Source organism: Enhydrobacter sp. (assembly GCF_030246845.1).
Lineage (GTDB): Bacteria > Pseudomonadota > Alphaproteobacteria > Reyranellales > Reyranellaceae > Reyranella.
On sequence record NZ_CP126889.1, the window covers coordinates 4,972,784 to 5,084,487 of the forward strand.

108 protein-coding genes, 1 tRNA gene and 2 pseudogenes (2 of these 111 running past the window's edge) are annotated in these 111,704 nt (G+C 66.8%); 45 read left to right on the forward strand and 66 right to left on the reverse strand.

The features are described from left to right. The 3 genes from OJF58_RS24740 to OJF58_RS24750 all read right to left on the reverse strand — a co-directional run. Positions 1-282, reverse strand: the beginning of a protein-coding gene (locus OJF58_RS24740; protein ID WP_300780530.1) for a M14 family metallopeptidase. The gene continues 825 nt to the left of window position 1, outside the view; 282 of the gene's 1,107 nt are visible here — the first part of the coding sequence; it begins with the start codon at positions 280-282; its stop codon lies beyond the left edge, outside the window. Positions 283-423: 141 nt separating this feature from the next. Further along, positions 424-1,179 carry an SDR family NAD(P)-dependent oxidoreductase gene (locus OJF58_RS24745; protein WP_300780531.1) on the reverse strand — a complete coding sequence of 252 codons (756 nt, stop codon included), beginning with the start codon at positions 1,177-1,179 and terminating at the stop codon, positions 424-426. 7 nt (positions 1,180-1,186) lie between these two features. Next, positions 1,187-2,164 (reverse strand): NADPH:quinone oxidoreductase family protein, encoded by a 978-nt coding sequence (locus OJF58_RS24750; protein WP_300780532.1) that lies wholly within the window; start codon positions 2,162-2,164, stop codon positions 1,187-1,189. Between the two features lie 107 nt (positions 2,165-2,271). Here OJF58_RS24750 and OJF58_RS24755 point away from each other — a divergent pair, with 107 nt between their 5' ends. The 3 genes from OJF58_RS24755 to OJF58_RS24765 are packed head-to-tail and all read left to right on the forward strand — an operon-like array spanning position 2,272 to position 4,207. Then, positions 2,272-2,727 (forward strand): MaoC family dehydratase, encoded by a 456-nt coding sequence (locus OJF58_RS24755; RefSeq protein ID WP_300780533.1) that lies wholly within the window; start codon positions 2,272-2,274, stop codon positions 2,725-2,727. Between the two features lie 8 nt (positions 2,728-2,735). Next, positions 2,736-3,599 carry a CoA ester lyase gene (locus OJF58_RS24760; RefSeq protein WP_300780534.1) on the forward strand — a complete coding sequence of 288 codons (864 nt, stop codon included), beginning with the start codon at positions 2,736-2,738 and terminating at the stop codon, positions 3,597-3,599. Then, positions 3,596-4,207, forward strand: coding sequence for an exopolysaccharide biosynthesis protein (locus OJF58_RS24765; RefSeq protein WP_300780535.1), 612 nt, complete (start codon positions 3,596-3,598; stop codon positions 4,205-4,207). The genes OJF58_RS24760 and OJF58_RS24765 overlap by 4 nt, the downstream gene beginning before the upstream one ends. A 46-nt stretch (positions 4,208-4,253) precedes the next feature. Here the strand turns inward: OJF58_RS24765 and OJF58_RS24770 are convergent, their stop codons facing one another. The 3 genes from OJF58_RS24770 to OJF58_RS24780 all read right to left on the reverse strand — a co-directional run bounded on the left by OJF58_RS24770 (position 4,254) and on the right by OJF58_RS24780 (position 7,742). Beyond that, a complete protein-coding gene (locus tag OJF58_RS24770; RefSeq protein WP_300780536.1) occupies positions 4,254-5,420 on the reverse strand; it encodes an acyl-CoA dehydrogenase family protein in 1,167 nt (388 codons plus the stop codon). 11 nt (positions 5,421-5,431) lie between these two features. Continuing rightward, complete coding sequence (locus tag OJF58_RS24775) at positions 5,432-6,316, reverse strand: DUF4392 domain-containing protein (RefSeq protein WP_300780537.1); 885 nt, start codon at positions 6,314-6,316, stop codon at positions 5,432-5,434. Positions 6,317-6,506: 190 nt separating this feature from the next. Next, positions 6,507-7,742 carry an AMP-binding protein gene (locus tag OJF58_RS24780; RefSeq protein ID WP_300780538.1) on the reverse strand — a complete coding sequence of 412 codons (1,236 nt, stop codon included), beginning with the start codon at positions 7,740-7,742 and terminating at the stop codon, positions 6,507-6,509. A 251-nt stretch (positions 7,743-7,993) separates the two neighbouring features. Here OJF58_RS24780 and OJF58_RS24785 point away from each other — a divergent pair, with 251 nt between their 5' ends. The 8 genes from OJF58_RS24785 (at position 7,994) to OJF58_RS24820 (ending at position 16,084) form a co-directional block, all read left to right on the forward strand. Beyond that, entirely contained in the window at positions 7,994-8,815 is an 822-nt protein-coding gene (locus tag OJF58_RS24785) for an ABC transporter ATP-binding protein (RefSeq protein WP_300780539.1), read from the forward strand. Continuing rightward, entirely contained in the window at positions 8,812-10,752 is a 1,941-nt protein-coding gene (locus tag OJF58_RS24790) for an AMP-binding protein (RefSeq protein WP_300780540.1), read from the forward strand. Before OJF58_RS24785 ends, OJF58_RS24790 begins: the two co-directional genes overlap by 4 nt. 10 nt (positions 10,753-10,762) lie before the next feature. Continuing rightward, complete coding sequence (locus tag OJF58_RS24795) at positions 10,763-11,662, forward strand: branched-chain amino acid ABC transporter permease (protein ID WP_300780541.1); 900 nt, start codon at positions 10,763-10,765, stop codon at positions 11,660-11,662. Next, complete coding sequence (locus OJF58_RS24800; protein ID WP_300780542.1) at positions 11,659-12,732, forward strand: branched-chain amino acid ABC transporter permease; 1,074 nt, start codon at positions 11,659-11,661, stop codon at positions 12,730-12,732. Before OJF58_RS24795 ends, OJF58_RS24800 begins: the two co-directional genes overlap by 4 nt. A 33-nt stretch (positions 12,733-12,765) precedes the next feature. Further along, positions 12,766-14,016: an ABC transporter substrate-binding protein gene (locus OJF58_RS24805; RefSeq protein ID WP_300780543.1), complete on the forward strand. Its 1,251-nt coding sequence runs from the start codon at positions 12,766-12,768 to the stop codon at positions 14,014-14,016. Between the two features lie 46 nt (positions 14,017-14,062). Further along, entirely contained in the window at positions 14,063-14,854 is a 792-nt protein-coding gene (locus OJF58_RS24810) for an ABC transporter ATP-binding protein (RefSeq protein WP_300780544.1), read from the forward strand. Positions 14,855-14,955: 101 nt separating this feature from the next. Further along, a complete protein-coding gene (erpA, locus tag OJF58_RS24815) occupies positions 14,956-15,288 on the forward strand; it encodes an iron-sulfur cluster insertion protein ErpA (protein WP_300780545.1) in 333 nt (110 codons plus the stop codon). Positions 15,289-15,298: 10 nt separating this feature from the next. Continuing rightward, positions 15,299-16,084: an exodeoxyribonuclease III gene (locus OJF58_RS24820; RefSeq protein ID WP_300780546.1), complete on the forward strand. Its 786-nt coding sequence runs from the start codon at positions 15,299-15,301 to the stop codon at positions 16,082-16,084. A 3-nt stretch (positions 16,085-16,087) separates the two neighbouring features. Here the strand turns inward: OJF58_RS24820 and OJF58_RS24825 are convergent, their stop codons facing one another. Genes OJF58_RS24825 through OJF58_RS24845 form a run of 5 tightly spaced genes read right to left on the reverse strand, consistent with a single transcriptional unit; the run spans position 16,088 to position 21,097 of the window. Continuing rightward, positions 16,088-16,858, reverse strand: a complete 771-nt coding sequence (locus OJF58_RS24825) for an SDR family oxidoreductase (RefSeq protein WP_300785397.1) — start codon at positions 16,856-16,858, stop codon at positions 16,088-16,090. A gap of 28 nt (positions 16,859-16,886) precedes the next feature. Continuing rightward, complete coding sequence (locus OJF58_RS24830; protein WP_300780547.1) at positions 16,887-18,143, reverse strand: RNA methyltransferase; 1,257 nt, start codon at positions 18,141-18,143, stop codon at positions 16,887-16,889. Between the two features lie 12 nt (positions 18,144-18,155). Next, positions 18,156-19,157: an asparaginase gene (locus tag OJF58_RS24835; protein WP_300780548.1), complete on the reverse strand. Its 1,002-nt coding sequence runs from the start codon at positions 19,155-19,157 to the stop codon at positions 18,156-18,158. Beyond that, positions 19,154-19,861 (reverse strand): protein phosphatase 2C domain-containing protein, encoded by a 708-nt coding sequence (locus OJF58_RS24840; RefSeq protein WP_300780549.1) that lies wholly within the window; start codon positions 19,859-19,861, stop codon positions 19,154-19,156. The genes OJF58_RS24835 and OJF58_RS24840 overlap by 4 nt, the downstream gene beginning before the upstream one ends. Positions 19,862-19,864: 3 nt before the next feature. Next, the gene (locus OJF58_RS24845) at positions 19,865-21,097 is read right to left on the reverse strand and encodes a cytochrome P450 (RefSeq protein ID WP_300780550.1); all 1,233 of its coding nucleotides are present in this window, start codon (positions 21,095-21,097) and stop codon (positions 19,865-19,867) included. A 61-nt stretch (positions 21,098-21,158) separates the two neighbouring features. On the opposite strand from OJF58_RS24845, the gene OJF58_RS24850 reads away from it, so the two are divergent. Both OJF58_RS24850 and OJF58_RS24855 read left to right on the forward strand, forming a co-directional pair. Further along, positions 21,159-22,076, forward strand: a complete 918-nt coding sequence (locus tag OJF58_RS24850; RefSeq protein ID WP_300780551.1) for an AMP-binding protein — start codon at positions 21,159-21,161, stop codon at positions 22,074-22,076. Positions 22,077-22,078: 2 nt separating this feature from the next. Beyond that, positions 22,079-23,312, forward strand: a pseudogene (locus tag OJF58_RS24855) (AMP-binding protein). 5 nt (positions 23,313-23,317) lie between these two features. Here OJF58_RS24855 and OJF58_RS24860 read toward each other — a convergent pair. Then, positions 23,318-23,671 carry a cupin domain-containing protein gene (locus OJF58_RS24860; RefSeq protein WP_300780552.1) on the reverse strand — a complete coding sequence of 118 codons (354 nt, stop codon included), beginning with the start codon at positions 23,669-23,671 and terminating at the stop codon, positions 23,318-23,320. Between the two features lie 102 nt (positions 23,672-23,773). Here OJF58_RS24860 and OJF58_RS24865 point away from each other — a divergent pair, with 102 nt between their 5' ends. Further along, on the forward strand, positions 23,774-24,427 hold the full coding sequence (locus tag OJF58_RS24865; RefSeq protein ID WP_300780553.1) for a glutathione S-transferase family protein: 654 nt from the start codon (positions 23,774-23,776) through the stop codon (positions 24,425-24,427). 17 nt (positions 24,428-24,444) lie between these two features. Here OJF58_RS24865 and OJF58_RS24870 read toward each other — a convergent pair whose 3' ends face one another. Both OJF58_RS24870 and OJF58_RS24875 read right to left on the reverse strand, forming a co-directional pair. Then, complete coding sequence (locus OJF58_RS24870; RefSeq protein WP_300780554.1) at positions 24,445-24,906, reverse strand: GNAT family N-acetyltransferase; 462 nt, start codon at positions 24,904-24,906, stop codon at positions 24,445-24,447. A gap of 191 nt (positions 24,907-25,097) precedes the next feature. Next, positions 25,098-26,039 carry a dihydrodipicolinate synthase family protein gene (locus OJF58_RS24875; protein WP_300780555.1) on the reverse strand — a complete coding sequence of 314 codons (942 nt, stop codon included), beginning with the start codon at positions 26,037-26,039 and terminating at the stop codon, positions 25,098-25,100. Between the two features lie 58 nt (positions 26,040-26,097). Between OJF58_RS24875 and OJF58_RS24880 the strand changes: the two genes are divergently transcribed. The 3 genes from OJF58_RS24880 to OJF58_RS24890 are packed head-to-tail and all read left to right on the forward strand — an operon-like array spanning position 26,098 to position 29,341. After that, entirely contained in the window at positions 26,098-27,222 is a 1,125-nt protein-coding gene (locus OJF58_RS24880) for a fumarylacetoacetate hydrolase family protein (protein WP_300780556.1), read from the forward strand. Beyond that, on the forward strand, positions 27,219-28,643 hold the full coding sequence (locus tag OJF58_RS24885; protein ID WP_300780557.1) for an amidase family protein: 1,425 nt from the start codon (positions 27,219-27,221) through the stop codon (positions 28,641-28,643). Before OJF58_RS24880 ends, OJF58_RS24885 begins: the two co-directional genes overlap by 4 nt. Positions 28,644-28,684: 41 nt before the next feature. Further along, a complete protein-coding gene (locus tag OJF58_RS24890; protein ID WP_300780558.1) occupies positions 28,685-29,341 on the forward strand; it encodes an RluA family pseudouridine synthase in 657 nt (218 codons plus the stop codon). On the opposite strand, the gene OJF58_RS24895 is transcribed toward OJF58_RS24890, so the two are convergent. The 9 genes from OJF58_RS24895 to OJF58_RS24935 all read right to left on the reverse strand — a co-directional run bounded on the left by OJF58_RS24895 (position 29,325) and on the right by OJF58_RS24935 (position 37,370). Further along, positions 29,325-29,945, reverse strand: coding sequence for a hypothetical protein (locus tag OJF58_RS24895; protein ID WP_300780559.1), 621 nt, complete (start codon positions 29,943-29,945; stop codon positions 29,325-29,327). The genes OJF58_RS24890 and OJF58_RS24895 overlap by 17 nt on opposite strands. 50 nt (positions 29,946-29,995) lie before the next feature. Then, complete coding sequence (locus OJF58_RS24900; RefSeq protein WP_300780560.1) at positions 29,996-30,967, reverse strand: ABC transporter permease subunit; 972 nt, start codon at positions 30,965-30,967, stop codon at positions 29,996-29,998. Then, positions 30,957-31,895 carry an ABC transporter ATP-binding protein gene (locus tag OJF58_RS24905; protein ID WP_300780561.1) on the reverse strand — a complete coding sequence of 313 codons (939 nt, stop codon included), beginning with the start codon at positions 31,893-31,895 and terminating at the stop codon, positions 30,957-30,959. The genes OJF58_RS24900 and OJF58_RS24905 overlap by 11 nt, the downstream gene beginning before the upstream one ends. 10 nt (positions 31,896-31,905) lie before the next feature. Continuing rightward, a complete protein-coding gene (locus tag OJF58_RS24910; protein WP_300780562.1) occupies positions 31,906-33,096 on the reverse strand; it encodes an NEW3 domain-containing protein in 1,191 nt (396 codons plus the stop codon). A gap of 97 nt (positions 33,097-33,193) precedes the next feature. Beyond that, the gene (locus OJF58_RS24915) at positions 33,194-33,808 is read right to left on the reverse strand and encodes a glutathione S-transferase family protein (RefSeq protein WP_300780563.1); all 615 of its coding nucleotides are present in this window, start codon (positions 33,806-33,808) and stop codon (positions 33,194-33,196) included. Between the two features lie 103 nt (positions 33,809-33,911). After that, positions 33,912-34,931: a zinc-binding dehydrogenase gene (locus OJF58_RS24920; RefSeq protein WP_300780564.1), complete on the reverse strand. Its 1,020-nt coding sequence runs from the start codon at positions 34,929-34,931 to the stop codon at positions 33,912-33,914. Next, the gene (locus tag OJF58_RS24925; protein ID WP_300780565.1) at positions 34,928-35,530 is read right to left on the reverse strand and encodes a uracil-DNA glycosylase family protein; all 603 of its coding nucleotides are present in this window, start codon (positions 35,528-35,530) and stop codon (positions 34,928-34,930) included. Before OJF58_RS24925 ends, OJF58_RS24920 begins: the two co-directional genes overlap by 4 nt. 120 nt (positions 35,531-35,650) lie before the next feature. After that, the gene (locus OJF58_RS24930; RefSeq protein ID WP_300780566.1) at positions 35,651-36,535 is read right to left on the reverse strand and encodes an alpha/beta hydrolase; all 885 of its coding nucleotides are present in this window, start codon (positions 36,533-36,535) and stop codon (positions 35,651-35,653) included. Positions 36,536-36,569: 34 nt separating this feature from the next. Beyond that, entirely contained in the window at positions 36,570-37,370 is an 801-nt protein-coding gene (locus tag OJF58_RS24935; protein WP_300780567.1) for an IclR family transcriptional regulator C-terminal domain-containing protein, read from the reverse strand. 78 nt (positions 37,371-37,448) lie between these two features. Between OJF58_RS24935 and OJF58_RS24940 the strand changes: the two genes are divergently transcribed. The 3 genes from OJF58_RS24940 (at position 37,449) to cutA (ending at position 40,723) form a co-directional block, all read left to right on the forward strand. Further along, on the forward strand, positions 37,449-38,783 hold the full coding sequence (locus OJF58_RS24940) for an aromatic ring-hydroxylating dioxygenase subunit alpha (protein ID WP_300780568.1): 1,335 nt from the start codon (positions 37,449-37,451) through the stop codon (positions 38,781-38,783). A 5-nt stretch (positions 38,784-38,788) separates the two neighbouring features. Continuing rightward, a complete protein-coding gene (locus OJF58_RS24945; RefSeq protein WP_300780569.1) occupies positions 38,789-40,228 on the forward strand; it encodes a glutamine synthetase family protein in 1,440 nt (479 codons plus the stop codon). Positions 40,229-40,411: 183 nt separating this feature from the next. Beyond that, complete coding sequence (cutA, locus tag OJF58_RS24950) at positions 40,412-40,723, forward strand: divalent-cation tolerance protein CutA (RefSeq protein WP_300780570.1); 312 nt, start codon at positions 40,412-40,414, stop codon at positions 40,721-40,723. Here cutA and OJF58_RS24955 read toward each other — a convergent pair. The 3 genes and pseudogenes from OJF58_RS24955 to OJF58_RS24965 all read right to left on the reverse strand — a co-directional run bounded on the left by OJF58_RS24955 (position 40,720) and on the right by OJF58_RS24965 (position 44,388). Beyond that, a complete protein-coding gene (locus OJF58_RS24955) occupies positions 40,720-41,796 on the reverse strand; it encodes a nitronate monooxygenase (RefSeq protein ID WP_300780571.1) in 1,077 nt (358 codons plus the stop codon). The two genes, cutA and OJF58_RS24955, sit on opposite strands and share 4 nt — an antisense overlap. 654 nt (positions 41,797-42,450) lie before the next feature. Next, positions 42,451-43,502, reverse strand: a pseudogene (locus OJF58_RS24960) (IS3 family transposase); the annotation flags it as partial. Positions 43,503-43,566: 64 nt separating this feature from the next. Continuing rightward, positions 43,567-44,388: a hypothetical protein gene (locus OJF58_RS24965; protein ID WP_300780572.1), complete on the reverse strand. Its 822-nt coding sequence runs from the start codon at positions 44,386-44,388 to the stop codon at positions 43,567-43,569. A 434-nt stretch (positions 44,389-44,822) separates the two neighbouring features. Here OJF58_RS24965 and OJF58_RS24970 point away from each other — a divergent pair, with 434 nt between their 5' ends. Continuing rightward, entirely contained in the window at positions 44,823-46,229 is a 1,407-nt protein-coding gene (locus OJF58_RS24970; RefSeq protein WP_300780573.1) for an amidase, read from the forward strand. Between the two features lie 3 nt (positions 46,230-46,232). Here the strand turns inward: OJF58_RS24970 and OJF58_RS24975 are convergent, their stop codons facing one another. Continuing rightward, positions 46,233-48,056 (reverse strand): hypothetical protein, encoded by a 1,824-nt coding sequence (locus OJF58_RS24975; protein WP_300780574.1) that lies wholly within the window; start codon positions 48,054-48,056, stop codon positions 46,233-46,235. Between the two features lie 72 nt (positions 48,057-48,128). Here OJF58_RS24975 and OJF58_RS24980 point away from each other — a divergent pair, with 72 nt between their 5' ends. Next, positions 48,129-49,163, forward strand: a complete 1,035-nt coding sequence (locus OJF58_RS24980; protein ID WP_300780575.1) for a 5-methyltetrahydropteroyltriglutamate--homocysteine methyltransferase — start codon at positions 48,129-48,131, stop codon at positions 49,161-49,163. Between the two features lie 299 nt (positions 49,164-49,462). Here OJF58_RS24980 and OJF58_RS24985 read toward each other — a convergent pair whose 3' ends face one another. Together OJF58_RS24985 and OJF58_RS24990 are read right to left on the reverse strand one after the other, a co-directional pair. Further along, on the reverse strand, positions 49,463-49,597 hold the full coding sequence (locus OJF58_RS24985) for a hypothetical protein (protein ID WP_300780576.1): 135 nt from the start codon (positions 49,595-49,597) through the stop codon (positions 49,463-49,465). 68 nt (positions 49,598-49,665) lie between these two features. Continuing rightward, a complete protein-coding gene (locus OJF58_RS24990; RefSeq protein WP_300780577.1) occupies positions 49,666-49,968 on the reverse strand; it encodes a hypothetical protein in 303 nt (100 codons plus the stop codon). A gap of 127 nt (positions 49,969-50,095) precedes the next feature. On the opposite strand from OJF58_RS24990, the gene OJF58_RS24995 reads away from it, so the two are divergent. The 8 genes from OJF58_RS24995 to OJF58_RS25030 all read left to right on the forward strand — a co-directional run bounded on the left by OJF58_RS24995 (position 50,096) and on the right by OJF58_RS25030 (position 58,116). Next, a complete protein-coding gene (locus OJF58_RS24995) occupies positions 50,096-51,802 on the forward strand; it encodes a GMC oxidoreductase (RefSeq protein ID WP_300780578.1) in 1,707 nt (568 codons plus the stop codon). Positions 51,803-51,811: 9 nt separating this feature from the next. Continuing rightward, positions 51,812-52,780, forward strand: coding sequence for a peptidyl-alpha-hydroxyglycine alpha-amidating lyase family protein (locus OJF58_RS25000; RefSeq protein WP_300780579.1), 969 nt, complete (start codon positions 51,812-51,814; stop codon positions 52,778-52,780). Then, a complete protein-coding gene (locus tag OJF58_RS25005) occupies positions 52,780-53,823 on the forward strand; it encodes a hypothetical protein (RefSeq protein WP_300780580.1) in 1,044 nt (347 codons plus the stop codon). Before OJF58_RS25000 ends, OJF58_RS25005 begins: the two co-directional genes overlap by 1 nt. Continuing rightward, the gene (locus OJF58_RS25010; protein WP_300780581.1) at positions 53,823-54,782 is read left to right on the forward strand and encodes a 2-hydroxyacid dehydrogenase; all 960 of its coding nucleotides are present in this window, start codon (positions 53,823-53,825) and stop codon (positions 54,780-54,782) included. Before OJF58_RS25005 ends, OJF58_RS25010 begins: the two co-directional genes overlap by 1 nt. Before the next feature lie 305 nt (positions 54,783-55,087). Then, positions 55,088-55,870: a DUF2189 domain-containing protein gene (locus OJF58_RS25015; protein ID WP_300785398.1), complete on the forward strand. Its 783-nt coding sequence runs from the start codon at positions 55,088-55,090 to the stop codon at positions 55,868-55,870. 82 nt (positions 55,871-55,952) lie between these two features. Further along, a complete protein-coding gene (locus tag OJF58_RS25020; RefSeq protein ID WP_300780582.1) occupies positions 55,953-56,141 on the forward strand; it encodes a hypothetical protein in 189 nt (62 codons plus the stop codon). Between the two features lie 22 nt (positions 56,142-56,163). Beyond that, on the forward strand, positions 56,164-57,627 hold the full coding sequence (locus OJF58_RS25025) for an adenylate/guanylate cyclase domain-containing protein (protein WP_300780583.1): 1,464 nt from the start codon (positions 56,164-56,166) through the stop codon (positions 57,625-57,627). A 273-nt stretch (positions 57,628-57,900) separates the two neighbouring features. Continuing rightward, positions 57,901-58,116 carry a hypothetical protein gene (locus OJF58_RS25030; RefSeq protein WP_300780584.1) on the forward strand — a complete coding sequence of 72 codons (216 nt, stop codon included), beginning with the start codon at positions 57,901-57,903 and terminating at the stop codon, positions 58,114-58,116. A 52-nt stretch (positions 58,117-58,168) separates the two neighbouring features. Here the strand turns inward: OJF58_RS25030 and OJF58_RS25035 are convergent, their stop codons facing one another. The 7 genes from OJF58_RS25035 to OJF58_RS25065 all read right to left on the reverse strand — a co-directional run bounded on the left by OJF58_RS25035 (position 58,169) and on the right by OJF58_RS25065 (position 66,039). Next, complete coding sequence (locus tag OJF58_RS25035; protein WP_300780585.1) at positions 58,169-58,477, reverse strand: hypothetical protein; 309 nt, start codon at positions 58,475-58,477, stop codon at positions 58,169-58,171. 216 nt (positions 58,478-58,693) lie between these two features. Then, complete coding sequence (locus tag OJF58_RS25040; RefSeq protein WP_300780586.1) at positions 58,694-60,997, reverse strand: tetratricopeptide repeat protein; 2,304 nt, start codon at positions 60,995-60,997, stop codon at positions 58,694-58,696. 137 nt (positions 60,998-61,134) lie between these two features. After that, complete coding sequence (locus OJF58_RS25045; protein ID WP_300780587.1) at positions 61,135-61,425, reverse strand: hypothetical protein; 291 nt, start codon at positions 61,423-61,425, stop codon at positions 61,135-61,137. A gap of 17 nt (positions 61,426-61,442) precedes the next feature. Continuing rightward, positions 61,443-61,685, reverse strand: a complete 243-nt coding sequence (locus tag OJF58_RS25050; RefSeq protein WP_300780588.1) for a hypothetical protein — start codon at positions 61,683-61,685, stop codon at positions 61,443-61,445. 67 nt (positions 61,686-61,752) lie between these two features. Then, positions 61,753-64,272 (reverse strand): arylsulfatase, encoded by a 2,520-nt coding sequence (locus OJF58_RS25055; protein ID WP_300780589.1) that lies wholly within the window; start codon positions 64,270-64,272, stop codon positions 61,753-61,755. Positions 64,273-64,372: 100 nt separating this feature from the next. Then, on the reverse strand, positions 64,373-65,314 hold the full coding sequence (locus tag OJF58_RS25060) for a hypothetical protein (protein WP_300780590.1): 942 nt from the start codon (positions 65,312-65,314) through the stop codon (positions 64,373-64,375). A 299-nt stretch (positions 65,315-65,613) separates the two neighbouring features. Next, positions 65,614-66,039 (reverse strand): OmpA family protein, encoded by a 426-nt coding sequence (locus OJF58_RS25065; RefSeq protein ID WP_300780591.1) that lies wholly within the window; start codon positions 66,037-66,039, stop codon positions 65,614-65,616. 67 nt (positions 66,040-66,106) lie between these two features. Between OJF58_RS25065 and OJF58_RS25070 the strand changes: the two genes are divergently transcribed. Together OJF58_RS25070 and OJF58_RS25075 are read left to right on the forward strand one after the other, a co-directional pair. After that, positions 66,107-67,114: a tetratricopeptide repeat protein gene (locus OJF58_RS25070; protein WP_300780592.1), complete on the forward strand. Its 1,008-nt coding sequence runs from the start codon at positions 66,107-66,109 to the stop codon at positions 67,112-67,114. Between the two features lie 138 nt (positions 67,115-67,252). After that, the gene (locus OJF58_RS25075; RefSeq protein ID WP_300780593.1) at positions 67,253-67,657 is read left to right on the forward strand and encodes a DUF6455 family protein; all 405 of its coding nucleotides are present in this window, start codon (positions 67,253-67,255) and stop codon (positions 67,655-67,657) included. Between the two features lie 59 nt (positions 67,658-67,716). On the opposite strand, the gene OJF58_RS25080 is transcribed toward OJF58_RS25075, so the two are convergent. Further along, complete coding sequence (locus OJF58_RS25080) at positions 67,717-68,316, reverse strand: hypothetical protein (protein ID WP_300780594.1); 600 nt, start codon at positions 68,314-68,316, stop codon at positions 67,717-67,719. 135 nt (positions 68,317-68,451) lie between these two features. Between OJF58_RS25080 and OJF58_RS25085 the strand changes: the two genes are divergently transcribed. The 3 genes from OJF58_RS25085 (at position 68,452) to OJF58_RS25095 (ending at position 70,830) form a co-directional block, all read left to right on the forward strand. Next, positions 68,452-69,201, forward strand: a complete 750-nt coding sequence (locus OJF58_RS25085; protein ID WP_300785400.1) for an aminotransferase class V-fold PLP-dependent enzyme — start codon at positions 68,452-68,454, stop codon at positions 69,199-69,201. After that, complete coding sequence (locus tag OJF58_RS25090) at positions 69,198-69,605, forward strand: hypothetical protein (RefSeq protein WP_300780595.1); 408 nt, start codon at positions 69,198-69,200, stop codon at positions 69,603-69,605. Before OJF58_RS25085 ends, OJF58_RS25090 begins: the two co-directional genes overlap by 4 nt. A gap of 106 nt (positions 69,606-69,711) precedes the next feature. Continuing rightward, positions 69,712-70,830: a tellurite resistance/C4-dicarboxylate transporter family protein gene (locus OJF58_RS25095; RefSeq protein WP_300780596.1), complete on the forward strand. Its 1,119-nt coding sequence runs from the start codon at positions 69,712-69,714 to the stop codon at positions 70,828-70,830. Here OJF58_RS25095 and OJF58_RS25100 read toward each other — a convergent pair. Beyond that, positions 70,831-70,923 (reverse strand) — tRNA-Ser (locus tag OJF58_RS25100). 145 nt (positions 70,924-71,068) lie between these two features. On the opposite strand from OJF58_RS25100, the gene argE reads away from it, so the two are divergent. Further along, a complete protein-coding gene (argE, locus tag OJF58_RS25105) occupies positions 71,069-72,235 on the forward strand; it encodes an acetylornithine deacetylase (protein WP_300780597.1) in 1,167 nt (388 codons plus the stop codon). 88 nt (positions 72,236-72,323) lie between these two features. Here the strand turns inward: argE and ltrA are convergent, their stop codons facing one another. The 6 genes from ltrA to OJF58_RS25135 form a co-directional block, all read right to left on the reverse strand. Continuing rightward, positions 72,324-73,577 (reverse strand): group II intron reverse transcriptase/maturase, encoded by a 1,254-nt coding sequence (gene ltrA / locus OJF58_RS25110; protein WP_300778228.1) that lies wholly within the window; start codon positions 73,575-73,577, stop codon positions 72,324-72,326. Positions 73,578-74,238: 661 nt separating this feature from the next. Continuing rightward, positions 74,239-75,180 carry an OmpA family protein gene (locus tag OJF58_RS25115; RefSeq protein WP_300780598.1) on the reverse strand — a complete coding sequence of 314 codons (942 nt, stop codon included), beginning with the start codon at positions 75,178-75,180 and terminating at the stop codon, positions 74,239-74,241. 213 nt (positions 75,181-75,393) lie between these two features. After that, positions 75,394-75,912 (reverse strand): DNA starvation/stationary phase protection protein, encoded by a 519-nt coding sequence (locus OJF58_RS25120; protein ID WP_300780599.1) that lies wholly within the window; start codon positions 75,910-75,912, stop codon positions 75,394-75,396. Between the two features lie 80 nt (positions 75,913-75,992). Then, positions 75,993-76,619, reverse strand: coding sequence for a glutathione binding-like protein (locus OJF58_RS25125; protein WP_300780600.1), 627 nt, complete (start codon positions 76,617-76,619; stop codon positions 75,993-75,995). Between the two features lie 27 nt (positions 76,620-76,646). Then, complete coding sequence (locus OJF58_RS25130; RefSeq protein WP_300780601.1) at positions 76,647-77,315, reverse strand: DUF2076 family protein; 669 nt, start codon at positions 77,313-77,315, stop codon at positions 76,647-76,649. Between the two features lie 77 nt (positions 77,316-77,392). After that, positions 77,393-77,875: a DUF1579 domain-containing protein gene (locus OJF58_RS25135; RefSeq protein ID WP_300780602.1), complete on the reverse strand. Its 483-nt coding sequence runs from the start codon at positions 77,873-77,875 to the stop codon at positions 77,393-77,395. An 81-nt stretch (positions 77,876-77,956) separates the two neighbouring features. Between OJF58_RS25135 and OJF58_RS25140 the strand changes: the two genes are divergently transcribed. Continuing rightward, on the forward strand, positions 77,957-78,919 hold the full coding sequence (locus OJF58_RS25140; RefSeq protein WP_300780603.1) for a YafY family protein: 963 nt from the start codon (positions 77,957-77,959) through the stop codon (positions 78,917-78,919). Positions 78,920-78,922: 3 nt separating this feature from the next. Here OJF58_RS25140 and OJF58_RS25145 read toward each other — a convergent pair whose 3' ends face one another. Further along, entirely contained in the window at positions 78,923-79,639 is a 717-nt protein-coding gene (locus OJF58_RS25145) for a glutathione S-transferase N-terminal domain-containing protein (RefSeq protein ID WP_300780604.1), read from the reverse strand. Between the two features lie 203 nt (positions 79,640-79,842). Here OJF58_RS25145 and OJF58_RS25150 point away from each other — a divergent pair, with 203 nt between their 5' ends. After that, on the forward strand, positions 79,843-80,304 hold the full coding sequence (locus tag OJF58_RS25150) for a PH domain-containing protein (protein ID WP_300780605.1): 462 nt from the start codon (positions 79,843-79,845) through the stop codon (positions 80,302-80,304). Between the two features lie 6 nt (positions 80,305-80,310). Here OJF58_RS25150 and OJF58_RS25155 read toward each other — a convergent pair whose 3' ends face one another. Genes OJF58_RS25155 through OJF58_RS25165 form a run of 3 tightly spaced genes read right to left on the reverse strand, consistent with a single transcriptional unit; the run spans position 80,311 to position 83,694 of the window. Further along, positions 80,311-81,057: an ABC transporter ATP-binding protein gene (locus OJF58_RS25155; RefSeq protein WP_300780606.1), complete on the reverse strand. Its 747-nt coding sequence runs from the start codon at positions 81,055-81,057 to the stop codon at positions 80,311-80,313. Beyond that, positions 81,038-82,837, reverse strand: a complete 1,800-nt coding sequence (locus tag OJF58_RS25160) for a branched-chain amino acid ABC transporter ATP-binding protein/permease (protein WP_300780607.1) — start codon at positions 82,835-82,837, stop codon at positions 81,038-81,040. Before OJF58_RS25160 ends, OJF58_RS25155 begins: the two co-directional genes overlap by 20 nt. Next, complete coding sequence (locus OJF58_RS25165; protein WP_300780608.1) at positions 82,837-83,694, reverse strand: branched-chain amino acid ABC transporter permease; 858 nt, start codon at positions 83,692-83,694, stop codon at positions 82,837-82,839. The genes OJF58_RS25160 and OJF58_RS25165 overlap by 1 nt, the downstream gene beginning before the upstream one ends. A 75-nt stretch (positions 83,695-83,769) precedes the next feature. Between OJF58_RS25165 and OJF58_RS25170 the strand changes: the two genes are divergently transcribed. Then, entirely contained in the window at positions 83,770-84,849 is a 1,080-nt protein-coding gene (locus tag OJF58_RS25170; protein WP_300779365.1) for an IS630 family transposase, read from the forward strand. Here OJF58_RS25170 and OJF58_RS25175 read toward each other — a convergent pair. The 10 genes from OJF58_RS25175 to OJF58_RS25220 all read right to left on the reverse strand — a co-directional run bounded on the left by OJF58_RS25175 (position 84,846) and on the right by OJF58_RS25220 (position 95,793). Beyond that, entirely contained in the window at positions 84,846-86,042 is a 1,197-nt protein-coding gene (locus OJF58_RS25175) for an ABC transporter substrate-binding protein (RefSeq protein ID WP_300780609.1), read from the reverse strand. The two genes, OJF58_RS25170 and OJF58_RS25175, sit on opposite strands and share 4 nt — an antisense overlap. Positions 86,043-86,201: 159 nt before the next feature. Next, positions 86,202-88,559: an endopeptidase La gene (gene lon / locus OJF58_RS25180; protein WP_300780610.1), complete on the reverse strand. Its 2,358-nt coding sequence runs from the start codon at positions 88,557-88,559 to the stop codon at positions 86,202-86,204. Next, positions 88,556-88,981 carry an Hsp20/alpha crystallin family protein gene (locus OJF58_RS25185; protein WP_300780611.1) on the reverse strand — a complete coding sequence of 142 codons (426 nt, stop codon included), beginning with the start codon at positions 88,979-88,981 and terminating at the stop codon, positions 88,556-88,558. Before OJF58_RS25185 ends, lon begins: the two co-directional genes overlap by 4 nt. 77 nt (positions 88,982-89,058) lie before the next feature. After that, a complete protein-coding gene (locus OJF58_RS25190) occupies positions 89,059-90,348 on the reverse strand; it encodes a serine hydrolase domain-containing protein (protein WP_300780612.1) in 1,290 nt (429 codons plus the stop codon). Positions 90,349-90,401: 53 nt separating this feature from the next. Continuing rightward, positions 90,402-91,448 carry a HupE/UreJ family protein gene (locus OJF58_RS25195; RefSeq protein ID WP_300780613.1) on the reverse strand — a complete coding sequence of 349 codons (1,047 nt, stop codon included), beginning with the start codon at positions 91,446-91,448 and terminating at the stop codon, positions 90,402-90,404. Continuing rightward, positions 91,445-91,993 (reverse strand): hypothetical protein, encoded by a 549-nt coding sequence (locus tag OJF58_RS25200; RefSeq protein WP_300780614.1) that lies wholly within the window; start codon positions 91,991-91,993, stop codon positions 91,445-91,447. The genes OJF58_RS25195 and OJF58_RS25200 overlap by 4 nt, the downstream gene beginning before the upstream one ends. Then, entirely contained in the window at positions 91,978-93,474 is a 1,497-nt protein-coding gene (locus OJF58_RS25205) for a Gldg family protein (protein ID WP_300780615.1), read from the reverse strand. Before OJF58_RS25205 ends, OJF58_RS25200 begins: the two co-directional genes overlap by 16 nt. After that, the gene (locus tag OJF58_RS25210) at positions 93,471-94,172 is read right to left on the reverse strand and encodes an ABC transporter permease subunit (RefSeq protein WP_300780616.1); all 702 of its coding nucleotides are present in this window, start codon (positions 94,170-94,172) and stop codon (positions 93,471-93,473) included. The genes OJF58_RS25205 and OJF58_RS25210 overlap by 4 nt, the downstream gene beginning before the upstream one ends. Next, positions 94,169-94,861 (reverse strand): ABC transporter ATP-binding protein, encoded by a 693-nt coding sequence (locus OJF58_RS25215; protein WP_300780617.1) that lies wholly within the window; start codon positions 94,859-94,861, stop codon positions 94,169-94,171. Before OJF58_RS25215 ends, OJF58_RS25210 begins: the two co-directional genes overlap by 4 nt. Before the next feature lie 59 nt (positions 94,862-94,920). Further along, the gene (locus OJF58_RS25220; RefSeq protein ID WP_300780618.1) at positions 94,921-95,793 is read right to left on the reverse strand and encodes an N-acyl homoserine lactonase family protein; all 873 of its coding nucleotides are present in this window, start codon (positions 95,791-95,793) and stop codon (positions 94,921-94,923) included. Between the two features lie 196 nt (positions 95,794-95,989). On the opposite strand from OJF58_RS25220, the gene OJF58_RS25225 reads away from it, so the two are divergent. Together OJF58_RS25225 and OJF58_RS25230 are read left to right on the forward strand one after the other, a co-directional pair. Further along, positions 95,990-96,385 (forward strand): SRPBCC family protein, encoded by a 396-nt coding sequence (locus OJF58_RS25225; RefSeq protein WP_300780619.1) that lies wholly within the window; start codon positions 95,990-95,992, stop codon positions 96,383-96,385. Positions 96,386-96,417: 32 nt separating this feature from the next. Further along, positions 96,418-97,170, forward strand: coding sequence for a hypothetical protein (locus OJF58_RS25230; RefSeq protein WP_300780620.1), 753 nt, complete (start codon positions 96,418-96,420; stop codon positions 97,168-97,170). On the opposite strand, the gene OJF58_RS25235 is transcribed toward OJF58_RS25230, so the two are convergent. Together OJF58_RS25235 and OJF58_RS25240 are read right to left on the reverse strand one after the other, a co-directional pair. Next, complete coding sequence (locus OJF58_RS25235) at positions 97,154-97,735, reverse strand: GDSL-type esterase/lipase family protein (protein WP_300780621.1); 582 nt, start codon at positions 97,733-97,735, stop codon at positions 97,154-97,156. The two genes, OJF58_RS25230 and OJF58_RS25235, sit on opposite strands and share 17 nt — an antisense overlap. A 14-nt stretch (positions 97,736-97,749) precedes the next feature. Then, positions 97,750-98,517, reverse strand: coding sequence for an N-acyl homoserine lactonase family protein (locus OJF58_RS25240; protein WP_300780622.1), 768 nt, complete (start codon positions 98,515-98,517; stop codon positions 97,750-97,752). Between the two features lie 83 nt (positions 98,518-98,600). On the opposite strand from OJF58_RS25240, the gene OJF58_RS25245 reads away from it, so the two are divergent. After that, complete coding sequence (locus OJF58_RS25245) at positions 98,601-99,656, forward strand: glucose 1-dehydrogenase (RefSeq protein WP_300780623.1); 1,056 nt, start codon at positions 98,601-98,603, stop codon at positions 99,654-99,656. Next, positions 99,653-101,566 (forward strand): glycoside hydrolase family 15 protein, encoded by a 1,914-nt coding sequence (locus OJF58_RS25250; RefSeq protein ID WP_300780624.1) that lies wholly within the window; start codon positions 99,653-99,655, stop codon positions 101,564-101,566. Before OJF58_RS25245 ends, OJF58_RS25250 begins: the two co-directional genes overlap by 4 nt. On the opposite strand, the gene gatB is transcribed toward OJF58_RS25250, so the two are convergent. After that, entirely contained in the window at positions 101,532-102,980 is a 1,449-nt protein-coding gene (gene gatB, locus OJF58_RS25255; RefSeq protein WP_300780625.1) for an Asp-tRNA(Asn)/Glu-tRNA(Gln) amidotransferase subunit GatB, read from the reverse strand. The genes OJF58_RS25250 and gatB overlap by 35 nt on opposite strands. 94 nt (positions 102,981-103,074) lie before the next feature. Between gatB and OJF58_RS25260 the strand changes: the two genes are divergently transcribed. Further along, entirely contained in the window at positions 103,075-104,046 is a 972-nt protein-coding gene (locus OJF58_RS25260) for a tripartite tricarboxylate transporter substrate-binding protein (RefSeq protein WP_300780626.1), read from the forward strand. Between the two features lie 11 nt (positions 104,047-104,057). On the opposite strand, the gene OJF58_RS25265 is transcribed toward OJF58_RS25260, so the two are convergent. Beyond that, a complete protein-coding gene (locus tag OJF58_RS25265) occupies positions 104,058-104,657 on the reverse strand; it encodes a TetR family transcriptional regulator (RefSeq protein ID WP_300780627.1) in 600 nt (199 codons plus the stop codon). 65 nt (positions 104,658-104,722) lie between these two features. Between OJF58_RS25265 and OJF58_RS25270 the strand changes: the two genes are divergently transcribed. Next, positions 104,723-105,946, forward strand: coding sequence for a cytochrome P450 (locus OJF58_RS25270; protein WP_300780628.1), 1,224 nt, complete (start codon positions 104,723-104,725; stop codon positions 105,944-105,946). Positions 105,947-106,010: 64 nt separating this feature from the next. On the opposite strand, the gene OJF58_RS25275 is transcribed toward OJF58_RS25270, so the two are convergent. The 4 genes from OJF58_RS25275 to OJF58_RS25290 form a co-directional block, all read right to left on the reverse strand. Continuing rightward, complete coding sequence (locus tag OJF58_RS25275) at positions 106,011-107,729, reverse strand: amidohydrolase family protein (RefSeq protein WP_300780629.1); 1,719 nt, start codon at positions 107,727-107,729, stop codon at positions 106,011-106,013. 91 nt (positions 107,730-107,820) lie between these two features. Beyond that, positions 107,821-109,293: an Asp-tRNA(Asn)/Glu-tRNA(Gln) amidotransferase subunit GatA gene (gatA, locus tag OJF58_RS25280; RefSeq protein ID WP_300780630.1), complete on the reverse strand. Its 1,473-nt coding sequence runs from the start codon at positions 109,291-109,293 to the stop codon at positions 107,821-107,823. Positions 109,294-109,296: 3 nt separating this feature from the next. Next, entirely contained in the window at positions 109,297-109,614 is a 318-nt protein-coding gene (gene gatC, locus OJF58_RS25285; RefSeq protein ID WP_300780631.1) for an Asp-tRNA(Asn)/Glu-tRNA(Gln) amidotransferase subunit GatC, read from the reverse strand. A gap of 64 nt (positions 109,615-109,678) precedes the next feature. After that, positions 109,679-111,704, reverse strand: partial view of a cation:proton antiporter gene (locus OJF58_RS25290; RefSeq protein WP_300780632.1) — the 3' portion only. It continues 485 nt past the right edge of the window; 2,026 of the gene's 2,511 nt are visible here — the last part of the coding sequence; the start codon falls outside the window, past its right edge; it ends in the stop codon at positions 109,679-109,681.

Here is a 111,704-nt window from a genome sequence, read left to right on the forward strand (position 1 = left end):
CGGTAGTCCTCCTGCGCCGACCGTGGCCAGCCAGTCCACCTGCAAGCCCGAGCCGCAATAGCCTTCCACACCGTGCGTGCTGGAGATCGCGACGACGATCTTGGAGGCATCGTCCGGACCGAGGCACGCCACATCGGTCGACAGCGATTCGCCTCGCGGCCCCTTGACCGGGTTGTCGTAGCGCGACGTTGCCGCTCCGGCGATCCGCGCGGCGGCCAGGAACTTGTCGCGGGCCTCGCTGTAGGTGGCGGCAAAGGAATGGATGCAGGACATTGGGCTCATCTGCTTTCGATGGCAGAGCATTCTACCGGCGACTGGTTCATATCACATCCAGTGTCATCCCGAGCGATAGCGAGGGATCCTCCGTCGACATTGCGAAAGATCCCTCGCTATCGCTCGGGATGACACCAAAAAGGTAAGATCCTACGTCCGGAGCGTCAGCCCGCCATCGACCACCAGCTCGTGGCCGGTGATGAAGTCGGCCTCGTCGGAGGCCAGCAGCAGCGCGCCGCGGGCGATGTCGATCGGCTGGCCGAGCCGGCGCAGGGCCGCCTTCTTCTCCCAGACGGCGCGGATCTCCGGATTGTCGAAGTTGGTTCGCGTCATGCCGGTATAGATGGCACCCGGACAAACATAGTTGGCCGTGATGTTGAATTTGCCGAGTTCCAGCGCCAGCGTGCGCGTCAGTCCGCCGACGCCCGCCTTGGAGGCGCAGTAGGCCGCGAGCCCATAGTCGGTGTCGAACGCCATCACCGAGGCGGTGTTGACGATCCGCGCGCGCCCCTTTTCCCTGGCCCGCGCCTTGAGCGCCGGAATGGCCGCCCGACAGAGCCGGAACATGGCGCGCACGTTGACCGCGTTCACCCGGTCCCACATTTCGTCCGTCATTTCCTCGACGAACGCCCGGCCGCTCACGCCGGCATTGTTGAACAGGATGTCGAGCGCGCCGAACTGGGAGAGCGCCGCCGCGACGATGGACCTGGGTGCATCGTCCCCCGTGATGTCCGCCTTGAAGGGTGCGATGGCCTCGCTGCCCGCGTGCACCGAGTCGATCTCCGACTCGGGGCGGTCGACAGCCAGCACCTCGGCGCCCTCCTCGGCGAACAGCTTTGCCGAGGCGGCGCCAATCCCCGAGGCGGCGCCCGTCACGATGGCGATCTTGCCCGAAAGCCGGCCCATCGTCGGCTCACGCGACCGTCAGCACGACCTTGCCGGTCGCCTTGCGCGACAGCAGGGCGTTCATGGCGTCCGCTCCCTTCTCCAGCGGGAAGCGCATGGAGATGTGGGGCTTGAGCTTGCCGTCGGCGTACCAGGCCAGCAGCTCGTCGAAATTCTTGCGCGCCTCCGCCGGCTCCCGGCCGCGCCACGCACCGTAGAACACACCGCGCACATCGCAGCTCTTCAGCAGCGCGAGGTTCGCGGGCAGCGACGGGATGCGGCCGGCGGCGAAGCCCACCACCAGAAGGCGACCGTACCAGGCGATGCAGCGGATCGACTCGTCGAACGCGTCACCGCCGACCGCATCGTAGATGATGTCCGCACCCTTGCCGCCGGTGAGCTCCTTCACCTTGTCGCGCATCTTCTCCTTGCTGTAATTCACGAACATGGTGGCGCCGTACTTCCGGCAGACCTCGATCTTCTCGTCCGAGCCGACGGCGGCGATCACCTTCAGGCCCATCAGCGCGCCCAGCTCGACCGCCGTGAGGCCGACACCGCCGGAGGCGCCCGTGACGAGCAGGGTCTCGCCTGGCTTCAGGCTGCTGCGCTGCTTCAGCGCGTAGTACGAGGTGCCGTAGGTCATGGTGAAGGCGGCGCCGTCCTCGTAGCTCATGTTCTGCGGCATCGGCAGGAGCTGGCCCTGCTCGGCGACGACCTCCGTGGCATAGCCGCCGTGGCCGATCATGCCGATCACCCGGTCGCCCACCTTGTAGGCGCCGACGCCCGCGCCCACCTCGGTGATGTCGCCCGCCACCTCGTGGCCCGGTGCGAAGGGGCGCGGCGGCTTGAACTGGTACTTGTCGGCGATGATCAGCGTGTCGGGAAAGTTCACGCCCGCCGCGCGCACGGCGATGCGCACGTCGCCCTTGCCCAGTGGCCTGGACGGCACCTCCATCAGCTTGAGACTCTCCGGTCCGCCCGGCGTTTCGCTGATCATGGCCCGCATCGCTCGCTCCGCATGCTCGAGTTTCGTCCTGTGGCGGCATTGATACGATGGCGGATGGCCCAGCGTCCATCCGTGCTAGAAGACGTGGAACTTTCGCGAGGAGGAAGATGGCGGGGCTCTATTTCGAGGAACTGACGGTCGGCCGCACGTTCGATCATGCCTGGACACGCACCGTCACGGAGATGGACAACGTGCTGTTCAGCTCGCTCACCATGAACGTGCAGCCGCTGCACCTCGACGAGGAGTTCGCTTCCGCGACCGAGTTCGGGCAGCGCATCGTGAACAGCCTGTTCACGCTCGGCCTCATGATCGGCATCACGGTCAACGACACCACGCTCGGCACGACCGTGGCCAATCTCGGCATGACCGACGTCCGCTTCCCCAAGCCGGTTTTTCATGGCGACACGCTCAAGGTGCAAACGAAGGTCCTCTCGGCGCGGGAAAGCAAGTCGCGCCCCGACGCCGGCATCGTCGAGTTCGGCCACACGGCCTTCAATCAGCGCGGCGAGACGGTCGCCCAATGCACGCGACAGGCGCTCATGCGCAAACGCCCCAGGAGCTGAGGTCTTTCATGCGTTCCTTCCTGTTCGTTCCCGCCGATTCCGAGCGCAAGCTCGCCAAGGGGCCGCAATCCGGCGCCGACGGCCTGATCCTCGATCTCGAGGATTCGGTCGCCGCCGACCGCAAGAAGACGGCCCGCGACATGGCCCTCGCCTACCTCCACGCGGCGAGCCGCAATGGTGGCCCCAAGCTCTATGTTCGCGTCAATGCGCTCGATACCGGTCTCACGCTCGGCGATCTCGCGACCGTCATGCAGGGCAGGCCCGACGGCATCGTATTCCCCAAGTGCATCGGCCAGCGCGACCTCGACCTGCTCGGCAGCTATCTGGATGCCTTCGAGGCTCGCGAGAACATCGAGCAAGGCACCACCCGCATCCTGACGGTCGCGACGGAAAGCGCGGCCGCCGTCCTCGCCCTGACCGCCGCGCCGGCGAAGCATCCGCGCCTGATGGGTCATTCGTGGGGCGGCGAGGATCTCATGGCCGATCTCGGCGCGCTGGCGAAAGGCCCTGCGCCCGGCGTCTACGACGACACCTTCAGGCTCGCGCGCACGGTCAACCTGATGGCGTCGGTGGCGGCCGGCGTCACGGCCTATGACACCGTCTATCCCGACATCAGGAATGTCGACGGCCTGCGCGCCGAGGCGCAGGACGCGCGCCGCATGGGCTATGGCGGCAAGATCGCCATCCACCCCAACCAGGTCGCGATCATCCACGAGGTGTTCACACCGTCCGCCCAGGAGGTCGAATGGGCGCGGCGCGTCGTCGCCACCTTCGAGAGCAACCCGGACGCCGGCGTGCTCACCCTCGACGGCAAGATGCTCGACAGGCCCCATCTCGTGCTTGCCCGCCGCCTGCTCGCCCGCGCGGGATGAGCGAACGCGGCGGGCTGCTTCCCGTTCTCGAACGGCTGTTCGAGGGGCCGCGCGAGTCGAAGCTCACGCTCGAGGCGTTTGTCGCCGGCCTCGAGGCACGCTCATACGCTTTCATCATCGCGGCCCTCGACCTGCCGAACTGCGTCCCCACAGGCATTCCGTTCCTCTCCACCGTGACCGGCGTTCCGATGCTGATCCTCGCGGCGCAGGCCTGGCTCGGCCGTCCGTCGCCTTCCCTGCCGTCGTTCCTTGCCGGGCGGTCGTTGCCGAGAGGCCGGCTTCAGGATTTTCTGGTCCGCGCACGGCGGCATATCGAGCGGATAGAGGCCGCCGTCCATCCCCGGCGCGATTGGTGGTTGACCGGCACCCCCCGCCGGCTGCTGCAATTTGCGCTCGGTCTCATGATCCTCGTTCTGGCCGTTCCGATCCCTTTCGACAATCTGCTGCCGGCGTGGTCGATCCTGTTCTTCTGCCTGGCGCTGATCGAGGGCGACGGCCTGATGGCGATGCTGGGCTGGGCGTTCGCCGTCCTGGGCGTTGTCTTGACGGCCTTCCTCCTGATCGTCGGCCCGCTCGTCGTGATCGACCTTGTCAAGTCGGCGACTTGATATCCTGGGTTACGGCCTGTTTCGCGGATGTCGAAGATGAATCCCCTCAATACGAGCGCGGCAGGCCGAGCACGTGCTCGGCCACAAAGTTCAGGATCATGTTGGTGGAGATCGGCGCCACCATGTAGAGCCGCGTCTCGCGGAACTTGCGCTCGATGTCGTATTCCTCGGCAAAGCCGAAGCCGCCATGGGTCTGCACGCACATGTCGGCGGCGGCCCAGGCCGCCTCGGAGGCAAGGAGCTTCGCCATGTTCGCCTCCGCCCCGCAGGGCAGCCCCGCCTCGTAAAGCGTCGCCGCCTTGCGCACCATCAGGTCGGCCGCCTCGGTCTGGGCATAGGCGCGGGCGATCGGGAATTGCACGCCCTGGTTCTGGCCGATCGGCCGGCCGAACAGCTTGCGTTCCTTGGCGTAGTCGCTCGCCTTTTCGATGAACCAACGCGAATCGCCGATGCATTCGGCCGAGATCAGGATGCGTTCGGCATTCATGCCGCCCAGGATGTAGCGGAACCCCTGCCCTTCCTCGCCGATCAGGTTCTCCGCCGGCACTTCCATATTGTCGAAGAACACCTCCGTGCTGTTGTGGTTCATCATGGTGCGGATCGGCCGGATGGTGAGGCCGTGACCCAGCGCCTGGCGCATGTCGACGAGGAATACCGAAAGTCCCTCGGTGCGCTTCTTCGTCTCCTCGCGCGGCGTGGTCCGTGCAAGAAGAAGCATCAGGTCGGAATGCTCGGCGCGACTGGTCCAGACTTTCTGGCCGTTCACGACGTAGGTGCTGTTGTCCTTCTTCACCGCCGTCGTGCGCAGCGCCAGCGTATCGGTACCGCTTGTGGGCTCGGTGACACCGAAGGCCTGCAGGCGCAGCTCGCCGCTGGCGATCTTGGGCAGGTAGCGCTGCTTCTGTTCGGCACTGCCGTGCCGCAACACCGTTCCCATCGTGTACATCTGGGCATGACACGCCGCACCGTTGCAGCCGGCGCGCTGGACCTCCTCCAGGACTGCCGCGGCCGCCGAGATGCCGAGGCCGGCGCCGCCGTATTCCTCGGGGATGAGCGTCGCGAGCCACCCCGCATCGGTCAGCGCCTTCACGAACTCGGTCGGATAGCCACGTTCACGGTCGAGCTTGCGCCAGTAGGCACCATCGAACTTGAGGCAAAGGGCGCGAACCGCGTCGCGGATTTCGAGGTGTGTCGGCGCGTAGGGATTTTCCATGGCCGCGCAACCTAGTCCGCGGCCTTCCCCCAGGCAATGCGGCGCAGCTCGTCGATGAGCGCACCATGAATCTCCGGACCGAAGCCGTCGACCGTGGCTTCGCGGCGCGCCGTCACGCCGTCGACGGCGCCGGCCCGCACGATGGCTCGCGTGAGTGCGAGGTCGCGCTCCGCGGTAAGGAATTCCGACAGGATCGGGGACCAGCTCCCCTGCACGAGGGCCAATCCTGCCATCAGTCCGTAGGCGCCCCAGTTCGAGACTCCGGCCACGACGAGATGGTCGCAGCCCGTCACGCAGGCGATGCGCTCGCCGTTCGGGACCGATCGGCCAATCAGGCCCGCCGGCAGCTTGCCCATGCCCAGCTCGTTGCCACCGTCGCCGACGCCGATGCGGGTCCAGGCGCCGGCAGCGAACAGGTCGTCGAGCGGAGCGGTCCAGGGCGACACATCCACGCCGCGCATGTTGCGCGGCCGGCCGTCGCGGCTGATGCCGCAGCGCTCGATCGCGACGACGTGGCTGATGCCGGCCGCGCGCCAGGCCTCTATCACGCGCTCCAGCCCTGGCCGGTCCTCGACGCCGACTTCATCGACCGATACATGCCGTCCAGCCTCGCGGACGGCGGCGCGCACCACGTCCGCACAGGGCGAGTCGACGGCTATGCGCACCGGCAGTCCGCACGCTTCGAGGCCCGCGGCGAGCAGGGCGGTTCCGACCGGTCCGTCGGTCTCTGGCGCAGCGACATCGTCGCGGGGCACGAAGAAGCCGGTGATCAGGCCGACGCTCCTCGCCTGCGCGAGCGCCATCGCGGCCGCTCCGAGCTCACCCCGGCTTGCCTCGATCAATGGCTGCGTTCTGCGCCCGACATCCCGACAGACCACCGCCTCGATGGCGGCCAACGCACTTTTCCTTGGCGACATACACACCGCTCCAGTCTGCAGCGCTTCGTCGACCAGACTGGCGTTCCGCGCGCGCACGATGTCGTAATAGCCTTCTTTCCGCCTGGCTATCGGCCCGCACTGCGAAGCGGTCGTACGGCCTGCCCAGCGTCTCCCTCTCCGCGAGTTCGGCGACGGTCGGCGCCATGGGCTATGTGTACTTTCGGATGTCGTCGATCACCTTGCCGTCGTTCGGCAAGGTGCCGTGCCCGAAGAACTCGACCTTTCCCCCCACCTTGCAGACGGCCCGGATCGTGTCCGCCAGCGCATCGGCGAGTGCGGGCGAGGTGTCGGCGCTCTCGGCCTTCAGGACCATGACGTCGGCCTGGTTCACCCAGTCGATCACGAGCCGAAGGCGACCCAGGCCGGGATGCCTGCGCGCGATCTCCGCGATCTGCTCGGGGTCGACGAACATGCCGCGCACTTTGGTGCGCTGGTCGGCCCGCCCCATCCAGCCCTTGATGCGCATATTGGTGCGTCCGCACGGGCTTTCCCCCGGCAGGACCGCCGACATGTCGCCGGTGCCGAACCGGATCAGCGGATAGGCGCGGTTGAAAGTGGTGACCACGACCTCGCCCACATCGCCCTCGGGGACGGGATCGCCCGTGCCGGGCCGGACGATCTCCACGATCACACCCTCGTCGACGATCATGCCCTCGATCGCCTCCGATTCGTAGGCGATGGTCCCGACATCGGCGGTGCCGTAGCTCTGCAGGCAGGAGATGCCGGCATCCTGGAACATGCGGCGCAGCGACGGCGGCAGGGCTTCGGCACCCACGAAGGCCTTCTTGAGCGACGAGACATCCTTGCCCGATTCGGCGCCCTTCTCGATGAGTATCTTCAGGAAGGACGGCGTGCCGGCATAGCCGACCGGCTTTATCGCCGCGATGGCGTCGAGCTGCAGCTCGGTGTTGCCGATACCGCCCGGCACGACCGGACAACCGAGCGCCCGCAACGCCGATTCCATCATGATGCCGGCCGGCGTCAGGTGATAGGAGAAGGTGTTGTAGACCACATCGCCACGCCGGAAGCCCGCGGCATACATGGCCCGCGCGCCGCGAAAATAATCGGGCTCGTCGGTGTCGATCTCGAAGATCGGTCCGGGCGACATGAAAACGTGCCTCGCCTCGGCGAGCGGCACCGCGATCAGGCCTCCCATCGGCGGGTCGGCCTTCTGCACCTCGCCCAGCTTGGACTTGCGCAGGACCGGCAGCCGGGCCAGTGCCTCCCGCGACGTGATCGCCGCCGGATCGACGTCCTTCAGCCACTCGGCGAAGAAGGGGGCGTTGGCCTTGGCGTGGGCGATCTGCCCGGGGAGCGCCTGCATCAGTGCGGCTTCCCGCTCCTCGCGCTTGCGGGTTTCCAGGGTGTCGTAATGCCCGGACATTGGTCTTTCCCTTCGACATTGCGGGCCGAAGGCGACCCTAGACAGCGTCCCCGGCCGTTTCAATGTTCGATCGGCCGGAGTCCCTTCCGCCGCTTCGGGCCGAGCACTTCGAGCCGAGCGCGCCGTCCCGAGCCGATGGTCGCAGGAGTCCCTTTGACCCGGTCCCCCTGGACGGATTTGTTGCCTTCGGCATGCGGAACCCACATGATGCAGGGCAAGTAAAGAAACAGGGTCGGTTTCAGGGAGGCGTCATGATGGGGGTGTCTGCCCGGTGCGCTGCGGCGCGCCGGGGTGACAACCAGCTCGCTGTCGAGGGTGTGTCCAAGAAGTTCGGTGGCGTCACCGCCGTGCAGGATGTGTCGCTCGAGGTGCCGCGCGGCGGCATCCTCTCGATCATCGGTCCCAACGGCGCCGGCAAGACCTCGCTTCTGAACATGCTCTCCGGCTTCTACAAGCCCGACACGGGGCGCGTGGTGCTGGAGGGCCAGGACATCACCCACAGGAAGCCGAGCGAGATCGCCGCGCTCGGCGTCGCTCGAACCTTCCAGAACATCGCCCTGTTCAGCGGCCTTACCGTCCTCGACAATCTGATGCTGGGTCGTCACGTCCGCATGAAGGCGGGCGTGCTTTCGAGCATGATCTACTGGGGCCTCGCCCAGAAGGAAGACATCGCTCATCGCGAGGCGGTCGAGGAGATCATCGAGTTCCTGAAGCTGCAGGACTTGCGCAAGCTGCAGACGGCGACGCTGGCCTACGGCCTGCGCAAGCGCGTCGAGCTCGGCCGCGCGCTGGCGCTCGAGCCCAAGGTGCTGCTGCTCGACGAGCCGATGGGCGGCATGAACCAGGACGAGAAGGAAGACATGGCGCGCTACATCCTGGACGTGAACCAGGAGCGCGGCGTCACCGTCGTGCTGATCGAGCACGACATGGGTGTCGTCATGGACATCTCGGACAAGGTCGTCGTGCTCGACCGCGGCCGCCGTATCGCCTCGGGCACACCCGAGGAAGTGCAAGGCGACGCCCAGGTGATCGAGGCCTATCTCGGGACGGCCAGGAGCGGAGGACCAACATGAGCCTGCTCGACTCTTCGACCACGGACACGCTTCCCAAGCTCCTGGAACGCAATGCGCGGGAGCGGCCGGCCGGCGCCGGCATCCGCGAGAAGACGCGAGGCGTGTGGCAGACCTTGTCCTGGGCCGACTATCGCAACCAGGTGCGGGATTTCGCGCTCGGCCTCGCTGCGATGGGATTCAGGCGTGGCGACAAGCTCAGCGTCGTCGGCGACAACCGCCCCCAGCTCTACGTCGCCCAGCTTGCGTCGCAGGTGCTGGGCGGCATGTCGGTGCCGGTCTATCAGGATTCGATCGCGGCCGAGCTGGTCTATGTGCTGAACCACGCCGAGACTTCCGTGATCGTGGCCGAGGACCAGGAGCAGGTCGACAAGGTCCTGTCGCTGAAGGACCGGCTGACCAATCTGCGCTCGGTCGTCTTCGACGATCCGCGCGGCCTTTGGGGCTACGACGATCCGATCCTGTGCTCGTTCGAGAGCGTGCTGCGGGCCGGGCGCGACTTCGGCGCCGCCCATCCCGAGCTCTATGCGACGGAGCTCGCCAAAGGCAAGGCGGACGACATCGCGATGATCGCCTACACGTCGGGCACGACCGGCAATCCCAAGGGCGCGATGCTCAGCCATCGCAACATGATCGCGGCGGCGGAGTCCTTCATCGAGGTCAACGACGTGCGGGCGGGCGACAACTGGCTGTCCTATCTGCCGATGGCATGGCTGGGCGACGCCGCCTTCTCCCTCGGCATGGCGCTGGTCGGCCAGCTCACGGCGAACTGTCCGGAAAGTCCCGAGACCGTGCAGCGCGACCTGCGCGAGCTCGGCCCCGACGCGATGCTGGCGCCGCCGCGCATCTGGGAGAACATGCTGACCCAGGTGCAGGTCAAGGCGGACGACGCCTCGCCGGTCAAGCGCCGGGTGTTCGACTATTTCCGCGGGCTGGCCGAACGCTGCGAGCTGCGCCGCGCCGATGGCAGGCCGCCTTCCCTTGCCGAGCGGCTCGGCCTCGCGGCCGGCGAGTTCCTCGTCTACGGCCCGGTGCGCGACCAGCTAGGCCTGCGCAACGCGCGATGGTGCTACACCGGCGGCGCGCCACTCGGCCCTGACACCTACCGCTTCTTCCGCTCGTTCGGCATCAATCTGAAGCAGATCTACGGCGCCACCGAAGCCTCGGCGCTGGTCACCTGCCAGGCCAACGCCGAGGCGAGCCCCAACACGGTCGGCCGTCCCATGCCGCGCGTCGAAGTCAGGATCGACGACCGCGGGGAAGTCATGCTCAAGGGCCCGAACGTGTTCAGAGGCTATTTCAAGCAGGAGGAAAGCACGCGCGACACCATGACCGCCGAAGGCTGGCTCAAGACCGGCGATGCGGGATTCTTCGACAAGCAGGGTCATCTCGTCATCATCGACCGCGCCAAGGATGTCGGAAAGCTCCTGGACGGCTCGGCCTTCGCGCCGCAATTCATCGAGAACAAGCTGAAGTTCAGCCCCTACATCCGCGAGGCGGTGGCGTTCGGCGACGGCCGGCCGATGGTCGTGGCCATGGTCGCCATCGACATGCAGACGGTCGGTGCCTGGGCCGAGAAGAAGGGCCTCGCCTACACGAGCTACATGGATCTCAGCCGCAAGCCCGAGGTGGCGGCACTGATCGGCGACGAGATCGCCAAGGCGAACGCCACCCTGCCGGACGTGCAGCAGGTCAAGCGCTTCCTGCTGCTGAGCAAGGAGCTGGAGGCGGACGACGCGGAGATGACGCGCACCCGCAAGGTGCGCCGGCGCTTCGTGGCCGAGAAGTATGCCGCGGTGATCGAGGCCTTCTATGGCGGCGCGAGCCGCGTTCAGGTGACGATGGAAATCACCTTCGAGGACGGACGCAAGTCGTTGCTCACCTCCGACATCGACATCCACGATCTCGTCGTGATCGAGCCCGCCCGGCAGGCGGCCTGAGGCACCGGCGATGTCGTCGGAAGACTTCGGCTTCCTGCTGGCACTGCTGCTGAACGGTGTCTCGATCGGGCTGATGTATGCCCTGATCGCGCTGGGCTTCGTGCTGGTCTACAAGGCGACCGACGCCATCAATTTCGCCCAGGGCGAGTTCGTGATGATGGCCGGCCTGATCGCCGCCGCTGTGATGGGGCCCGAGGGCACGTGGCTGATCCTCGCGATCCTGGCGACCCTCGCCATCATGGTCGGCTTCGGCTTCGCGCTCGAGCGCGTGGTGCTGCGCCCGCTGCTGGGCCGGCCCGTGGTCGCCGTCATTATGGCGACCATCGGCCTCGCCGCCGTGTTGCGCGGGCTGACGCCGATCATCTTCGGCAGCTCGACAATGGGCGTGCTGCTGCCGATCGGCGACGAACCGATCACCATCGGCCCGGCGAGCCTGCCGCCCATCCAGGTTCTCGGCGCCGCGGTGGCCGTCCTGTTCTTCGCGGCCTTCGGCTGGTTCTTCAAGAAAAGCCGGATGGGCGTCGCCATGCGCGCCGTCGCCGACAACCAGCAGGTGGCGCAGGCGATGGGCATCAACGTCGAGCGCTATTTCGCGATCGCCTGGGCGATGACCGGCGTCGTCTCCGCGCTCGGCGGCATCGTCTGGGGCAGCATGCTGGGTGTCGACATCCAGCTCGCCCTGGTCGGGCTGAAGGTCTTTCCGGTAGTGATCCTGGGCGGCCTCGATTCGATCGGCGGCGCGCTGCTCGGCGGCGTGATCGTGGGCGTCGTCGAAAGCCTCGCCGCCGGCTACCTCGACCCCTATGTCGGCGGCGGTACCAAGGACTTCGCGCCCTACGTGTTGATGATCCTGGTCCTCATGTTCCGTCCCTACGGCATGTTCGGCCGGCGCCAGATCGAGCGGGTATGACGATGTTCCATCGTGAAGCCGGCGTCTTCAAGACCACCTACGCCGCCGACATGGCGCTGTTCCCGCTGCCGGTCGCCCGATGGACGGTTGCGGCGCTCGCCGTCCTGTTCGTGGCCATCGTGCCGCTGGCGCTGGGCGAGTACTACCTTTCCATCCTGAACCTGATCTTCATCGCCGTCGTCGGTGCGCTCGGCCTCAACATCCTCGTCGGCTACACCGGCCAGATCTCGATCGGCCACGGCGCATTCATGTCGGTCGGCGCCTATACCGCGGCCAACCTGGCGGTGAAGCTGGGATTGCCGTTCTGGATCACGCTGCCGGCCGGCGGCCTGATGGCGGCGCTGATCGGCGTCCTGGTCGGCATCCCGAGCCTGCGCATCAAGGGATTGTATCTCGCCATCGCCACACTCGCCGGCCAGCTCATCATCGAGTGGACGATCAACCACGTCCCGGCGATCTCCGGCGGCGCGCAAGCGTCGATCCAGGTGCCCCGCCCGCATCTCCTCGGGTTGACCCTGGACAGTCAGAGCCGGCTTTATTTCTTCCTGCTGTTCTTCGCCGTCCTGGCGATCGTGGCGACGCTCAACCTAGTGCGCAGCCGGATCGGCCGCGCCTTCGTCGCCGTGCGCGATCAGGACATCGCGGCCGAGATCATCGGCATCAACATCTTCCGCTACAAGCTCCTGTCGTTCGCCATTTCGTCCTTCTACGCCGGCGTCTGCGGGGTGCTGTACACTTACTATTTCGGCATCGCCAACTACGAGCAGTTCCAGCTCATCGTGTCGATCGACTATCTCGCCATGATCATCATCGGCGGGCTGGGGTCGGTTTTGGGCTCGATTTTCGGCGCGATCTTCGTCACGCTGCTGCCGATCGTCCTGCGTTTGCTGCTCGAGAGCGTTGGCTCGCTGTTCTTCGACGAGTCCGATCTGGCGAACGTCATATCGGGCACGCGTCTCGCCGTGTTCGGCGCGCTGATCATCTTCTTTCTGATCGTCGAGCCCGAGGGGCTCAACAGGCTGTGGCGGAATATCCGGAGCTATTTCCGGGTCTGGCCCTTCTCCTACTAGCGAAGGGCAATGTTCGAGCAAAGGGAGGTCCCCATGCGGAAGTTCGTTAAGAGTTGGCTGGGAGTGGCGGTCGCGTCCGGCGCCTTGGCGGCCGGCGCTTCCGGCGCGGTGGCCCAGCAGAAGGAGGTCGTGTTCGGGCTGCAGTGCGACCGGACCGGACCGACGGCATTGGTCGGCACGGTGCTTTGCCCCGGCTATCACGACTACATCGATCTGGTGAACAGCAAGGGTGGCGTCGACGGCTACAAGATCAAGGTCATCGAGGTCGACAACGAGTACAAGGTGCCGCCGGCGATGGAAGCGCACGAGCGCTTCAAGAAGGAAGGCGAGGTCATCGAAGGCGTGTACGGCACGCCGCAGACCCTGGCCCTGACGAAGAAGCTCGAGGAGGACAAGATTCCTGGCACGTCGCCGGGCTTCGGCAACGCAGCAGCGGCCGACGGCAAGCGCTTCCCCTATGTCTTCCCGATCGCGGCCAGCTACTGGTCGCAGGCGGGCGCGGCGATCGAGTTCGTCAAGGAGAAGCTGGGTGGAAACCTCAAGGGCAAGAAGATCGCCTATCTGTTCTACGACAATCCGGCCGGCAAGGAGCCGCTGCCGATCCTCAACGAGCTCGCCAAGGAGGAGGGCTTCGAGCTCAGGACCTTCGCGGTGCCGGCGCCCGGCATCGAGATGGGGGCCCAGATCCTCGACATCACCAGCCGCTACAAGCCCGACTTCGTGGTCGCCCACCTGTTCGGACGCTCGCCGTCGGTCTCGATCAAGGAGCTGAAGGGCAAGGGCTATCCACTGAGCAAGGTCGTTTCCTTCGTCTGGGGTAGCGCCGAGCCCGACATCATCGCCGCCGGCGGATATGCCGTTGCCCAAGGCTACAACACCCTGCAGTTCGCCGGCGTCGGCAAGGACTTCCCGGTGCTGAAGGACATCGTCGCCATGTACAAGGCGGAGGGCAAATCTCCACCGAAGGAGATGGACTCGACCGTCTACTACAATCGCGGCGTCATGACCGCAGCGGTCCACGTCGAGGCGCTGCGCAATGCCCTCAAGGCCACGGGCGGAAAGAAGCCCACAGGCGAAGATCTCCGCAAGGGCCTGGAGCACATCAAGGACTTCACGCTCGGCGGGCTGGTGCCGCCACTGACCATCACGCCGACCGACCATGAAGGTGGCGGCTGGTGCTCGGTCTGGACGGTCAAGGGCGACAAGCTCGTCAAGACCAAGGACTGGTACCAGGGCTTCCGCAAGGTGGTCGAGAAGCAGATCGCGGCCGACGCCAAGTCCTGACACACCGAAGGAGTGGGCGGCGGGACGACCGCCGCCCAGCGTTCGCATGCTGTCGATCAACAATATCGAGGTCGTCTACGACCGCGTCATCCTCGTCCTGAAGGGCGTGTCGATCGACGTGCATGACGGCGCCATCACGACGCTGCTGGGCGCCAACGGCGCCGGCAAGACGACGACCCTGAAGGCGATCTCCGGGGTCCTGCGCAGCGAGCGCGGCGAGGTCACCAAGGGGACGATCCATCTCGGCGACCGCCGCATCGACGGCATGCGGGCGAACGAGGTGACGCGGCTCGGCCTCGTGCAGGTCTTCGAGGGCCGGCGTGTCTTCGAGCACCTGACGGCCGAGGAGAACCTGATTGCGGGAGGCCATCTCCAGGGCGGCGCCTCCCTCAGGCAGGGCATCGACATGGTCTTCACCTACTTCCCTCGCCTGCGCGAGCGGCGGGGCCAGCAGGCCGGCTACCTCTCGGGCGGGGAGCAGCAGATGCTGGCCATCGGGCGGGCGCTGATGAGCCGGCCCCGCGTCGTGCTGCTGGACGAGCCGTCACTGGGGCTGGCCCCGCGGCTCGTCGAGGAAATCTTCGGCATCGTCGGTCGGCTGGTGAGGCAGGAGAAGCTGTCGGTGCTGCTGGTCGAGCAGAATGCCGCCATGGCGCTCGCCGTGGCCGAGCATGGCTATGTCATGGAGAACGGCCGGATCGTGCTCGAAGGGCCGGCGGCCAAGCTGCGCGACAATTCCGACATCAAGGAGTTCTATCTCGGCCTCAACGAGGGCGGGACGCGCAAGTCCTACCACGACACCAAGCACTACAAGCGGCGCAAACGCTGGCTGCATTGAGTGGACGGGCGCCTAAACCACTGAGTCCTCTGTGGCTTTTGCAGCGGGACCGTTTCTTGTCGGCATTGACGAAAAGACCTCCAATCCACATCTTGTAGGACATGAGCGAGACCCCTTTTTCGGTTACCGAGAACGCCGCCAGGCGCATCGCGTTCCTGGCCTCCCAGGAAACCAGGCCCGTGATGATGCGGGTGGCAGTGCTGGGCGGCGGCTGCTCGGGCTTCCAGTACAATTTCTCGTTCGAGGAGCAGCGCAACGACGATGACCTGCTCATCGAGCGCAACGGCGCCGCTGTGCTGGTCGACAGCACGTCGCTCGAGCTGCTGAAGGGCAGCGAGCTCGACTATGTCGAGGAGATGGTCGGCTCGTCCTTCCAGGTGAAGAACCCGAACGCCACCTCCTCCTGCGGCTGCGGCAACTCCTTCAGCGTATGATCGTGCCGCGATGAAGGTCGCGACATGGAACGTCAACTCGATCCGCAAGCGGACGGGGAACCTTGTGGCCTGGCTGCAAAAGGCCAGGCCTGACGTCGTTGTCCTGCAGGAGATCAAGGCCCAGGAGGCGCAGTTTCCCCGGCTCGAGGTCGAGGCGGCCGGCTACAAGGTCGAGATCGTGGGCCAGAAGGGCTTCAACGGGGTGGCCCTGCTCTCGCTGCATCCGGTCGAGATCACGGCCCGCAGCCTGCCCGATGCCGAGACCGACGAGCAGGCCCGCTATATCGAAGGCAGGATACAGACAGCCAGGGGGCCCTTGACTGTGGGCGGTCTGTACCTGCCCAACGGCAACCCGATCCACACCGACAAGTTCGCCTACAAGATCGCCTGGATGGACCGCCTCGCCAAGCGGGCGCGCGCCCTGCTGGCGCAGGAGGAGATGTTCGTGCTGGGCGGCGACTACAACGTCTGCCCGACGGACGCCGATGTCTTCAGTCCCGCCGCCTTCGCGAACGACGCCCTCTGCCAGCCGCAGTCGCGGCAGGCCTTGCGCGCCCTCCTCTACCTCGGCCTGACCGACGCGGTCCGGGCCTTCCATGTCGAAGGCCCGCAATACACCTATTGGGACTACCAGGCAGGCGCCTGGCAGAAAGACAACGGCCTCAGGATCGACCACCTGCTCCTCTCGCCTAAGGCCGCCGACCGCCTCGCCGCTGTGGGCATCGACAAGGAGGAGCGCAGCCGGCCGGAGCCCTCCGATCACGTGCCGGTCTGGTGCGAGCTCGACATCGGCTGACGGCTATTCGGCGCCGGATCCGATCACGCCGCCGTCAGCGATGATGCATTGGCCGCAGATGAAGGCGGCCGCCTTCGACGCCAGGAAGACCGCTACGCCGCCGATATCGTCGGGCTGGCCGATCCGCTTCAGCGCCGCCTTGTTCTCCTGGGCGCTCCGGATCTGCGGATTGTCCCACAGGGCCTTGGCGAAGTCGGTCTGGATCAGCCCCGGCGCGATCGCGTTGACCCGGATGTTGTGCCGGCCCCACTCCATGGCGAGCGACTTCACGAGCGACAGGTCGGCGGCCTTGCTCATGTTGTAGGCCGCGATATGCGCCGAGCCGACGAGCGCGCCGATCGACGAGACGATGATGAAGGCCCCGTCCCTGCGTTCCGCCATCTCCGGCCCGACCATGTTCATCAGCCAGAGGTTGGACATGACGTTGTTCATCATGATCTTCTGGAACACGTCCTCCTTCAGACCCGTGAGCGGCCCGAAATAGGGATTGGTCGCCGCATTGCAGACCATGATGTCGATCTTGCCGTAGGTCTTGCGCGCCGTGGTGACGAGGTTCTCGAGCTGCCCCCTGTCGGAAATGCTGGCCGCGACCGCGGTCGCCTCGCCGCCGCCCGCCTCGATGGCCTTCACGACCTCCTCGCAGGCCGGCAGCTTGCGGCTCGAGACCACGACCCTGGCGCCGTGGGCGGCCATCTGCTCGCAGATCGACCGGCCGATGCCGCGGCTGCCGCCGGTCACCACGGCCACCTTCCCCGAAAGGTCGAACATCATCAGCTCATCTCCTCGATTGTGCGCGGCGACCTTAACGGCGGGCCAACAGCGCGATCAACTCCAGATGGGCCGACCACAGGAACTGGTCGATCGGCAGCAATTTCTCCAGCCGGTATCCGCCGTTCTGCAACCTGCGGGCATCGCGCGCGAAGCTGCCCGGATCGCAAGAAGCATAGACGAGGCGCGGCACGCGCGATGCAGCGAGCTCGGCGACTTGCGCCGCCGCGCCGGCGCGCGGCGGATCGAGCAGCACGGCATCGAAAGCCTCGAGCTCCCTCGGCGTCAGGGGATTGCGGAACAGGTCCCGCCGTTCGGCCGCCACACGATGGCCGCCGATCCGGCGCGCCGCGGTGTTCACGGCCGCCACGCTGGCCCGGTCGCTCTCGAACAGGGAAAGCCGGCGGAGCCGGCCCAGCGACAGCGAGCCCACGCCGGCAAAGAGATCGGCGAGCCGCGGCGCGTCGCCGGACCAGTCGGCCACCGCCGCCCGCATCGTCCGTTCACCGCGCTTGGTCGCCTGCAGAAAGGCGCCCGGCGGCGGCTCGACCGTGACATCGCCCAGGGCAATCAGCGGCCGGCGGCGGATCACGACGGGTTCGGCGCTCGCTCGGTCGCCCCAGCTCAGCCGCGCGAGATCCGCACGTTCGGCGAGTTCCACCAGGATCTGACGTCGGTCGATGGACAGGTCGAGCCGCTTGTGCGGGCGGATCAAAACGTCGAGGCCGGTGTCCACCTCGTTCACGACCGCGTCGGCGGTGGCGCCATCGGGAAGAATCTCGGCCAATGTCGCCCGCAACGGCCCGAGCAGCGTGTTGAGCGGCAGCCGCGCGACGACGCAGGTGCCGACATCGACGACACGGGGACTCGCCCGCTCATGGAAACCTGCCAGCAGGCGCCGCCCCTGGCGTCGCGCCACGAAGTCCACGCGCCGTCGTTCGCCGGGCACGCCCACCATCGCCGGCTCGAAAGGCGGCGCCTCGACTCCGCGCTGCTTCAGCGCACCTTCGATCAGGCCCACCTTCCAGGCGGTGTAGGCATCGCGGCGCCAATGCTGCAGGGCGCACCCGCCGCATACCGTGAAATGCGCGCAAGGCGGCGTCTCGCGGTGCCGCGAAGGTGACAGCACATCGACCGGCCGCGCGGCGATGCCCTCGCCACGCCGGCCGAGCGGCTCGGCCTCGACGGTCTCGCCCGGCAGAGTGAACGGCACGAAATAGCGACTGCCCCCATCCTCGGCGATTCCGTCGCCCCGCGCGCCCATCTCGAGGATATCGAGCGTGATCGTCACGCTCCCGCACTCCTACCCCAGCCAGCTCTTGGCCGGCCGCAGCTCGCCCACCAGCAGGCCGACCACGTTCCTGACCGGCGGATGCAGGAGCTCGTCCTTCTGCTGTGGCGGCAGAACACCGAGGTGGCCCAGCAGAGTTGCCATCGCGACCTCCGATGCGCGCGCCGCGCCATCCCACATCTTCAGGGCGACCCCCAGTCCCAGCCCGGGCAGCATGCCGCAGAACACGCCTTCGGCGCCGGTCTTGACCTGTGCCACGCCCGGCAGTGCGCCGTTGATGCGTGTGCAGAACCGGCCGGTGCCGGCCACCATGAAGGGCTCGGCATTCATGGCGGCGCGAATCCGGCTCGCCGCCTCGGCCCGCTTGCTCGAAAGCCGCGATGGATCGGCCATGCTCGCCATCGCCTGGGCCAGCCGCCGCAGCGGCGTCGCCAGAGTCGGGATGCCGCAGCCGTCGGTGCCGTAGGCAAAGCCATCGGCGTCGACGCCGCAGAGGTCGGTCATCACCTCGCGCAGCCGCCGCTGCACCGGATGATCGTACCTGATATAGCCGCGTGTCGGCTCGCCGTAGGCCACCGCCGTCGTCAGAAAGCCGCTGTGCTTGCCCGAGCAGTTGTTGAAGGCAGCCGTGGCCATCGCTCCCGCCCGTGCCAGCGCCTCGATGGTGGCCTGCAGCCGCGGCGGATGGGTGCCGCATTCGAGGTCCGCTTCGCTTAGTCCCACCTTGCCGAGCCAGGCCCGCACCGTCTCGACATGGCGCGGCTCGCCGCTGTGCGAGGCGCAGGCGAGCGCAATATGCTCGTTGCCGAGGCCGAACCGCTCGATCGCGCCGCTTTCGACGAAAGCCATCGCCTGGATCGGCTTGTTGGCCGACCGCGGCAGGATGGCGGCATCGATGTCGCCCCACGAGGCTACGACCGTGCCGTCGGCTTTCAGGACGGCCGCGATGCCTTCGTGCCGGCTTTCGACCACCGGACCGCGCGTGACCTCGATGACGACAGGACCGCCGCTCATGGCGCCCGTTCCAGCTTGACGATCGTGACATTGTCCTGGTGCGGGACGCCGGCCGCCAGCACCGCGGCAATCAGCTCCTGCACCGGCCGCGACGCCTGCGCGGCAAGGGCATCGTCGTCGATGCTGTGGACGCCGTCGCTGCACAGCAGGAGCCGGCTGTCACGGTCGAGACGTCGGCTGCCTTCGTCGATCAGCTTGAGCGGTTGGCCCATGACGGCCTCGCGCAGCGTATGGCGGCCGGGATGGGCGGCGGCCTCCTCGGCTGTCAACATGCCGCGCGCCTGCAGCGCGTCGATCTGCGGCGCCATCGAATGGTCGGCATTCAGCCGCTCCAGCGCCCTGCCCGAGACGATGTAGAACGGCGAATCGCCGACGCTGATCCAGCGAACTTCGTCGCCGGCCACGAGGGCGGCGACGACGGTGGAGCCCATGCCGTCGAGATCGGGCCGGCCCTTGCCGCCCTCCAGCACGGCTGCATTCGCAACCTGCAGGGCGTCGGCCAGCGAACGCTGCTGCTCGATCGCCTGCACCATTGCCTCGACCACCAGTTTCGAGGCCGTCGCGCCGCCCGCGTGCCCGCCCATCCCGTCGGCGACCACCGCCAGCAGCGATCCGTCGGCAAGCGGGCGCATCGCCCAGCTATCCTCCTGATACGGGCGGCCGCCGCGATGTTGGCCCCCTTCGCCGCGCCAGCGCCAGCTCATGCCCTAGTGCCACACCGCTGGAAGCTTGTTGAGACCGCGCAGCGTGAAGCTGCCCCTCCATTCGGGACGGTCCTTCTCCGGCAGGTCGAGAGCCGGCAGACGCTCGACGAGGGCGGCGAAGACCAGCTCGGCCTCGAGACGGGCGAGCTGCGCACCCAGGCAGCGATGGATCCCGCCGCCGAACGACATCGGCCGCACATTCTCGCGTCCGATATCCAGCCGGTCCGGATCGGAATATTGCGCCGGATCGCGATTGGCCGCGCCCAGCAGCGTCACCACGTTCTCGCCGGCCGGAATGGTCACGCCACCCACCGTGACGTCGGTGTTGGTCACCCGCCCTGTCATCTGTACCGAGGAGTCGAAACGCAAGAGCTCCTCGACCGCGCCCGGAATGAGGGAAGGGTCGTCCTTCAACCGCTGCCACTGGTCGGGCGAACGATGCAGCGCCAGGAGCCCGTTGCCGATCAGGTTGGTGGTGGTTTCGTGGCCCGCGCCGAACAGGAGGCTGATATTGGCGCGCAGTTCCTCGGTGCTCAGCCGGTCGCCCGCCTCCTCGGCCTTCACGAGCTCGGTCGTGAGATCGTCCTGCGGCTCGCGGCGGCGCAGATCGCAAAGCTGGTCGAAATAGGCATTTCCGGCCGCGGTCATCGCGTTGGCGTGATCGAGCTCTTCGCGTGTCATGGGCACCGGGTCGAGCACGCGGCCGGCGACGTTGCTGCTCGCCAGGAACGGTGCGCGGTGCTCTTCCGGGATTCCCAGCATGTCGCAGATCACGATGACCGGCAGACGGTGGGCGAGGTCGCGGATCACGTCCATGCGGCCTTGGCCGATCACGCGGTCGAGCTGCTGGTCGACCAGCCGGCGGATGCGCGGCCGCATGTCGGCCACCCGGCGGGCCGTGAAGGCCTTGGTCACCAGGCTGCGCAGGCGCGTATGGTCGGGCGGGTCGAGCACCAGCATGGTGCGTGACAGATTGGCGATGGTCGGTTCCCTCAGCCGATCCTCGCCATAGCGCCGGCGGATCGAGCCCGCGAAATCCTTGCCGAAGCGCTTGTCGCGCAGGGTGAAAGCGACGTCTTCGTACCTCGTCAGCAGCCAGAACCCCTGCTCCGCCTTGAAGACCGGTGCCGTTTCCCTCAGCCGACGATAGAAGGGATAGGGATCGGCGAGAAAGCCGGGGTCGAGCGGATCGAAGACCAGCCGCGTCCCCGCCGGCGGACGGCTCATATCGTTCATGGTCTTTCCTCTAGCACGATACCTCTTGCGGTGCGAATGAAGGGCACCCTAGCATCTCACCATGCATGCATTGACCTCGGGACTGCATCGGGCCGTCGAGCAGAAGCCGGACGCGCAGTCGACGAGCTTCGCGCCCCGTCGCCGGACCTGGCGGCAAACGGCCGACCGCGTCGGCCGGGTCGCAGGGGCTTTGCATATGCTGGAGGTGGGACGGGGCGACCGGGTCGCCATCCTGGCCCAGAACAGCGACCGCTATTTCGAGCTGATGTATGCCGCCGCCTGGGTGGGCGCCGTCCTGGTGCCGATGAACACGGGCCTTGCCTCGGCAGAGGTCGGGCAGGTGCTCGCCGACTCGGGTGCGGTCGTTCTTTTCATCGACGGAACGATGGCCCACCATCTGACCGGCCTCGAGGACAAGATGCCCGATGTGCGCGAAGTCATATGGATCGACGACATCTCGTCGCCGGAAGGCATGCTGCACTACGAGGATCTGACGGCCTACGAGCCCGTCCCCGACGTCCGGGCCTGTGGCGGCGATCTCGCCGGCCTCTTTCACGAAGGCATCGACAGCACGGCGCTCAGCCATGCCGCCATGGTCGGCAATGCCATCGAGGCGACCGGCCAGCTCGGCTTCGACAGCGACACGGTATACCTTCACGCCTCGCCGATGTTCGAGCGCGCCGAGGATGCCCTGACCTTCGGCGTCACCCTGGCGGGCGGCCGCCACGTGTTCGTGCCGCGCTTCGAACCGCGCGAGGTGCTGCAGATCGTCACCATCGACAAGGTCACGCACGCGCAACTCCGGCCCGACATGATCGACCAGCTCCTTTCCCATCACCGATTCAGCGACTTCGACCTTTCGTCTCTCTCGACCATCCTCCATGGGCCGACGCCGATCCCCGAACCCGTCCTCGGCAAGGCCTCGGTCCTGCTGCCGGGCGTCCGGCTGATCGATGCCGACGGCCGGGCCGCGAGCTGACCATGCCCGGCATCCCTCCCTACTACGACTGGATCGCCCATCATGCCGGCCGGCGGCCGCGTCAGCTCGCGATCCACGATCTGCAGACGGAACGGAAGTTCAGCTACGCCGATCTCGACCGCCGCAGCGATCGCCTGACCGCCGCGCTGGCAGCGCTGGGGGTCGCCAGGGGCGATCGCGTCGCCCTTCTCGCCCCGAACTGCGCCGAATATTTCGAGCTTCAATTCGCTTGCGGCCGCATCGGTGCCATCATGCTGCCGCTCAACTGGCGGCTCACCGTGCCGGAGCTCGAATATATCCTGGGCGATTCCACCCCCAAGCTCCTGATCCACGACAAGGGCTTCGCCGCCGCCGCCCGCGAGCTCACCAAGCGATGCAGCGTGCCGCATCTCATCGAGATCGATCACGAGCGGTCCGACAGCGCCTACGAGCGCGCGCTCGCTGCCGATGCGCCCGTCCCGCCGCCCGTCGCCCTGACGCACGACGATATCGGCATGGTGATGTACACCTCGGGCACCACCGGGCATCCCAAGGGCGCGATCATCACCCACGGCATGGTGCTGTGGAATTGCGTCAACCTCGGCATTCCCGCCTTCATCTCGCCCAGGACCGTGCAACTCGTGGTGCTGCCGCTGTTCCATACCGGGGGCCTCCACGGACGCCATCCGCAAGCTTGGGTCGGCCGGCAAGGCCATGATACACACCGCGATCCGCATCGTCGACGAGCAGAACCGCGACGTGGCCGACGGCGCCGTCGGCGAGCTTTTGATCAAGGGGCCGAACATCACGCCGGGCTACTGGAACAAGCCGGAAGCGACAGCCAGCGCCTTCACCGACGGCTGGCTCCATACGGGCGACGCCGCGCGCATGGACGAGGAGGGCTTCGTCTATATCGTCGACCGCTGGAAGGACATGTACATCTCCGGCGGCGAGAACGTCTATCCGGCCGAGGTCGAGAACGTCCTCTTCCAGCTTCCCCAGGTGGCCGACGCCGCCATCATCGGCGTACCCGACCCACGCTGGGGCGAAGTCGGCATGGCGATCATCGTGCGCAAGCCGGACCAGGCGCTGGAGGAAGGCGACGTGATCCGGCACTGCCTGGGAAGGCTCGCCAAGTTCAAGGTGCCGCAGTCGGTCGCCTTCGTCGAAGCCCTGCCCCGCAATGCGACCGGCAAGGTGCTGAAGCGCGAACTGCGAACTCAGTTCGTCGGAACCGACAAGCCGGCGATCACCTGATCGCCTCAGACCAGCGGAACGTAGTCGTATTCGCCCATGCCCTGCAGGACGAGGAAGGTGAGCGACGTCGTTCCGGCATTGGTCACGAGGTGCGGCCGCCTGGCTGCCGCGACGTAGCTCTCGCCCGGTCCCAGCCGCACCTCCTCCTTGGGTTCCTGCAGGAAGAGCCGCATCTGCCCTTCGAGCACGTAGAAGGTGTCGCTGACGTTGGTGTGATAGTGCCAAGGCACTTTCTGGCTCGGCGAAAGCTGCAGCTCGCTGATGTGGAAGCCGGGCCGCACCGCATGGCGCGCCCGACGCTCCACCTCGTAGAGGTTGCTCGCATCCTTCACCGGTTGGAGCCTCTGTGTGTTCGTCATCCGAAAAGCCTAGACCTGCACAAGTCGATCAACAAGCGCGACGGGGACTGCAGTTTGTTGACGCGCGACAAGGATCGACCCACCTGATAGACAGGCTCCGCCATGTTGACGATCTACGGCGTCTATCGCTCGCGCGCTTCGCGCAATATCTGGCTGGCCCATGAGCTCGGCCTGCCGTTCAAGCATGTCCCGGTGATCCAGCAGTATCGGTTGGCCGATCCGTCGGCAGCCGATGCGCCGCTCAATACGCGATCGCCGGCCTTCCTCGAGGTCAATCCCAACGGCCATGTTCCGTCGATCGACGATGACGGCCTCGTGCTGCACGAGTCCCTCGCCATCAATCTCTATCTGGCCAAGAAGCATGGTGGGCCGTTGGCGCCGGCCAACGTCGCCGAGGACGGCCAGATGACGATGTGGGCGCTGTGGGCCGCGACGGAGGTCGAGACCCAGGCGCTCAATATCGCGTCCCATCGAGGCGGCAACCCGAGCGGCAAGGATCCGAAGATCGCCGATGCCGCCGTGGCCGCCTTGCGCCGGCCTTTCGCGGTGCTCGACCAGGCGCTGGCCCGCAGCGGCTATCTGGTCGGTGGCCGTTTCACGGTGGCGGACATCAATGTCGCCGAGATCGTGCGCTACGCGCTGCCCGCGCCGGAGCTTTTCGAGGCCGCTCCCAAGGTGAAGGCGTGGCTCGACGCCTGCCACAGCCGGCCCGCCTTCAAGAAGATGTGGGAGGCACGCGACAAGGAGCCGGCCTGACCGGCGACCAGTCCGCCTCAGGCCGCCAGCACGAGGCGGTCGGAGGCTCTGGCGAAACCGAAGCTTTCATAGAAGCGCTTGGCGTCCCGGTTGACGTCGCCCACGATCGCCTCGACCTGGACCGCGCGGCGCTGGCGGGACCATTCGACGGCGGCCGCCAGCAGGCGGCGGCCGATGCGGCGCCCGCGCTGGTCGGCGCGCACGACGAGATTGTCGACCTCGACGATCTTGTGGATGGCGCCGTCGGGCCGCGGCACGACTCGTGTGACCAGCACGGCCACGCCCAGCACGCCCATCTCGCCTTGGGCAACCAAGAGTGTCGTTCCCGGGCTCGCCAGCCAGGTCATCACCTGCTCGCGGGCGTGCTCGGGATTGTCCAGTAGCGTGCACAACGCATCGCCGTCGCGTGGGCCTGCGAGCCGCACGCGAATCGGGGGCGGCGGTGCGGCCCTCGTCTCTTCAGCTTCAACGATCGACATCTCATCCTCCGTCTGCGGTCCTGCCGCGGCCCGGAGGCCCTCTCCAGAAACACAGAAGCCGCCGGGAAGCGGCGGCTTCGTCAGGACACAACCCTTCGCGCCGCCTATTTTGGCGACGTAAAGTACCAACCCTTCTGGAGCAGGTGCGTTGTCATGACGATTGTATAAGGCGGCGCGCCGCGGTCTGTCAATCACTCGGCCGCAACGGCCATCGCCTGCTTGAGCCCGGGCATGGTGAAGCCGAGCTTGTCGAGCTTGGCGATCATGTCCTTGCCCTGCGCGTCGGCCGTCTCCACGAGCGGCGGACGGACCGGCGTCCAGGCGGCGTCGCCGCCGTAATGGGCAATGCAGTATTTCAGCGCCGGGATCATCACATAGCCCTGCATGACGCCGCGGACCTCGTTGATCCAGCCTTGCAGCTTCTCGCCTTCCGGCATGGCGTGCTTGCTGTAGGTCTCGGCGATCTTGCCCGGGTTGATGTTGGCGGTGGCGCTGATGCAGCCCGCGCCGCCCGCCTTCACGTTCTCGATCAGCGGCTTCTCGTTGCCCGAGAAGACGTCGAAGCCGTCCTTGGCGAAGGCGTCGATCATGCTCCTGGTGTGCGGCCAGTCGTCCGACGAATCCTTCATGCCGGCGATCTGCCTGGGATAGGCCTTCATCAGCCGCTCGACGAGCTTGTGCGTGATCGGCACCGCCGATACCGGCGGGATGTGATAGAGATAGACGCGCAGCCGGTCGTCGCCGACACGCTGCACCACCTCCGAGAAGAAGCGGAACAGCCCCTCCTCCGGCACGCCCTTGTAGTAGAAGGGCGGCAGCATCAGCACGCCGGCAACGCCGAGCCTGGTCGCATGGGCGCTGACCTTCGCCGCCTCCACGATCGAGCAGGCGCCGGTGCCGGGCATCATGCGGCCGGTCGGCACGCCGGCGGCCACGACCTTCTCCAGCAGCTCCATGCGTTCGTCGGCCGCCATCGAGTTGGCCTCGGAATTCGTGCCGAACATGGCGAGCCCGCAATCCTGGCTCAGCAGCCACTTGCAGTGGGCGATGAAGCGGCCGACGTCGGGCGACAGATCGCGCTTGAAGGGAGTGACGACCGGCGAAAGAACGCCTTTGATCCGCGCTGCGGCCATGATTTTATCTCTCCGGAGATGGCGCGTCTGTTTTGCAACGAAGCGCCGGAGAGGTCCAGTGGCTTCGACCAGCGATATCCTTCCCGAGGACGGCACAGCCGGCACCCTGGTGGGCCGGGTGCGACGAAAAGCGGGGCCCAGCGTGATCGCCGTGCGCGCCGAGGGCGTGTTCGACATCACCGGCGCCGCACCCACGATGGCCGATCTCTGCAATGCCGGCGATCCCGTGGCGCTCGCGCGCAGCAAGGGCGAACGCGTTGGCTCGCTGGCGGACGTTGTCGACGACTTGCTGGCGCCGATCGACCTGCAGGCGATCAAGGCGGCGGGCGTCACCTTTGCCGTGAGCCTGCTGGAGCGGCTGATCGAGGAGCACGCCAAGGGAGACCCCGCTCGCGCCAAGCAGGTCCGCGAGGAGCTGAACGCGATCATCGGCGCCGACGTGAGCGCGATCAAACCCGGCTCGGCCGAAGCGGAGGCGCTCAAGAAGACGCTGATGGCGCGCGATGCCTGGTCGCCCTACCTCGAGGTCGGCATCGGCCCTTACGCTGAGATCTTCACCAAGGCGCCGCCGATGGCGGCAGTCGGCCATGGCGCGGAGATCGGCATCCGGCCCGATTCCCATTGGAACAATCCCGAACCCGAGGTGACGCTGATCGTGAACGCCAAGGCCGAGATCGTCGGCGCCACGCTCGGCAACGATGTCAATCTGCGCGACATCGAAGGCCGCAGCGCCCTGCTGCTGGGCCAGGCCAAGGACAACAACGCGTCCTGCGCCATCGGCCCCTTCATCCGGCTGTTCGACGCCACCTTCTCGCTCGACGACGTGCGGCAGGCGAAGGTCGAGCTGGAGGTGACCGGGCCCGACCAGTTTCGCCTGCGCGGCCAAAGCGATCTCTCCAGGATCAGCCGCGATCCGACCGAGCTCGTCGCGCATGCGATGGGCAAGACGCACCAATATCCTGACGGCATGGCCTTGATGACCGGCACGCTGTTCGCGCCCACCGAGCCGCGCACACCGGGCGGCCCTGGCTTCACCCACATGGTGGGCGATCTCGTCTCCATCCGCTCACCCAGGCTCGGCACGCTCAGCAACAGGGTGAATCACTGCGACAGGATTCCGCCCTGGACGTTCGGCGTATCGGCCCTGATGCGCAACCTGGCCGCGCGAGGGCTGCTGCGATGACGGACGACCTCACCCGCCTCCCCGCCTCGACGTTGCGCGACTACATCGCGACCAGGAAGGTCTCGCCGGTCGAGCTCATGAAGGCTGTGCTGGCGCGGGTGGAGAAGCTGCAACCGGTGCTCAACTGCTTCATCACACTCGTGCCCGAGAAAGCCATGCAGGCCGCGCGGGAGGCCGAGGATGCCGTCATGCAGGGCAGGCCGCTCGGCCTGCTGCACGGCATTCCCTATGCGGCGAAGGATCTCGTGAACACGGCCGGCGTGCGCACGACATTCGGTTCGCGGCTCTACGAGCAGAACGTGCCCAAGGAGGACGCGGTCGCGACCGCCCGCATGAAGCAGGCCGGCGCCATCCTGTTCGGCAAGACGACGACGCCCGAGTTCGGCCACAAGGCGCTGACCGACGCCCCTCTGTTCGGCCGTACCCGCAACGCCTGGAGCGCCGAGCGCACTTGCGGCGGGTCGAGCGGCGGCGCGGCGGCGGCGGTGGCTGCCGGCATCGGCCCGATCGGCATCGCGACCGACGGCGGCGGCTCGACGCGCATCCCCGCCGCGGCGAACGGCCTGGTCGGACTGAAGCAGAATTTGGGGACCATCCCGCACAGCCAGGCGCCCGACGCGTTCGGCAACTACACCTACGTGACGCCCATGACGCGCACGGTGATGGATACCGCCCTGATGATGCAGGCAATGGCGGGGCCGCATCCGTCCGATCCGTGGTCGCTGGGGGCCACCCCACAGGACTACCTCGCTGCGGCTGGGACCTCGGGCGACCTCAGGGGCAAGAAGATCCTGTACAGCGCCACCTTCGGCAACAAGGCCGTGGCGAAGGATGTGCGCACCGCGTTCGAGCGCGCCCTCGGCCGCCTGCGCGAGCTCGGGGCGGAGCTGATCGAACTGACGGACGCGGTCCCCGACATGGAGGCGGTGTGGAAGGTCATCAACCACACGACCTGGCGGGCGCGCTTCGACGACATGATCCGTCGCGACGGCGAGCGCATGTCGCCGTCGCTGGTGCGGCAGGTGGCGATGGCGATGGACTGGACCGGCGCCGACTACCAGCGCGCCATGTTCCAGCGCGCGGAGATCTTCCGGCTGGTGCAGCGCTGGTTCGAGCATGCCGATTTCCTCGTCATGCCCACCCTCTCGCGCACCGCCCTGCCGATCGACCAGGATCTCTTCGAGCCGATCAATATCGACGGCGTCGAGGTGGGCGAGCTCCGGCGCAACTGGTTCCCCTACACCATGGCCTTCAACATCACCGGCCATCCGGCATTGACGCTGTGCTGCGGATACGATGGCGACGGCCTGCCGATCGGCCTGCAGTTCGTCGGGCGCTTTCGCGACGACGCCTCGGTGCTGCAGGCGGCGGCGCTCTACGAGGCGAGCGAAAGCTGGCTCGCGCGCTGGCCGGACCTGTGAGGCGCCCGCCACCGCTCCCGGCGACAGGAATCCAGGCGCGAGTGCTCTACCGGGACGGCCTGATCCTGGTGATCGACAAGCCGGCCGGGCTTGCGGTCCATGCCGGCCCCAGCAAAGCGCCCAATCTCGAGGAGTGCTTCGACGCCCTGCGCTACGGCCTGCCACGACCACCGGCGCTGGCGCACCGTCTCGATGCCGACACGTCGGGCGTGCTGGTGCTGGGACGCCATCCCAAGGCGCTGCGCAAGCTCGGCCGCCTGTTCTCGGGCCGCGGCACGGAGAAGATCTACTGGGCGGTCGTCCACGGCGCGCCGCCGAAGGACGAGGGCGTGTTCGACTGGCCGCTGCTGAAGCTCAACACGAAAAGCGGCTGGTCGGTGAAGGTCTCGGACAAGGGCCAGCCCGCCGCGACGCGCTATCGGGTCCGCGGCCGCACGCCCGACATGACCTGGCTGGAGCTGAGGCCCGAGACCGGCCGCACGCACCAGATCCGCGTGCATTGCGCGCACGCCGGCTGCCCTGTCGTCGGTGATCGGCTTTACGGGAAGGTCGAGCCCGGCCGGCCGCTCCATCTGCATTCCCGCGCCATCGTGCTGCCGCTCTCCACGACCAGGCCGCCGATCGAGGTCGAGGCGCCACCGCCGCCGCATATGCTCGAGGCCCTGCAGGCTTGCGGCTACGTCAGTCCCGCGCCTTGACCCAGATCCGCAAGGGATCGCCGATCTCGAAGCCCGCCTTGTGCGCCGCGGTCAGCTCGTCACCCGACTCGTAGCCGACCAGCGGCAGGCCGGGGAAGGTGGCGGCGGCAAGCGAGCAGAGATCGCGCCACACCCCCGGCTCGTCGTCGGCATCGGCCACCACATTGGAGAGCCCGACCACCTTGTCGGCGCGGTAAAGGGTGCCGCCGGCCACGATCGCGCCGTCACGCCGGCCGGAGAACATCGCGAAGTTCTCGTCGCCGTACAGCATCGTGGGAAAGGCCTCGCCGCCGGGACCGGCCCGTTCCCAGGCCAGCCCGGACACCAGAGGCGCCGGCTTCGGTTGCTGCTTGCGGATCCAGCTCGCCTCCTGCAGCACCTCGAAGCCGAGCCGCGCGATGTCGAGGGTGCCGAAGCTGTCCTTCACGGCCCAGCGCCCGGGCAGGTGGGATTTCAGCAGGATGCGCACCGCCTGGCGCTGCTCGGCGATGTCGGCTTGGCCGGCCGTCAGGGTGACGACATTGGGATAGAATCGCGGCACCGGCTCGGCATTGACCCAGGTATGGACCAAAAAACGGCCGGTCGTGCCATGCGCGAAGCACACGGCATTGCACCAGCGCGCATTGTTGAGCGCGGCGGTGAGCGTCCAGTCTTTCAGGCGCGCACTTCCTCGCGCTGGAAGATGACGTAGGAGGCCGAGAACACCACGATCATGCCGGCAATCAGACCGGTAACCTGCGGCCAGATCAAGAGCAGGCTTTGGTCGAGCGGCAGCGGCGCGCCGATGATCGCCCCGCGCATCTGGCTCGGCAACATCGGGCCCAGCGTCCTGGTCTCGGGATTGAGCAGGGCCAGGACCGCTTCGCTGAACAGCGTGCCCGGCGAGATGCGCTGCAGCGCCAGGGCCAGCTCCTGCAGGCCGACGAACTGGTCGAGGCTGGTGATCTCCGGCGGCACGAAGGCCATGGTGATCGCCTGGGCGATCAGCGGCCAGAGGATGAAGAAGAACAGCCAGAGGCCGAGCGCGCACAGCGCCGATGTCGCGGTCGAGCGGAAGATCACCGAGAAGAACATGGCGATGGCGAGCCAGACGCCACCATAGGCGATGGCGACGACGAGGAAGCCCAGAGCCCTCGCCACCTCGACGGCGCGCGGCGGCAGGCCGAGCAGCAGCAGACCTGCGCCGAACACGATCAGCCACAGCGCCACGAGCGCCACCGCGATCGTCGTGAGGCCCGCCAGAAACTTGCCCAGCAGCAGGGCATCGCGATAGAGCGGCTGCGACAGCACGCGGCTGAGCGTCCGGCGGTTGAACTCGCTGTTCACGAGGTCGAAGCCCAGCCCGATCGCCATCAGCGGGATCACGAAGTTCAGCGCCTGGACGAAGGGGATGGGCACCTGCTGCGGCGATATGGTGAAGATGCGCAGGAACAGATAGGCGTCGGAGCCGATGGTGGTGCGAAGCTGCTGCAGCGAGGACGCCACCGGGAACGCACCGAAGACGATGATGAACAGCGTCAGCACCAGCATGCGCACGCTGCTGAGATTGTCGGCCAGCTCCTTCATGAAGACCGGCCCGATCCCGGTGAAGGGCGATCCCTCGCGACCGGCGCGGCTACGCGGCATGGCGCGCCTCCTGGAAGTAGCGGGTGTAGACCTCCTCGAGGCTGGGCTGCAGGTCGGAAAGCTTGGTCAGCCCGCCACCGCCCGTCACGATGCGCTGCGCGACCTCGGCCCGCACGTCGCGGTCGGCGGTGATGCGCCAGGCGCTCTCGCCCGCCGGCACGACCTGCTGCACGCCCGGAATTCCGCGCAGCGTGCCGGCGACATCCCTCCCCGTCGCCTCGATCAGGAGCGGATGGCCCGCACCCAGCACCTGGTTGGCGAGCTCGACCACCGTCCCCATCAGGGCGATCCGACCCCGGTTGAACAGCGCCACCCGGTCGCAAACGCTCTGCACCCGATCGAGCAGATGCGAGGACAGCAGCACGGCCACGCCCGCCCGTTTCAGGCGGCGGATCATCTCCAGCAGCTCGAAGGTGGCATGAGGGTCGAGGCCGGACGTCGGCTCGTCGAGGATCGCCACCTCGGCCTTCTTCATCACGATCTCGGCGATGCCGAGCCGCTGGCGCATGCCGCGCGAATAGGTCGCCACCCGCTTGTCGGCGACCTCGGCCAGATCGACGTTGTGCAGCGCCTCCATGATCCGGCCATCGGTCTCGCGCCGCGGGATATCGAGCAGGCGCGCCGTGTAGGTGAGGTTCTCGCGGGCCGTCAGATGGTCGTAGAAGCCGACCGCGTCGGGCAGGTAGCCGACGCGCCGCTTGACCTCGAGCGGCTGACGCACGGGGTTGAAGCCCAGCACGTCGACGCTGCCGCCGCTGATCTCGGTCAGGCCCAGCATCATCAGGATCGTCGTCGTCTTGCCGGCCCCGTTGGGGCCCAGCAGACCGAAGATCTCGCCGCGCCGGATGCTGAGATCGATGGCGTCGACCACGCGGGCCGTCCCATAGACCTTCAGCAGTCCGCGGGCCTCGATGACATTGTCGCTCATCGCCGCGGTCTTACCGACGGCCAAAGCGCGCCACCGCGCCCAGCAGCACCAGCAGCGCCACGGCAATGATGGCAACGGCGACGATGCCCCAGAGCGTCGAGGTCGTCACCGTGATGCGGAAGTCGGCATTGGCCGAATCGCCACGCGCGCCGGCGCGGAAGGTGGCCACGTAGTCGCCGGCGATCGCCTTGTCGGAAGGCGTCACGATCGCCTGGACCTCCTTCTTCTCGCCGGGCGCAATGCTCTGGATGTCCTTGGGGTTGAACTCGACCTTCCAGTTGGTCGGAACCGTCCCGGACATCTCCACATCCCTGAGCGGCGCGGTGCCGTCGTTGCCGACGACGAGGTCGTAGGTCGCGGTCTTGCCGACCGTGGCGTCGCCGCTCAGCCGCCCGTCCTTGGTGGTGAGCGAAAGCTTGCCCTGGCCGCTGATCTGCAGGGTCACGCGCTGCTCGGCGGTCGCCCCTTCGGCGGAGACCTTGACCAGCACGGGGTAGTCGCCGGCCTTCACCTCGCGCGGCGGCGTCACCTTGATCTTGATGTCCTTGGACGCGCCGGCCGCGATCGGAATCGAGCTGATCTCGTTGCTGCCGTAGCCCTCGGTGAAGGTCGTCTGGAAGTTGCTCGGCGCCTGCGCGGCGAGCGCGACCGTGAGGTCCTTGCCGCTGTCGTTGGTGACGGTGAGCGTATAGTCGAACGACGACTTCGGCGTGCCGCGCAGCGCCGGCAGGTTCGACTTGATCTCGAGCTTGGCCGGCGCGATCTCGCCGATCGTCAGCGTCACCGGCAGATCGACCGAATGGTTGGCGCCCTTGGCGTGGATCGTGACGACGTGCGAGCCGGGCTTCGCGCCCTTGGGCACATCGACGCGCAACTGAAGGCTGACGCTCTCGTTCATCGCGGGCATCGCCGCCGCCACCGGCTGGCCGCTTCCCATCAACTCGATCTTCCAGCCGGCCGGCACGTCGCTCAGCGAGAGCGCCAGCGGCTCCGGCGGCAAGCCCATGTTCTGCAACTTGAAGTGGACGTTCGTCACTTCGCCGGCGCGCACCGTCTGCGACGGATAGTCGGTGAGCAGCCATAGGCCCTTGGCCGCGGGCGTCGAGGCGGCGGTCTGTGCCGGCGGTGTGGCGGCGAGGACTTGGACAGCGACAAGGGTGGGAGTGGCGATCAGAGCCAGTAGAGCAAACAGACGGCGCATTTGAAGTCCCTGCGTCTTATTGAAAACATCCCCGTTTTATCGGGCGCGAAGCTAGGTCCCGGAAAACGACGAAAAAAAGGCAAGCCGCCCAATTCATTCAGGCGGCGGCGCTTGGTCGCGCCTTCATCCGCTCGAACCATGCCGTGAGATTCCTGCAAGCGGGATCGAGCGCCTGGCCGACGCCCTTCAGGAAATCGAGGAAGGCGAACAGCAATATGTCCGCCATCGTGAGCTTCGCGCCGGCAATGAACGGCTTGTCGCCCATCAACCGGTCGAGCCATACGAGCCTTTCGCGCGCGACCGCCTTGAGATCGTCGGCCGCCTGCGGGATGCAGCGGATTCGATTCTGGAAGAGCTTGAGACCCTCGGCATAGCGGAAGCCGTTCGTCGCCGGCTCGGCAATGTTGAGATCGATACGGCGCGTCCACATGCGCGTCTTCGCGCGCTCCTCCGCCGTGTCGCCGATCAGGGACGGCGTGTCCTTCTTGATCTCGTCGACATACTCGCAGATCGCCGTGATCTCGGCCAGGACGGTGCCGTCATCGAGCTCCAGCGCCGGAAGCTGGCCGGAAGGATTGACCTTCAGATATGGTTCCCGCCGATTCTCCCCGCCGCGCAGATCCACCTCGATCTTGGGGACCGTGAACCCCTTCTCCGCCATGAACATCCGCACCGTACGCGGATTCGGCCCGATTGAATTGTAGAGCTTCATTCGCCTTCTGCCTCTCCCTTCTCGTTTCGCCTCCGGATGGTGGAGGAACTTCTCTTTGTCATAGGCAATGGCCTGCCCGGAAGGGAAGAGACGAAAGGAAGCACTACCGCCAGGGCTCGACCAGGATTTTCGTGTGCCGTTCGGGATTGCCGAGCTCCCGGAACGCGTTCTTGACATCGTCAAGACCAATCTTGCCAGTGATCAGGGCCGGTGCATCGATCACCCCTTCCGCCAGCAATCGCAGCGAGCGCGCGAACTCCTCCGGCGTATAGCCCAGCACGAACTGCAGGCTGAGCTCCTTCACGATGCCGAACATCGGCTCGATCGCGTCGGCCTCCATGCAGACCCCGACCACGACGATCCGGGCGTCGCGCGGCGCCTTCTCGAGGGTCTGCTGGATCAGCCCCGGCACACCGACGCACTCGAACAGCACGGCGCGCCTGCCCGCGGCCAGCTTCGCGTAGGGATCCTCCTTCGCCGGGTCGAGGACAATGTCGGCGCCCATCCTGATCGCAAGCTCGCGGCGCTTGGGCGAGAAGTCGGCGGCGACGATCGGCCGGATTTCCTTCAGCCGAAGGGCCGCGATCACGGCGAGCCCGACCGGCCCGCAGCCGATCACCAGCGGCGCGTCGTCGCCCTTCAGCAGCCCCTTCTCCACCGCATGGACCCCCACCGCCAACGGCTCGGTGAGGGCCGCGTGCTCGGTCGGCAGGCCGTTCGGCACCTCCAGCATCAACGGCGCCGAAAGCAGCATCTGCTCGGCATAGCCGCCGACATAGCTGTTGGAATAGCCCATGCCCTTCGGTCCGTCGGCTTCCATCATCACCGGCATGGAACAGACGCGCGTGCCGGGCTTCAGCTTCCTCTCGGTCCTCGGACCATAGTCGAGCAGCTCGCAGCAGAACTCGTGGCCGAACACGATGTCGCGCGAGAGGTCCATCGGCACGCGCCCGGGAATGCGCCGGGTCACCTCGACCATGCGATGGGCGTGCTTGGCGGCGTGAAGGTCCGAGCCGCAGATGCCGCACGCCAGCGTCTTCACCAGGACCTGCCCCTCGCCCGGCACCGGTGTCGGCATCGTGTCGACGACCAGGTCGCCGCCGCGGAAGATCGCTGCTCTCATTGACGGTCTCCTTCCGACAGGGCCTTGCGCACCGCCACCCGCAGCGCCGGCAGGACCTCCGCTTCGAACCACGGGTTGCGCTGCATCCAGATACCACTTCGCCACGAGGGATGCGGCAGTGGGAAAAAGAGCGGCCCATGCTCTGCGAAATGCCGCACGATCTCGGTCAGCGTCTGCCGCCGCGCCTCGGGCAGGTATCGCGCCTGGGCAAAGCCGCCGACCAGCAGGATCAGGCGCCTGGCCTCGAGGCTCGCCAGGATGCGGTCGTGCCAGAGCGGCGCACACTCGGAGCGCGGCGGCCGGTCGCCGCTCGGCCCCGCCCCCGGGTAGCAGAACCCCATGGGCACGAGCGCCACCTTCGCCGGATCGTAGAACTCGCGCCCGTCGAGGCCCGTCCATTCGCGCAGCCGCACGCCGCTGCGATCGTCCCACGGGACGCCACTCTCATGCACGCGCGATCCCGGAGCCTGCCCGATGATGACGAGCCTCGACCGGCTGCTGAACTGCACGACCGGGCGCGGTCCCGCCGGCAGCGCCTTCGCGCACGCGGTGCAAGCTCGCACTTCCGCCAGCAGGGCTTCGGCTTTGGATCTCGGCATCGAACTCTTCACGTGCTCCAGGTTCCGTGTCATTCCGAGCGCAGCGAGGGATCTTTCACGACAGTGCTCAAGGATTCCTCGCTGCGCTCGGAATGACACGGTGACTGTGGAGTACCCGCTTCAAACGATGAAGGTGCGGATGGTCGCGACAAAGGCGTCCAGCCGGTCGTGATGCACCCAGTGGCCGGCGTTCTCGAACTCCACCACCTTCGCCGTCGTGAAATGCTGCAGTCGGCCGTCCTTCTCCGGATTGGAGGCCCAGCTCTCCTTGCCATAGACGAGCAGCGTCGGACAGGCGATGCGCCGCCACAGGCTCTCGATGTCGGCATGGGTCATGTCGTAGGGCGGCCAGGTGCGGACATAGTTGTCGAACTTCCAGCTATAGGTGCCGTCCTCGTTCTGGTTGACGCCTTGCTGCGTGAGATGCCGCGCCTGCTCGGCCGACAGATGCTTGTTCTCCTCCTGCATGCGCTTGAAGGCGTCCTCGATGGTGGGATATCGCCGCGGCAGGCGGCCCGACAGCTTGCGCTGCTCGTCGATCCATTCCTGCATGCGCGCGGCCATGCTCTTGTCGGCGCGTTCGGCGATCGCCCTGGGCGACGGTCCGAGGCCTTCGATCGCCACCAGCTTGCGCACCTTGTCCGGGTAGATGCCGCTGTAGCGCAGACAGATGTTGCCGCCCAGCGAATGGGAGACGATCGTCACCGGGGCCAGCGCCTGTTGATGAATGAGCTGCGCCAGGTCGTAGATATAGGCCGACATCGAGTAGTTGCCGTCGGGCGACCATTGGCTGTCGCCGTGCCCGCGCAAATCGGGGCAGATGATATGCCAGTCGCGGCGCAGCGCCTGCGCCACCCAGTCCCAGTTGCGGCAATGGTCGCGCCCTCCGTGCACCAGCAGAAGCGGCGGCGCCTCGGGATTGCCCCAGTCGACATAGTGGAGGCGCAGGCGCTGGGAGAAGAAGTGCCGGGAGGTCGGCCCGGGCATGCCGTTCAATGTGTCCATCGTCGCCAATCTAGCGGCGAGCGGCGCGTCATGGCTAGACGAGCCGTTCCTTGAGCGCCGCCGCTTCCCTCATCAGGAACGGCGCATGCTGGGCGATCATGACCTTGGCCGGCACCTGCTCGGGCTGCACGCCGATATTGATCGCCGCCACCACCTTGCCGTCGAAGCGGATGAGCGGCACGGCGAGCGAGCGGATGCCCACCTCCGCCTCCTGATCGGCGAGCGCATAGCCCTTCCTGCGAACATCGAGGATCAGGCGGCGGATCTCGGGCTTGGCAAGCACGGTCTGACGCGTGAAGCGGACCGGCTTCAACCGGACCAAATACGCATCGAGCTCGGGATCGGGCATGGCGCTGGCCAGCACCCGGCCCAGAGCGCTGCAGAAAAGCGGCAGCCTGTAGCCGAGCCCGAGGCCCACCGACGCAGGGCGCGCCGGCACCGCGCGGGCGATCATGACGCACTCGTCGCCGTCGCGGACGGCGACGGAGCAGGAAGCGCCGACCTCGCGGCAGATGCGCTCGCAAAGCGGCTGCAGCACGCCCGGCACCGGATCGGAAGAGAGATAGGCGATCGCGAGCTTCAGGATCCGCGGCGTGAGGCGAAAGAGGCGGCCTTCGTTCTCCACGTAGCCGAGCTCGACCAGCGTCGCGAGCGCGCGGCGGGCGGTGGCGCGCGGCAGATCGACGGCGCGGGCGACATCGCTCAGCGTCATCTGCCGCTGCTGCCGGTCGAACGCATCGATCACGGCGAGTCCACGCGCCAGCGCCTCGGAGAAATCGGCGCCGTTGGCGCGGCGGGCACGCTTCTCGGCATCTTGCGGGCGAAGGCGGCTCATGGGATTGTTCAATATAGAACGAATGTTCGTTAATTGAACATCGCTTTCGTCCTATCATCGGCCGGAGGAGGCGCCGCCATGATGAGCCCCGAGCAGAACGAGCTGATCACCCGCATCGGTCCCGGCACCAAATGCGGCGCACTGATGCGGCACTACTGGCATCCGGTGGCGCTCGTCGAGGAGCTCGCGGCCGAGCGCCCGGCGAGGGCGGTGCGCGTCCTGGGCGAGGACTTCGTGCTGTTTCGCGACGAGCGTGGCCGGCACGGCCTGCTCGATCGCCACTGCCCGCATCGCGGCGTCGATCTCGCCTACGGCCGGCTAGAGGATGGCGGCCTGCGCTGCCTGCTGCATGGCTGGCTGTTCGATGTCGACGGCAAATGTCTCGAGACGCCGGCCGAGCCCGAGGGCAGCGTGCTCTGCCAGCGGGTGCGCCAGCGCGCCTGTCCAGTGGTGGTGAAGAACGGCATCGTCTTCGCCTATCTCGGTCAAGGCGAGCCTCCGGCTTTTCCCGACCTCGACTGCTTCCTGGCGCCCGCCACGCACGCCTTCGCCTTCAAGGGCCTGATCGACTGCAACTGGCTGCAGGCGCTGGAGGTCGGCATCGATCCCGCCCACGCCTCCTTCCTGCATCGCTTCTACGAGGACGAGGACCCCTCCGGCGAAGCCTATGGCCGGCAGTTCCGGGCCTCCTCCTCCGACTCCGACATCCCGATGACGCGGCTGATGCGCGAGCACCCGCGGCCGCAGATCGAGGTCGAAGGCACGGACTACGGCATGCGCCTCTTCACCCGCCGCAGGATCAACGACAGGCACACGCATCTGCGCGTGACCAACCTCGTGTTCCCCTACGCCTTCGTGATCCCGATGAGCCCGGAGATGACCATCACGCAGTGGCATGTGCCGATCGACGACACCTCCTGCTACTGGTATGCGATCTTCACCTCGTTCGGAAAGCCGGTGAATCACCGGCAGATGCGCGAGCAGCGGCTGCAGCTCTACGAGCTTCCCGACTATCGGCCGCGCCTCGGCCGGCACAATCAGTACGGCTACGATGCCGTCGAGCAGAAGAGCCGAACCTTCACCGGCATGGGCTTCGACATCAACGTCCACGACCAGTGGGCAATCGAAAGCCAGGGCCGCATCCGGGACCGCACCCGCGAGCACCTCGGCACGACCGACAAGGCGATCGTCGCCTATCGCCGCATGCTCGTCTCGGCGATCGGCCAGGTGGCGAACGGCGAGAAGCCGCCGATGTGGCTCGATGCGGCGCGGGCGGCGACGATCCGCGGGCCGATCACGGTCGACGGCATGGGACCGACCGAGGGCTGGCAGACCTACTGGAAGGAGTTCGACGCCCGCCGCCGCGCCGCCTCGAGCTGGGCCGCCACGACCCGCTCGCCGCTCGCCGCCTGACCGAGATGCATCTCGCCGAGAAAGCCGGTCTCTGGACCGACGACCGCAAGGCCGCCGCGCGCGAGGTCGAGCGTCGCATCCAGGCAGCCGAGCTCACGGTCGTGCGGCTCTCCTTCGCCGATCAGCACGGCATCCTGCGCGGCAAGACGCTGGTCGCCGGCGAGATCGCGGCGGCGATGAAGGGCGGCGTGGGCTTCAGCGCCACGATGCTGCTCAAGGACACGTCGCATCGCACGGCCTTTCCGGTGTGGGGGCCGGGCGGTCCGTTCGGGGCCGTGGAATGGGAAGGCGCGGCGGACGTGATGATGCTGCCCGATCCCACGACGTTTCGCGTGCTGCCCTGGGCGCCGCACACGGGCTGGATGCTGTGCGACATCGTCTTCGCCGATGGCCGGCCGGTGCCGATCGGCACCCGGCATGTCTACCGCCAGGCGCTCGCCGCCCTCGCCGATGCCGGTTACGACTTCTTCGCCGGCCTCGAGGTCGAGTTCCATCTGTTCAAGCGGGAGAAGACGAGCCTCGGCCTGCGCGACGCCGCTCAGCCCGGCCAGCCGGGAACGCCGCCGGAGGTCTCGTTGCTCAACCAGGGCTACCAGTACCTGACCGAGCAGCGCTACGACGAGATGGACCCGATCCTGGAGATTTTGCGCACCAATATCGCGGGCCTCGGCCTGCCGCTGCGCTCCCTCGAGGTGGAGTTCGGGCCGAGCCAGATCGAGTTCACCTTCCGCGCCGGCACGGGCCTCAAGCCCGCCGACGCCATGGTCCTGTTCCGCAGCGCCACCAAGCAGGTGGCCGAGCGCAACGGCTATCATGCGACCTTCATGTGCCGGCCGAAGCTGCCCAACATCATGTCGAGCGGCTGGCACCTGCATCAGTCGCTCAGGGACCGCAAGACCGGCGCCAACGCCTTCACCGGCGGCAAGGAGCTGCTGTCGCCGGTCGGCATGTCCTTCATGGCGGGCCTCCTCGAACACGCGGCCGCGGCAGCGGCCTTCAGCACGCCGACGCTCAACGGCTACAAGCGCTACCGTCCCTTCTCGCTCGCCCCCGACCGCGCCATCTGGGGCCGCGACAATCGCGGCGTGATGGTGCGCGTGCTGGGCGCGCCCGGCGATCCCGCGACCCATCTCGAGAACCGGGTGGGCGAGCCGGCGGCCAATCCCTATCTCTACATGGCGAGCCAGGTCGTCTGCGGCCTCGACGGCCTGAAGCGCACGGCCGATCCCGGACCGTCGGCCGACAAGCCCTATGACACGAAGGCGGCGATGCTGCCGCGCACGCTGGCCGATGCGGTAGCGGCGCTGCGGGAAAGCAAGGTCTTGCGCGCCGGCCTGGGCGATTTCTTCGTCGACTACTATGTGAGGCTGAAGCAGGCCGAGATCGACCGCTTCAACCTCGAAGTCAGCGACTGGGAGCAGCGGGAATATTTCTCGATCTTCTAGCCCGAGCGCAACTGGAGTTCGTCGTCGGTCGCGTCGGCCCTCGGGAATGAAACGGCACTGCTCGCCACAAAATGGGGTGTCATCCCTCGCGCCGCTCGGGATGACACGGAAGTGGCTGCAGCGAATGACTCGTTTCTTGTTAGTGGCGCACTTCTCGAGACGTTCTGAACAAGGAGTCCCTGCATGACCGCCATCGCCGTCGTCACCACGGTGGGCAGCAAGAAGGAGGCGCGCCGCATGGCGCATGCCCTGGTCGAGGCGAAGCTCGCCGCCTGCGCGCAGATCTCCCGGATCGAAAGCATCTACGCCTGGAAAGGCGCCATCGAGCACGGCAAGGAATACCGCGTGCTGTTCAAGACGACGGCCGAGCGCTACGACGCCGTCGAGCGCGCCATCCGCGACCTGCATTCCTACGAGCTGCCGGCCATCCACGCCTTCGCCTTCGAGCGCATCAGCGCGCCCTACGCCGACTGGATCGAAAGCAGTTCGCGCTAGGCGAGGCGCGCGATGGCCGCGGCCGCCTCCTCGACCAGGATCGCCACCAGCGCCGAGGTCGGCATCTCGCGCGCCAGGGTCGGCGCCTGGCCGCTCCAGAGCGGCGTGAAATCGGTCGAGCCCTTGGGCTCGCTCGCCGCCCGCAGAGGATGGGCGGCGCCCGCCGCCAGCGGGAACGCCGGCGCATCGGGACTCATCGGCCCGACCTCGCGGACGTAGCGGTTGACGATGCCGCGCGCCGGGCGACCGGTGAAGACATTGGTGAGCGCCGTGCTGTTGTCGTGCGCCTGCCTGAGCGCGGCGCGATGCAGCGCCGAGATCTTGGCCTCGGGGGTCAGAAGGAAGCCCGTGCCGATCTGCGCGCCCGCCGCACCCAGCGCCAGCGCGGCGGCGATGCCCCGGCCGTCGCCGATGCCGCCGGCGGCGATCACCGGCACCTTCACCGCATCCACGACCTGCGGCACCAGCGCCATCGTGCCCGCCTGGCGGCTGATGTCGTCGTTCAGGAACATGCCGCGATGGCCGCCCGCCTCCGCGCCCTGGGCGATGATCGCGTCGCAGCCGCCCGCCTCGAGCCAGCGCGCCTCCTCGGCGCTGGTCGCCGAGCCGATCACGACGATGCCGCCGTCCTTCAGCCGCCGCACGAGGCCTGCCTCCGGCAACCCGAAATGGAAGCTCACGACCCTGGGCTTGTACTCGAGCACCACCTCGCACAGCGCCGAGTCGAAAGGCGCGCGAACGGGGCCGCCGACGCCGGCGTCCGGCGGCAGACCGAGCTCGCGATAATAGGGAGCGAGCCGCTTGCGCCAGTTGGCCTCGCGCTCGGCATCCGCGGCCGGCGCCTTGTGCACGAAGAAGTTCACGTTGACCGATCGCGACGTCGCCTGCCGCACGAGCTGCAGCTCCGTCCGCAGCGTATCCGGCGTCAGCATGGCGGCCGCCACGGCGCCCAGACCGCCCGCCTCCGACACCGCGATCGCCATCGGCGTCGAGCTGGCCCCCGCCATGGGCGCCTGCAGGATGGGATGATCGATGCCGAACAGATCGAGCAGACGACGATCCTGCCACTTCATGCCACTCTCCATCTCCGGCGCCGACCCTAACGCCGTCACGGCATGTCCGATAGTGCCAACGCGGCGCGGGGCGACCCGGTTCGTCCTCCATCGATCCGAAGATCGCAACCATTCGGAATCTTTGCGGTCTTTGACACTGGAGCAGCGGAAAACGCTTATTTCATCGATACTCTTCCAAAGACCGCAAAGAGCCTGAGCTGTTGCGGTCTTCGCACCCGCTCGCGGCCTTCGGGCGTCGACAGCGGCAGCTTGCATGAATCTTCGCAATGCCCATTCTCTATCATTCCAAACAAAGGCCGAAGGCCCGCGTGAAGGAACCTTGTCTCAGCGATGGGCCGCAAGCGGTTGGGAGAAGCTCACTCAACGTCACTACTCCTTTGACGACCGAGTAGGGCCAAAACTCAGCGCGCTCCGCATCTACTCCCTGACTACGTTAAGCTATATCTTCGCGGTCATTAGGATGGCTCAAGTGACCTGCCCTGTTTCTTCGGACCACGGATAACTTTAGAGAACTGGCGTCTCCTGGCTCTGTTGTCCTTTCAAGGACGGTGTTGCAACGGGCCGGGGCGCGAAGCCCCCGATGAGCGCAGCGTCCCGGCCCGTTGCGGAAGCGGGAACTGCGTCGGTCTGTTTGAGCTTCGCGGCGAAGGCCGTCGGCGTCAAATAGCCCAGACTCGAATGCGGCCGCACCTCGTTGTAGTGCCGCCGCCAGGATTCGATCACAACCTTGGCCTCGGCGCGCGAGCGGAACCATTCGAGGCTGAGGCACTCGTCGCGGAACTTGCCGTTGAAGCTTTCGCTGACGCCGTTCTGCCACGGCTTGCCGGGATCGATCAGGGCGGTCTCGATCTTCTGGTCGGCCATCCACTTCAGCAGTGCGCGGGCGACGAACTCCGGGCCGTTGTCGGAACGCAGATACAGCGGCGCGCCGCGCTCGCTGATCAGCCGCGCCAGCACCTCGATGACCCGGCCGGAGCGGAGGCGGCCGTCGACCTCGATCGCCAGGCTCTCCTTGGTCCACTCGTCGGTCACGGTCAGGCACTTGAGCTGCTGGCCGTTGGCGCACCAGTCGAACACGAAGTCGTAGGACCACACCTGGTTGGCGTCGCCGGGTGCCTGCGGCCTTGGCCGGACACCAGCGATGCGCTTGCGCGGCCGCTTGCGAGGAACCTGCAGGCGGGCGCGCCGCCATAGCTGCCAGCAGCGGCCCCAGCTCATGGCGTGGCCCTCGCGCTCCAGGAAGATGCGGATGCGCCGGTAGCCGAAGCGCGGGTACTGCGCGCTGAGTGCCGTCATCCGCGCCAGCACCGGCGCATCCTTCTCAGCCTTGATCGATCGATAGCCCAATGACGAGCGCGCCACCGCGAGCAGCGTGCACGACCTGCGTTGCGACAGCCCGCGGCGCCTTGCATACGCCACTTGCTCGCGACGGACCGGCACGCCTACCATTTTTTTGCAGCGATCTCCTTCATCACCTCGATCTCGAGATCCCGCTCGGCCAGTAGCTTCTTCAGCTTGGCGTTCTCCCCCTCGAGCTGCTTCAGACGCCGCACGTCATCGGGCTGGAACGACCCGAAGCGCTTCCTCCATGTGTAGATCGACTGCTCGCTCACCCCGTGCCGCTTGGCCACCACCGGCACCGCATCACGGTCCGTCTCGCGCAGGATCGCGACGATCTGCTCCTCCGTAAACCTCGACCTCTTCATCCCCCTGCCTCCTCGCGGAGGCCAGTCTCTCAACTAATCGATGGCCCGAAAACCCGGGAGCAGGTCACCCCAGCTCACGCTTTCCGTTCTGTCGCATCCAATCAATAACCCTTTTTGCAATCTGGAATCCTCTTCCTCCTCCGATTGTCTCTCGCAACTTGCCGAGTAGGGAGGCCTCATCCCATTGCGGTCCCAAGCCGGTTCGACTTTTCGATGTTTCTTGCTTCTGACCATAAACCGTTGGGACGATTGTCTTGAGATTTTGACCTTGGAACTGTCTCAACTCGACCGCCAGAACCTCCGTTTGTTCCATCTGATCGTTGAGAAATTCGACTACTCGTCTGAGCTCAACAGGGACGACATCGGCCACGAACAGCAATCGAATCTTCTTGGCCAGTAAATTGGTCTTTACCCTCTGCCAAAAGGTCTCGATATCGCTGTCCTGCCCGATCAACTCATGTAACGCTTCCTCGGCGGACGAGCCCTTCTCCTTGCAGGTATTTTCGAAACTAGACCGCAAGGTGTCGACCGACCAATAGGCCGTGCAATTGGCAGCGTAGTCGAGCATCTGCCCCACCACCTCGCGCCGAATCCGACTGTCGCTTTGGCGTTTGACTTCTACAAGGGTCGGGATGCCGTCCTGGTCGAGAAATACATGATCAATCGACCATTGAGATGCGCCGACTTCACCTGTGGAAACGGACTGCTCTCGTTTGACCAACACCCAGCGCCTCGGGTTTTCGGGATCGATCTGGTCTCCGACTAGAAGCGCGGGAAAACGAGATAACAAGTGTTGGAAGTCGTCCTCTTTCGCAAATTGGGCCGGCTCCATCGCAAGCAGCGAATCGGTGCCCTGCAAGACAAATACCCCGGATTGCTCAGCCACCTGCTCCCCCTCCCCTTTTTCAACGATAGCGCCGTTAAGCTACTCGGGTCGCAATGCAGAGCAAAGGAACGACTCTGGCCAGACTGCTTTGCACCTTCGGTCTGTTTGGAGAGGACAATATCTACCCGATTTGGGTAGCTCCTTTGGTCCCGGGTGACCCGGCTCCGCCCGAAACTGTGCGGATAGATATGCGCTCTTGTTGGCCAAGGTCCTGTCGGAGACAGCAGAATCGTCAAACCTTTGCGGTCTTCGGCAAAGTATCGATGAAATGGGTCTTTCCTGGTACTCCTCCACCGAAGACCGCAAGATTCCGAACGGTTGCGGTCTTCGTCTCGTCCTGCGGCTTCAGCGGGATGCGACTTCGATGTTGCTGAGCTCGATCGCAACATGATCTTCTTCGGCGCGAACACCCCGAGGATCCGAAGGAAGCAGAAATGGAACTGTGGCAGCTCGACGCGACCGATCTGGCGCGGCTCATTCGCAACGGCCGGGCGTCGGCGGTCGAAGCGGTGGACGCCGTCCTGAAGCGCCTGCACAAGGTCAATCCGGCCATCAATGCCGTCGTGCGCGTCTACGAGGAGGAGGCGCGGACGGCCGCCGAGACCGCCGATGCGGCGCGCGCCCGCGGCCATGCGCTGCCGCCGCTGCATGGCGTGCCGGTCACCGTCAAGATCAACGTCGATGTCGCCGGTCAGCCGACCGACAACGGCGTGACGGCGCTCAAGGACCTGATCGCCACCGAGGACAGCCCGGTGGTCGCCAACCTCAGGCACGCCGGCGCCATCATCATCGGCCGCACCAATGCGCCCGCCTTCTCGATGCGCATCTTCAGCGACAACGCGCTGCACGGGCGCACGCTCAACCCGCGCGACCCCGGCGTCACACCCGGCGGCTCGAGCGGCGGCGCCGGCGCCGCCACGGCGACCGGCATCGGCGCCATCGCGCACGGCAACGACATCGGCGGCTCGGTGCGCATCCCGGCCTATTGCAACGGCGTCGTCGGCCTGCGCACCGGCTTCGCGCGCATTCCCTCCTTCAACCCGACCAGCGCCAATGTCGGCCGACCGATCGGCGCCGTGCTGATGGCGGTGCAGGGCCCGCACACCCGCACCGTGCGCGATGCACGTCTTGCGCTCGAGGTCATGGCGCGCGGCGATCGCCGCGACTGGCGCTGGAACGACGTGCCGATGCAGGGTCCGCCGCCGGCACGCCCGATCAAGGCCGCGATCGTGCCCGAGTTTCCCGGTGCCAGGACCCATCCGGCGCAGGCCGCCGCCGTTCGGCAGGCCGGCAAGCATCTGCAGGCGGCGGGCTACGTGGTCGAGGAGGTCCTGCCGCCGGACCTCGAGCGCGGCGTCGAGCTCTGGCACATGATCTGCGTGACCGACGTCTTCGGCGGCCTGTGGCCGCAGATGCAAAAGATGGGCGACCCCGACGGCATCGCGGCCATGCGCGCGTGGCTGGAGCTGCACAAGCCGGTCGACCTCGCGACCTACGTCGCCGCGCTGACCGAACGCGAGGGCATGCTGTTCCGCTGGATGAGCTTCCTGCAGCAATGGCCGCTGGTCATCCTGCCGACGCTCGCCGATCTGCCGCCCAGGCAGGTGGCCGACGTCACCGTCGAGGGGCAGCGGCAGGTGCTCGACTCGATGCGCCCGGCGCTGATCGCACCCCTCCTCGGTCTGCCGGGCCTCGCCATTCCTGTCGGCAGCCACGGCAGGCTGCGCACCGGCGTGCAGATCATGGCGATGCGCAATCGCGAGGATCTCTGCCTCGACGCCGGCGAGGTGATCGAGGCGGCCGAAGGCGTCGTCACACCGATCGACCCTGCGGCCGCGTAGGCGCTACCGGTTGGGCACGGTGCGGAAGATGCACGGCTCGACGCCGGGCCCGGAAACGGCCGCCCTGCCGGACCATCGCCAGAGCGGCGTCCAGTAGGCGGCAAGGAGGTCGGCTGCGGCCTTGGCGTCGTCGACGATGTAACCGTACTCCTGCAGGTTCACTGGGTACATGTTGTCCGAGCCGATATAGAAGGTCCGGTCGTCGACCATCCAGAACTTGGCGTGGTTGCCGATCGGATGACCGCCCGGCCACGCCGAATCGGGCCCGAACCGGAAGGGCGCGAGGTGGACGCGGCTGCACAGCATCGCGTTGACCGGATCCGGCCCCTTTCGCATCTGGTACCGCGACAGCGGATCCCGCGCATAGATCCGGCGCTGCACGGCATCGCGCAGATGCAACGCGACGTCCGCGAGGCTCACATTGTTCGAGTAGCTGCTGCCGCTGTCGCCGACGGCGTTCAGGTCGGACAGCACGATATAGATGTCGCCCTGCTTTCGTTGCAGGAAGTCGACGAGGCGGTCGAACGTCGAGTCGGGGAAAAGCGTGTCCGCCCGCGCGAGATGGAAGCCGAGATCCTGCTGGACGATGCGGATATCGTGCCGGGCGGTCGCCAGCGCCAGGTCGCGGGCAAGCTCGCTCTGGTTGGCGAAGTCCTTCGTGATGCCGGCCGCCAGCCGGCCGACCCCGAGGATGGATATGCCTCCGCTCGGCGCACGCTGCGGAGGCGGCAAAGGCTCCGGCGGCAGGCACTGGCTGATCGGCGTGGCCGCACCGGTCGGCAGGCTCGCCACGGAGATCGCCGGGCCCTTGTCGAGATTGGCGCAGACATACTGCCAGAGCGCATCGGCGAAGTGCGCCGCGCTGGCCGCCGCCGGGCCGGTCACCTGCATCGAGAGGTCGTGCACCGGGTTGTCGATCAGATAGTCCTCGGACCAGAGGTTATGACCGCCGACCAGCGCCTCGCGCCCGTCCACCGCGACGATCTTCGAGTGGTTCCATGAGTAGCTGTCGCAATCCTCGAAGGCGATGCACGAGCGCATGGCGGACACGCTGATCGACAGCCTCGATCCGCGTATGTCGGCGAGGCCGGCGGTCAACGCCTTCAGGAACCCGGGCACGTCGACATCGCCTGTCGGATACTGGCCGATCAGGATGCGCACCGAGACGACGCGACGGCTGTAGGCCAGCGACGCCAAGGCATCCCGGATCGTCCCCAAGAAGCGCGTATCGGGCGGGGGTTCCAGCAAATTGATGTCGACGCGATGGCGTGCGCCGGCGATCAGGTCGTGCAGGCGCACGATCAGCGCATCGGAATGGCCGAAGCAGACCTTGCGCCCGGCGCGCGACGCGCTTCCCGGCAGCGGCCAGATGCCATGGCAGGTGCCGCCGCCCGGGCAATCGGCGTCGCTCGCGCAATCCGGCAGCCGGACGTCGGTCTCGCAGTCGGTGCAGTCGAGCGGATAGTAGGGGAGATCCCGGGCGTGGCGTCCCCACCAGTTGGGGGTCTGGACGATCCAGTCGCTGGAGAGCCTGTTGCCGCGGGTCAGATCGTAGGTGACGCCGGCAAAGGCGTGATGGACATCGCTGCGCGCCAACTGCTCCTGGAGCTGTTCGAGCAGCGGCACGGTGGATGTCGGATCCGGGACGTGGAGGCCGCGATCGTGAATGACGGTGGGAATGGGCGTGGCTGCGTCGAGCGCCCCGACGTAGCGCACCGCGAGATGGCGCGGAATGGCCGTATTCGGGATCACGCCGCCACAGGCCGCCAGGATGATGCCGAAAGTAAGCCCCAACAGCGCGAAGGCGAGAATCCTGCCACCAGACATGGACAGCGACGCGATCCCTTTTCAAACTGCGGCGCAGGGAGCAACGCCAAGGCCGCATCGAGGTTCCATAGCATGGCGGAAGCGCTTTTGCAGACGACGGTCGTGGGTTCGTATCCCCAGCCGGACTGGCTGGTGAACCGGGACACGCTGAGCAAGGTCGTGCCGCGCACGCGGCTGCGCGAGATCTGGCGCGTGGCCGAGCCCTTCCTGCAGCAGGCCCAGGATGACGCCACGCTCCTGGCGATTCGCGACATGGAACGGGCCGGCCTCGACATCATCACCGACGGCGAGATGCGGCGCGAGAGCTATTCCAACCACTTCGCCACGGCGCTCGAAGGCATCGACGCCGATCGTCCGGCGGAGATCGTGAGCCGAACCGGGCACAGGACGCCGGTGCCCCGGGTGGTCGGCAAGATCAGGCGCGCACGGCCAGTCGAGGTGCGCGACGTGCAGTTCCTGCGCGCCAACACCGGCAAGCCGATCAAGATCACCCTGCCCGGGCCCTTCACCATGGGCCAGCAGGTGAAGGACGAGTTCTATGGCGACGCCGAGGCGATGTGCATGGACTACGCCCGGGCGGTGAACGAGGAAGCGCACGACCTGGTGAAGGCGGGCGCCGACGTGATCCAGCTCGACGAGCCCTGGCTGCGCAACAACCCCGAGGAGGCCAAGCTCTATGCGGTGAAGGCGATCAACCGCGCGCTGCAGGGCCTCACCGTTCCCACCGTGGTCCATCTCTGCTTCGGCTACGCGGCGGTCGTGCCAGGCTCCAGCAAGCCCAGCGGCTATTCCTTCCTGCCGCAGCTCGCCGACACCATCGCCCAGCAGATCTCGATCGAGTCGGCGCAGCCCCGGATCGACCTCGGCGTGCTGAAGGAGCTGGCACCGAAGAAAGTCATGCTGGGCGTCATCGATCTCAATGATCCGGAGATCGAGACGCCGCAGAAGGTGGCCGACCGCATCCGCGCCGGGCTGAAGCATCTGTCGCCCGACAAGCTCCTGCCGGCACCCGATTGCGGCATGAAGTACCTGCCGCGCGCGACAGCCTTCGGCAAGCTCAAGGCGCTGGTGGAAGGCGCCGCCCTGGTCCGCCGCGAGCTCGGCTAGCCATCACGGTCCAGCCACGGTCGTGTCATCCCGAGCGAATGCGAGGGATCCTTGATCGGCGCCGGCCAAAGATCCCTCGCGACGCTCGGGATGACACCATTTTGCGGCAGGCAGCGCAGTCCCATTCTGGAGGGTCGGCTTCGCCGTGACGAACTCCCGTGGCGCGATCTTCAGCGGGCCGTCACGCTGCCATCGGGGTTGGCCGTGACCGTGCGGCTGACACCGTTCCGCGTCGCCTCTCCGACCCACTTGCCGCCCGGCCCGCGGCGCAGATTGTGGATGCCGGCGTAACCCTGCGACTACAGGCGCGCGGCGACGCCGGCCGCGCCGGCATTGGTCGTCTGGCTGGGCGCTGCCGGTGCCTTGGGCATCGTCTGGGCGTCCGCCGTCGAAACGGCGAGAACCAGGATGGCGGCCAGCGCGAAGCGATCCATCGCATCCTCCCCGGTCAGGCTCGACAGGCCGCACCCTCCACTTCCGCCATGGCGATAATTTGGCCGACTCATCGGGCCGAGACGGTGCCGCTGCGATCGACGGTGACCTGGACCTGGGCATTGCCTCGCGTGGCCTGGGCATGCCACAGCCCGTCGCTGCCCTTGGCCACGCCCCGCACATCCCTGTAGCCGTCGCGCTCGATCGCCTTTTTCGCTGTCAAGGCCGCGCCGCTCAGCCGTTCACCGGTCGCGTCTGCCGCGTTCGGCGGCGTCCCGCCTTGCGGCGTGTTGCGCGAAGAGGACGATGTTTGCGCGGTCGCTGTCCCGGCCGCAGCCGCCAGAAGGACGAGGGTCAAGAAGCCACGCTGCATGCCTTGTCTCCGTCGTTCGGTACCGTCCATCCAACGCCCGGCTCGCAGAGCACGTTGCCGCCGCATTCTTTCTTTGCCCCGATTTCGCCACCGGCGTAGCGTGACGCCAAGACAAGCGGGGAAACGCGTGGCATACGACTACATCATCGTCGGCGGGGGTTCCGCTGGCTCGGTCCTGGCCAACCGGCTGTCGTCGCGCAGCGCCAACAAGGTGCTGGTCTGCGAGGCGGGCCAGGACACGCCACCCGGCCAGGAGCCGCCCGAGATCCGCGATTCCTATTCGGGCACGGCCTATTTCGACCCGCGCTTCCACTGGACCGAGCTCAAGGTCCATACCCAGGTCGTGTCGCACAACAATCCGGACGAGAACCGCCCGCCGCTGCGCAAGTACGAGCAGGCACGGGTGCTGGGCGGCGGCTCCTCCATCAATGGTCAGATGGCCAATCGCGGCGCGCCGACCGACTACCAGGAGTGGGTCGAGCGTGGCGCCGAGGGCTGGGGCTGGAACGAGGTCCTGCCCTACTTCAAGAAGGTCGAGCGCGATCTCGATTTCGACGGCCCCTGGCATGGCAAGGACGGCCGCATCCCGGTGCGCCGCATCCCGGTCGAGCACTGGACGAAGTACGCCAGCGCGGTCGGCGAAGCCTGCAAGCTCGCCGGCATGACCTTCCTGCCCGACCAGAACGGCGAGTTCGTCGACGGCTACTTTCCGGTGACCCACTCCAATGCCGAGGAGCAGCGCGTCTCGGCGGCGATGGGCTATCTCGACGCCGGGACCCGCGAGCGCGGCAATCTCACCCTCTCGACCGAGACCCAGGTGAAATCCCTGCTCTTCGAGGGCACGCGCTGCGTCGGTGTCACGGCCCGCGTCGCCGGCAAGGACGTCGAGTTCCGCGGCCGCGAGGTGATCCTGTCCTCGGGCGCCATCCATTCGCCGGCCCACCTCTTGCGGGCGGGCATCGGGCCGGTCGGGCATCTCAAGGACATGGGCATCCCGGTGGTGGCCGCGCTCCCGGGCGTCGGGCAGCGGCTGATGGACCATCCCTCGATCTCCCTCTCCTCCTTCATCCGCCGCGGCGCCCGTGTGAACGCGCACACGCGCCGGCACATCCACCTCGGCATCCGTTATTCGTCGGGCCTGCCCGGCGTGCCCCGGGGCGACATGTTCGTCGCGGTCGTGAACAAGTCGGCCTGGCACGCCGTCGGCGAGCAGATCGCCTCGCTGCTCACCTTCATCAACCGGACCTACTCCGAGACCGGCCAGGTCAAGCTCAATTCGCGCGACTGGCGGGCCGAGCCGACCGTCGAGTTCAATCTCCTGTCGGACAAGCGCGACCTCGATCGCCTGATGATGGGCTTCCGCAAGACGGCGGCGCTGCAAATGAGCGCTCCGCTCAGGGCCGTGACCGACAATCCCTTTCCGGCCTCCTACTCCGACCGCGTGCGCAAGATCGGCGTCGTCAACGCCAGGAACAAGTTCCTGACGAGCGTGGTGGCGCGGTTCCTCGACGGGCCGGCCGCCCTGCGTCGCTACATGATCGAGAAGTTCGTCGTCGAGGGCTTCACCTTCGACCAGGTGATGACGGACGACGACGCACTCGAGGCCTTCGTGCGGAAAGCCGCGATCGGCGTGTGGCACGCCTCCTGCACGTGCCGCATGGGAAGGCCGGACGACCCGATGTCTGTGGTCGACACGCAAGGCCGCGTCAAGGGCGTGCAGGGCCTGCGCGTGGTCGATGCCTCGGTCTTTCCAATCGTGCCCTGCGCCAACACCAATTTCCCGACCCTGATGACGGCCGAGAAGATCTCGGACGCCATCCTCGCGAGCCGGTAGCGAGGCCCTATGTCCGTGGTGCTGGGCAGCGGCGAGCATCGCTATCGCGTGGTCGAGAACTGGGCCCGGCTGCCCGATGGCTGGGAGTTCCGCGACGTCGCCGCGGTCGCGGTGGACAGCAAGGACCGTGTCTATGTCTTCAATCGCGGCGAGCATCCGATGATGGTGTTCGACCGCGAAGGCAACTTCCTGCGCTCATGGGGCGAAGGCTTGTTCGGCCGCGCCCACGGCCTGCACATCGACAGCGACGACCTGCTCTACTGCACCGACGACGGCGATCACACCGTCCGCAAGGTCACGGCCGAGGGCAAGGTTCTGCTGACCATCGGCGTGCCGAACCAGCCCGCGCCCTTCATGAGCGGCCGTCCCTTCAACCGCTGCACGCACACCGCACTCTCGCCCCGGGGCGACATCTACGTCTCCGACGGCTACGGCAACTCCTGCATCCACAAGTATTCTCCCGACGGCAAGCATTTGATGTGCTGGGGCACGACGGGGACGGATCCCGGGGAGTTCAACATCCCGCACAACATCGCCACCGATGCCGACGGCTGGGTCTATGTCGCCGATCGCGAGAACCACCGCGTTCAGGTGTTCGACGGCAACGGCAAGTACGAGGCGCAGTGGAACAACCTCCACCGCCCCTGCGCCCTTTATTGCTGCGGCGGCGCGGCCGACAGGCTGCGCTTCATCGTCGGCGAGCTCGGGCCCGGCATGCCGGTGAACGCGCGTCATCCCAATCTCGGACCGCGGCTCAGCATCGTCGACGGCAAGGGCAGGCTCATTGCCCGGCTGGGTGGACAGGACGGGCCCGGCCAGGAGACCGGCCGCTTCCTGGCCCCGCACGGTCTCGCCGTCGACTCGCACGGCGACATCTATGTCGGCGAGGTGAGCTACACGAACTGGGGCAACACCTTCCCCGGCAGCCCGACACCAAAGTACCTGCGTTCCCTTCAGAAGCTCGAGAAGGTGGCGTGATGCGAAGCGACGATCGGCTGCATCTGATCGGCAGCGTTCCGCTCGCCGACAGCGAGCAGGTCTTTCGCCGGCTGGCGACCGAGCTCGGCCCCCATCTCAGCCGCATGCCCGACGGCGAGACCGGCGAACGCTCGCGCTGGGTCTATTTCCAGCACCAGATGCTGCTCGACCATCCGGCGATGGAGGTCGACCCGACCGTGCCGCCCTACAAGTTCGTCCAATGGGACGGCAAGGTGCTCCGCGAGATCGCGCAGTTGCGCTTCAAGCCCGGCATCGATCCGGACAAGGTCGCTTTCGAGACGGGTTACGACAAGGCGGCCCTCGCCTCGTGGGAGGTGTTCAGGCGTTTGCGCGACGCAGGCGTCATCGCCTCGCGGGTGCGCTTCCAGGTCAGCCTGCCCACGCCGATGGCGAGCGGCTACCTTTACGTCAGTCCTGCCGCCCGCGGGGCCTATTTCGGCGTCTACGAGCGCGCCTTGAAGGCCGCCCTGGCCAACGTCGTGGCCGCCATTCCGGGCAGAGATCTCGCAATCCAATGGGATGTCTGCCAGGAAGTGCTGGTGTTCGAGGACTACTTCGAGAACCGGCCGGCCGGCTACAAGGATCAAATCTTCGACATGCTGGGCCGGCTGGGCGACGCCGTGCCGGCCGACATCGAGATGGGCTATCACCTCTGCTACGGCTCGCCGCGCGACGAGCATCTGGTGCAGCCGAGGGACGCCGCCGTGCTGGTCGAGATGATGAACGGCATTGCCGCGGCCACCAGACGGAAGATCGATTTCTTCCACGTCCCTGTGCCCAAGGGGCGGACCGACGAAGCCTACTATGCGCCGCTCGCGACATGGCGTCCCGCAGCCGGCACCCGACTCTATCTCGGTCTGTTGCACCACGACGACGATGCCGGCGACAGAGCACGCATCGCGATGGCGCGGCGCTTCATCGACGATTTCGGACTCTCGGCCGAATGCGGCTGGGGTCGAACCGAGCCGGGCCGGCTGCCCGGCCTGTTGAGAGGTCATCGCGTAGCGGCGGAGGGATGGTAATGGTCGAGCGTATTCTGGTCGTTGGTCCGAAGGATTGCCTGGCGATGGTTGACGGCCTCGCTCCCAAGGGCTTCGAGATCGTGAAGGCACTGCACAATTCGCCGGAACAGAAGGCGGCCTTGCCGGGCACCAGCTACTTCGTGGGCTTTGTCCAGCAGTACGTCACCCCCCAGCTCTACAGGGATGCGCCCAACCTGAAGCTCGTCCAGATGCTGAGCGCCGGCTACGACAGGGCCGATCTCGATGCGGCGCGCAAGAGCAAGGTCCCGCTCTGCAACAACGGCGGCGCCAACTCCGTCGCCGTCTCCGAGCACGCCCTCCTGCTGATGCTGTCGGTATCGCGCAGGCTCATCACGCAGCACGCGAACGTCACCGCCGGCCGCTGGCACGGCAATTCCCCGCCGACCGTCCACGAGCTGCGCAACAAGGTGCTGGGCATCATCGGCCTCGGCACGATCGGCAAGAAGGTCGCCCGCCTCGCCCTCGCCTTCGGCATGCAGGTCCACTACTACGACATCGCCCGCCTCAGGGAGGAGCAGGAGGACGCACTGGGCGTGCGCTTCCGGCTGCTGCCCGAGATCCTGCGCGGCTCCGACATCATCTCGCTGCACGTGCCGTTGAACGATTCGACCCATCACATGATCGGTGCGCCCGAGCTTGCCGTGATGAAGGAGTCGGCGATCATCGTGAACACCTCGCGCGGGCCGGTGATCGACGAGAAGGCGATGACCGAGGCGCTGTCGGCCGGCCGGCTGTTCGGCGCCGGCCTCGACGTGTTCGACGAGGAGCCGACGCCGGCCGACAACCCCCTGCTGAAGCTCGACAACGTCGTGCTGACGGCGCACCTTGCCGGCCCGACCTTCGAGAGCAACATCACCCGCCTGCGCAACGGCTTCGACAATGTGCAGCGCGTGGCCCGCGGCGAGCCTGCGCTGTGGGTGGTGCCCGAGCTGGCCTGATCGGTCGGCCCGATCGGGCGCCGACCCTGCGCCGCCGATTGGTTCGCATAGACGAACTTTCTGTTCGATCGGCGGCGACGGCGGCCGTCAAAAGACATAGAATAAAACCGTAGTGGTTCGAGTAGTGATTCGCGGCCCTCGTGACCGGCGAAGACTTTTGTCGACCATGATCGGCCGCGGCCCTTCGGACTGTCGTTCCAGGAGGAAAGGCTATGGCCATGCAACAACACATCCGAAATCCGATCGAATGGAGCTGGGATCAGCTGAAGCATACCGGCCGCGCCATGGACGTGGCCGCGCATTCCATGGACGGCGCGTGGGAGGCTCACGACGGGGCACCGCTCGCCGTGCAGCGGATCAAGGCCGGTGATTTGCGTGATGTGCTGCGCAAGGGCTTCGAGGATTTCGGCGCCTACCGCACCGACGTCATCTTTCTCTGCCTCTTCTATCCCATCGTGGGCATCGTGCTGGCGCGCTTCATCGTCGGCAGCGGCATGCTCCAGCTTCTGTTCCCGCTGGTGTCTGGCTTCGCGATCATCGCGCCTTTCTTCGCGGTCGGCCTGTACGAGATGAGCCGTCGGCGCGAGAAGGGCATGGCCAACGGCTGGGCCGACGCCTTCGGCGTGGCGACCTCCCCCGCCCTGGGCCAGATCGTCGTGATGGGCCTCCTGCTCGCGGCGCTGCTGGCGCTCTGGCTGTTCGTTGCTCATTTCATCTATCTGCTGAGCTTCGGGCCCGAGCCGCCCGAATCGATCAACGACTTCGCCAGGGAGGTGTTCACGACCTCGGCGGGCTGGACGATGATCGTCGTCGGCATCGGCGTCGGCTTCCTGTTCGCGCTGGTTGCGGCTGTCATCAGCGTCGTCTCGTTCCCGCTGCTGCTCGACCGCAATGTCGGCGTGCTCACGGCCATCCGGATGTCCGTGCGCGTCGTCGCGGCCAATCCCGGCGTGATGGCCCTGTGGGGCCTGATCATCGCCGGCGGGCTGGTGCTGGGCGCGATCCCGTTGCTGCTGGGGCTTGCTATCGTTCTGCCCGTGTTGGGCCATGCGACCTGGCACCTCTACCGCAAGGTGCTGCCGCGCTGACCTGAAGGGCGCTCCATTCGTCGACGACCCTCGTGCCGGGGGTCGTCGAGAGGGAACACACTCGTTGCCGCAGGACCCGCCCATGAAGGCAGTGTGGACGGCCGTGATCTATTTTGGATCCTTCCTCGCCCTGGGGTTGGCGGCAAAGGTTGCCCTCGGCCGCTGGACCAAACGGCACGACGTCGATCTCGCCGGCATCCAGGCGCAGGCCGGCCCGAACCGCCGGCAGCGCCGCCTCTTCCTGCTGGGCGCCTGGCGGACCGAGGACTAGCGGTTGCCGTCAGGAGCTGGCGATGACTTCCATCGACGAACGGCTTCTCGAAAGCAAGATGACCCAGATCGAGCAGGCTCGGGCCTGGAGTCCTCGCGTCATCTCCAAGTTCGAAACGTTGATTCGGGGCGGCGACGAGGTCAGCGTCTACCGCGCCAACCCCCTGGCCTTCGCCCGCGATCGCGGCGTGGCCGAGCCGGAGTCCATCGACCTCTTTCTTCATGCCGCTCGCGCCGGGCTGGTCGATATGCATTGGGACATTCTCTGTCCCCATTCGGGCCTGGTGCTGGAAAGCTTCGGCAAGCTGCGTGCACTTCGGAGCCACTTCGTCTGCGGACTGTGCGATATCGACGGTCAAACCGAGCTCGACGACTTCATCGAGGTTTCGTTTTCCGTCTCACCGCAAGTCCGGCGCCTGGCCTTGCACGACGTCGACGGCCTCTCGATCGAGGATCTGCACTGGAAGCTGAAATTCGCCGACAGCGGGCGGCTGCCCGGCGGACAAACCCGGTTTGTCGATGTCCTGCGCAGCCTTGTGCGCGGCATGACCTATCTCCCGCCCGGTACCACGACAATGCTGCCGGCCGAGATTGGACCCGGCGCTCTCTCTGGCGTCAACGTCCAGACGCAGGCCGGCTTCATGCTTCCGGTCGTGGACACGACTGCATCCGTACCGATGCCCGACACTCCGACGATCGTCCGCATCGTCTACGACGGACAGCGTTTCATGCCTGCCGTTTCGGCCGTGCCGCCGGGACGTGCGGTCTTCGAGATCGACAACACCGGCCCCAAGCGCGGCGCAGTGCTCCTGACAAACTGGCCACCCGAGATCGTGGCCATGCCGGAGAAGCCGGCGCTCGAATTCGATCCCTACCTCTCCGGCGGAATGCTGCTGACACGGCAGACCTTCCGCAAGCTCTTCCGCTCCGAGCGCGTGGACGAGGAAGAAGGCCTCGGCATCCGGCAGGTGACGTTCCTGTTCACTGACCTGAAAGGCTCGACTGCGCTCTACGAGCGTCTCGGCGATCTCAATGCCTACGCCCTCGTCCGGGAGCATTTCGCCCTGCTCGACGCGGTCGCCCATCGGCATGCCGGTGCTATCGTGAAGACGATCGGCGACGCCGTGATGGCGGCGTTTTCCCGGCCGGTCGATGCCGTAGCGGCGGCGCTCCGCATCCTGCAGGAAATCGACCAGTTCAACCGCGACCACGGCCAGCCTGCCATCATTCTCAAGATGGGTGCCCACAGCGGACCGTCCATCGCCGTGACCCTCAACGAGAATCTCGACTACTTCGGCCAGACCGTAAACATAGCCGCGCGGGTGCAGTCCTTCGCCGATGCCGGCGAAATCTGTCTGACAGAGGCGCTCTACACGGCGTCCGGCGTTCGCGAGCTTCTGGTGGGCCACGATGTCAGGGAGTTCGTCGCGCCGTTGCGCGGCGTCGAGGGAAATGCCGGCGTCTATCGCGTGACTGGCCGATCGTAGCGTCGGCTTCGCCAATCCACCCGAGCCAGGTGTTGGTGCACTTGACCGATGTCTGGGGTCGGTCCCGGCCGCAGCGGCCGACTTTCGCGGGTTCCGACCCCGGCAACGCCCGTCCGTCACAGTCTTGTTCGCGCTTGTGGCCGGTTGGCCACTGGCCTTTGGGCATCCTCGCGCCGATCTTGGCTCGTCGGCGGGTGCCGGGAAGGCCGGTCCCGCGACGTGCGCCGGCGGTCCTGCGTCCATTGGCTGCCGGCGCAACTGTGAGGGCTGCCAGTGCCACCGCGCGTAAACATTGCCGAACGCGTCCTGTTCGACGCGCACATTCGCAAGATCCTGAAAGAGTTCGATTCCTATGCGCGAGCCGAGCGCGCAAAGGGCTGCGACCCGACCGTGGCGCAATTCCATGCGCTGCGCGGCGAGAAACTGCGATTCTCCGCCGACTCGCTGAAGAGGTGGCTGTCGCTTCGCAAACGCTACGGTGAGCGATAGTCCGGCTGCATTGTCGTCCGACCCTGTCGAGCGTCGTTGGCGAGCGCGGACCTCAGGCGCCGGCTTCGCGACGCCAGTCGGGCGGCATTCGCGGCGACCATGGAATCGACGCTTCGCTCGTCGACGCATGTTGCGGGTCGATCCGCTTTGCCAGCCGTTCGACCCCCTCCTGCAGGGCCTTCACCTCCGATCTGGAGGTTCCGATCGCCCGATAGATCCTGTCGAGCCCCAATAGCAGACAGCCCAGGACGAGCAGCCCGAACCCGCCCAGGGCGGCCGTTCCGCTTGTCGCACTTGCCCAGAAGCCAATGGCCATTGCACCGATCCCGAGAAGGATCAGCAATCCACCGACGACACCCATAGTCCAGATTCCTCCCCACTTCCCACCTCGGGAAAATACACCCGTTCTATGCCAAGCGAAAACCGGCAAGCGCGAATCCGATGCGTGTCAGGGAAGCGCATGCCCCAGCACAACAGCATCGATGAGCAGGTGCGGAAAGCCCGCGACTGCCCAAAGTGTCGATCCGGTGGGGATTGCACTGCAATCACAGGTTGGCGCCGAACCTGGAATTGCCGCTCAGCGTGGCGAAGTGCGTTGCAATCGCTCGATCTCCTGCGCGATGCCACGGTCGTCGGGACGCAAGGCGCGCAGCGTCATCAGGTAGTCCAATGCGGCTTTGGTATCTCCGCGGCGAATGGACCAGATCGCTGCCGCGGTCAGCGCCTCGACATCATAGGGATGGCGAGCAAGTACGCGCTCCAGGGTGCTGCGGGCCTCCGCCGGTTGTCCGGCCTGCTCGAGGGCCACGGCATAGACATAGCCGTACCGTGCGGTAGCCGGTTCGAGATCGGTGGCGCGACGCAGTTCTTCAAGAGCAGCATCGCCCCGGCGCTGACGGACCAGGGACAGGCCGAGCTGGAAATGCGCCAGCGCCGACATGGGGTTGCGCCCCAGAGCTTCACGCAGGATCCGCTCGGCCGCCGGCTCGTCGCGGCGTGCCCGGTAGAGGTCGGCGCGCTGGACATAGGCCGGCACGAAGCCGGGATCGACGGCGACGGCGCGCGCCAGATGATCGTCGGCAAGGAGCGTATTGCCGCGACGGATCTCCAGCAGCGCGAGGTTCATGTGCGCCTCCCCCCGGTCCGCGTTGTAGGTCTGGACGGCGATGTATTCGTCGAGCGCGCGCCGGAAGCTCTCGCGATCGCTCTGGGAGAGGCGCAGCTCGGTGGGGCCTGCCAAGGCGCGAGCGGCCTCGATGCGCACCCCGCGCACGGGATCGCGCAGGAGGGGCACGAGCGCCGTCATCCAGGGGCTTGCACCGCCGGCGGCGATGGCCTCGGCGGCGGCGGCGCGCAGCAGCGGATCCGGATCGGACAGGGCTCGGCGAAGATCGATGCCGGCGAGCGGCGGGTCGAGGCCGTTGGACCGCGCAATGGCGCTTGCCCGGACGATCGCGGGTTGCGCACCGTCGTTCGCGATCCGGGCAAGCAGGCCGGCCGCCCCCGGTGCCTCCCGGTCGGCGGCATGGAACGCCTCGGCGAACGTCTGGAAGCCGGACGGCACATGGCCCAGGCGCTTCTCGAGTTCCCGCGCCGCCCAGGCCTTGGGCCTGTCGCTGTGGCAGCCGGCGCAGACGTCGGGCACCCCGAGCGAGTCGGCGAGGTCGGGGCGCGGCACGCGGAAGCTGTGATCGTGCCGCGGATCGACGATCATGTAGGTGACGACCGGCATATGACAGGAGGCGCACTGGCCTGCCTTCGAGGCCGGATCGTGGAAGTGGTGCGCGCGACTGTCGTATTTGGCAGCGGCATGACATTGCTCGCAGACAGCGTTGCCCTCGGCGCGCAGTTTCTGGGTGTGCGGGTCGTGGCAATCGCCGCAGCTCACGCCCTTCGCGAACATGCGGCTTTGCAGGAACGAACCGTAGTTGAAGACCTCGTCCTGCATCTGGCCGTCGACGCGGTAGACGCCGCGATCGAGCAGCGTCGCGTGGAAACCGTCTCCGAAGGGCTGACCGGCATGGTAGGCGTCCGTCAGTTGTGAGCGCCGCGCGTGACAGCGCGCGCAGCTTTCGACCTCGACCGTTCGCCCCTCCCGGGGCACGTCGGGGCGAGTCGCCGGATCGGTGCCCCACACGTCCCGTGAACGCGGCGGAAAGTGCGCCGGCAGCTTGACCTGGGGATTGGCCAAGTGCGCGCTGCCCGGTCCATGGCAGGCCTCGCAGCCCACGCCGGCCTCGCTCCAGGTCGAGCGATAGGCGCCGGCTGCAGCGTCGTAACCCTTGCGGAAGTCGGTGACGTGGCAGTCGATGCACATGAAGTTGGCGGTCTGCTGGATGCCGGTCCAGTGCAGGGGATCGCCGGGCGCGAGCTTCTGCCCCGGGTAGAGGTCGAACCAGCGTTGCCCGCCCGCGGTTGCAGGTCGCGTGTCCCAGGCAATGCCGAAGGCCTGCAGCCGCCCGCCGGACAGTTCGACCAGATATTGCTGCAAGGGATAGAGGCCGAGCGTGAACTTCATCTCGAACTCCCCTGTCTTGCCGTCCGCGCCCGGCGTCTCGATCATGAAACGGCCGTCGCGCTTGCGGAAGGCCGTGACGCGGCCGTCTCTCTCGAAGCGAGCGTCCGCGAAATCACCGAGCACTGTCCTTTCGGTGGCGGGCTGCAGCGCATGGGCGTGCTGCGACGTGCTCCAGGCTTCGCTCTCGCGGCGGTGGCAGGCCGCGCACCGCTGGCTGCCGACAAACGCCGGCGTGCCGTCGCCTGCAGCGGCCGGCGGCCCGCCGGTCTGGGCGCGCAGATGCAGGACGCCCACGCTGGCCACGAAAACCAGGAGCGGCGCAAGCCAGCGACGGAAGTGTCGAGCAGAACCCGTCAAGGGCATCGCACGTACTCCGCGTCGGAGCGGCATCGCAGACCAGCCGCCCCCGCGACCGGCGCCGAACGAGCTCCATCGGGATTACTTTTCCTCACCATTGGTGTCTGCGTGAACCTTCCACATCTGCGGCCGTACGACCTGCGCTACATGCATGAGGCCTGAGCAAGGACAACGACATCCAACCCTTCCAGCTCTTCCTTCGAGAGCGCCGAGGGATCCAGCGGGGCGCCACTTTGAATTGCGGTGTTGGACCTGCGCATGGCGACGATGGCCGGCAGCCGTTTCTCCGGCGGGATATTCGAGGCGATGCACTGACACGTCTTCCGATCGCTCGTCGCCATGCACAGACTCATCAGCTCGTCTTCCGCCCGGGTCTCGGCCGATATGCCAAGCGCCAGGCAAACGAATGTCAACGTGAAGGTCGTGCTGCGCATGACTGCTGCGGCCCTGCCTACGTACGCGGAGGCAGCGTCACTTTGTTGTCTCGCAAGACCTGCTCCAGCACCGGAATCGAGCCCGCCGGGTTCTTCTCGCAGCCTGCCATGGCTTCCGGAACCGGGCCCGATGATACGTTGGATCCTATTTCCTTTCGGTAGACGTCGCTCAGCGCCTTGCAATAGGAAACATCGTCGGCGAACGCCGCAAAGGGCAGCAGGATCGAAGCGGCAGTAGCTGCCGCAATCAGAGTCTTCATGCTCGATCTCCTTGGTCGAGGTGGCAGGAAACGCTTATCCAACGCATGCCTCTTCGCTTTCGCCCGCTCACTCGCTCGCCTTCTTCTCGAGTCGCGCGGCCTCCAGCTTCTTGATGTCCTCGGGCGAGAGCTTCGGCCGATCGAGCGTCAGCGTGACCCTGTCGATCTTGCCGTTGAACACGAACGGCACCTGGTAGTCTGCGTCGTTCACCGGCGTGCCGGTGTCCGAGCCGATGTCGAGGCTTTCGTCCCACTGCAGGATGAAGGGGATCGTATGCTCCATCTTCTGCTCGGCGACCGCCTTGCCATCGACCTTGAGCACGCCGGTGCCGCCCTGTCCGATGCCGGCAAAGCTGCCGAACATCATCGTGCCGGGGCCCATGCCCGCGTACCTGAAGTCGAACTCCAACATGTGCTTGCCGGGCGTCAGCTCGGGGCCCTCCCAGCGCACGCGCCTGAGGTCGACCAGGTTCCAGGTGAAGACCGGCTTGTTCTTCACCACATAGAAGCCGTAGCCGGCGAAGCGGCCGCCCTGCGTGACGATCATGCCTTCGCCGCCGCCGTCGGGAATCTCGACCTCGGCCTTGAAGGTGTACGAAGTGTTGAGCAGGCTCGGCGCGTCGCCGTTCGGCACGCCCGTGATCGGCCGGGTCCAGGTGAATGCCGTGCGGCCCGCGCTGAGACTGGGCCGGGGTGTGATGAGCCGTTCCACGACCGTGTTGTCGAGCGGCCTGACCTGGTACCTGTCGGCCTCCTTCCGGAACAGCGCCTGCAATTCCTTGAGCTTGCCCGGATTCTTCGCCGCCACGTCCTCGTATTGCGTCCAGTCGTTCTCGAGCTCGTAGAGCTCCCACGGATAGTCGAGCACATCGCCGGTATTGGCGGCGGTCACCCACGGCGGTCTCATGACCTTGGTGCTGGCGATCCAGCCGTCGTGGTAGAGGGCGCGGTCGCCGAACATCTCGAAATACTGGGTCTGGTGCGTGGAGGGCGCGCTCGCGTTCCTGGCGTCGAACGTGTACATCATGCTGACACCCTCGATCGGGCTTTGCTCGATGCCGTCGACGATGGTCGGTTGCCTGATGTGCGTGGCCTCCAGGATCGTCGGCACGATGTCGATCACATGGTGGAACTGGTTGCGGATGCCGCCCTTGTCCTCGATCACCTTGGGCCAGGAGATCGCCATGCCCTGGCGGGTGCCGCCGAAATGCGAGGCGACCTGCTTGGTCCAGGAGAATGGCGTGTCGAATGCCCACGCCCAGCCGATCGACATGTGGTTGTAGGTCTTGTCGGTTCCCCACACGTCGTAGAAGTACTTGAGCTGATCCTCGACGCTCGGGTTGATCTGATTGAACATCGCGACTTCGTTCGGCGTGCCGTTGGGCTGGCCCTCGGCGCTCGTGCCGTTGTCGCCGTTGATGTAGATGATGAGCGTGTTGTCGAGCTCGCCGAGGTCCTCGACCGCCTGGATGACGCGACCGATCTCGTGGTCGGCATAGGCCGTGTAGGCGGCGAACACGTCGGCCTGGCGGATGAAGAGCTTCTTCTCGTCGGCCGAGAGCAGGTCCCATTCCTTGATGAGGTCCTTCGGCCATGGCGTCAGCCTCGCATTGGCCGGTATGACGCCCAGCCGCTTCTGGTTCTCGAAGATCTTCTCGCGCAGCTTGTTCCAGCCCTCGTCGAAGAGATGCATGGCGCTGATCTTGTCGACCCATTCCTTGGTCGGGTGATGCGGTGCGTGGGTGGCGCCGGGCACGAAGTAGACAAAGAACGGCTGCTCGGGCGACAGCGCCTTCATGCGGTTCATGTACTCGATCGCCTCGTCGCTCATGGCCGTCATCAGGTTCCAGCCCGGGTGTCCCACATAGGGATAGATCGGTGTCGTGTTGCGGACGAGGTTGCCCGGCTCCCACTGGTTGGTGTCACCGCCCATGAAGCCGTAGAAATATTCGAAACCCATGCCGGTCGGCCATTGGTCGAACGGGCCTGCCTGGCTCGCTTGGTATTCCGGCGTGTTGTGGTTCTTGCCGAACCACGACGTGTGATAGCCGTTGTCGGTGAGGATGCGGCCGATCGTGGCCTTGTCCCTGGTGATGACGCTGTCGTAGCCGGGATAGCCAGTCGCCTGCTCGGAGATGACGCCGAAGCCCACGGAATGGTGGTTGCGGCCGGTGATGAGGGCGGCGCGCGTGGGCGAGCAAAGCGCGGTCGAATGGAAGTTCGTGTAGCGCAGACCCTGGTTGGCGATGCGGTCCAGCGCCGGCGTGGGAATGACGCCGCCGAAAGTGCTGGGCACGCCATAACCCGAATCATCCGTCATGATCAGCAGGACGTTGGGGGCCCCCTTGGGCGGCACGACGCGCGGCGGCCAATAGGGCTTCGACTGCGGCGCCGTCTCATTGATGACGCCGCCGAACTTTGGCGGCGGAGGCGGAAGCTGCGAGCCGTCGATGGTCATGGTGGCGTCGGGCGCACCCGGCGTTCCGTTGATCTGCTGGGCCTGGCCCGCCGGCGTGCCGGCGAGAAGGAAAGCAGCGGAGACGGCCGGTGCGATGAGTCGGGCGATCCAGGGTTGGAATGTCGGCATTGCAGGACCTCCGAAGAGCCAGGCCGCTTGTGCACCTCTCCACCACAGCCGGCCGATTGAGCCAGGTCGAATTGCACGCGTAGGCAGAACGCACTCGCAGCTAGAATCGGAAACTGGCGCCGATGATCGGGCCATAAAGCGTCTCGTTGATGCCGACGGCGTCGGGCCCGCCGCCCGAGCCGTAGTTCACGCCGAGGGCGCGAAAGCCGATGGTGGCGCCGACCTGGTAGCCGCTGGCCTGCCAGAGGTAGGTGTAGGCGGCGACCGCCTGCCAGGAGAACCGGCTGCCCGCCAGGCCGAAGCCGCCGATATCGGCGCGGGCCCACAGTTCCTGATGTGGCGTGAACTGGTGCCGGACGCGGAAGCCGATCACGGGATCGACCCACTGGATCGCATCGGAGCGCGCGATCGCGAGACCGAAGGAGCGCTCGAGGTGGAGGCGCGAGAAGTCCACGTTCGAGGTGACATCGAACGAGGCGTCGATCGAGTTGTTCCAGTAGCGGAAGCCGCCCAGCGCATCGACGGCGGTGAACGAGCCTTCGGAACCCGGCCAGCGATGGACCTCGTAAACGCCGCCCACCTCGACAATGAACATCTGGTACGTGAGGGCCGCATTGGCCGTGGTGGTGATCTTGAGTCCGCCGATCGGGTTGCGATAGCTGGTCTGGCCGGCGCTGAAGCCCAGTCTGGAAAAGACGAAATCGGTGTAGATGCCGGCCTTGCCCTTGTTGGCCTCGAAATAGGCCATCAAGCCCACGAGCGAATCGCTCTTCTGCACGAGATCGATGAAACTCGCGTTGGTGTCGATCGTCTGGCCGCGCGCCGTGACATTGCCGCTGACACCCATCAGCCAGGCATAGGGGGTGACGGTGAACCGCCACGGCTCGGGATCGGCCGGGATCTTCTGCTCGAGCTGCGCGATTTCTGCCGGCCCGGCGAGCCGATCGTCGTCGGCCGCCGATGCGGCGTTGCCAGCCAGCGCCCCCAGGAAGGCCAGAATGGCGCCGGAAGATGCAAGCTTTCGAGCCGCGTACACTCGCATTCGCACCCCCTACCCACACTTCGTGCCGATGGAGCCCGAACCATTTGCACGGCTTGTCGGGACGCTGAATGATCCAGATCAACCCAGGCGGACCGCGAACATCAAGCAATGGGCTCGCTTGCGGTCTGCCGCAGTGCCCCCCGACGCGCAAAGGCTAACGGAGCACGCGCCCTTCCGCTTGACCTTTTTGCGACAAAATGCATGCCATTCGCCGGCGACAGGGTGCGGATCATGCGCGCCGGGGGCCCGCAATGGCTACGCAAGGGCTCAGTGGGGAAAGGCTACGTAACGTTCCACCTCTACCGCCAGGCGATCACCACCCGCCGACTGTTCTCGCTTGAACGCGAAGAACCGACGGCCTGCAGCTGCAGCCGGTCGGCAGGAATGCCGCGCGCGATCAGAGCCTCCTTCGTCGCCAGCGCACGTCGCCCCGACAGCACGAGGTTCGCGTACTCGCCGCCGCTGTTGTCGGCATAGCCGGTAATGACGAACGTCCCTATCGGGTCGCTCTCCCGATAGAGACGCGCTGCCTGATCCAGCGTCTGGCGCGCCGCGTCGCTAAGCGTGCTGCTGCCGCTATCGAAGAAAAGCTGAACGTCGTTTGGCGGTGCGGCAAGAGAAGCCTGCTCCGGCGGGCGATGCGAGCAAGCCGTCAGGACGAGGACGCCGATCGCCGAAATCGTGAGGAGCCGATAGCCAGATAAAGACCGGTTGGAGCGGTTCATGACTGGTCCTATTGGTGCCAGGCGCCCAGGTCCCACCTATTCCAAAATTTGCCCTCACGAGCACAGTGTGAAAGTTGTGGCCGGTCTCCACTCTGCTTGCTCACCCGCGAAGGACGGCTCCATATTTTTGTTGGCGCACGGGGTTGGGGGCCCGATGTTGGACTGTTTCCGACGGTGGCAACTTGCCCTGCTGCTCTTCGGCCTGACCGCCAGCATGGCGGTGCCTGCCCGCGCAGACTCACCTTTGACAGCCCGAGGACTGGCCGCCTACTCGGCCGGCCGATACACGGAGGCATTGGACGACTGGCAGCGCGCAGCGCAGGCCGGGGATGGGCAGGCCGCGCTGTATGCCGGATTGCTGAACGATCTCGGACGCGGCGTGCCGCGAGACCTGAACGCGGCACGGACATGGTACGAACGCGCGGCGGCGCTGGGCAATTCGACTGCGATGTTCAATATCGGCGTCCTCTACGATTCCGGCATCGGCGTGCCCTGCGATCGCGTCGTCGCCGCCGATTGGTATCGGAAAGCTGCCGCCCACGGAGTCGGGCGTGCCGCCTATGCGCTTGGGCTCATGTACGAGGCCGGTGACGGCGTGCCTCACGATCGATCGCAAGCGACGCGGTATTTCCGGCTGGCGCTGGCGAGCGGTATCACGGCCGCACGTCCCCACCTTGGATCGCTCGGCAATTCGAGCGAAAGGGTCGGCAACGACAAGGTCGCCGACAGAGAACCGCCGAAAGACGGCGCGGTCGAGGACTTCAACCGCGCGCAGGAGCTGTTGCTCGAGAGCACGCCCGAGGCGCTGTCAGCGGCGATCGCCTTGCTTCGACAGGCGGCGGACAAAGGCGACCCGGCGGCTGCATACAATCTCGGCTATTGCTACGAGAACGGCATCGGCACCGAGGTCGATCGGCAGCAGGCGTTTACCTGGTACAAGCGCGCGGCCCGATCGCCGACATTCACGGTACGGCACGCGGCCCTGGCGGCCATGGAAAAACTCGCCGCTGGCTCGGGTCCGTCCGAGCTGCAGGAATCACAGTCGGCGGTGGCGACGTCCGGGCCGGTGCCATGATCGGATGCCTTCGGGCATTCTTGCGTGATCCTCTGTCCGCGGCTTGATCTGGGTCAAAGCGGACGACAGCCACCGCGATCAACCTTTTTTCTTTAACGGGGGCTCCGCGCGGCGCCTCGAGGATGGGAGGTAAGGGTCATGACGACGCTCCAGGATCTCCGGCGGACGGTCTCTCGCTTCGTCGAAGGAAGTCGCAAGCGCAGGCAGCTGCAACGCGAACTCGAGCAACTCGAAGCCATGGGCTCTCTCGATGCCGTTCTGGCGGATGCCGGGCTCGTGCGCTCGCAGATTGGGCCTCTGATGGCCGGCTGTGCCGGTTCCAGGGAACTGCTGGACCAAATGCTCGCCCGGCTCGGTATCGATGCCGCTCGGCTGCCGGTCGAATGCCTGCGCGATATGACGTGGACCTGCACGACGTGCCCCGACAAGCGTCGGTGCCGGGAATGGCTGTCCGGCAGCGAGGGAACGGAATTCCACAGCTTCTGCCCGAATGCCGGGCAACTCGACAATGCCTTGCTGGAGCAGCGCCCGGTCCACGCATAGCGCCGGATACGATCGCACTTGTCGCTTTGGAAGAAAGGACCCGGCGTCGCCTCGGCCAACTAAAGCAGCATGCCGGTGCCGAGCAATGCGCGCGCCTCGCGCCGGCTTGCCTCGACGCGCATTCGTCTGAGGTCATCGGCAGTGGGGTAGCAGGTACTGTCGCTCGGGCCGTCGGCGGTCCGCGGGCTGCGATGCCGCCACGCAGCCAGCACCGCGCTTGCGCGCCGCGTCAACCGGGCCATCCACGAGCCTGCACGGTCTGGCAGGAGCGGTGAGGAGCGGAGCGCCGGGTGCGCCAGCAGGTCGAACAGAGCGACGTTGGGGCAGAAGCGGCGATAGGCGTTCAGCCGAGCGGCGCCGTCGAGCCAGCGGCCGCAGTCGAGCGCACGCGTACAGGTCATGCAGGTCGCTTCGGCCTCGCGCGCGAAGAGACCGACCATTGAGCCATTCCAGTCCTGAACGCCGACCCGCCGGACCGCCTTCTCGAGCAGTTCGAGACGCTCGACCATCGGCGCCAGGACGTGCGTGCCCATCCCACGGATGCTGTCGCGCCGAAGGATGTGCTCGAGGTTGGCGATGCGCGCGCGCAGTCGACCCGCGAGCGCTTGCCCGGCTTCTGGTCGAACGGCACGGCCGTTGATCGTTTCGATGGAGGCCATAAGTCTGTTCCCTGACAACATCCAACCCGTCCTGCCGGACGCAGCATTGACCTGGATCAAGACGACGATGGTTCCGCTGGTGCCTCATGCATTTTTTGCGGAGACGACTGCCATGAACGATACGAGGGGATTGCCATACCGGCTTCGGCTGCCCGGCCCGACGACTGTCCCGGAGCGCGTCCGTCAAGCGATCGCCGGCCTCGTGATCGATCATCACGGTCCGGAGAGTTCCATGCCTTGGTTGGCGAGATCCAGCGCCGGATCCGTCCGATTTTCGGTACCCGCGGCAAGGTGCTGGCGTTTGCCGGCTCCGGCACAGCCGCCATGGAAGCCGCACTCGCCAACGTCGCACCGCCGGGGGCGCCCGTGCTGGTGGCGGCGAGCGGCCAGTTCGGCGTGCGCTTCGGCCAGATCGCCCAAGCGCTCGGCTGTGCAGTCGATATGCTCGAGGTCGAATGGGGCACGGCGCCCGATCCGGCGGTCATCCGGCGACGGCTCGACCGCCGCGACTACACCGCCTTGTGCGTCACCCACAACGAGACCTCGACCGGCGTGATGGCCGATCTGCCGGCGATCGGCCAACTGACGAAGGATCGTCCGACCTTGTTGCTCGTCGATTCGGTGAGCGGCCTCGCCGGCTTGCCGGTCGAGCAGGATCGCTGGCATCTGGATCTCGTGATCGGCGCGTCGCAGAAGGCGTTCATGTGCCCGCCCGGCCTCGGCCTGGTCGGCGTCAGCGCCAAGGCCTGGGCGGTCATCGAGCGTGGCCATGGCGGGCGCTTCTTCTGGGATTTCCGCAAGGCAGGCGCCGCGCTCGACAAGATGGAGAGCGCGTTCACCCCGCCCGTGTCGCTGCTGGCCGGACTCGCCGAAGCTTGCGCATGATCGACGAGGAGGGTTTCGCCAACGTGCTTGCCCGCCATCGCCGCCTGGCCGCGGGACTGCGCGCGGGCTTGGCGGCGCTCGATCTGGCGCTGTTCGCGCGCGAAGCGCTTTCCGACACCGCGACGGCAATACGCGTGCCCGAGCGGATCGACGGCGGAGCCATCATCCGGAGGCTCTATGAGGGCTACCGGACCGTCGTTGCCGGCTCGCGCACCCATCTGGCGGGCAAGCTGATCCGGCTCGGCACGATGGGCTACGTGAGCGAGAGCGACATCCTGACGGACCTCTACTACATCGAGCGCGCACTGGACGACCTCGGGCACACATCCCGAAAGGGCGCGGGTGTCGCGGCGGCTGCGGCGTTGTTCGCGCGGCCGAGACAGACGACCAGGGCGGCCGCTTGATGGGCGCAAGGCGGGCGGTCGGCCCGTCTCGGACCAATCACGGTTGATTCATATCAAGGCCGCGGCCAGCGCGGTGCGCGAGGTAGCTCAAAAAGGCAGCACTCGAATGCCCCTTGCGATCCATCCGGCTGGCATCCGCCTCGATGCCGTGAAGCAGCTTTCACCGGCCTATTTCGCGCTGGTGATGGCGACGGGCATCGTCTCGGTCGGCGCGTGGGACTTCGGGCTCGGCGCACTCGCGATCGGCCTGCTGGCCTTCAATGTCGTCGCTTATGGTGCGATCGCCGCGCTGACGATCCTGCGTGCGGTCCGCTATCCGCTCCTGTTCGTTTCGGACATGACCTCGCATCGGCAGGCGCCCGGCTTCTTCACCGCGGTGGCGGGCTCCTGCATCCTGGGTGTGCAGGTCCTGCTGATCGCGAAGAGCCTCGCGGCGGCGACAGTCTTTCTGGCGCTGGGGGTCGTGCTCTGGATCGCGCTCACCTACACGGTCTTCACTGCGTTTACCGTAAGGCGCGAGAAGCCGTCGCTCGAGCAGGGCCTCACCGGTGCCTGGCTGATCGCGGTCGTGGCGACGCAGTCGGTCGCGGTGCTGGCGGCATTGGTCGCGCGCGGCTGGCCACAGCCGCTCAGGCTCGAGCTCAACTTCTTCGCGCTCTCGATGTGGCTCTGGGGCGGAATGTTCTACATCTGGATCATCTCGCTGATCTTCTATCGCTACAGCTTCTTCGCCTTCTCCCCGGGCGATCTCACGCCGCCCTACTGGATCAACATGGGCGCCATGGCGATCTCCGCACTGGCCGGCGCGCGGCTCGTGGAAAACACGCCCGACGCGCCGTTCCTCGCCTCGCTGCTGCCCTTCCTGAAGGGCATCACGGTGCTCTACTGGGCGACCGGCACATGGTGGATCCCGATGCTGCTGGTGCTGGGCGTCTGGCGGCACATCGCGCGCCGCTTTCCGCTCAGATACGATCCGCTTTACTGGGGCGCGGTGTTCCCGCTCGGCATGTACGGCGTCGCCACCCACGAGATGACGAGAGCACTCGACCTGCCGCTCCTCGATCCCCTGCCGCTGGCCATGTTCGTTGCCGCGCTTGTCGCCTGGACGCTCGCCTTCGTCGGCCTCCTGCAGGATCTGCGCAAACGCGCAGCGTCTGCGAACAGAGCTGATGGAGACGGATCGAAAGCCACCGAGGCCGAGAGGGAGCACCCGCAAGGACGATAGTGGCGGAGAGGAAGGGATTCGAACCCTCGATACGGGTTATCCCCGTATAACGGTTTAGCAAACCGCCGCCTTCGACCGCTCGGCCACCTCTCCGCAGCCCGCTAGACCCCGGCGATCTTCCACGACGGATGCCGGGCGGTTCTAGCGGCGGGCCGCGGACGAGTCAAACAACGGCGCGGATTCTTCCGTCATTTCAGGCTCTTGGCCCTCGCGGCCCATTCATGCGACGGTGGTGGCCATGACCCAGCCGGCCCCCAGCTCCGTCGAGATGCTGAAGCGCCTCGTGGCCTTCGACACCACCTCGCGCAATTCGAACCTCGACCTCATCCGGTACATCCAGGCCTATCTCGCCGACTTCGAGGTCGAGAGCACGCTGGTGCCCAACGAGGACGGCACCAAGGCCAATCTCTACGCCTCGATCGGGCCGCAGGCGCCGGGCGGAGTCGTGCTGTCGGGCCATACCGATGTCGTGCCGGTCGACGGCCAGCCCTGGACGAGCGATCCCTGGACGCTCACCGAGAAGCCCGACGGCAATCTCTACGGCCGCGGCACATGCGACATGAAGGGCTTCATCGCGGCCGCCCTGTCCCATGTTCCCGCCCTGCAGCGGGCGAAGCTCGAGGTGCCGGTGCACTTCGCCTTCAGCTACGACGAGGAGGTCGGCTGCCTCGGCGCGCATTCGCTGGCCGAGAAGCTGATGGGCAATGTCCCCCGCCCGCAAGCCGTGATCGTCGGCGAGCCGACGATGATGAGTGTCGTCAATGCGCAGAACGCCGGCGGCGGCCTGATCGCGACCTTCAAGGGGGTCGAGGCGCATTCTTCCATGACCCATCTCGGCGTGAGCGCCATCCACTTCGCCGGCGATTTCATTCACTGGCTGAACGAGCTGCAGGAGGAGCTGGCGCAGCGGAAGCGGACCGACATCGACACGGTGCCCGGCCATACGACGATCAATGTCGGGATCGTGAGCGGTGGGACGGCGGCGAACATCCTGGCGCGCGAATGCGTACTCAACTGGGGCTACCGCACACTGCCGGGCGACGATGCCTCGGAGGTGCAGCGCCGCGCCGAACGGTATGTCGCCGAGCTCCTGCTGCCGGCGATGCGGGCCAGGCATCCCGACGCGGACATCACCCTGCGACGCCGGTCCTTCGTGCCCGGCCTCAAGCCGGAGGAGAACGAGGAAGCGGCCCGGCTGGCGCTGCAATGGACAGGCGGCAATCGCACCTATGCCGTGCCCTACGGCACCGAGGCGGGCATCTTCCGCAGCCACGGCATCCCGACGGTGATCTGCGGCCCCGGGGACATTTCCCAGGCGCACCAGCCCGACGAGTTCGTCGCCCGCTCGCAGATGGATGCCTGCGACGCCTTCCTCGCCAGGATGATCCGCTGGGCCGAGAAATGAGGGAGAAGGAAGCGGATCGGGTAGGGAGAGGCTTCACAGCCTCCCCCTCCCACACCACCGTACGTACGGTTCCGTATACGGCGGTTCGTCAAGCGCGGGTGAGGCGATGATGCAGTTGCTGGAGCGACGGCAGGCCGAGGGTGGCGAAGAAGGCGGCACGATAGGCGTTGTTCATGTGGCTGGCCCCGGCATTCCACCAGGGGCCGCGTCCGTTGGTGGCGGACTGCCACGCCCGAGCCTGATCGATGCCGCGCTGCATCAGTCGCTTGGCGCGTGTACGCGGACGCTTCCACTGCCGCCACAGCAGGCCGCGCAGCTTGCGCCGCAGCCAGCCATCGAGGTCCTCGAAGGCCCCCTTTGCCTGCGCCAGCCGGAAGTATTGCATCCAGCCACGCAGGATTGGAGCGAGGTCCTCGACGGTCCGGGCCAGGGTTCGTCCGCGTCCTTGGCGTAGCGTCATCCTGAGCTTGTTCCGCAGCCGGCCCACACTCTTGGCCGCCACCCGAAGGCGCGGCTGCTTGTGGGACGTCACGGTGTATCCCAGGAACGTTCGTACCCAAGGACGGTCAACCGCGCTCTTGGCGCTGTTGACCTTCAGCCGCAGTCGTTCGGCAAGGAACCGTGTGATCGACGCCATCACCCGCTCGCCGGCTGCCTTCGTCCGCACGTAGATGTTGCAGTCGTCGGCGTAGCGGCAGAAGGCATGGCCCCGTCGCTCGAGTTCCTTGTCGAGATCGTCGAGCAGGATGTTCGACAGCAACGGGGATAAAGGCCCACCTTGCGGCGTGCCTTCGGTCCGTACCGTCGTCAACCCGCCCGTCATCAACCCAGCCTGCAAGTAGCGGCGGATCAGCCGCAATACCCGCTTGTCCTCGACCCGGCGTGCCACCCGTGCCATCAGCACGTCGTGGTTCACCCGGTCGAAGAACTTCTCCAGGTCGAGGTCGACCACAAAGCGTCGGCCATCGGCCATGTGCGCCCGCGCGGCAAGCACCGCGTCGTGCGCGCTGCGCCCCGGACGGAAGCCGTACGAGGACGCTGAGAAGCCCGGATCGAACAGCGGCATCAGCACCTGATGCATCGCCTGCTGGATCAGCCGATCCAGGACCGTCGGGATGCCCAGTTGGCGCATCCCGCCGCCGGGCTTGGGGAGTTCGACCCCACGCACCGGCTTGGGCCTGTATCGATCGTCCAACAGTTCCTCTCTGACGCGCGGCCAGTGCTCCTTCAGGTGCGGCGCCAACTGCTCCACAGTCATCCGATCGATGCCTGCGGCGCCCTTGTTCGTCATCACCCGATGGTAGGCCGCCATCATGTTCTCTCGGCTGACGATCTTCTCCATCAGCCGCATCTCCTCCTCCGGATGGGAAGGTCGCGGTCTTGCCGTGGTGGTTGACGCACCCGTCCCCTGCTCTCGCGGCTGCCGGCCGCTACCCTCGGGGCGGGCATGGCGCATCTCAGCGCTATCGCCTGCGTCTGTTGTCACCATCGAAAGACCGACCTCCCTCCGGCACTTGATGTTCGGCCCTTTGTCGACCCGGTTCGCCGACTACTACGGCCTCTGCTGACTCCTGCCGCCCCATCCCGCCGCCTCGCAGCGCCGGTAGCACACCTGTTGCCAGGGGCAAGACGGCAGATCTCCCAGGGTAATGCGCGTGACCTTCGTGCCATCTACCTGGCGCATCTACGCCCGCCCCTTCCGGGTGATATTCGGGCTTCGGGCTTCTTGGCTCCCTCGCCCAGAGGCGGACGCCTCATATGCGCTTCCTGTTCGTCAGGCCGGCACTTTGCCTGCAGCTTCCTTCAGACCCCATCTCACGATGACGCCCTTGCCGTTCGGCTAACGGTTCCCATCACCAGGGCCCGTGAAGGACTTCCACCTCCAAGTCTTCGACCGGATACCAACTCGGTCAAATCGTGCCCTCGCACCTACGCGCCATGCCTGGCGCACCAAACAAAAAAGGCGGCCTGTCGGCCGCCTTTTCCGTTCCTGTGCGTGGCCCTTACTGGATCACGATCACGACGCGGCGGTTCTGCGGCTCGCGCACGCCGTCGGCCGTCGGGACCAGCGGATCGGCCTCGCCCTTGCCGATGACCGAGATCGCCGTCGCCGGCACGCCGTCACGCACCAGCGCGTCCTTGACCGCATTGGCGCGACGCAGCGACAGCGCCATGTTGTAGTTCTCCGGGCCCGACCGGTCGGTATGGCCGGTCGCGGTGATGCGGGCATTGCCCTTGGCCTTGTAGGCGTCGGCCGCCTGCTGGATCGTGTTCAGTGCTTGCTGCGAGAGCGTCGAGCGATCCCAGTCGAAGAACACCATGAACGACGGCGCGGCAACCGGCGGCGGCGGCGGCGGCGCGGCCTCGGGCGCACCACCGAACTTGAACGACACGCCGAGCATCACGGCGAAGCTGTTGTTGCTCCAGCTCGAGCCCTGGAAGCTCGGGTTCGTCGTGCCGAAGTACCGACCGCTCAGGTCGAAGCGCAGGTTCTGCGTGGCGTTCCAGCCCACGCCCAGGATGCCCTGATAGGCGAACTGGGTGCTGCGCAGCGGCAGGTCGGCATCGATGAAGCCGACGCCCGCGCCCGCGCCGATGAACGGAACGATCACGCCGCCCGCGTTGAAGTCATAGAGGATGTTGGCCATCACGGCCGCCTGGCCGATCTTGCCCTGGATCGCCTGTCCCGGGAAATTCGCGCCCGAGTACTGGTTCTCGTGGTACACGCCCTCGATTTCGACGCGCGGCCCGATGAAATCATAGCCGAACTTGCCGCCGGCCGCCCAGCCGGTGGCCGGGTAGACGCCTTGGCCGGCAATGGTGGTGTTGAGCAGCCAGCTCACCCCACCTTCCACGCCGCCATAGAAGCCGGGCGTCGGTGACTGCGCATGCGCCATGACGGGAAGCGCCGCAATGGCGACTGCCGCCACAAAAGCCTTCTTCATCGCTATCTCCCTTGCATTAATACTCTAATTTCACTCAACCGAGGCTGAAGCGGTCTCGAACATGGCCGAGTTTAGTCGAATTCCAGCCGAATCGCGACGAAGACGGCCAATTTGTGCAAATTGCGACTGCGCCTGTTGCAGGAGGGCCACACCAAGCCGCCCCGAATTGGGGGCGGCTGCCATCCGGGGTGCCCAGATATGCAAAAATGACGCTCAGCCGCCGCTGCGACGGCCGGCTTCGAACAAAAACCAGGTTCGCTTCTCGGTCTCGTCGATCCAGTTCTCGATCAGGCTCGCCGTTGCAACATCGTTGTGCTCGTCGCAGAGCTCGTGAAGCGTCCGCATATTGGCGGTCAGTTGCTTGTTGTCCTCGCGCAGCTCGGCCAGCATGTCCTCCGGCGTGACGTACTCGGCGTCATTGTCGAGGACGCGCTGCAGCTTCGTGATCTGCCCCACCGACCGGATCGTCATGCCGCCGAGCTTGCGGACGCGCTCGGCGATCGGGTCGCCCATGGCGTAGATCTCATCGGCCTGCTCGTCGAGCATCAGATGGTAGTCGCGGAAATGCGGGCCCGAGACGTGCCAATGGAAGTTCTTGGTCTTGAAATAGAGGGCAAAAACGTCCGCCAGCAGGATATTGAGCCCGCCCGAAATGTCCTTCGTCGCGTTGGCGCCGAGATCGGTCGGCGTGGCCAAGGCGGCGGCCTGACGGCTTTTGACGGTCTTGTTCATGAGCGGGTTCTCCTCAAGGCGCGATGGTATGGTCTAGACCGATTCCAAAAACAGAATGTCATCTCCTGCCATCGACCTCGTCAGTTGAGGAAGGGCACCGCCATCCCTTTGGTCACTGCGGGACGGGCGTTGATGACATCGTACCAGCGCTTCACGTTGGGGAAGTCCGCGAGATCGACCTTGTGCCACTCGTGCCGCGCGGTCCAGGGGAAGATCGCGATATCGGCGATCGTGTAGTCGGCGCCGGCGGCAAAGGCATTGGCGGCAAGCTGCCGGTCGAGAACGCCATACAGCCGCTTGGCCTCGTCGACATAGCGCTTGATGCCGTATTCGATCTTGTCGGGCGCGGCGCGCAGGAAATGGTGGGCCTGGCCGAACATCGGCCCGACGCCTCCCATCTGCCACATCAGCCATTCGAGCGTCTTGTAACGTTGCACCGGTTCCCTGGACAGGAACTTGCCGGTCTTCTCGGCGAGGTAGATCAGGATCGCGCCCGATTCGAACAGGGCGATCGGCTTGCCGCCCGGACCGTCGGAATCGACGATCGCCGGAATGCGGTTGTTGGGGCTGATCTTCAGAAACTCGGGCTTGAACTGCTCGCGCTTGGAGATGTCGACCTTGTGCACGTTGTAGGCCAGCCCGCATTCCTCGAGCATGATGGACACCTTGCGGCCGTTGGGCGTGCCCCACGTGTGAAGCTCGATCATTCCCTGCTCTCCCCCTGAACGCTTTCCTCAGACCTCGTTCGAATCGTCGAAGGCCGAATCGTCTCCGAAATCGTCGCCGTCGCCGTCCGAATCATCCGGGGACGCATCGTAATTGTCGGCGGCGCCATCGTCCTGCGCGAGATCGGCAGAGGAGATCTGATCGGGCGGCATCAGCGGGTTCGCTGCAGCAGCCGCAGCGGGCGGCTCGGGATAGCCGACGCTGCCGAAAGGGCTGCCGGTGTTGGCAAGCAGGTTGCGAATTCCGTCGAACAGAAGCGCGCCGCCGGCGACGCCGGCCGCCGTCGCGAGGGCGGAGCGCAGGAAGCCGCCGCCGGCCGATGGCTGGGCTGCGGCAGCCGCCGGCGGAGGAGAACGCATGGCAGCCGTAGCGGGAGCAGCCGCAGCCGCAGCCGACGGTGCGGCTCCCCAAGGCCCGATCCTGGGCGCGCTCTCGAGAAAGCCGGGTTGAGCCGCGGCCGCCTTCGCCTTGGCCTCGAGCTCGGCGATCCGTTCCTGCGCCGCCTTCAGCGCATGCTCCTGCACCAGCACAGTCTGCGTGAGCAGGTAGGGCGCGCCGGGTTGCCGGGCGATCAAGCTCGCGATCAGGCGCTCGGCTTCGGGATCGCGGGGCTGCGCTTCATAAGCCTTCAGTCGATTGAACAGGCCTTCGATGAGGTCGCGTTCCTGGCTTTGCATGACGGTGCCTCCTGCTCCCCCGAAGTGCCGTCAACGTGGTCGGCGGCCGGGCGACCGTCAAGGGCGGGTCATCGCGGCTAAACGCGCCTGAAATCCATGATCCAATTGGTCTCCCAGCTGTTGCCTTCATCGAGCGAGAAGGCCTGCTCCCAGCGCGCGGAGCCGGCTGCGATGCGCGACCACACGTAGCGCACCCGGATCGGCCGGCCGCACCATTCGTCGTCGCCATAGAACGTGCCGATGCCCTTGGCAAAGCGCCCGACGACCGGAGGAAACGGGCAGCCCGGACAGCGGCTATCGTACCAATGGATGGTCCACCTGTCCTTGTCGAAGTCGTAGAGGCGCAGGCTCATGCCGCGATAACGATCGCCCGGCAAGGCAATGTCGCTCTCGTCGCTATTGCCGAAGCCGTCGAGGACCTTGCGCGCGGCGCAGGTGCCGTCGAACTCGATCCAGTCGTGGCAGTCGTCGAGCCGCCGCGCCAGATAGCGATGGCGGCAGTTCCAGATCCCCATGAGGAAATCGAAATCCGGGCTGGGCTTGGGACGGGTTTGCAGCATGGCGCTCTCCTGTGGCGAGTGTCCCCTCCTACGCCCGCCTTCCTGCCATCTCTTGTCAGGATTTTTTGCTATACCGCCTGCATGCGCGCGAGCCGCCTCCTCTCGATCCTGCTGATGCTGCAGACCCGCGGCCGGTTGACGGCCGAGACGCTGGCCGAGACGTTCGAGGTGTCGGTGCGCACGATCTATCGTGACATCGAGCAGTTGAGCGCCGCCAATGTGCCGGTCTATGCAGATCGCGGCCCGGGCGGCGGCTTCCAGCTCCTCGACGGCTTCCGTACCAAGCTCACCGGCCTGACCGAAAGCGAGGCCGAGACCCTGTTCGTGGCGGGCCTCCCCGGTCCCGCCTCGCAAATGGGCCTTGCCGATCAGCTCCTCTCGGCGCAGCTCAAGCTCACGGCCGCCCTGCCCGAGCGCAACCGGGCCGGCGCGCGGCGCATCGCGCAGCGCTTTCACCTCGATCCCGTGGACTGGTTCAAGAGTCCGGAAGCGGCGCGCCTGCTGCCCGAGATCGCCCGCGCCGTGTGGAGCGACAGCATGATCGAGATCGCCTATCAGCGCATGGATCGGCGGGTCACCCGGTGGCTGAAGCCGCTCGGCCTCGTGCTGAAGGCCGGTACCTGGTATCTCGTGGCGGAGATCTCCCAGCAGCTCAGGACCTACCGCATCTCCAACATCGTGGAGCTTGCCGTCACCGGCGAGCGTTTCACGCGACCGAAGGAGTTCGACCTGGTGCGCTTCTGGACCGACTCGTCGCGCGCCTACGAGGTCGGGCTCTATCGCGACAAGGCGTTGCTGCGGCTGTCGCCGCGGGGCTTCGGCCGGCTCGAGCAGATGAGCGCCACGGTGGCCGAAGCCGCGCGCGAGGCGGCGCAGCCGCCGGAGCACGACGGCTGGCGGCGGGTCGAGATCCCGATCGAGTCGGTGGAGCAGGCGGCGCTCGACCTTTTCCGCCTCGGCACCGAGGTCGAGGTGCTGAAGCCCAGGGAGCTCCGCCGCCGCCTCGCCGCCGCCGCGCGGGCGATGGCGAGGCTCAATGCGTGATTGCTAACGCACCACGGCCGCAGTCTGGCCGAACAGGATCTTGCGTTGCTCCTCGGTATTGATGCCTGGCTGCGCGCGCAGATCGCCGCCGACTGCCCTGCCCTTCACCACCGCCGGGCGCTTGCCCATCGACTCCTCGAACCAGCGCCTGAGATGGGGGAAGTCCTCGAGCTTCTGCCCGTAGTTCTTGAAGCCCACGACCCACGGCCAGATCGCCATGTCGGCGATCGAAAGCGCGCCGGCGACGAACTCGCGGTCGGCCAGTCGCTTGTTCAGCACGCCGAACAGGCGGTTGACCTCGTTGGTGTAGCGCGCCTGGCCGTATTCGAGCTTCTCCGCCGGATTGAACTGCGGTGCATAGACGTTGAAGTGATTGGCCTGTCCCGCCATGGGTCCAAGTCCGCCCATCTGCCAGTTCACCCATTGCAGCACCTCGTACTTGCCGCGCAGGTCTGCGGGCAGGAACTTGCCCGCCTTCTCGGCGAGATACTGCAGGATCGCACCCGACTCGAAGACCGAGACGGGCGCACCGCCGTCCGCCGGCGCGTGGTCGACGATCGCCGGCATGCGGTTGTTGGGGCTGATCCTGAGGAACTCGGGCTTGAACTGCTCTCCCGTGCCGATATTCACCGGCACGATCCTGTACGGCAGGCCGCATTCCTCGAGCATGATGGAAATCTTCCAGCCGTTGGGCGTGGGCCAGTAGTGCAGGTCGATCATCTCGGTCCTCCTGGGACGATTTTCGTTGGCCGGAGCCTAGACGAACGGCCTATTGGTCCGAAGCAAGGAAGCTTCATCGCGCCCATTAGGAAAAGGTCCGGCGAATGGCTCGTTGGTCGTCACCTTGGCCGATTTTCCACGGGACGCTTGCAAAGCGCCTCACCGCCCGCGATTGAAGATCAGTCGGCCATCGGGAGACGAACGTGTCTTATGTCAAATCGGTCCTTCAACCGGGCGAAAGCATCAGGGCGATCGGCAAGCTGCACTGGATCATCTTTACCCGTGCCCTCGTGCTGCTGGCGGCCGGCCTCGTTCTCCTGATCTACGGCGGCACCCTGTCCCAGCGACTCGGCCGGCTGGTCGAGCTCGTCGGCTGGCTGGTGCTGGCGATGGGCGTCCTGGCGCTGCTCCACGCCTGGTTCATCCGCTGGATCACCGAGCTTGCTGTCACGAACTATCGGGTGATCTACAAGCGCGGGTTCCTCAGCCGCTACACGGTCGAGATGCACATGAACAAGATCGAGACGATCGATGTCGAGCAGTCGATTCTCGGCCGGCTGTTGGGCTTCGGCACCATCCGCCTGCGCGGAACCGGACAGGGCATCGAGAACCTGAGGCAGATCGCGGCCCCGCTCGAGCTGCGCAGCGCCATCATGGCGCACTGATCGGCGTCAGGACTGCAGCGGCGCGCGGGCGCCCTGACCGAAATAGGCCTGCTCCAGCCGGTTCGGGAGATCGGCCTCGTCGGTGCGGGCCTGCAGCACGATCGAGCCACGCGCCAGGGCATAGACGCGGTCCGCGGTCGCCAGGGCCTTCTCGATGAGCTGCTCCACCAGCAGGATCGCCGTCCCGCTCTGGCGAAGCTGCGCTGCCGCGGCGAGAACCCGGTCGACCAACACCGGCGACAGGCCGGCCGACGGCTCGTCCAGCATCAGAAGCCGCGGCCGCCGCACCAGGCCCTGTGCGACCGCCAGCATCTGCTGCTGGCCTCCGGACAAGGTGGCGGCGAGGTCACCGCGCTTCTCGGCGATCTCCGGAAAGAACGCCAGCGCCTCTTCCGCCTGCCGCATCCGCACGGCCCGCGGCAGGCCGTAGCCGGCGAGCAGCAGGTTGTCGAACACCGAAAGCTGCGTGAAGACACGATGCCCCTCGACCACATGGACGAGGCCGGCCGACACCGTCTCCCTCGGCCCCGCTGCACTCATGTCCCTGCCGGCGAAGCGGACGCGGCCGCTCCTCGGCAGCAATCCCGAGATCGCCCGCAACAGCGTCGTCTTGCCCGCACCGTTCGGCCCCAGCAGCGCCACGGCCTCTCCCGCCCCGATCGACAAGTCGATGCCCCTAAGCACGCCGATCTTGCCGTAGCCGGCCGACAGGCCGGTCACCTCGAGCAACGGATCACGCGCCGAGATAGGCACTGACCACCTCCCGATGCGAGCGGATTTCTTCCGGCGTGCCGGCGGCAAGCACGCGACCCAGATTCAGCACGGTCACCCGGTCGCAAATGTCGAAGATGAGATCGGCGTGGTGCTCGACCAGGAGCACTCCCGTCCCGGCCTGGCTGATCGCCTTGATAAGGGCCCCGAGCCGACGGATCTCCTCGGCCGACAGGCCGGCGGCGGGCTCGTCCAGCAGCAGGCAGACAGGCCGCAGCATCAGCCCGCGCGCGATCTCCATGAAACGCAATTCGCTGTGCTGCAGGCGATCGGCGCGCACGTCGGCGAGCGACTCGAGGCCCACGGCGGAAAGCGCCAGCATCGCCCGCTCCCGCAACGATGCCTCGTCGCGGCCGTGGCGCGGCAAGGTAAGCAGCGATTCGACGAAGGAGGCCCGGCCGTCGATCGTGCCGCCGAGCATCACGTTCTCCATCACCGAGGCGCTGCCGATCAGCCGCGGCGTCTGGAAGGTGCGGGCGATGCGGCAGCGCGCCCGCAACTGCGGTTGGCGCGGCGGCAGCACAGTCCGATCCAGTCGCACCTCCCCGGCCTGCGGCGCGTAATAGCCCGAGATCACGTTCAACGTCGTGGTCTTGCCGCTGCCGTTGGGGCCGATCAAGCCGTGCACCTCGGCCGACCTCACTGCGAGATCGAGACCCGTGATCGCCTGCACGCCGCCGAAGCCGAGCGAGATGCCCGACAGCGCCAGCGTCTCGCCGCGCCCGTTCCCGAGCAACTGCGTCAGCAGCGCCGGCCGCGGCACGATCTCGCGATGCTGCTCGAGCGGACGACGGTTCTTGAAGTCGATCAGGTCGGCAATGCCGCCCGGCACGACCAGCACGATCGCCAGGAGAAGGGCCGCATAGAGGAAGGTCGACCACGCGACGAGCGGCGCCGCGACCTCGGGCAACGCCGTCAGGAGCAAGGTGCCGAGCAGCGGCCCGAGAACCGACCCGCGGCCGCCGATCAGGATGGCGATGAAGAACAGGACCGACAGGTCGAAGGTGAAGGCGTCGGGCGTGATGTAGGACTGCAGCGAGGAGAAAAGCCCGCCGGCCACGCCCGCCAGGGCGCCGCTGAACAGGAAGACCGTCATCAGCAGGCGCGGCTTGGCGATGCCCGACGCCTCGGCCGCGACCTCCGCGTCGCGGATCGCCACCAGGGCGCGACCGAAGCGGCTGGCGGCAAGATTGATCGTCATCCATGTGCAGAGCGCGGCGAGCAGAAGGCAGAGGTAGTAGAGGCCCCAGTCGCCGGTGAACGGCCAGCCGAACAGCGGACCGGCCACGCCGACGCCGCCGCCGGTCACGCTCTTCCAGGCCAGCGCCACCTGGGTGACGATGGTCGAGAAGCCGAGGGTGGCCATGGCGAAATAGAAGGTCCGCAGCCTGAGCGCCGGCAGGCCGACGATGAGACCGAATACCGCCCCGATCGCGGCCGCCGCGACGAGGGCGAGGTAGGGCGAGACCGCCGGCATCGCCGTTCCCGCCGTCATCGCGCTCGTCGTGTAGGCGCCGAGGGTCAGCAGGCCGACCCAGCCGATCGCGATCTGGCCGGCAAAGCCCACCACCATGTTCAATCCCGCGACCAGCACCCAGTAGACGCACGCGCGGGTGACGATGACGCCCCAGTAGGAATCGCCCAGCAGCGGAAAGGCCAGGCCGGCCAGCCCCAGCGCCAGGAGCGGCGCCGCCCTCTCGACGCGGGCAAGCCAGCCCGACCGATGCACCGCGGCGGCCATGACCGTCTGCGCCACTCCCATCACACGCGCCGCGAGGCGGTGGCGCCCGCGAGCCCCTCCGGCCGCAGAAGCAGCACCGCGATGAACACCACGAACACGGCGACGGCGGCGAAGATGCCGCCGACCAGGAAGTTGGCCGCCTGCTGGAAGAGGCCGAGCGCCAGGCCGCCGATCACCGCGCCGCGGTTGCTGCCCATGCCGCCCAACGCCACCGGCACGAAGCCGTAGAAGCTCAGGATCGCCTGATTGCCGAAGAACGCGAGCAGCATCTCGCCCCCGGTGAAGCCCGCAAGCGTGCCGATGACGCCGGCGAGCGCGAAGCTCGCCAGGCGCAGTCGCTGCTCGGGCAGGCCGAGCGCCCGCGCGGCATAGCTGTCCTCGGCGATGGCGAGAAAGGCGCGCCCGACCAGGGTGCGGCGGTACAGCAATTCCAAGCCGACGATCGTCGCCGCGCAGGCCAGCAGCGGCAGCCAGAATTGCTGGTCGAGCCAGCCCGAGCCGATCGGGATGAGGCGCGGGAAGGGTTGCGCCTCGGTGCCCCATTCGATGGCGGTGAACTGCTGGACGAGCAGGGCGAAGGCGAGCGTCGACAGCACGTAGAGATGCTGCTCGATGCTCTTCAGCACCGGCCGCACCGCGACGATCTCGGTGACGACGCCGAGCATCGCGCCGCCGGCCAGCACGAGGACGAAGCCGACGATGGCCGGCAGGCCGAGCTTGTCGATGAACAGGGCGCCCAGCACGCCGCCCAGCATGCCCAGCATCCCCGCAGTGAAGCTGAATACGCGCGAAGCCGAGAACATCACGTTGTACGTGATGCCGACCAGCGCATAGACCGCTCCTACCGCCAGGCCGTAAGAGACGATCGATTCGAGCATAGGCTAGTGGACCAAATCTAACATTTCGATTCGCGAGGGGATTCCCGATCGGGCTCGCGTATGCGAGTCAGAGGAATGCACGAGCGAACGAACTTTCAGTTGAATGCCACGGACCGTGGCGAGCTGGAGGCGGTGGTGGCCAACCGCAACAGCCCGCAAAAGCACGTCTGGCGGGCAAGGATCGTTCTTTTGACCGCCGACGGGCATGGCACTGCCGAGATCATGCGTGCCACCGGCAAGGCCAAGACGGTGATCTGGCGCTGGCAGGAACGGTTCGGGGCGGAAGGTGCAGCGGGGCTGTGGCGCGACAAGACACGCCCGTCGCGCATCCCGCCGCTCCATCCCGAGGTGGCCGAGCACGTTGTCGCCATGACGCTGGCAGGGCCGCCGTCGGGGGCGAGCCATTGGACCGGCCCGGCGATGGCCGAGGCGGCCGGGATCAGCGTCAGCTCGGTGCAACGGATCTGGCGCGCCCATGGCCTGAGGCCGCATCTGGTCCGCCAATTCAAGCTGTCCAATGATCCGCAGTTTGCCGCCAAGCTCAGGGACATCGTCGGGCTGTACGTCAATCCGCCCGACCACGCCATCGTGCTCTCGGTCGATGAAAAGAGCCAAATCCAGGCGCTGGACCGCACCCAGCCGGGACTGCCGATGAAGAAGGGGCGCGCCGGCACCATGACCCACGACTACAAGCGCCATGGCGTCACCACTCTGTTCGCCGCCCTCGACGTCCTGGAGGGCAAGGTTATCGGCCAGTGCATGAAGCGCCATCGTCATCAAGAGTTCATCCGCTTCCTCAACGCCATCGATGCAAGGACACCCAGGAGAAAGACGATCCACGTCATCATCGATAACTATGCCACCCACAGCCATCCCAAAGTGATGCAATGGCTCGACAAGCATCCGCGGTTCGCCTTCCACTTCACCCCAACGTCGGCGTCCTGGCTCAATGCCGTCGAGGGCTTCTTTGCAAAGCTCGCGAACAAACGCCTCAAGCGCGGCGTCTTCCGATCTCTTCGCGAACTCAAAGACGCCATCCACTGCTTCCTTCGCCTCCACAATGCAGACCCAAGGCCCTTCATCTGGACAAAGGACCCCAACAAAATCATCGCCGCCGTCAAACGAGGGCACCAAGTGTTAGATTCCATCCACTAGCTGGCGTAGCCCGGAGCGAGGTTGAAGGCGCCGTCGCGCAGGGAGTTGACCTCGCACATCACGACCTCGTCGTCCTGGAAGCCGTTGTGCTGCTGGGGCGTGAAGGTGATGTCGCCGTAGACCCCGGGCCAGTCCTTGAGCTTGTTCCAGTAGTCCGTGATCTCCTTGGGCGAGCTGCCGGCCGCCTTGACCGCGTCCGCCATCATATGGATGCCGTCGTAGCCGAGCGCGATCCACCAGAGCAGCGTGTCGCCCATGTCGATCTTGGCCTTGTGCAGCTTCTCCACGAACTCGGCGGCGCGCGGCGGCAGCTTGCCGTCCTTGCCGAAGCAGACGTTGCGGAAGTTGTTGGAGTAGACCTTGTTCCAGTACTCGGGCTTTTCCAGCAACGCCTTCGTCTGTCCCGATCCCAGGGTGGTCTGGCCGACGATCGGCACGTCCCACTCCATCTTGCCGCGCGTGTTGCAGATGCGGGACAGGAAGCCCGCATTGACGCTCCAGGGCATGATGGCCTCGGCGCCGGCCTCGCGCATGCGCAGCATGTCGGGCTTCAGGTCGGGGTTGGCGGCGTCGATATTGGCCTGGTAGACCACCGTCGCGCCCTTCTCCTTCAGCATCGGCACATAGGCCTGCACGGAGGCCGTGCCGTAGCCCGTGGTGTCGCTCACCACGGCCACCTTCTTTCGCTTCAGGACATCGACCACGTAGCGGTTGGCCGCGGCGCCGATCTGCTGATTGGTCGGCGCGTCGCGAAAGCACATCGGGTATTTCTTGACGTCGGTCAGCGAATCGACCCAGCACGGATGCAGTTGAGGAACGCCGTCGCGTGCCACCAGCGGCACCGCCGCCAGGGATTCGCCGGAATTGAGCGGTCCCCAGACGATATTCACTTTCTGCCGTTTGGTGAGCTCGGCGGCGCCGTTGACGGCCTTGGTGGGATCGCTCTGTGTGTCGCGCACGATCAGCTCGATCTTGCGTCCATTGACGCCGCCCGCGGCGTTGATCTCGTTGACGGCAAGCTCGGTGCCGCGATTGATGCCGATGCCGGTCGAGGAACTGGGCCCGGTCAGTGCCGGCAGATAGCCGATCTTGATCGGCTCGGGTGCCGCGATGGCGGGACTCGCAAGGCCGCCCGCCAGCGACAAGGCGCCAGCGGCGGATCCGGACAGGACTTGGCGACGCTTGATCGACATGCCGTTTCCTCCGACAGAATTCTGTTTTGTTTTGCGGAACTACTCCCTTGATGCGGGCGGCACCATAGCACGTGCATCGGCTATCGCAGAACGCGGCATTGCCTGCGCGAGCCCGCCGTGACGCGAACGTCGTGCCGATATGTTCAACAACCTGCGAGCTTAAGGCTGCAAGCCCTGTGCGACGGCGTCGTCGACGCGCTCGAGCCAGATGAACTCGAGTGCGTTGCGGACTTCCTCGGGAATGTCGTCGTAGTCGCGCTTGTTGCGCGCCGGCAGCATCACGCGCTTGATGCCGGCGGCGGCCGCGGCCACGACCTTCTCCTTGATGCCGCCCACCGGCAGCACCAGCCCGCGCAGGCTGATCTCTCCGGTCATCGCCGTGTCGCTGCGCACGGTGCGGCCGGTCAGGAGCGAGGTGAGCGCCATGAACATCGCCACGCCCGCGCTCGGCCCGTCCTTCGGCGTGGCGCCTGCCGGTACGTGGACATGGATGTCGCTCTTGTCGAAGCTCGCCGCGTCGATCTTGAGCGTAGCCGCCATGCTTTTCACCAGGCTGAGCGCCGCCTGCGCGCTCTCCCGCATGACCTCGCCGAGCTGGCCGGTCAGCATCAGCTTGCCGTTGCCGGCCGCCCGGGTCGCCTCGATGAAGAGGATGTCGCCGCCGACCGGCGTCCAGGCGAGACCCGTGGCAACGCCCGGCACCGTCGAGCGCATCGCGATCTCGTTCTCGAAGCGCGGTGCGCCCAGGATCTTCTCGACCAGCGCGACATCGACGCGCCTGGAGCCCGTCGTCCCCTGCGCGACCTCGACCGCGATATGGCGCAGCACGCGGCCGATCTCGCGTTCGAGGCTGCGCACTCCCGCTTCGCGCGTATAGCTCTCGATGATGCGGCTCAGAGCGGCATCCTCGAACTCGACCTGGTCCGGCTTCAGGCCGTTGGCCTCGAGCTGGCGGCGCACGAGATAGCGTTTGGCGATCTGCAGCTTCTCGCCCGCCGTATAGCTCGAGAGCGAGATGATCTCCATGCGATCGCGCAGCGGCCCCGGAATCGTCTCGAGCATGTTCGCGGTCGTGATGAAGACGATGCGGCTCAGGTCGAACGGCACGTCGAGATAGTTGTCGCGGAACGTGCTGTTCTGCTCGGGATCGAGGACCTCGAGCATGGCGGCCGACGGGTCGCCATGGATGCCGGCGCCCATCTTGTCGATCTCGTCCAGCATCATGACGCAGTCGCGCGCGCCGGCCTTGCGGATGGCCTGGATGATGTTGCCGGGCATGGCGCCGACGTAGGTTCGACGATGGCCGCGGATCTCGGCCTCGTCATGCACGCCGCCGAGGCTCACGCGCACGAACTTGCGGCCCATCGCCCGGGCGATCGACTGGCCCAGCGAGGTCTTGCCGACGCCGGGCGGGCCGACGAAGCAGAGGATCGGCGCCTTGCCCTCGGGCGCGAGCTTGCGCACGGCGAGATATTCGACGATGCGCTGCTTGATCTTCTCCAGGCCGAAATGGTCGGCATCGAGGACGCGGCGCGCTTCGGCGATGTCGATGTCCTTCGACTCCGGCGGCGCCCAGGGCAGCTCGATCAGGATGTCGAGGTAGGTGCGGATCATGCCGTATTCGGCCGCCGCCTCGGGCGTGCGCTGCAATCGCCGCAGCTCCTTGCGCGCCACGGTCTCGACCTCGGCCGGCATCTTCGCCGCCCCGATCGCCTTCTCGAGGTCGGCCAGCTCCTGCTTGTTGGAGCCCTCCTCGCCCAGCTCGCGCTGGATCGCCGCCATCTGCTCGCGCAGCAGCACCTCGCGCTGACGCGTGTCGAGCGACGCCTTCGTCTGCTTGCCGATCTCGGCCGAGAGCCGCAGCACCTCGAGCCGATGGGCCAGCAGCCTGGTCACGCGGTCAAGGCGCGGCACGAGATCGACGGTTTCGAGCAGCCCCTGCTTCTCGGCCGGCTCCGCATCGAGATAGGTCGCCGCCAGATCGGCCATCAGGCCCGGCGAGGCCGTCGCTTCGACGGTCTGCCTGAGCTCGGGCGGTGCCTGCGGCAGAAGGTCGAACACCTCGCGGATCTGGTTGCGCAGGACGAGAAAGCGGGCTTCGACCTCCGGTCCGCCCGTGGTCGGTTCGGCAAGGTGCAGGCCGCGCGCCAGCAGGAACGGGTATCCCTCGACGAACTCGCTGATCCGGAAACGCTGGACACCCTGGCAGACGATGTGATGCCCGCCCTCGGGACTGGTCATGTAGCGCAGGATGTTGGCGACCGTGCCGACGCGATGCAGATCGTCCGGCGCCGGCTCGTTGTTCTGCGGATCACGTTGCAGCAGGAGCACGATCTGCCGCTGCTCGCGCACCGCCTGCTGGATGGCCGCGACCGACGAGGGCCGCCCGACCGTCACCGGCAGGACGACCTCCGGAAACAGCACCATGTTGCGCATCGGCACGACGATCAGCGCGTCGGTCGGCAGCGGCCGCTGGACTTCCGGGCCGGTGCCGGTGTTCACATCGGGCGGGCTCATGGCGCCGCCTTTCGGTTGGCTTTGGGCAGCTCGATCACGACACAGCCATTCAGCACCGCCGTCTTCGGTGTCTCGTACCGTCCCGCCGGCAGGGGGATGCGCCTCTCGAACCGCCCCTGCGGCAGCTCGAGCCGATGGATCCGGGCGATCCGGAGCTGGGGCGGCAGCAGGCGCTCGCCGGCGATCATCAGGATGCCGTTCTGGATAGCGACCTCGACCTGGTTGGGATCGACGCCCGGCAGGGCCACCAGGATCAAGACCGACTCGTCGGTCTCGAGCACATCGGTCGGCGGTTCCCAGGCCGGTGCATTGTGCCGAAGAGCGGCGGACGGGCTGAAAACCTGGCGGTGCAGCCGCTCGGCGCGCGCCAGCATCTGCAGCGCCTCCGACCACATCCAGTTGCGGGGATCATCACTGGTCATTCGCAGCTATATGGGGAGCCGCCTGGCCGCTGCATACCCTCCTCCCTCAATCCGGTCGATACCGCCCGCTCGCTCCATCAGTTCACCAACGCCTGATAGACGAGCTGGCGCAGCACGGCATGGTACTGCTCGCCCGCCGCCGGCGACTGCATCATGAAGACAACGTACAGGCGCTCGCGGGGGTCGTGCCAGAAGTAAGTCCCCCAGACGCCGCCCCAATGGTAGTCATACGGCGAGCCCGGCAGCGGGTTCCGTCCCTGGTCGACGCGAACGGCAAATCCCAGGCCGAACCCCTGCCCCATCTGCCGGCTGGGCTCGAGCGGCCCCAGCCGCCACATGTCGTCCCCCATCTTGATGTCGGGAGGAAGATTGTCCGCGGTCATGAGATCGATCGTCTTGCGCGAGATGACCCGCACCCCGTCGAGCTCGCCGCCGTTGGCGAACATCTGCAGAAAGCGCGCATAGTCCGATGCGGTCGAGACCATGCCGGCGCCGCCGGATTTCCAAGTTGCGCGGTACGTCACGTCGGGAATCGGCGGCAGCTCGTTCCGCGGCCCTTCCTTCTGCGGATGCGCGCCGCGGCCCTTCTTGTCCGGCGAGACCTCGAAGCCGGTGTCGCCGAGCTTCAACGGCTTGGCGATCCGCTCCTCGATTAACTTGTCGAGCGGCAGGCCGGAAACGACCTCGATCACGCGGCCCAGGACGTCGGTGGACATCGAATATTCCCAGTGCGTGCCCGGTTGATAGAGCAAGGCAAGCCTGGCGAGCTTGGCCGCCATCTCGGCATTGGTCTGGTCGCCATCCATCACCTTCATGTCGTAGTAGGACCGCTTCACCGGGTTGCCGCCGAGGGCGCCGTAGGTGAGACCCGACGTGTGCCGCATCAGATCGAGTATGGTCATCGGCCGCTTCTGCGGCTCGAGCCCCATCTCGACCGTTCCATCGGCATTTGTCCGGGTCACCGAGACCTTGGTCTCGCCGAAGGCGGGAATGTATTTCGCGACCGGGTCGGCCAGCGACATCTTTCCCTCCTCGACCAGCGTCATGGCGGCCACCGAGGTGATCGGCTTGCTCATCGAGGCGATGCGGAAGATCGAGTCGGTCTGCATCGGCGCCTTGGCCTCGCGGTCGCGATAGCCGAAGGCGTCGAACATCACGATCCGCCCGTTGCGCGCGATCAGGACGACGGCCCCCGGGATCTTTCCCTCCTTCACGTCCGCCTCGATGCGGTCCGACAGGCGCTTGAGCCGAACCGACGAGAAGCCGACCTCCTCCGGAGACTGCGCCGTGGGAATACCCTGACCGACGGCGGGCAGGGCAATCCCCACGACCAGTGCTGCCAAACCAAGAACGCGAAGCGCCGACATGCCGATCTCTCCCCTGATGCTCGGCGCATCAAAGCATCGATGGTCGTTCGCAGTCAGGCGAAAAGGACTCGCTGCACCAGCCAGAAGGCGCCGGCCGCGGCGACGGCCACCGAGAGCGCCTGCGGCAGCCGCGCGATGCGGCCCGGTTTCGCCAGCCAAACCACGACCGGCATGACGACGGCAACGAACGCGAGCTGACCCAGCTCGACACCGACATTGAAGCCTATCAGCGCACGGACCATGGCGGCGCGCGGCAGGCCGAGTTCGGTCAGGGCGCTGGCGAAGCCTAGGCCGTGCACCAGGCCGAACAGGACCGCGATCAGCCAGCGCTGCGCCGTCCGGGCCGGCGCCAGCAGATTCTCCAGCGCCACCCAGATGATCGTTGCCGCGATCAGCGGCTCCACGATGCGCGACGGCACATCGACGATGCCGAGCGTCGCCAGGCTCAGGGTGATGCTGTGCGCGATGGTGAAACCGGTGACGATCCTGGCGATCGGCCAGAAGCCGCGCGTCAGGGCCAGCAACGCCAGCAGGAACAGGAGATGGTCGGGACCGCTCAGGATGTGCTCGGCGCCCATGCCGATGAAGCCCAGCCATCCCGTCGTCGCCGCGCCGGAAAGCTCGACGGTCGCCTCGTGTCGGCCCTCGCCCAGGGCGAGTTCCACCGAAGGCTGGCCGGGCATGCGCACGCTCATCACGGTCTGGAAGTGACTCCCCAGGACGTCCGGCCAGTCGTCGCGGATCGTGAGCGTCCCGGCCATCCGCGGACAGGAAAGCGTCATCTCGAGCATCACCTTGTCGTTGCCGCGTGTGCCCTGGACCGTGATGCGGCCCGGCACGCAGGCCGCGCCGGCGACGGAAAACCGTGCATGGTCGCGCGCGGCCTGGGCCATGCGCGCCGCCGCGGCAACATCGCCATCGGCGGCGGCGAGCAGCATCCGCCCCACCGCCTCGTCCTGCTCCGTCGGCACCAGGGTAAGACGATAGGACAGCCGCCCGTCATCGACCTCCACGACCGCGAGACCGGTGCTGGTGACGTGCGCCGCCGCACCAGAGGTACTCGCGAAGACGAACCACAGAGCAATCAGGAGCCGCTTCATTCCTGCCGCTCCCCCACCGCCCGCTCCCACGCGTCGGCCACATAGGTCGGAAGCAGCGGCACCCCGTCGACGCCCGCGACGCGGGCATAGCGTGCCGAACCCAGCGGGTTGCGGCCGCCGAAGCGCACGCCGAACGCGGCGCCGTTCGAGGCGCGCACCTCGACGCGCAAGCTGTCGGCGGTCAGGGCGTATTCCGACTCGGGCACCTGCGCCACCTCCTCCGCCGTCAACACGCGCAGCGGACCGGCATCGCGCAAGAGACGCAGCGCGGCGTCGATCCGCTGGCCGGCGTCGGCAGGGACCGGTTGCGGCGCCTCGACGACCCGCCACGCGCCCTCGCGTCGGAACCGCCATGTCCTGCCGCCGGCGACGATCTCGACCTCGCGCGCATCGTCGGGCGCAAAGGCGGTCAGCAAGCCCGCCGGCTTGAAGTGGGTCAGCCCCGCATCCGGTCGCCCGCCGGTGAGCGCGAGGCTGAGGACGAAAAGGAGCGCGGCGGCCGCCGCCAGCGGCCAGGCGAGACGACGGATCAGCGACGGCGCCATAGCCACACCCCCAGCCCGGCGCAGGCGACCGCGCCCGGCAGCAGGATCGCCGTAAGGATGAAGATCCAGCGCACCTCGGCGTTGGTCAGCGTGACCAGCGGCAGCACCTCGACCGGTGGCTTGAGCGTCGGCAGCCGCTCCTCGTGCAGCAGCCACGAGATGCCGGCCAGCACGATGTCGGCATTGGCGAGGTAAGGGAAGAACGAGTTGCTGGCGAAATCCGCGTCGCCCACGACGACCATCCGATAAGGTCTGGCGTCGGCCGACAGGCGGCCCTCGGCGGCCACGGCGAGCGGATAGGCGCGCTTGGGCTCGGTCGCGGCCTCCTCGCGATAGCGCATGCGATCGAGCGCGATGTAGCTCCTGGCGCTGCTGGCGAAGAGCGCCACGGCCCTGACGCCGTCGCGCGGCGCCGGTTCGACCGGCCGCGCCCCGGGATAGAACGAAAGCGCCTGGGCGCGGGTCACCGGATGGTTGGCGTAATGCGTGATGGCGATCATCTGCTCGTCGGTGAAGTAATGCTCGGCCGGATCGACGATCACGCCCTCGCCGATCCGTGCGCCCGCGTCGGCGATCAGGTCCGCGAGGCGCGGCTCGACGGCGAAATCGGGCTCGACCAGCAGCATGTAGCTGCCGCCCTGCTCGAAATAGCGCCGCAGCACGTCCGCCTCGGCGGGAATGTGCGGCGTGCGCGGGTTGGCATCGACCAGGACGGCGCAATCCTGCGGCAGGGATTTGCCCGGCCGCAACTCGGCCTTGCGCGGCTCCAGCCCAAGCTTCTCGATCGCGCGGCGCAGCCGGCCGAGCCCGTGCTGCTGCATCTGGACGAGGCCCATGCCCTCGCTGTTGTGGCTGTGCGTATGGCTGCCCTCGAAATGCGTGTGGAACTCGAAATTGTCGATGTCGTATTCGCCGTGGCCGGTGGCAAAGCAGACGACCGGCTGGCGGCGGCGCAGCGCCCGCAGGATGCCGAGCGCGATCTCGCGGTCATCGGTCGTCACGACCTGGAGGCGATGCGTCTCGGCGGCAATGACCGCCGTGTTGTAGAGCTGGACGCCGAAAGCGCCGGCACGGCCCGGATTGCGGTCGATATCGACCGCCTCGAAGGACAGGTTGGAGTTGAGACGCGCCAGCAGTTCCAGCATGGTGACGGCGGCGCGGCCGGCCGCGTTTCCCTTCTGATAGAAGTAGACCACCTGCACCGGCTCGCGCAGCGAGCGCACGATGTCCGCCGCTTCGCGCGAGGGCGTGAACGCCGCCTCCCGGGTGAAGTCGAGATGGGCGTCGTGGCGATAGACGGCGACGTTCGCCGCCAGGGTGGCCGCCAGCGCAAGCGCGATCACGCCCATCCGCAAGGCCCACCGCCGCCAGCCCGCTCCATAGGCCCGCAGCCGCAGCGCGGCGGCGAACATGACCATGAGCGCCGCGATGCAGCCCACGAACCAGAGCGCGTCCAGCCATTCGGACTGCTCGCTGCTCATCGCTCGACCAGGCGGCGGGTGCTGAGGAACAGCGCCAGAAGCGCCAGCGTCACGAAGTAGCAGATGTCCGAGACGAACACCGATCCCGTGACCATCGGCCGGAAGTGCCCGATCAGCGACAGGTTGATCGCCAGCACATCGAGCGGCGGCGGCAGCAGATAGGATACCGAATCGGCGAACCACAACATCAGGGCCGTGCCCATGGTCAAGGCCGCCGCGACCACCTGGTTCTCGGTGAGGCTCGACATCAGGAGCCCGATCGCCACGATCAACGCGGCATGGCAGACGACCGCGAGATAACCGCTGGCGATCGGTCCCCAGTCCGGCGAGCCGTGAGCATCGAGGACGACGGCGTAGACGACGGCGGCGAGATACATACCCACCACCAGGGCGAACACCGCCAGGAACTTCGCCAGCACGATCCACACCTCGCCGACCGGCGCCGTCAGCAGGAGCTCGAGCGTGTCGTGCCGCCGCTCCTCCGCGAAGGCCCGCATGGTCAAGGCGGGCACGAGGAGGATGGTCAGCACGTACATCTGGTGGAAGATGTAGATCAGGTTGGCGACCTTGGTCGCAAACAGCGTCAGGCTGAAGGTGTAGCCCAGGACCAGCAGAAAGACCGCCGCCACGGTATAGGCGATCGGCGAGCCGAAGGTCGCCAGCAGCTCCTTGCGCAACAGGACGGCGAGCGTCTTCATGCCAGCGACAGGAACCAGGCTTCGAGGTCCGGGGTGTCGGCCATCGCGCGCACGCCGCGCAGACGTCCGTCGAGCAGCACGCCGACGCGATCGGCCGTTCGCGCGACCTCGCCCAGCACATGCGAGCTCATCAGCACCGTGTGGCGGCCGGCGAGCCCGCGGATCAGCGCGCGGACTTCGATGATCTGACGCGGATCGAGCCCGTTCGCCGGCTCGTCCAGGATCAGCAGCGGCGGATCGTGCACGAGCGCCTGCGCGATCGCGGTGCGCTGGCGATAGCCGCGGGACAGCGTGCGCGCCGGCCGGTCGGCGACGGCATCCAGCGCGAGGGCCGCGATCACGCGGTCGACCGCCTCGGCGACGGCCCGACCGCTCATGCCGCGCAGCTGCGCCATGAAGGCCAGGAACTCGCGCACGCGCATATAGCCGTAGACGGGCGCCGCCTCCGGCACATAGCCGATCAGCCGCCGCGCCTCCCTGGATTGCCCGACGGCGTCGCAGCCGCAAATCTCGAGCCCCCCGCCGGTCGGCAGCAGATAGCCGCTCAGCAGGCGGATGAAGGTGGTCTTGCCCGAGCCGTTGGGACCCAGCAGGCCGAAGATCTCGCCGGATCGGATCTCGAGGTCGAGCGAGTCCAGCGCCAGCGTCGCGCCGTAACGCTTGCTCACGCCGCGCGCGACCACGGCCACGGCGCTCTCCTCCCCCGATCGGGAAGGAGCCGGATGGAGATGCGCCGTTGCCGGCACCGTCAGTCGTAGAACTCCGGTGCCTTCTTGGCGGCCTTGAAGATCTCGGCGTCGTGACCGATCAGCAGCTTCGCGTTGTCGGCGTCGCGGAAATGACGGATGCGCTCGTAGCTCTTGTACGAGTCCGTCGGGCTCCACGTGCCGGGAATGGGCGGAATCAGATTCTTGTCCAGGTTCTCCGTCGAGTAGACGCAGTCGCTGGTCAGAATCATCGTGCCGGTCTTGGGCAGCTTCACGACCATGAACTGGCTGCCCGGCGTATGGCCCGGCGCGCGCATGAGCCTCACCGTGCCGTCGTCGAACAGATCGAAGTCGCCGTTCAGGCGGATCGTCTTCATGTTCTTGGTCTCGGCGAAATCACCCGGGATGTAGTAGACGGAGTAACCGACGTCGGGCCACCACGCGGCCTTGAACTCATCGTCCTGCGCAATGAGCGTCGCGTTCTTGAACTGGCCGACATTGCCGCCGTGATCGAGATGGAGATGGCCGACGGCAACGTACTTCACGTCGTCGGGCTTGAGCCCGATCTTGGCGAGCTGGACGGGAATGGCGTCGTCCTTGGTCATCTTCAGGCCGAAACCCTTGGCCAGCGGCCCCCACCATCCGTCGGGATCGGTGATGGTCTTGTCATTGTTGCCGGTGTCGAACATCACGACACCCTTGGGATGCTTGATGACGTAGAAGCTGACCGGCACCCAGTCGATCGTGCCCTGGCCTCCCATCTGGAGGGCAGCCTTCGGGAACCCGCCCAGCGAGCCCGAGGTGAAAACGTAGAGCTTGGGACCTTCCTGCGCCGATGCGGGGACGATCGATGCCCCGATCAGGCCGAGGAAGCACGCGAGACCACTCAGGCGACGCAGGAATCGAGTATCCATGGACGCTCCTCCTGTCCCTTCGTTTATGTGACGAAGCGTCGCGCGACATCAGTGGCAGGTCAAGCGGGCGGAATGCATATCAGGGGTTCATTCGGCCTGAAATCGGATGGCGTCGCGTGGCGGGCGACCGGGTCCGAAAACCGCCAGACCGTGCCGCCTGCTCTCCGCTAGATCGACGGCGAAACGAGGAGCAATCATGGCCACCCTTCACAAGCAGATCGCCCTCGAGGCGCCGGCAACGACCGTTTGGGCGGCGTTGCGGGACTTCGAGGCCGTGCACCGGCGGGTGGCGCCAGGATTCCTGACCGATCTGAGGATCGAGGACGGCGACCGCATCGTCACCTTCTTCAATGGCCTGGTGGCGCGCGAGCGGCTGGTGACGGTCGACGACGAACACTGCCGGCTGGTCTACGCCGTCGTCGACGGACGGCCCAGCCATTACAACGCCGCCGTCCAGATCTTTCCCGAAGGCGACGGCCGCAGCCGTCTCGTCTGGACTATCGACCTGCTGCCGGACGAGCTCGCGCCGGCGATCGGCGGCATGATGGACCATGCCACGGGCTTCATGAAAAAGACGCTCGAAGCGGGTTGAGCGCGAGGCCGGGAAGTCTGTATGACGCCGCGATGAAAGTCCCGGCCCGCGATATCGACCATCTCAGCCTCACCCTCGCCGCTCCCGAAGCCCTTGCCGGCCGTCTGCAGCAGCTCGGTTTCAATCTGACGCCCGAGGGGACGGAGCCGCGCTGCTTGTGCTTCCAGCCGAATCGCGACGACATCCCGAGCTACATCGAGCTGATCGAGGGCAAGCCGAGGACCGCCCTCGCCGTGAACGTCGCCGAGCTCGAGGGCGACGAGCAGCGTCACGTCTGGGAGAGCGAGGACGGCTACGAGATCGAGGCCGCGGTGATCGTGGGCGAAGGCGAGGACAATCCATTGCCCTGGTTTCCGGTGAAGCACGAAACGCCGGAAGCCTTCATGGAGCCGGAATGGATCGTCCATCCCAATGGCGCTCTGGGCCTGGTGGCGATCCATGCCGTCGCGGTCGATCCCGCGGCATTGGCCAAGGTCCTCAAAGGGGCCTGGAAGGCCGAGACCGAGGAGATCTTCGATGGTTGTGTCCTGGTGAGGACCGGCGCCGTCGAGCTCCTGATCTGGTCGGCCACTGCCTGGCAGCTCGAATACAGGGCGCTCGAGGTGATGGCGCCGCAGGATCTGCCGGCGATCGTCGGCGCAACCATCGCCATCGAGCGTCAGCGCCCGCTTCAGGCCCTGCTCGGTGCCAACAACGTGAGCTTCGCGCTGGGCGAGGACGGCCGCGTCCTGGTGGCCTGCGAGCAGGCCGGCGGGCTCGTCATCGAGTTCATGCCGCAGACCTGATCCAGCGCTGCCAAGCCGGGCTTTCGAGGACGATCTCCGCCATGCGGCCGTAGCCGAGAGAAGCCGGATGCGCGCCGTCACCGGCGCGGATCTCGTCGAACCAGTCGGACGACGCGACAAGTCCATCGAAAACGGAGACGAACGGCACGTCGAGCCGCGCGCAGAGAGACGCCAGGGCACGATCCAACGTCTGGCAGCGCCCGCGCACCGGCTCGGCGTCCATGGGCACGACGCCGACCATGAGCACCGGCCAACGCGCCTTCGCCTCCGCGAGGACGGCTTCGGCATGTCCCAGCGTCGTCGATGGCGACACATCCTGCACTGCGTCGTTGGCGCCGAAGGAAAAGACCACGCGCCCCTCGCACTCGGCCGGCAGTCGCGCCTCGACTTCCGCCCGCCAGCGGGCACGGATCTGATCCGACCGGTCACGGCGGACCCCGAGATTGTACCCGGTCAGCTCGGCGCGCCGCTTGCGCTCCGCCCGCAGCACGCGGCCCACCCAGCCGAGATAGGCCGGATCACCCGTGCCGTTGACCATGCTGTCGCCGACGAAGCAGATGCGCATCGAGGAGCCGGCAATCAGAACGCAGGAACGGGCGCCTGCGGCACGTCCTTCCAGAAATCGGGATCGTGGCCGAAGAAGAGCTTGGCGCCGCCCTTTTCCAGCGCCTCGAGCCGATCGAGCGATACCAGCATCGCCTCGCGGTCGAAGACGAAGCGCGGCAGACGCCGCTCGCGCAGGGTGCGGCAGAAATAGCAGGCGTCGCCGGTGAGCACGACCTCGCCCTTCTCGGTGCGCACCTTCAACGACTGATGGCCGGGCGTGTGGCCGTAGGTGGGGATACAGACCACGCTGCCGTCGCCGAACAGGTCGTGCTCGCCGTCGACCTGCTTCACCGGATGGCCGTGATCGAAATCGGCCTTGTAGAAACCGACCTTCGCGGCCAGCTCGGGATCGTTGGCGGCCTGCCATTCGCGCTTCTGCACCACCATCGTCGCGTTGGGAACCAGCTCGTTGCCGCCGACATGGTCGAAATGAAGATGGGAGTTCACGATATAGTCGACCTTGCCGGGATCCCGGTCGATCGATTGCAGGCGCGCGGCGATGTCGTCCTCCGCCCCGTAGTGCTCGAAGCCGAAAATCCGCGCCACCCGCTCGCCAAGGCGCGCGGCGGGATCGGTGCGGCATTGAGGATGCATGCCCGTGTCGAACAGGACGCGCCCCTTGGCATGTTCGACGAGATAGGATGGAATGGGCAGCGCCACCTGGCCGTCCTCGCCCTCGATCATGTCCTTCAGCCGTCCGACGAGACGACCGCAGGTCATCGCATAGAGCTTTGCTGTCATCGCGACAGCCTAGCACAGGCCGAGCGGGGAACGGAGCCGATCGGGTGGCGTTGCTGCGTTTGTCATCGATCGGGATACGGATCGTGAAAGCTATCACTGTGCTGCCGGGAACGCCGGCTTCAGTTCAACTCGACGACCGGCCCGAGCCGCAGGCTGCCGCGAACATGCTCCTGGTGCAGGCGGTCGCGCTTGGAGTTTGCGGCACCGACCGCGAGATCATCTCCGGCGCCTATGGCTGGGCGCCGCCCGGCAAGGATCGCCTGATCCTCGGCCACGAGTCGCTCGGTCGTGTCCTCGAGGCGCCGGCGGGCAGCGGATTTTCCCAGGGCGATCTCGTCGTCGGCATCGTGCGCCGACCCGACCCGGTCCCTTGCCCGTCCTGCGCGGTCGGCGAGTGGGACATGTGCCGCAACGGGCAGTACACCGAGCACGGCATCAAGTCGATCGACGGCTTCGGTGCCGAGCGCTATCGCCTCGAGCCCGACTACACGGTGAAGGTCGACCCGGCGCTCGGCATGCTGGGCGTGCTGCTCGAGCCTGCGACGATTCTCGCCAAGGCCTGGGACCATATCGATCGCATCGGCGGACGCACCAGGAGCTGGTCGCCCAGGACCGTTCTCGTGACCGGCGCCGGCCCGGTCGGCCTGCTGGCGGCCCTGATGGGGCGTCAACGCGGCCTCGAGATCCATGTGCTCGATCTCGCCGACACGGGCCCCAAGCCCGATCTCGTGCGCGACCTCGGCGGCACCTATCACGCCCGCACCCTGGCCGACGATTTCGCGCCCGACGTCATCATCGAATGCACCGGAGCGCTGCCCGTGCTGGTCGACGTGATGAAGCGCGTCGGCAGCGACGGCATCGTCTGCCTCACGGGGGTGTCGAGCAGCGGCCATCCCCTGCCCTTCGATTTCGGCAATTTCAATCGCCATGCGGTGCTGAACAACACGGTCACTTTCGGCTCCGTGAACGCCAATCGCGCCCACTACGAGGCAGGCGCCGCGGCCCTCGCGAAGGCAGACCGGCAATGGCTGTCCCGGATGATCACGCGACGCGTACCGCTCTCGCACTGGCACGAGGCGTTCGAGCGCCGTCCCGAGGACATCAAGGTGATCCTGCAGTTCGAGTCCGACGCGGCATGAGTGCGCCCATCGAGAGCTACGGCATGATCGGCGACTGCGAGACGGCAGCGCTGGTCGGAACAAATGGATCGGTCGATTGGCTTTGCTGGCCGCGCTTCGATTCCGACGCCTGCTTTGCCGCGGTGCTGGGCGGGCCCGACAACGGGCGCTGGCTGATCGCGCCGCACGACGAGATCAAATCCGTCCGCCGGCGCTACCGGCCCGACACACTGATCCTGGAAACCGAGTTCCGGACCGACACCGGCCGAGCGACGCTGATCGATTTCATGCTGCCGCGCGACACGACCTCTGACCTCATCCGCATCGTCCGCTGCGACGAGGGCGAGGTTTCGGTCAGCATGGAGCTCGCGCTGCGCTTCGGCTACGGCGCGACCACGCCGTGGGTGACGCGCCTCAAGCAGGATACGATGCGCGCCGTCGCCGGTCCGGACATGGTCGTGCTGCGCACGCCGGCTCCCTTTCGCGGCGAGCATTTCAAGACCGTGGCGCGGTTTTCGCTGGCTGAAGGCCGATCGATGCCCTTCGTGCTGAGCTACGGCCCTTCCCATTTGCCGGTTCCGGCGGCCATCGACCCGTACGAAGCGCTCGAGAAATGCGAGGAGTTCTGGTGTGAATGGACGGCCAAGACCAAGACCGATGGGCTGCATGCCGAGGCGATCAAACGTTCGCTGATCACGCTCAAGGGCCTCACCTACCTGCCGAGCGGCGGCATCGTGGCGGCGCCCACGACCTCGCTGCCCGAGCAGTTCGGCAGCGAGCGCAACTGGGACTATCGGCTCTGCTGGCTGCGCGATGCCACTCTTTCGCTGCTCGCGATGATGAACGCCGGCATCTACGACGAAGCGGCGGCCTGGCGCGACTGGCTGCAGCGCGCCGTCGCGGGCTCTCCCGATGAAATGCAGATCATGTACGGTCTCCGCGGCGAGCGCCGGCTGACCGAATGGGAAGTCGGCTGGCTGCCGGGATATGCCGAGTCGCGCCCGGTCAGGGTCGGCAATGCGGCGCACGAGCAGTTCCAGCTCGACGTCTACGGCGAGCTGATGGACGCCTTCGAGCAGTCGCGCAAGGGCGGGCTCGCGGCGACCGAAGAGGGCTGGGAGCTGCAGCGCGCGCTCATCGAGCATGTCGCCGAGGTATGGCAGGAGCCGGACAACGGCATCTGGGAGACCCGCGGGCCACTGCAACACTTCGTCCATTCCAAGGTCATGGCCTGGGTGGCGTTCGACCGCGCGATCAAGGGCGTCGAGGAGCATGGGCTCAAGGGGCCGATCGAGGAATGGCGCTCCATCCGCGACCAGATCAAGGACGAGGTATGCGACAAGGGCTTCGACAGGAAAGGCAACACGTTCCGCGCCGCCTACGGCAGCGACCTCCTCGACGCCAGCCTGCTGCTGATGGCGCAAACCGGGTTCATCAAGGCCGACGACCCGCGCTTTGTCGGCACGGTCGAGGCCATCGAGCGCGAGCTGGTGCAGGATGGCTTCGTGATGCGTTACAACACGCACGATGCCAACGACGGCCTGCGGCCGGGCGAAGGCGCGTTCCTGGCCTGCAGCTTCTGGCTCGCCGATGCCTATATCTCGATCGGCCGCTACGCCGATGCCGAGAAGCTGTTCAACCGGCTGCTTGCGATTCGCAACGACCTCGGCCTTCTGGCAGAGGAATACGACCCGCATGCGCGGCGTCTGCAGGGCAATTTCCCGCAGGCTTTCTCGCACATCGCGCTGATCAACACCGCCTTCAACCTCACGCGCAGTCACAAGCCTTCCGAGCAGCGCTCGGGCGCTCACCGCGGCCTGCATCACGGCCTGCAAAGCAAGGCCAGGCCCAACGCCAAGAAGGTGTCGGCGCCGCCGCGGCTCGGGCGGTCCCGGGTCAGGCGTCGAGGAGCTTCCGCAAAGTCTCGTTGACCACCTTGGGGTTGGCCTTGCCGCCGGTGGCCTTCATCACCTGGCCGACGAACCAGCCGAACATGGTCGGCTTGACCTTGTAGGCGGCGACCTTGTCGGGGTTGCCGTCGATCACTGCCTTGATGGCCGCCTCGATCGCGCCGGTGTCGGTCACCTGCTTCAGGCCCCGCTCCTCCACCAGAACCGCCGGATCCTTGCCCGTTTCCTCCATGGCGACGAACAGGTCCTTGGCGATGCGGCCGGAGATCGTGCCGTCGGCCTGCAGGTCCAGGAGCTTGCCCAGATGCCCGGCGCTGATCGGCGACTGCGCGATGCCCACGCCGCGCCGGTTGAGCATGGCGAAGAAATCGCCGGTGACGAGCTTCACCGCCTCCTTCGCATCGCGGCCCCTGGCCACGGTCTCGAAGAACTCGGCCGTCTCCCGCTCCGCCACCAGCACGCCGGCGTCGTAGGGCGTGAGGCCATATTCCTCGATGAAGCGCGCCTTCTTGGCGTCGGGCAGCTCGGGCAGGCTCGCCCTGATGGCCTCCACGAACTCCGGCTTCAGGACGAGCGGCAGCAGGTCCGGATCGGGAAAGTAGCGGTAGTCGTGCGCGTCCTCCTTGGAGCGCAGCGAACGCGTCTCGCCGCGGCCGGGATCGAACAGCCGCGTCTCCTGCACGATCGCGCCGCCGCCCTCGATCACCTCGACCTGGCGGCGCGCCTCGTACTCGATGGCCTGCTTCACGAAGCGGATGGAGTTGACGTTCTTGATCTCGCAGCGTGTGCCGAGCGGCCCGCCGGGCTTGCGCACCGAGACGTTGACGTCGCAGCGCATGGAGCCTTCGTCCATGTTGCCGTCGCAGGTGCCGAGATAGCGCACGATCGAGCGCAGCTTGGTGAGATAGGCGGCGGCCTCGTCGGCCGAGCGCATGTCGGGCTTGCTGACGATCTCCATCAGCGCCACGCCCGACCGGTTCAGGTCGACGTAGGTCTGGCTGGGATGCTGGTCGTGCAGGCTCTTGCCGGCATCCTGCTCGAGGTGCAGGCGCTCGATGCCGACGGTACGGCTCTTGCCGCCTTCGAGATCGATCTCGATCTCGCCCTCGCCCACGATCGGATCCTTGTACTGCGAGATCTGGTAGCCCTGCGGCAGGTCGGCATAGAAGTAGTTCTTGCGGTCGAACACGGAGCGCAGGTTGATCCTGGCGTTGAGGCCGAGACCCGTGCGCACGGCCTGCTCCACGCAATGCTCGTTGATCACCGGCAGCATGCCGGGCATGGCGGCATCGACCAGTGACACCTGCGTGTTGGGATCGGCCCCGAACGCGGTCGGCGCGCCGGAGAAGAGCTTGGCGTCGGAGATCACCTGGGCGTGAACTTCCAGCCCGAGCACGACCTCCCAATCGCCGGTTTCACCTTTGATCAGCGACATGGGCCGTTATTAGGGCCGCCGGTCGGCCGGGATCAAGGCTTTCCGTCCCGTCGGCCGCCGGGTAGGTTCCGACCGACAGACAGGGAGGAAATCGATGACCATCCTGCGCCGCCGCGCACTGCTGGCGGGAGCCGCAGCGTCCACCTTCGCGGCGTCCGCCTGGGCCGAGGGCGAATGGCCCAAGGGGTCGATCCGGATCATCGTCCCCTTCCCGCCCGGCGGCTCGACCGATCCGGTCGCGCGCATCATCCAGGCCAGGCTGATCGAGACCACGGGCTGGCACATCATCATCGAGAACAAGCCCGGCGGCACCGGCGCCGTCGGCTCGGCAGTGGCGGCCAAGGCGGCGCCCGACGGCCAGACCTGGATGATCACCTTCGACAGCCACATCCTCAATCCGGCCTTCGCGCCCGGCCTGCCCTACAAGGATTCCGATCTTCTCAACGTGATGGAGATCGGCCGCACGCCGCAGGTGATCACGACCCATCCCGATCGGCCCTACAGGACGTTCGCCGAGGCGGTGGCGGACGCGAGGAAGCGGCCGGGCCGGGTCAACATGGGCGTGCTCGGCGCCAGCCAGGCGCTGGTGCTGATGACCCTCGTCAAGAAGGAGAACGACGTCGACATCAACCTGATCCCCTACAAGGGCGGCGGGCCGCTCAACCAGGATCTGCTGGCGGGGGTCACCGACATCGGGATCGGCAGCCTGACGTCGCTCAGCCCCCATATCCGCGCCAACAAGGTGCGGGCGATCGCGGTCACGGGCGAGAAGCGGACGCCCGCGCTTCCCGATACCCCGACGCTGGCCGAGCAGGGCATCAAGGCCTTTCCCTCCTATTCCTGGTGGGGCGTCTACGCGCCGGCCGGCACGCCGCGTCCGATCGTCGACCGCATGCACGCCGAGATCACCAAGGCCGTGCGCTCGGCCGACGTCTCGCAGAAGTTCGTCGAGCAGTTCAACATGGAGATCCTGACCACCTCCCCGGAGGAGTTCGCCGCCTACCAGAAGAGCGAGCAGGAGCGCTGGTTCAAGGTGATCAAGGACAACGACATCAAGGGCGATTGACGCCGGGCTTCTCAATCCCGCGCCAGCTTCCGCAGGTCGCTCACCGCGCGGAAGAAGCTGTCGGCCGGCGTCGAATCGGGATCGATCAGGCGATGGAGACGAAACCCGTCCTCCAGCGCCAGGAGCATGGCGCTCGCCCAGGCCGGATCGCGCACGCCGGTCCCGGCCGCCCGCATGGTCGAGCTGACGATCTCGGCGACGAGCTTGCGGCGGGCGCGCAGGCGCTTGGCCAGCTCGGGTCGTCGTTTCTCCGCCCGCGCCACGTAAAGGATCAGCTCCATATGCAGGAGGGGCGCCTGCCCCAAGGGATCGTGCCGGCTGCGCTCGGTGGCGCGCAGCGCCGCCACGTAATCGTCGGGTGTCCGATGCCGCGCCAGCAGATCGCGATGATGCGCGATCGAGCGTTCGACATGGTCCTCCAGCATGGCGACGATCAGGTCGTCCTTGCTGGCGAAATTCGAGTAGAAGGCGCCGCGCGTGAAGCCGGCCGCCGCGGCGATCGTCTCGATGCTGGCCGCCCCAATGCCCCGTTCCGCGAAGACCCGGGCCGCCGCCTCGAACAGCTTCTCCTTCGTATCGTCCCGTGTCGGACGCGTGCGCGCTCTTGACATGGCCGGTTCCTTAGCACATTAAAATTCGATACATATCTGTATCGAATTGCAGTGCGAGGATGGCCATGCCCGATGCCGCGACCGTCGCCAGCCCGACCGACCGCTTTTTCCTCGAGGCCATGTCCCCCGCCTTTCGCGAGGATCCCTATCCCTACTACGAGCGCTTTCGCGGATCCTCGCCGCTTCTGCGCATGGCCGACACGATCTGGTTCGCGCTCGGCCACGCCGAGGTGACGGCGCTGCTGCGTCATCCCGGGCTTTCGACCGACGAATCGCATGCCGCCACCGAGGCCGACCGCACCGAGGAGGATCCCAATCGCACCCGCAGCCTGCTGTTCATGGATCCGCCCGAGCACACGCGCCTGCGCGGGCTGGTCGCGCGCGCCTTCACGCCACGCCGCGTCGAGGAGCTGCGCGGCACGACGCAGGCGATCGCCACCGAGCTCGTCGATGCCATGGCGCCGCAATCCGGCGTCGTGGACGTGATCACGGCCTTCGCCTATCCGCTGCCGGTGCGGGTGATTTGCGCCCTGCTGGGCGTCCCGCCCGAGGACGAGGCGATTTTCACCGCCTGGTCGCGCGGCATCGCCCGCTCGGTCGATCCGGGCATCCTGCGCAGCGCCGAGATCGAGGCGGCGATCGTCGAAGCACGCCAGGGCCTGCAGGCCTATCTCGGCGACCTGCTGGCAGCGCGGCGACGCAAGCCCGGCAATGATCTTCTTTCCGCGCTCGCGGCCGTGGAGGCTGATGGCGACCGCATCTCGCCGCGACAGATCGTGGCGCTCGCCCAGCTCCTGCTGGTCGCGGGCCACGAGACGACGGTGAACCTGATCGGCAACGGCACGCTGGCCCTGCTGCGCGCGCCGGACCAGCTCGCCGTTCTACGGCGCTCGCGCGAGCTTGCCGGCCCGGCGGTCGACGAGCTGCTGCGCTTCGACAGCCCGGTGCAGATCACCCAGCGCGTCGTGGTCGAGGATATGGAAGTCGTCGGCTGTCCCGTCAAAGCGGGCGACGAGATCATGCTGGTGCTGGGCGCCGCCAACCGCGATCCCACCGTCTTCGCCGATCCGCACCGCCTCGACGTCGCACGCGATGCCCGCCGGCATGTCGCCTTCGGCGGCGGCATTCACCATTGCCTGGGAGCGGCGCTCGCCCGCATGGAGGGTGAGATCGCGTTCCGCACCCTGCTCGACCGCTTCGGCCGGATCGAGCTCGCCGGCACGCCCGCGCGCCGGCCGACCTTCACGCTGCGTGGACTGGAGAGCCTGCCAATCACCTTGAAGTCATAGTGGACCGCGGGCTTCCAGCCCGCCCATATCATGAGCGCGCAAGATGCGCGCGGTCCCGAGACCGTCACACCGCCTGCGGCCCACGCACCAGCTTGCCGGGCAGCGTCCCCGTCGGCTCGCCGTCGCGATAGGTGACGCTGCCGGACACGATCGTGGCGCGATAGCCGGTGGCGCCTTGCAGCAGACGCTTGCCGCCAGCCGGCAGGTCCCACTTCATCACCGGCGCCTCGACGCGCAGCTTGTCGAAATCGATGACGTTGAGGTCGGCCTTGTAGCCCTCGGCGATCCGGCCGCGGTCGTTCAGGCCGACGGCACGGGCATTGTCCAGCGTGTGGCGCTTCACGAGCCACGACACGTCGAGCCGACCGACCTTGCGGTCGCGGCCCCAATGCGACAGCAGATAGGTCGGGTAGGAGCCGTCGGAGATCAGGCCGACATGCGCGCCGCCATCGCCCAGCCCGATCAGCGTGTGCGGGCTTTGCATCATCTCGCTGCAACAGTCGAGATTGTAGGCGGCGTAGTTCGCGAAGGGAGCGAAGATGAAGTTCTTGCCCTCGCCCTCGATCAGGTAGTCGTAGACGACCTCACGCGGGTCGCGGCCCTCGTGGCGCGCCCGGGCGCCCAGCGAGCTCTCCCGCGGCGGTTCGTATTCCGGCGGATCGCCCAGCGGGAACATGCGGTCGTAGTCCACCAGCCGCGCCGCCATCTCGGAGCGCAGCGGCTCGTGCGATTCCTCCAGCAGCCGGGCGCGGAAGGCAGGATCGCGCATGATCGCGAGCCGCTCGGCCACGCTTTTGTGAGCGATCGCCTTGTACGACCGGCACATCGAGAACGGGATGCGGCTCGCCTGCAGGCCCTGCAGCACGCCGATCGGCCGCGGCGCCACCTGCGCCTTGGCGGAATGTCCCTTGGCCGCCAGCCCCTCGACCAGGCCGAGCAGGCGCCGCCAGCCGTCGGGCCGGGTATGGCGCTGCGCGAGCGATACCGAGAACGGACGGCCGCTGGCCGCCAGCAGCCGGTCGAGCATCGCGAACTCGCTCTCCGGATCGGGCGTGTTGAAATCGGAGATGAACTCGATCACGCCCTGCCCCGCATCCTTCATGCCGAGCGCGATGCCCAGAAGCTCGGCTTCCGAGGCACGAAGCGAGGGCGTCGGATCGCCCTTGACGGTGCGATGGTTGAGGGTGCGCGAGGTCGAGAAGCCCAGGGCGCCGGCGCGCATCGCCTGCGCGGCAAGGACGCGCATCTGCGCGACCTCGTCGGCTGTCGCCTCCTCGAGCTTCGCCGCCCGCTCGCCCATCACGAACACGCGCAGCGCGCCGTGCGGAAGCTGGGCGCCGAGATCCATATCGCGCGGCCGGGCGTCGAGCGCGTCGAGATACTGCCCGAACGACTCCCACGACCAGTTGAGCCCCTCGTCGAGCGCGGCACCCGGAATGTCCTCGACGCCCTCCATCAATTCGATCAGGCGCTGGCGATCGGCCACCTTCACCGGCGCGAAGCCCACGCCGCAATTGCCCATCACCGCGGTCGTGACGCCATGCCAGCTCGAAGGCTGCAGCCGCGAATCCCATGTCGCCTGGCCGTCATAGTGGGTGTGGATGTCGACGAAGCCCGGCGTGACCAACAACCCCTTGGCATCGATCTCCTCGCGGCCGCTGCCGTTTACGTTGCCAAGCGCGACGATCCTGCCGTCCTTCACCGCGACATCGGCCTCGCGAAGGGCGCTGCCCGTGCCGTCGGCCACCGTGCCGCCGCGAATGACAAGATCATGGTCCGCCATATGGTTCCCGGTTTGCCGAAGTCTACCGCAACGGCCTCGAACGCGCATGCCGCCGCAGGTCGAAACGGAGCAGGCGTCGGAAAGGGTACGATCAGTAACCCGCCGGTCGCGCGTCGAATGCCGCCGCCTTCTCGAGCGCCGCGGCTGCGCGCAGCATCGTCTCCTCGTCGAAGGAGCGGCCGATGATCTGCAGGCCGAGCGGCAAGCCGTCCTTGTCGAGGCCGACGGGCACCGAGATGCCGGGCAGGCCCGCCATCGATGCCGGGATGGTGAAGGCATCGTTGAGGTACATGGTGACCGGATCGTCCATCTTCTCGCCGGCCGGGAAAGCAGCAGTCGGCGCGGTCGGCGTCAGCAGCACGTCGCATTTCTCGAACGCCTGCTTGAAGTCGCGGGCGATCAGCGCCCGCACCTGCTGCGCCTTCTTGTAGTAGGCGTCGTAATAGCCGGCCGACAGCACGTAGGTGCCGATCATGACGCGCCGGCGCACCTCCTTGCCGAAGCCGGCGGCGCGCGTGTTCTGGTACATCTCGATCAGGTCCTTGCCCGGCACGCGCAGCCCGTAGCGCACGCCGTCGTAGCGCGCGAGGTTGGACGAGCATTCGGCCGGCGCCACGATGTAGTAGGCCGGCAGCGCGTACCTGGTATGCGGCAGCGAGACCTCGAGCGGCTGTGCGCCGGCCGCCTTAAGCATCTCGACGCCCTTGTCCCACAAGGCCGCGATCTCCGCCGACGTGCCCTCGACGCGGTATTCCTTCGGAATGCCGACCTTGAGCCCTTTGATGCCGGGGTTGCGCGCCGCCGCGGCGAAATCCGGCACCGGCAGCGGCGCCGAGGTCGAATCCCTGGGGTCATGCCCTGCCATGGCCTGCAGGATGAGCGCCGCATCCTCGACGGTGCGCGCGAACGGGCCGGGCTGGTCGAGCGAGCTTGCGAAGGCGACGACGCCCCAGCGCGAGCAGCGGCCGTAGGTCGGCTTCAGGCCGACGATGCCGCAGAACGAGGCCGGCTGGCGGATCGAGCCGCCGGTGTCGGTCCCGGTGCTGCCGGGCACCATGCGCGCCGCCACCGCCGCCGCCGAGCCGCCGGAGGAGCCGCCCGGCACCAGCTTGCGGTTGTCGCCGCGCCGCTTCCACGGATTCTCGACGCCGCCGAAATAGCTCGTCATGTTCGACGAGCCCATGGCGAACTCGTCGAGGTTGGTCTTGCCGACCATGACGGCGCCGGCCCGCCAGAGGTTGGCGGTCACCGTGCTCTCGTAGGGCGGCACGAAGCCTTCGAGGATGTGCGACGCGGCGGTGGTTGGGACGCCTTCGGTGCAGAACAGGTCCTTGACCGCGAGCGGCACGCCCTCGAGCAGGCCCGCCTCGCCCCGCGCACGGCGCGCATCCGAGGCCACGGCCATGTCGCGCGCCTTGTCGGGTGTCTCGGTGATGAAGGCGTTGAGCGCGCGATGCTCGTCGAGCTTTCCGAGGTGCGCGTCGGCGACCTCGACGGCGCTGGCCTCCTTCCGGGCCATCGTCGCCGCGAGCTCCGCGACCGTGAGATCGGTGAGAGCCGCCATCGCCTACTCCACCACCTTGGGCACGGTGAAGAAGCCGCCCGCATTCTTGTCGGTCGGATCGACATAGACCGCGCCGCCCGGCGCATTGGCCAGCACCTTCTCGGCGATGCCGCCGTCCGTCACCTCGTCGGCGCGCATGGGCAGCGTCACATCGGAGACGCTGGCCAGTGGCTCGACGTTGCCGGTATCGACCTCGTTCAACTGCTCGATCCAGGCCAGGATCCTCGAGAGCTCGCCGGCGAGCGGGACAAGCTCCTCCTCCGGCACCTTCAGACGGGCAAGACGCGCGATGCACGCCACCGTGTCCTTGTCGAGCGACATACCTCTGCTCCGAAACGCTTGAATGGCGCGGTTGGTAGCGGTTTTGCCCCGGGGGAGCAACGGGCTACGAGGCGGCCGCCGTCTCGGCGACGCGCTTGGCCGCAACCGCCTCGATCTCGGCTCTCATGCCCGGCCGCCGCGCCAGAAGCTCGTTGAAGTCGCGGCGCGACAGCACCAGCAGATGGCAGTAGCCGACCGCCACCACGTCGGCGTTGCGCGGCCGCGATTCGAGCAGGCCCATCTCGCCGAAGAAGTCACCCTCCTTCAAGGGCACCGTCATGCCGCCGACATGGACCGCCACCTCGCCGGCGGCGATGAAATACATTGCGTCGGGTCGGCCGCCGACGGCGACGATCTTCTCGCCCGGCACCGCCAGCCGGGCCCGCAGGCGCCGGCCAACCTCGCGCACCGCCGCGGCATCGAGCCCGGCGAAAAGCGGCACCCGCGCGATCATGCCGGCAAGCTCGAGCCCGAGATCGAGCGACGGCCGGTGGCTCAGGCTCTTGCGGCGCGCGTTCAGCTTGCGGCGCAAGTCGGCATAGACCTCGCGGCTGATGATCGACTCGCGCAGCCGGCGCGCGTATTCGGCCGATTCGAAGCGGATCGCGGCCCGCTCGAGCTGCCGGTCCTTGATCGACTCGGCGTAGCCCGGGTACTGCAGCGAGAGCGCTCTCAGCGCCCGGACGACGAGTTCCTGGCGTTCCCTGATCATCGCGCCCAGCCGTTCCTCAGCGTCCGCCCCCAGGAGATCGGTGATCGAGCTCAGGTTGAAGGCCGCGAGTTCCGCCAGCACGTCCTGCGACACCATCAGGATCTCGAACCGGTCGGCGAGCTGTTCGGTCAGCGGCCAGCCGAAGCCGAAATGGCGATGCAGCCAGAGCGCGACGCGAAAGGCGAGATCGGGCCGCGCGAAATCCTGCACCACCTCTTCGTAGCCCGCGGCGCCGCGATCGCGCACGGCATCGATCAGCCGGTCGGCGCGCGCCGTGAGCAACGTCACCATGCGGCGCGACAGGGTCTGCTGCTCGAACTGGTCGAGATAGAGGTCCTTCTCCTGCGTGCACAGCGTCAGCAGGCCGACCGACAGGCGTTCGTGCAGCTCGAGCGGCAGATCGGCCGGCGGCGCCTCGATCTCGGCGTCACCTGCCGAATCGGGATCGACGTCGAGGCCGACCACCCGCTCGTTGTGCTCGCGCATGATCTGGCGGAGCTGGCGCTGGACGTTGACCCGCGAGAGGGCCAGCACCCTGTCGCGCAGCGCCACCTCCACGGGGCTCAGCTTGTTCAGCCCCAGCGCCCGCATCACCAGCCCGAGCGTCGTGGCGTTGACCAGCAGGGTGAAGAGCACGAACAGCGTCGCAAGCTCGGCCGTGAATTCGCGGATCGTCTCGGGCAGGCGCGTGTCGCCGGCCACGACCATGGCGAGCACGATCGTCACCGCGCCGCGCAGGCCGCCCCAGACGAGGATCGTCTTGTAGCGCGGGTCGACCGGCTCCACGAGACGGGTGATCTCGAGCAGGGGCAGCATGCCGAACACGACCAGCACACGAGCCAGTGTCGCGCCGACCACAACCGCCACCAGACCCCAAATATACAGCCAACTGATATACGGCAGGAATTGCGCCGCCACCATCGAGGCGAGCACGAAGATCAGGCAGTTGCTCCAGAAGTCGAGCTGCTGCCAGAGCTGCTTGAGCGCCGTCCATTGGCGGGGATGCAGATGCGTCGGCCCATAGGCCGCCACCGTGAGCGCCGCGACCACGACCGAGACAACGCCCGAGATCGCGAGGTAGTGGTCGGCCAGGACGTAGCTCAGATAGGCGAGGCTCACCGTCACCGAGGCGATCGCCACATCCGAGTCGCCCAGCCGCGGCAGGACCACCATCGCGGCGCGGGCGAGCGCGAAGCCGAACAGCACGCCGCCGAAGAAGTCGCGCAGGACGTGGATCACCGGCGCGGCGGCCTCGGCAGGCGCGGCCTGGCCGATGTCCGGCGATACGCGCACGATCAGGAGCTGCATCACGAAGCCGAACGAGGCGATGGCGACGGCGTCGTTCAGGAGCGACTCGCCCTCGGCCAGGATCGAGAGC

Coding starts and splice junctions, on each gene's coding strand:
- OJF58_RS25040 (WP_300780586.1), bottom strand. CDS start 60,997: ATGCCCTTGACGGGTTCTGCTCGACACTTCCGTCGCTGGCTTGCGCCG.
- OJF58_RS24970 (WP_300780573.1), top strand. CDS start 44,823: ATGGAACTGTGGCAGCTCGACGCGACCGATCTGGCGCGGCTCATTCGC.
- OJF58_RS24835 (WP_300780548.1), bottom strand. CDS start 19,157: ATGAGCGGCGGTCCTGTCGTCATCGAGGTCACGCGCGGTCCGGTGGTC.
- OJF58_RS25050 (WP_300780588.1), bottom strand. CDS start 61,685: ATGAAGACTCTGATTGCGGCAGCTACTGCCGCTTCGATCCTGCTGCCC.
- OJF58_RS24785 (WP_300780539.1), top strand. CDS start 7,994: ATGATGGGGGTGTCTGCCCGGTGCGCTGCGGCGCGCCGGGGTGACAAC.
- OJF58_RS25175 (WP_300780609.1), bottom strand. CDS start 86,042: ATGTCGATCAAGCGTCGCCAAGTCCTGTCCGGATCCGCCGCTGGCGCC.
- OJF58_RS24975 (WP_300780574.1), bottom strand. CDS start 48,056: ATGTCTGGTGGCAGGATTCTCGCCTTCGCGCTGTTGGGGCTTACTTTC.
- OJF58_RS25115 (WP_300780598.1), bottom strand. CDS start 75,180: ATGAAGAAGGCTTTTGTGGCGGCAGTCGCCATTGCGGCGCTTCCCGTC.
- OJF58_RS24955 (WP_300780571.1), bottom strand. CDS start 41,796: ATGAAGTGGCAGGATCGTCGTCTGCTCGATCTGTTCGGCATCGATCAT.
- OJF58_RS24845 (WP_300780550.1), bottom strand. CDS start 21,097: ATGAACGATATGAGCCGTCCGCCGGCGGGGACGCGGCTGGTCTTCGAT.
- OJF58_RS25065 (WP_300780591.1), bottom strand. CDS start 66,039: ATGAACCGCTCCAACCGGTCTTTATCTGGCTATCGGCTCCTCACGATT.
- OJF58_RS24910 (WP_300780562.1), bottom strand. CDS start 33,096: ATGCGCCGTCTGTTTGCTCTACTGGCTCTGATCGCCACTCCCACCCTT.
- OJF58_RS25060 (WP_300780590.1), bottom strand. CDS start 65,314: ATGCGAGTGTACGCGGCTCGAAAGCTTGCATCTTCCGGCGCCATTCTG.
- OJF58_RS25275 (WP_300780629.1), bottom strand. CDS start 107,729: ATGGCGGACCATGATCTTGTCATTCGCGGCGGCACGGTGGCCGACGGC.
- OJF58_RS24770 (WP_300780536.1), bottom strand. CDS start 5,420: ATGGAAAATCCCTACGCGCCGACACACCTCGAAATCCGCGACGCGGTT.
- OJF58_RS25160 (WP_300780607.1), bottom strand. CDS start 82,837: ATGGGAGTGGCGCAGACGGTCATGGCCGCCGCGGTGCATCGGTCGGGC.
- OJF58_RS24840 (WP_300780549.1), bottom strand. CDS start 19,861: ATGAGCTGGCGCTGGCGCGGCGAAGGGGGCCAACATCGCGGCGGCCGC.
- OJF58_RS24925 (WP_300780565.1), bottom strand. CDS start 35,530: ATGCCGAGATCCAAAGCCGAAGCCCTGCTGGCGGAAGTGCGAGCTTGC.
- OJF58_RS25265 (WP_300780627.1), bottom strand. CDS start 104,657: ATGTCAAGAGCGCGCACGCGTCCGACACGGGACGATACGAAGGAGAAG.
- OJF58_RS24905 (WP_300780561.1), bottom strand. CDS start 31,895: ATGAGCGACAATGTCATCGAGGCCCGCGGACTGCTGAAGGTCTATGGG.
- OJF58_RS24755 (WP_300780533.1), top strand. CDS start 2,272: ATGGCGGGGCTCTATTTCGAGGAACTGACGGTCGGCCGCACGTTCGAT.
- OJF58_RS25190 (WP_300780612.1), bottom strand. CDS start 90,348: ATGTCGGCGCTTCGCGTTCTTGGTTTGGCAGCACTGGTCGTGGGGATT.
- OJF58_RS25015 (WP_300785398.1), top strand. CDS start 55,088: ATGGACGGCGCGTGGGAGGCTCACGACGGGGCACCGCTCGCCGTGCAG.
- OJF58_RS24805 (WP_300780543.1), top strand. CDS start 12,766: ATGCGGAAGTTCGTTAAGAGTTGGCTGGGAGTGGCGGTCGCGTCCGGC.
- OJF58_RS25080 (WP_300780594.1), bottom strand. CDS start 68,316: ATGGCCTCCATCGAAACGATCAACGGCCGTGCCGTTCGACCAGAAGCC.
- OJF58_RS25005 (WP_300780580.1), top strand. CDS start 52,780: ATGCGAAGCGACGATCGGCTGCATCTGATCGGCAGCGTTCCGCTCGCC.
- OJF58_RS24915 (WP_300780563.1), bottom strand. CDS start 33,808: ATGAAGCTCTACAATTCAATCGGGCCGAATCCGCGTACGGTGCGGATG.
- OJF58_RS24940 (WP_300780568.1), top strand. CDS start 37,449: ATGATGAGCCCCGAGCAGAACGAGCTGATCACCCGCATCGGTCCCGGC.
- OJF58_RS25235 (WP_300780621.1), bottom strand. CDS start 97,735: ATGCGCATCTGCTTCGTCGGCGACAGCATGGTCAACGGCACGGGTGAT.
- OJF58_RS24870 (WP_300780554.1), bottom strand. CDS start 24,906: ATGTCGATCGTTGAAGCTGAAGAGACGAGGGCCGCACCGCCGCCCCCG.
- OJF58_RS24900 (WP_300780560.1), bottom strand. CDS start 30,967: ATGCCGCGTAGCCGCGCCGGTCGCGAGGGATCGCCCTTCACCGGGATC.
- OJF58_RS25020 (WP_300780582.1), top strand. CDS start 55,953: ATGAAGGCAGTGTGGACGGCCGTGATCTATTTTGGATCCTTCCTCGCC.
- OJF58_RS25250 (WP_300780624.1), top strand. CDS start 99,653: ATGAGTGCGCCCATCGAGAGCTACGGCATGATCGGCGACTGCGAGACG.
- OJF58_RS25210 (WP_300780616.1), bottom strand. CDS start 94,172: ATGAAGACGCTCGCCGTCCTGTTGCGCAAGGAGCTGCTGGCGACCTTC.
- OJF58_RS24945 (WP_300780569.1), top strand. CDS start 38,789: ATGCATCTCGCCGAGAAAGCCGGTCTCTGGACCGACGACCGCAAGGCC.
- OJF58_RS24780 (WP_300780538.1), bottom strand. CDS start 7,742: ATGTCCGGGCATTACGACACCCTGGAAACCCGCAAGCGCGAGGAGCGG.
- OJF58_RS25035 (WP_300780585.1), bottom strand. CDS start 58,477: ATGGGTGTCGTCGGTGGATTGCTGATCCTTCTCGGGATCGGTGCAATG.
- OJF58_RS24985 (WP_300780576.1), bottom strand. CDS start 49,597: ATGGATCGCTTCGCGCTGGCCGCCATCCTGGTTCTCGCCGTTTCGACG.
- OJF58_RS25240 (WP_300780622.1), bottom strand. CDS start 98,517: ATGACAGCAAAGCTCTATGCGATGACCTGCGGTCGTCTCGTCGGACGG.
- OJF58_RS25205 (WP_300780615.1), bottom strand. CDS start 93,474: ATGAGCAGCGAGCAGTCCGAATGGCTGGACGCGCTCTGGTTCGTGGGC.
- OJF58_RS24885 (WP_300780557.1), top strand. CDS start 27,219: ATGACGGACGACCTCACCCGCCTCCCCGCCTCGACGTTGCGCGACTAC.
- OJF58_RS24790 (WP_300780540.1), top strand. CDS start 8,812: ATGAGCCTGCTCGACTCTTCGACCACGGACACGCTTCCCAAGCTCCTG.
- OJF58_RS24765 (WP_300780535.1), top strand. CDS start 3,596: ATGAGCGAACGCGGCGGGCTGCTTCCCGTTCTCGAACGGCTGTTCGAG.
- OJF58_RS24800 (WP_300780542.1), top strand. CDS start 11,659: ATGACGATGTTCCATCGTGAAGCCGGCGTCTTCAAGACCACCTACGCC.
- cutA (WP_300780570.1), top strand. CDS start 40,412: ATGACCGCCATCGCCGTCGTCACCACGGTGGGCAGCAAGAAGGAGGCG.
- OJF58_RS25000 (WP_300780579.1), top strand. CDS start 51,812: ATGTCCGTGGTGCTGGGCAGCGGCGAGCATCGCTATCGCGTGGTCGAG.
- OJF58_RS24820 (WP_300780546.1), top strand. CDS start 15,299: ATGAAGGTCGCGACATGGAACGTCAACTCGATCCGCAAGCGGACGGGG.
- gatB (WP_300780625.1), bottom strand. CDS start 102,980: ATGTCGCTGATCAAAGGTGAAACCGGCGATTGGGAGGTCGTGCTCGGG.
- OJF58_RS24750 (WP_300780532.1), bottom strand. CDS start 2,164: ATGCGGGCCATGATCAGCGAAACGCCGGGCGGACCGGAGAGTCTCAAG.
- OJF58_RS24745 (WP_300780531.1), bottom strand. CDS start 1,179: ATGGGCCGGCTTTCGGGCAAGATCGCCATCGTGACGGGCGCCGCCTCG.
- OJF58_RS25225 (WP_300780619.1), top strand. CDS start 95,990: ATGGCCACCCTTCACAAGCAGATCGCCCTCGAGGCGCCGGCAACGACC.
- OJF58_RS24810 (WP_300780544.1), top strand. CDS start 14,063: ATGCTGTCGATCAACAATATCGAGGTCGTCTACGACCGCGTCATCCTC.
- OJF58_RS24860 (WP_300780552.1), bottom strand. CDS start 23,671: ATGACGAACACACAGAGGCTCCAACCGGTGAAGGATGCGAGCAACCTC.
- OJF58_RS25120 (WP_300780599.1), bottom strand. CDS start 75,912: ATGAACAAGACCGTCAAAAGCCGTCAGGCCGCCGCCTTGGCCACGCCG.
- OJF58_RS25200 (WP_300780614.1), bottom strand. CDS start 91,993: ATGGCGCCGTCGCTGATCCGTCGTCTCGCCTGGCCGCTGGCGGCGGCC.
- OJF58_RS24875 (WP_300780555.1), bottom strand. CDS start 26,039: ATGGCCGCAGCGCGGATCAAAGGCGTTCTTTCGCCGGTCGTCACTCCC.
- OJF58_RS25165 (WP_300780608.1), bottom strand. CDS start 83,694: ATGCTCGAATCGATCGTCTCTTACGGCCTGGCGGTAGGAGCGGTCTAT.
- OJF58_RS24865 (WP_300780553.1), top strand. CDS start 23,774: ATGTTGACGATCTACGGCGTCTATCGCTCGCGCGCTTCGCGCAATATC.
- ltrA (WP_300778228.1), bottom strand. CDS start 73,577: ATGGAGAAGATCGTCAGCCGAGAGAACATGATGGCGGCCTACCATCGG.
- OJF58_RS24990 (WP_300780577.1), bottom strand. CDS start 49,968: ATGCAGCGTGGCTTCTTGACCCTCGTCCTTCTGGCGGCTGCGGCCGGG.
- OJF58_RS25075 (WP_300780593.1), top strand. CDS start 67,253: ATGACGACGCTCCAGGATCTCCGGCGGACGGTCTCTCGCTTCGTCGAA.
- OJF58_RS25270 (WP_300780628.1), top strand. CDS start 104,723: ATGCCCGATGCCGCGACCGTCGCCAGCCCGACCGACCGCTTTTTCCTC.
- OJF58_RS25195 (WP_300780613.1), bottom strand. CDS start 91,448: ATGAAGCGGCTCCTGATTGCTCTGTGGTTCGTCTTCGCGAGTACCTCT.
- OJF58_RS25055 (WP_300780589.1), bottom strand. CDS start 64,272: ATGCCGACATTCCAACCCTGGATCGCCCGACTCATCGCACCGGCCGTC.
- argE (WP_300780597.1), top strand. CDS start 71,069: ATGACCCAGCCGGCCCCCAGCTCCGTCGAGATGCTGAAGCGCCTCGTG.
- OJF58_RS25045 (WP_300780587.1), bottom strand. CDS start 61,425: ATGCGCAGCACGACCTTCACGTTGACATTCGTTTGCCTGGCGCTTGGC.
- OJF58_RS25230 (WP_300780620.1), top strand. CDS start 96,418: ATGAAAGTCCCGGCCCGCGATATCGACCATCTCAGCCTCACCCTCGCC.
- OJF58_RS25145 (WP_300780604.1), bottom strand. CDS start 79,639: ATGATCGACCTGCACTACTGGCCCACGCCCAACGGCTGGAAGATTTCC.
- OJF58_RS24795 (WP_300780541.1), top strand. CDS start 10,763: ATGTCGTCGGAAGACTTCGGCTTCCTGCTGGCACTGCTGCTGAACGGT.
- gatA (WP_300780630.1), bottom strand. CDS start 109,293: ATGGCGGCTCTCACCGATCTCACGGTCGCGGAGCTCGCGGCGACGATG.
- erpA (WP_300780545.1), top strand. CDS start 14,956: ATGAGCGAGACCCCTTTTTCGGTTACCGAGAACGCCGCCAGGCGCATC.
- OJF58_RS25130 (WP_300780601.1), bottom strand. CDS start 77,315: ATGCAAAGCCAGGAACGCGACCTCATCGAAGGCCTGTTCAATCGACTG.
- OJF58_RS24760 (WP_300780534.1), top strand. CDS start 2,736: ATGCGTTCCTTCCTGTTCGTTCCCGCCGATTCCGAGCGCAAGCTCGCC.
- OJF58_RS25170 (WP_300779365.1), top strand. CDS start 83,770: ATGCACGAGCGAACGAACTTTCAGTTGAATGCCACGGACCGTGGCGAG.
- OJF58_RS24850 (WP_300780551.1), top strand. CDS start 21,159: ATGCATGCATTGACCTCGGGACTGCATCGGGCCGTCGAGCAGAAGCCG.
- OJF58_RS25220 (WP_300780618.1), bottom strand. CDS start 95,793: ATGGATACTCGATTCCTGCGTCGCCTGAGTGGTCTCGCGTGCTTCCTC.
- OJF58_RS25140 (WP_300780603.1), top strand. CDS start 77,957: ATGCGCGCGAGCCGCCTCCTCTCGATCCTGCTGATGCTGCAGACCCGC.
- OJF58_RS25185 (WP_300780611.1), bottom strand. CDS start 88,981: ATGACCAGTGATGATCCCCGCAACTGGATGTGGTCGGAGGCGCTGCAG.
- OJF58_RS25090 (WP_300780595.1), top strand. CDS start 69,198: ATGATCGACGAGGAGGGTTTCGCCAACGTGCTTGCCCGCCATCGCCGC.
- OJF58_RS25125 (WP_300780600.1), bottom strand. CDS start 76,619: ATGATCGAGCTTCACACGTGGGGCACGCCCAACGGCCGCAAGGTGTCC.
- OJF58_RS25010 (WP_300780581.1), top strand. CDS start 53,823: ATGGTCGAGCGTATTCTGGTCGTTGGTCCGAAGGATTGCCTGGCGATG.
- lon (WP_300780610.1), bottom strand. CDS start 88,559: ATGAGCCCGCCCGATGTGAACACCGGCACCGGCCCGGAAGTCCAGCGG.
- OJF58_RS24980 (WP_300780575.1), top strand. CDS start 48,129: ATGGCGGAAGCGCTTTTGCAGACGACGGTCGTGGGTTCGTATCCCCAG.
- OJF58_RS24930 (WP_300780566.1), bottom strand. CDS start 36,535: ATGGACACATTGAACGGCATGCCCGGGCCGACCTCCCGGCACTTCTTC.
- OJF58_RS24920 (WP_300780564.1), bottom strand. CDS start 34,931: ATGAGAGCAGCGATCTTCCGCGGCGGCGACCTGGTCGTCGACACGATG.
- OJF58_RS25135 (WP_300780602.1), bottom strand. CDS start 77,875: ATGCTGCAAACCCGTCCCAAGCCCAGCCCGGATTTCGATTTCCTCATG.
- OJF58_RS25260 (WP_300780626.1), top strand. CDS start 103,075: ATGACCATCCTGCGCCGCCGCGCACTGCTGGCGGGAGCCGCAGCGTCC.
- OJF58_RS25095 (WP_300780596.1), top strand. CDS start 69,712: ATGCCCCTTGCGATCCATCCGGCTGGCATCCGCCTCGATGCCGTGAAG.
- gatC (WP_300780631.1), bottom strand. CDS start 109,614: ATGTCGCTCGACAAGGACACGGTGGCGTGCATCGCGCGTCTTGCCCGT.
- OJF58_RS24935 (WP_300780567.1), bottom strand. CDS start 37,370: ATGAGCCGCCTTCGCCCGCAAGATGCCGAGAAGCGTGCCCGCCGCGCC.
- OJF58_RS25025 (WP_300780583.1), top strand. CDS start 56,164: ATGACTTCCATCGACGAACGGCTTCTCGAAAGCAAGATGACCCAGATC.